This is a genomic window from Cellulomonas sp. FA1 (assembly GCF_000986825.1).
GTDB classification, from domain to species: Bacteria; Actinomycetota; Actinomycetes; order Actinomycetales; family Cellulomonadaceae; genus Cellulomonas; species Cellulomonas iranensis.
On the sequence record NZ_LBMY01000001.1, the window covers coordinates 57,672 to 173,014 of the forward strand.

The 115,343-nt window shown below is 74.2% G+C and carries 89 protein-coding genes, 3 rRNA genes and 2 pseudogenes (2 of these 94 cut by a window edge); 67 read left to right on the forward strand and 27 right to left on the reverse strand.

What is annotated here, in order from left to right; all coding sequences use genetic code 11:
- Positions 1–1,893, forward strand: the 3' portion of a protein-coding gene (gene rho / locus GY42_RS00235) for a transcription termination factor Rho (RefSeq protein WP_046530355.1). Its footprint begins 129 nt before the window's first position; the window shows 1,893 of its 2,022 coding nt (coding positions 130–2,022); its start codon lies beyond the left edge, outside the window; its stop codon occupies positions 1,891–1,893.
- An 82-nt stretch (positions 1,894–1,975) separates the two neighbouring features.
- Here rho and GY42_RS00240 read toward each other — a convergent pair whose 3' ends face one another.
- Positions 1,976–2,446, reverse strand: a complete 471-nt coding sequence (locus GY42_RS00240) for a hypothetical protein (RefSeq protein ID WP_046527781.1) — start codon at positions 2,444–2,446, stop codon at positions 1,976–1,978.
- A gap of 131 nt (positions 2,447–2,577) precedes the next feature.
- Between GY42_RS00240 and GY42_RS00245 the strand changes: the two genes are divergently transcribed.
- From GY42_RS00245 to GY42_RS00340, 21 genes are all read left to right on the forward strand, one after another.
- Positions 2,578–3,306 (forward strand): hypothetical protein, encoded by a 729-nt coding sequence (locus tag GY42_RS00245; RefSeq protein WP_052748138.1) that lies wholly within the window; start codon positions 2,578–2,580, stop codon positions 3,304–3,306.
- A 152-nt stretch (positions 3,307–3,458) separates the two neighbouring features.
- Positions 3,459–3,674, forward strand: coding sequence for a 50S ribosomal protein L31 (rpmE, locus tag GY42_RS00250; protein ID WP_046527782.1), 216 nt, complete (start codon positions 3,459–3,461; stop codon positions 3,672–3,674).
- Positions 3,675–3,784: 110 nt separating this feature from the next.
- Positions 3,785–4,873 (forward strand): peptide chain release factor 1, encoded by a 1,089-nt coding sequence (prfA, locus tag GY42_RS00255; protein WP_046527783.1) that lies wholly within the window; start codon positions 3,785–3,787, stop codon positions 4,871–4,873.
- Entirely contained in the window at positions 4,870–5,787 is a 918-nt protein-coding gene (gene prmC / locus GY42_RS00260; RefSeq protein ID WP_082131288.1) for a peptide chain release factor N(5)-glutamine methyltransferase, read from the forward strand. Before prfA ends, prmC begins: the two co-directional genes overlap by 4 nt.
- Positions 5,784–6,527: an L-threonylcarbamoyladenylate synthase gene (locus GY42_RS00265; RefSeq protein WP_052748139.1), complete on the forward strand. Its 744-nt coding sequence runs from the start codon at positions 5,784–5,786 to the stop codon at positions 6,525–6,527. Before prmC ends, GY42_RS00265 begins: the two co-directional genes overlap by 4 nt.
- Positions 6,524–7,663, forward strand: a complete 1,140-nt coding sequence (locus tag GY42_RS00270; RefSeq protein WP_046527784.1) for an MraY family glycosyltransferase — start codon at positions 6,524–6,526, stop codon at positions 7,661–7,663. Before GY42_RS00265 ends, GY42_RS00270 begins: the two co-directional genes overlap by 4 nt.
- 25 nt (positions 7,664–7,688) lie before the next feature.
- Positions 7,689–8,189: a hypothetical protein gene (locus GY42_RS00275; protein WP_046527785.1), complete on the forward strand. Its 501-nt coding sequence runs from the start codon at positions 7,689–7,691 to the stop codon at positions 8,187–8,189.
- A 183-nt stretch (positions 8,190–8,372) separates the two neighbouring features.
- Positions 8,373–9,092, forward strand: a complete 720-nt coding sequence (atpB, locus tag GY42_RS00280) for a F0F1 ATP synthase subunit A (RefSeq protein ID WP_236686677.1) — start codon at positions 8,373–8,375, stop codon at positions 9,090–9,092.
- Positions 9,093–9,192: 100 nt separating this feature from the next.
- The gene (atpE, locus tag GY42_RS00285; protein ID WP_256970836.1) at positions 9,193–9,402 is read left to right on the forward strand and encodes an ATP synthase F0 subunit C; all 210 of its coding nucleotides are present in this window, start codon (positions 9,193–9,195) and stop codon (positions 9,400–9,402) included.
- Positions 9,403–9,406: 4 nt separating this feature from the next.
- Entirely contained in the window at positions 9,407–9,991 is a 585-nt protein-coding gene (locus GY42_RS00290) for a F0F1 ATP synthase subunit B (RefSeq protein WP_046527787.1), read from the forward strand.
- Positions 9,991–10,539, forward strand: a complete 549-nt coding sequence (locus GY42_RS00295; RefSeq protein ID WP_330217823.1) for a F0F1 ATP synthase subunit delta — start codon at positions 9,991–9,993, stop codon at positions 10,537–10,539. Before GY42_RS00290 ends, GY42_RS00295 begins: the two co-directional genes overlap by 1 nt.
- Before the next feature lie 11 nt (positions 10,540–10,550).
- The gene (locus GY42_RS20085) at positions 10,551–10,805 is read left to right on the forward strand and encodes a F0F1 ATP synthase subunit delta (protein ID WP_330217861.1); all 255 of its coding nucleotides are present in this window, start codon (positions 10,551–10,553) and stop codon (positions 10,803–10,805) included.
- 63 nt (positions 10,806–10,868) lie between these two features.
- Positions 10,869–12,497, forward strand: a complete 1,629-nt coding sequence (gene atpA, locus GY42_RS00300) for a F0F1 ATP synthase subunit alpha (protein ID WP_046527788.1) — start codon at positions 10,869–10,871, stop codon at positions 12,495–12,497.
- Positions 12,498–12,499: 2 nt separating this feature from the next.
- Complete coding sequence (locus GY42_RS00305; protein WP_046527789.1) at positions 12,500–13,396, forward strand: F0F1 ATP synthase subunit gamma; 897 nt, start codon at positions 12,500–12,502, stop codon at positions 13,394–13,396.
- A 67-nt stretch (positions 13,397–13,463) separates the two neighbouring features.
- Complete coding sequence (atpD, locus tag GY42_RS00310) at positions 13,464–14,951, forward strand: F0F1 ATP synthase subunit beta (protein ID WP_046527790.1); 1,488 nt, start codon at positions 13,464–13,466, stop codon at positions 14,949–14,951.
- Between the two features lie 44 nt (positions 14,952–14,995).
- Entirely contained in the window at positions 14,996–15,283 is a 288-nt protein-coding gene (locus tag GY42_RS00315; protein WP_046527791.1) for a F0F1 ATP synthase subunit epsilon, read from the forward strand.
- Between the two features lie 21 nt (positions 15,284–15,304).
- Complete coding sequence (locus GY42_RS00320) at positions 15,305–15,742, forward strand: DUF2550 family protein (protein ID WP_046527792.1); 438 nt, start codon at positions 15,305–15,307, stop codon at positions 15,740–15,742.
- 28 nt (positions 15,743–15,770) lie between these two features.
- Positions 15,771–16,466 carry an endonuclease NucS gene (nucS, locus tag GY42_RS00325; RefSeq protein ID WP_046527793.1) on the forward strand — a complete coding sequence of 232 codons (696 nt, stop codon included), beginning with the start codon at positions 15,771–15,773 and terminating at the stop codon, positions 16,464–16,466.
- A gap of 50 nt (positions 16,467–16,516) precedes the next feature.
- On the forward strand, positions 16,517–17,020 hold the full coding sequence (locus GY42_RS00330; RefSeq protein ID WP_046527794.1) for a hypothetical protein: 504 nt from the start codon (positions 16,517–16,519) through the stop codon (positions 17,018–17,020).
- Positions 17,017–17,679, forward strand: a complete 663-nt coding sequence (locus GY42_RS00335; protein ID WP_046527795.1) for a TetR/AcrR family transcriptional regulator — start codon at positions 17,017–17,019, stop codon at positions 17,677–17,679. The genes GY42_RS00330 and GY42_RS00335 overlap by 4 nt, the downstream gene beginning before the upstream one ends.
- Complete coding sequence (locus GY42_RS00340) at positions 17,676–18,128, forward strand: hypothetical protein (RefSeq protein WP_046527796.1); 453 nt, start codon at positions 17,676–17,678, stop codon at positions 18,126–18,128. Before GY42_RS00335 ends, GY42_RS00340 begins: the two co-directional genes overlap by 4 nt.
- Positions 18,129–18,132: 4 nt before the next feature.
- On the opposite strand, the gene GY42_RS00345 is transcribed toward GY42_RS00340, so the two are convergent.
- A complete protein-coding gene (locus tag GY42_RS00345; RefSeq protein ID WP_046527797.1) occupies positions 18,133–19,386 on the reverse strand; it encodes an N-acetylglucosamine-6-phosphate deacetylase in 1,254 nt (417 codons plus the stop codon).
- Between the two features lie 187 nt (positions 19,387–19,573).
- Positions 19,574–22,435 carry a glycoside hydrolase family 3 C-terminal domain-containing protein gene (locus tag GY42_RS00350; protein ID WP_082131289.1) on the reverse strand — a complete coding sequence of 954 codons (2,862 nt, stop codon included), beginning with the start codon at positions 22,433–22,435 and terminating at the stop codon, positions 19,574–19,576.
- Positions 22,436–22,758: 323 nt separating this feature from the next.
- On the opposite strand from GY42_RS00350, the gene GY42_RS00355 reads away from it, so the two are divergent.
- The 3 genes from GY42_RS00355 to GY42_RS00365 are packed head-to-tail and all read left to right on the forward strand — an operon-like array spanning position 22,759 to position 26,443.
- A complete protein-coding gene (locus GY42_RS00355; protein ID WP_046527798.1) occupies positions 22,759–24,414 on the forward strand; it encodes an extracellular solute-binding protein in 1,656 nt (551 codons plus the stop codon).
- Positions 24,411–25,445 carry an ABC transporter permease subunit gene (locus GY42_RS00360; RefSeq protein ID WP_046527799.1) on the forward strand — a complete coding sequence of 345 codons (1,035 nt, stop codon included), beginning with the start codon at positions 24,411–24,413 and terminating at the stop codon, positions 25,443–25,445. Before GY42_RS00355 ends, GY42_RS00360 begins: the two co-directional genes overlap by 4 nt.
- Positions 25,442–26,443, forward strand: coding sequence for a carbohydrate ABC transporter permease (locus GY42_RS00365; RefSeq protein ID WP_046527800.1), 1,002 nt, complete (start codon positions 25,442–25,444; stop codon positions 26,441–26,443). Before GY42_RS00360 ends, GY42_RS00365 begins: the two co-directional genes overlap by 4 nt.
- A gap of 40 nt (positions 26,444–26,483) precedes the next feature.
- Here the strand turns inward: GY42_RS00365 and GY42_RS00370 are convergent, their stop codons facing one another.
- Positions 26,484–27,491: a LacI family DNA-binding transcriptional regulator gene (locus GY42_RS00370; protein WP_046527801.1), complete on the reverse strand. Its 1,008-nt coding sequence runs from the start codon at positions 27,489–27,491 to the stop codon at positions 26,484–26,486.
- Between the two features lie 299 nt (positions 27,492–27,790).
- On the opposite strand from GY42_RS00370, the gene GY42_RS00375 reads away from it, so the two are divergent.
- The 6 genes from GY42_RS00375 (at position 27,791) to GY42_RS00400 (ending at position 35,855) form a co-directional block, all read left to right on the forward strand.
- Positions 27,791–29,830: a beta-galactosidase gene (locus GY42_RS00375; RefSeq protein ID WP_046527802.1), complete on the forward strand. Its 2,040-nt coding sequence runs from the start codon at positions 27,791–27,793 to the stop codon at positions 29,828–29,830.
- Positions 29,827–32,106 (forward strand): alpha-xylosidase, encoded by a 2,280-nt coding sequence (gene yicI / locus GY42_RS00380; RefSeq protein ID WP_046527803.1) that lies wholly within the window; start codon positions 29,827–29,829, stop codon positions 32,104–32,106. Before GY42_RS00375 ends, yicI begins: the two co-directional genes overlap by 4 nt.
- A 184-nt stretch (positions 32,107–32,290) precedes the next feature.
- Positions 32,291–33,739 (forward strand): GH1 family beta-glucosidase, encoded by a 1,449-nt coding sequence (locus tag GY42_RS00385; protein ID WP_046527804.1) that lies wholly within the window; start codon positions 32,291–32,293, stop codon positions 33,737–33,739.
- Between the two features lie 99 nt (positions 33,740–33,838).
- Complete coding sequence (locus GY42_RS00390) at positions 33,839–34,144, forward strand: hypothetical protein (RefSeq protein WP_082131290.1); 306 nt, start codon at positions 33,839–33,841, stop codon at positions 34,142–34,144.
- Between the two features lie 5 nt (positions 34,145–34,149).
- Positions 34,150–35,067 (forward strand): HAD family hydrolase, encoded by a 918-nt coding sequence (locus tag GY42_RS00395; RefSeq protein ID WP_082131660.1) that lies wholly within the window; start codon positions 34,150–34,152, stop codon positions 35,065–35,067.
- Positions 35,068–35,105: 38 nt separating this feature from the next.
- Positions 35,106–35,855, forward strand: coding sequence for an alpha/beta fold hydrolase (locus tag GY42_RS00400; protein WP_046527806.1), 750 nt, complete (start codon positions 35,106–35,108; stop codon positions 35,853–35,855).
- A gap of 53 nt (positions 35,856–35,908) precedes the next feature.
- Here the strand turns inward: GY42_RS00400 and GY42_RS00405 are convergent, their stop codons facing one another.
- Together GY42_RS00405 and GY42_RS00410 are read right to left on the reverse strand one after the other, a co-directional pair.
- Positions 35,909–36,406 (reverse strand): hypothetical protein, encoded by a 498-nt coding sequence (locus GY42_RS00405; protein WP_046527807.1) that lies wholly within the window; start codon positions 36,404–36,406, stop codon positions 35,909–35,911.
- Positions 36,407–36,425: 19 nt separating this feature from the next.
- Positions 36,426–38,597, reverse strand: a complete 2,172-nt coding sequence (locus GY42_RS00410) for a lipoprotein (RefSeq protein WP_046527808.1) — start codon at positions 38,595–38,597, stop codon at positions 36,426–36,428.
- Between the two features lie 337 nt (positions 38,598–38,934).
- Between GY42_RS00410 and GY42_RS00415 the strand changes: the two genes are divergently transcribed.
- From GY42_RS00415 to rrf, 7 genes are all read left to right on the forward strand, one after another.
- Complete coding sequence (locus GY42_RS00415; protein ID WP_046527809.1) at positions 38,935–39,441, forward strand: hypothetical protein; 507 nt, start codon at positions 38,935–38,937, stop codon at positions 39,439–39,441.
- Positions 39,442–39,481: 40 nt separating this feature from the next.
- The gene (locus GY42_RS00420; RefSeq protein WP_046527810.1) at positions 39,482–40,792 is read left to right on the forward strand and encodes a hypothetical protein; all 1,311 of its coding nucleotides are present in this window, start codon (positions 39,482–39,484) and stop codon (positions 40,790–40,792) included.
- Entirely contained in the window at positions 40,789–41,820 is a 1,032-nt protein-coding gene (locus tag GY42_RS00425; protein WP_046527811.1) for a hypothetical protein, read from the forward strand. Before GY42_RS00420 ends, GY42_RS00425 begins: the two co-directional genes overlap by 4 nt.
- Positions 41,821–41,953: 133 nt before the next feature.
- Complete coding sequence (locus tag GY42_RS00430; RefSeq protein ID WP_046527812.1) at positions 41,954–42,892, forward strand: tetratricopeptide repeat protein; 939 nt, start codon at positions 41,954–41,956, stop codon at positions 42,890–42,892.
- A 722-nt stretch (positions 42,893–43,614) separates the two neighbouring features.
- Positions 43,615–45,134: ribosomal RNA gene (locus GY42_RS00435) — 16S ribosomal RNA — on the forward strand.
- Positions 45,135–45,546: 412 nt separating this feature from the next.
- Positions 45,547–48,658: ribosomal RNA gene (locus GY42_RS00440) — 23S ribosomal RNA — on the forward strand.
- A 73-nt stretch (positions 48,659–48,731) separates the two neighbouring features.
- A 5S ribosomal RNA gene (rrf, locus tag GY42_RS00445) occupies positions 48,732–48,848 on the forward strand.
- Together the 16S, 23S and 5S rRNA genes form the textbook arrangement of a ribosomal RNA operon.
- Before the next feature lie 417 nt (positions 48,849–49,265).
- Here the strand turns inward: rrf and glgB are convergent.
- The 3 genes from glgB to GY42_RS00460 all read right to left on the reverse strand — a co-directional run bounded on the left by glgB (position 49,266) and on the right by GY42_RS00460 (position 54,996).
- Positions 49,266–51,467 carry a 1,4-alpha-glucan branching protein GlgB gene (glgB, locus tag GY42_RS00450; protein ID WP_046527813.1) on the reverse strand — a complete coding sequence of 734 codons (2,202 nt, stop codon included), beginning with the start codon at positions 51,465–51,467 and terminating at the stop codon, positions 49,266–49,268.
- A 78-nt stretch (positions 51,468–51,545) separates the two neighbouring features.
- Positions 51,546–52,388: a LacI family DNA-binding transcriptional regulator gene (locus GY42_RS00455; protein WP_052748140.1), complete on the reverse strand. Its 843-nt coding sequence runs from the start codon at positions 52,386–52,388 to the stop codon at positions 51,546–51,548.
- Between the two features lie 52 nt (positions 52,389–52,440).
- Positions 52,441–54,996: a glycoside hydrolase family 2 protein gene (locus GY42_RS00460; protein WP_046527814.1), complete on the reverse strand. Its 2,556-nt coding sequence runs from the start codon at positions 54,994–54,996 to the stop codon at positions 52,441–52,443.
- A 173-nt stretch (positions 54,997–55,169) separates the two neighbouring features.
- Here GY42_RS00460 and GY42_RS00465 point away from each other — a divergent pair, with 173 nt between their 5' ends.
- Positions 55,170–57,350 carry an alpha-galactosidase gene (locus tag GY42_RS00465; protein ID WP_236686678.1) on the forward strand — a complete coding sequence of 727 codons (2,181 nt, stop codon included), beginning with the start codon at positions 55,170–55,172 and terminating at the stop codon, positions 57,348–57,350.
- Positions 57,351–57,427: 77 nt separating this feature from the next.
- Here the strand turns inward: GY42_RS00465 and GY42_RS00470 are convergent, their stop codons facing one another.
- From GY42_RS00470 to GY42_RS00480, 3 genes are read right to left on the reverse strand one after another with little or no spacing between them, the layout of a single operon-like run.
- Positions 57,428–58,252 carry a carbohydrate ABC transporter permease gene (locus tag GY42_RS00470; protein ID WP_046527815.1) on the reverse strand — a complete coding sequence of 275 codons (825 nt, stop codon included), beginning with the start codon at positions 58,250–58,252 and terminating at the stop codon, positions 57,428–57,430.
- Positions 58,249–59,205 carry a carbohydrate ABC transporter permease gene (locus tag GY42_RS00475; protein ID WP_046527816.1) on the reverse strand — a complete coding sequence of 319 codons (957 nt, stop codon included), beginning with the start codon at positions 59,203–59,205 and terminating at the stop codon, positions 58,249–58,251. The genes GY42_RS00470 and GY42_RS00475 overlap by 4 nt, the downstream gene beginning before the upstream one ends.
- A 17-nt stretch (positions 59,206–59,222) precedes the next feature.
- Entirely contained in the window at positions 59,223–60,545 is a 1,323-nt protein-coding gene (locus GY42_RS00480) for an ABC transporter substrate-binding protein (RefSeq protein ID WP_046527817.1), read from the reverse strand.
- 196 nt (positions 60,546–60,741) lie between these two features.
- Between GY42_RS00480 and GY42_RS00485 the strand changes: the two genes are divergently transcribed.
- Positions 60,742–61,992, forward strand: a complete 1,251-nt coding sequence (locus tag GY42_RS00485) for an ROK family transcriptional regulator (protein WP_082131291.1) — start codon at positions 60,742–60,744, stop codon at positions 61,990–61,992.
- Positions 61,993–62,017: 25 nt separating this feature from the next.
- On the opposite strand, the gene GY42_RS00490 is transcribed toward GY42_RS00485, so the two are convergent.
- The 3 genes from GY42_RS00490 to GY42_RS00500 all read right to left on the reverse strand — a co-directional run bounded on the left by GY42_RS00490 (position 62,018) and on the right by GY42_RS00500 (position 67,381).
- Positions 62,018–63,304: a maltokinase N-terminal cap-like domain-containing protein gene (locus tag GY42_RS00490; protein WP_082131292.1), complete on the reverse strand. Its 1,287-nt coding sequence runs from the start codon at positions 63,302–63,304 to the stop codon at positions 62,018–62,020.
- Positions 63,301–64,899 carry a maltose alpha-D-glucosyltransferase gene (gene treS, locus GY42_RS00495; RefSeq protein WP_236686843.1) on the reverse strand — a complete coding sequence of 533 codons (1,599 nt, stop codon included), beginning with the start codon at positions 64,897–64,899 and terminating at the stop codon, positions 63,301–63,303. Before treS ends, GY42_RS00490 begins: the two co-directional genes overlap by 4 nt.
- Positions 64,900–65,269: 370 nt before the next feature.
- Positions 65,270–67,381, reverse strand: a complete 2,112-nt coding sequence (locus tag GY42_RS00500; RefSeq protein ID WP_082131662.1) for an alpha-1,4-glucan--maltose-1-phosphate maltosyltransferase — start codon at positions 67,379–67,381, stop codon at positions 65,270–65,272.
- Positions 67,382–68,529: 1,148 nt separating this feature from the next.
- Between GY42_RS00500 and GY42_RS17975 the strand changes: the two genes are divergently transcribed.
- The gene (locus GY42_RS17975; RefSeq protein ID WP_152667188.1) at positions 68,530–69,312 is read left to right on the forward strand and encodes a hypothetical protein; all 783 of its coding nucleotides are present in this window, start codon (positions 68,530–68,532) and stop codon (positions 69,310–69,312) included.
- An 84-nt stretch (positions 69,313–69,396) separates the two neighbouring features.
- Here GY42_RS17975 and GY42_RS00510 read toward each other — a convergent pair whose 3' ends face one another.
- Both GY42_RS00510 and glgX read right to left on the reverse strand, forming a co-directional pair.
- On the reverse strand, positions 69,397–71,052 hold the full coding sequence (locus GY42_RS00510; RefSeq protein WP_046527820.1) for an FAD-binding dehydrogenase: 1,656 nt from the start codon (positions 71,050–71,052) through the stop codon (positions 69,397–69,399).
- A gap of 33 nt (positions 71,053–71,085) precedes the next feature.
- Positions 71,086–73,284 carry a glycogen debranching protein GlgX gene (glgX, locus tag GY42_RS00515; protein WP_046527821.1) on the reverse strand — a complete coding sequence of 733 codons (2,199 nt, stop codon included), beginning with the start codon at positions 73,282–73,284 and terminating at the stop codon, positions 71,086–71,088.
- Between the two features lie 102 nt (positions 73,285–73,386).
- Here glgX and GY42_RS00520 point away from each other — a divergent pair, with 102 nt between their 5' ends.
- Both GY42_RS00520 and GY42_RS00525 read left to right on the forward strand, forming a co-directional pair.
- Positions 73,387–74,181, forward strand: coding sequence for an electron transfer flavoprotein subunit beta/FixA family protein (locus tag GY42_RS00520; RefSeq protein ID WP_046527822.1), 795 nt, complete (start codon positions 73,387–73,389; stop codon positions 74,179–74,181).
- A 46-nt stretch (positions 74,182–74,227) separates the two neighbouring features.
- Positions 74,228–75,208, forward strand: a complete 981-nt coding sequence (locus GY42_RS00525; protein WP_046527823.1) for an electron transfer flavoprotein subunit alpha/FixB family protein — start codon at positions 74,228–74,230, stop codon at positions 75,206–75,208.
- 119 nt (positions 75,209–75,327) lie between these two features.
- Here the strand turns inward: GY42_RS00525 and GY42_RS00530 are convergent, their stop codons facing one another.
- A complete protein-coding gene (locus GY42_RS00530) occupies positions 75,328–76,320 on the reverse strand; it encodes a phosphotransferase (RefSeq protein ID WP_046527824.1) in 993 nt (330 codons plus the stop codon).
- Positions 76,321–76,493: 173 nt separating this feature from the next.
- On the opposite strand from GY42_RS00530, the gene GY42_RS00535 reads away from it, so the two are divergent.
- The 11 genes and pseudogenes from GY42_RS00535 to GY42_RS00585 all read left to right on the forward strand — a co-directional run bounded on the left by GY42_RS00535 (position 76,494) and on the right by GY42_RS00585 (position 88,820).
- Positions 76,494–77,702, forward strand: a complete 1,209-nt coding sequence (locus GY42_RS00535; RefSeq protein WP_082131293.1) for a cysteine desulfurase family protein — start codon at positions 76,494–76,496, stop codon at positions 77,700–77,702.
- Entirely contained in the window at positions 77,702–78,823 is a 1,122-nt protein-coding gene (gene mnmA / locus GY42_RS00540; protein ID WP_046527825.1) for a tRNA 2-thiouridine(34) synthase MnmA, read from the forward strand. Before GY42_RS00535 ends, mnmA begins: the two co-directional genes overlap by 1 nt.
- Positions 78,820–79,839, forward strand: coding sequence for a hypothetical protein (locus tag GY42_RS00545; protein WP_046527826.1), 1,020 nt, complete (start codon positions 78,820–78,822; stop codon positions 79,837–79,839). The genes mnmA and GY42_RS00545 overlap by 4 nt, the downstream gene beginning before the upstream one ends.
- 5 nt (positions 79,840–79,844) lie before the next feature.
- A complete protein-coding gene (locus tag GY42_RS00550; RefSeq protein ID WP_152667189.1) occupies positions 79,845–80,306 on the forward strand; it encodes a hypothetical protein in 462 nt (153 codons plus the stop codon).
- An 8-nt stretch (positions 80,307–80,314) separates the two neighbouring features.
- The gene (locus GY42_RS00555) at positions 80,315–81,640 is read left to right on the forward strand and encodes a hypothetical protein (protein ID WP_152667190.1); all 1,326 of its coding nucleotides are present in this window, start codon (positions 80,315–80,317) and stop codon (positions 81,638–81,640) included.
- Between the two features lie 105 nt (positions 81,641–81,745).
- Positions 81,746–82,677: pseudogene (locus GY42_RS00560) on the forward strand (nucleoside hydrolase).
- A gap of 97 nt (positions 82,678–82,774) precedes the next feature.
- Positions 82,775–83,857, forward strand: coding sequence for a BMP family lipoprotein (locus GY42_RS00565; protein ID WP_046527829.1), 1,083 nt, complete (start codon positions 82,775–82,777; stop codon positions 83,855–83,857).
- 52 nt (positions 83,858–83,909) lie between these two features.
- Entirely contained in the window at positions 83,910–85,427 is a 1,518-nt protein-coding gene (locus GY42_RS00570) for an ABC transporter ATP-binding protein (RefSeq protein ID WP_046527830.1), read from the forward strand.
- Entirely contained in the window at positions 85,424–86,638 is a 1,215-nt protein-coding gene (locus GY42_RS00575; protein WP_082131294.1) for an ABC transporter permease, read from the forward strand. The genes GY42_RS00570 and GY42_RS00575 overlap by 4 nt, the downstream gene beginning before the upstream one ends.
- 5 nt (positions 86,639–86,643) lie before the next feature.
- Positions 86,644–87,936 carry an ABC transporter permease gene (locus GY42_RS00580; protein WP_046527831.1) on the forward strand — a complete coding sequence of 431 codons (1,293 nt, stop codon included), beginning with the start codon at positions 86,644–86,646 and terminating at the stop codon, positions 87,934–87,936.
- Positions 87,933–88,820 (forward strand): ribokinase, encoded by an 888-nt coding sequence (locus GY42_RS00585; protein WP_046527832.1) that lies wholly within the window; start codon positions 87,933–87,935, stop codon positions 88,818–88,820. Before GY42_RS00580 ends, GY42_RS00585 begins: the two co-directional genes overlap by 4 nt.
- 6 nt (positions 88,821–88,826) lie before the next feature.
- Here GY42_RS00585 and GY42_RS00590 read toward each other — a convergent pair whose 3' ends face one another.
- From GY42_RS00590 to GY42_RS00605, 4 genes are read right to left on the reverse strand one after another with little or no spacing between them, the layout of a single operon-like run.
- Positions 88,827–89,831: a LacI family DNA-binding transcriptional regulator gene (locus GY42_RS00590; RefSeq protein ID WP_046527833.1), complete on the reverse strand. Its 1,005-nt coding sequence runs from the start codon at positions 89,829–89,831 to the stop codon at positions 88,827–88,829.
- Positions 89,832–89,883: 52 nt separating this feature from the next.
- Positions 89,884–90,534: a hypothetical protein gene (locus GY42_RS00595; RefSeq protein WP_046527834.1), complete on the reverse strand. Its 651-nt coding sequence runs from the start codon at positions 90,532–90,534 to the stop codon at positions 89,884–89,886.
- On the reverse strand, positions 90,531–91,166 hold the full coding sequence (locus tag GY42_RS00600) for a hypothetical protein (protein ID WP_046527835.1): 636 nt from the start codon (positions 91,164–91,166) through the stop codon (positions 90,531–90,533). Before GY42_RS00600 ends, GY42_RS00595 begins: the two co-directional genes overlap by 4 nt.
- Positions 91,163–91,834, reverse strand: coding sequence for a hypothetical protein (locus GY42_RS00605; protein WP_046527836.1), 672 nt, complete (start codon positions 91,832–91,834; stop codon positions 91,163–91,165). Before GY42_RS00605 ends, GY42_RS00600 begins: the two co-directional genes overlap by 4 nt.
- A gap of 109 nt (positions 91,835–91,943) precedes the next feature.
- On the opposite strand from GY42_RS00605, the pseudogene ligA reads away from it, so the two are divergent.
- From ligA to GY42_RS00620, 3 genes and pseudogenes are all read left to right on the forward strand, one after another.
- Positions 91,944–94,416, forward strand: a pseudogene (gene ligA, locus GY42_RS00610) (NAD-dependent DNA ligase LigA); the annotation flags it as partial.
- A gap of 171 nt (positions 94,417–94,587) precedes the next feature.
- A complete protein-coding gene (locus GY42_RS20160) occupies positions 94,588–95,778 on the forward strand; it encodes a GNAT family N-acetyltransferase (protein WP_442856790.1) in 1,191 nt (396 codons plus the stop codon).
- Between the two features lie 115 nt (positions 95,779–95,893).
- On the forward strand, positions 95,894–96,316 hold the full coding sequence (locus GY42_RS00620) for a hypothetical protein (RefSeq protein WP_046527838.1): 423 nt from the start codon (positions 95,894–95,896) through the stop codon (positions 96,314–96,316).
- A gap of 176 nt (positions 96,317–96,492) precedes the next feature.
- Here GY42_RS00620 and GY42_RS00625 read toward each other — a convergent pair whose 3' ends face one another.
- Positions 96,493–99,723, reverse strand: a complete 3,231-nt coding sequence (locus GY42_RS00625) for an endo-1,4-beta-xylanase (RefSeq protein ID WP_046527839.1) — start codon at positions 99,721–99,723, stop codon at positions 96,493–96,495.
- A 307-nt stretch (positions 99,724–100,030) separates the two neighbouring features.
- On the opposite strand from GY42_RS00625, the gene gatC reads away from it, so the two are divergent.
- The 5 genes from gatC to GY42_RS00650 all read left to right on the forward strand — a co-directional run bounded on the left by gatC (position 100,031) and on the right by GY42_RS00650 (position 104,979).
- Positions 100,031–100,327 (forward strand): Asp-tRNA(Asn)/Glu-tRNA(Gln) amidotransferase subunit GatC, encoded by a 297-nt coding sequence (gene gatC, locus GY42_RS00630; protein WP_046527840.1) that lies wholly within the window; start codon positions 100,031–100,033, stop codon positions 100,325–100,327.
- A 1-nt stretch (position 100,328) separates the two neighbouring features.
- Positions 100,329–101,846: an Asp-tRNA(Asn)/Glu-tRNA(Gln) amidotransferase subunit GatA gene (gene gatA, locus GY42_RS00635; protein ID WP_046527841.1), complete on the forward strand. Its 1,518-nt coding sequence runs from the start codon at positions 100,329–100,331 to the stop codon at positions 101,844–101,846.
- On the forward strand, positions 101,846–103,354 hold the full coding sequence (gene gatB, locus GY42_RS00640) for an Asp-tRNA(Asn)/Glu-tRNA(Gln) amidotransferase subunit GatB (protein ID WP_046527842.1): 1,509 nt from the start codon (positions 101,846–101,848) through the stop codon (positions 103,352–103,354). The genes gatA and gatB overlap by 1 nt, the downstream gene beginning before the upstream one ends.
- Before the next feature lie 130 nt (positions 103,355–103,484).
- A complete protein-coding gene (locus GY42_RS00645) occupies positions 103,485–104,033 on the forward strand; it encodes a GNAT family N-acetyltransferase (RefSeq protein ID WP_046527843.1) in 549 nt (182 codons plus the stop codon).
- On the forward strand, positions 104,026–104,979 hold the full coding sequence (locus GY42_RS00650; protein WP_236686679.1) for a 2-hydroxyacid dehydrogenase: 954 nt from the start codon (positions 104,026–104,028) through the stop codon (positions 104,977–104,979). The genes GY42_RS00645 and GY42_RS00650 overlap by 8 nt, the downstream gene beginning before the upstream one ends.
- Before the next feature lie 48 nt (positions 104,980–105,027).
- On the opposite strand, the gene GY42_RS00655 is transcribed toward GY42_RS00650, so the two are convergent.
- The 3 genes from GY42_RS00655 to GY42_RS00665 all read right to left on the reverse strand — a co-directional run bounded on the left by GY42_RS00655 (position 105,028) and on the right by GY42_RS00665 (position 107,749).
- Positions 105,028–106,407, reverse strand: coding sequence for a cryptochrome/photolyase family protein (locus GY42_RS00655; protein ID WP_046527844.1), 1,380 nt, complete (start codon positions 106,405–106,407; stop codon positions 105,028–105,030).
- A 95-nt stretch (positions 106,408–106,502) separates the two neighbouring features.
- Positions 106,503–107,144 (reverse strand): NAD(P)H-dependent oxidoreductase, encoded by a 642-nt coding sequence (locus tag GY42_RS00660; RefSeq protein WP_046527845.1) that lies wholly within the window; start codon positions 107,142–107,144, stop codon positions 106,503–106,505.
- Positions 107,145–107,263: 119 nt separating this feature from the next.
- Positions 107,264–107,749 carry a MarR family winged helix-turn-helix transcriptional regulator gene (locus GY42_RS00665; RefSeq protein ID WP_236686680.1) on the reverse strand — a complete coding sequence of 162 codons (486 nt, stop codon included), beginning with the start codon at positions 107,747–107,749 and terminating at the stop codon, positions 107,264–107,266.
- A 91-nt stretch (positions 107,750–107,840) separates the two neighbouring features.
- Here GY42_RS00665 and GY42_RS00670 point away from each other — a divergent pair, with 91 nt between their 5' ends.
- Positions 107,841–109,382, forward strand: a complete 1,542-nt coding sequence (locus GY42_RS00670; protein ID WP_046527847.1) for a peptide MFS transporter — start codon at positions 107,841–107,843, stop codon at positions 109,380–109,382.
- 13 nt (positions 109,383–109,395) lie between these two features.
- On the opposite strand, the gene GY42_RS00675 is transcribed toward GY42_RS00670, so the two are convergent.
- Entirely contained in the window at positions 109,396–110,418 is a 1,023-nt protein-coding gene (locus tag GY42_RS00675; RefSeq protein WP_046527848.1) for a LacI family DNA-binding transcriptional regulator, read from the reverse strand.
- Positions 110,419–110,636: 218 nt separating this feature from the next.
- Between GY42_RS00675 and GY42_RS00680 the strand changes: the two genes are divergently transcribed.
- The 4 genes from GY42_RS00680 to GY42_RS00695 all read left to right on the forward strand — a co-directional run.
- Positions 110,637–111,926, forward strand: coding sequence for an extracellular solute-binding protein (locus GY42_RS00680; protein ID WP_070320363.1), 1,290 nt, complete (start codon positions 110,637–110,639; stop codon positions 111,924–111,926).
- A 13-nt stretch (positions 111,927–111,939) separates the two neighbouring features.
- Positions 111,940–112,950 carry a carbohydrate ABC transporter permease gene (locus tag GY42_RS00685; protein WP_046527849.1) on the forward strand — a complete coding sequence of 337 codons (1,011 nt, stop codon included), beginning with the start codon at positions 111,940–111,942 and terminating at the stop codon, positions 112,948–112,950.
- Positions 112,950–113,828 (forward strand): carbohydrate ABC transporter permease, encoded by an 879-nt coding sequence (locus GY42_RS00690; protein ID WP_046527850.1) that lies wholly within the window; start codon positions 112,950–112,952, stop codon positions 113,826–113,828. The genes GY42_RS00685 and GY42_RS00690 overlap by 1 nt, the downstream gene beginning before the upstream one ends.
- Positions 113,829–114,020: 192 nt before the next feature.
- A protein-coding gene (locus tag GY42_RS00695) for a glycoside hydrolase family 3 N-terminal domain-containing protein (RefSeq protein ID WP_082131664.1) crosses the window boundary here: on the forward strand, positions 114,021–115,343 show its 5' portion. 891 nt of this gene lie beyond the right edge of the window; the window shows 1,323 of its 2,214 coding nt (coding positions 1–1,323); its start codon is at positions 114,021–114,023; its stop codon lies beyond the right edge, outside the window.

The following is a 115,343-nucleotide window of genomic DNA, read 5'->3' on the forward strand; positions in this document are numbered from 1 at the left end:
GACCTCGTGCAGGCGATCTCCGCCGCGCGCTCGGGCGAGCGCCCGCAGGCGCTCGAGGCGCGCACGACGCGTCGTGCGCGGGCCGTCGTCGAGGAGCCCGCGCAGGCTCCCGCCGAGCGTGCGGCCGAGGCGCCCGCGCCCGTGGCGCAGGCCCAGGACGACGCGCCCCGCGCGAGCCGGTCGCGCACCGCGCCGCGCGCCGCGACGGGTCAGGACGCCCTCGCGGGCCTCGAGGCCGCGCTCGACGCGCGGCTCGCGCCGCACGAGGAGCGCGACGACCGTGCCGCGCGCGCGGTCGACGCCGTGGCCGCCGTGACCGGCGAGCGCCGCTCGCGCCGTGCCGGTCGGGGTGCGGGTGCGCCCGCGGCCGTCGAGCCCGAGGCGCCGCAGGACGACGAGCAGGGTGGCGAGCGCCGCTCGCGCGACCGCCAGCAGGCCGAGCGCCGTCAGGACCGCGCGCCCGACCGTGCCCCCGACCGTGCGCAGGGCGCGGGCGACCGTCGGCAGGCCGAGGCCCGCGACGACGAGCGCGCGCAGGACGACCGTCGCCAGGGTGCGACGCGCGGTGCCGCCGACGCCGCGGACGACGACGAGCGCGGCGGCCGCCGTCGCCGCTCGCGCGACCGCTACCGCGACCGGGACCGCAAGCGCGGCCGCGGTCGCACCGGCGACCTCGCCGGCCTCGACGAGGTCGAGGTCGCCGAGGACGACGTGCTGCTGCCCGTCGCGGGCATCCTCGACGTGCTCGACTCGTACGCGTTCGTGCGCACCACCGGCTACCTCCCGGGCCCGAACGACGTCTACGTCTCGCTCAACCAGGTCAAGCGCCACGGCCTGCGCCGCGGCGACGCGATCACGGGTGCCGTGCGGCAGCCGCGCGAGGGCGAGCAGCCCGCGCCGGGCGGCCGTCCCAGCAAGTTCAACGCGCTCGTGCGGCTCGACACCGTCAACGGCCTCACGCCCGACGAGGCGCGCCAGCGCCCCGAGTTCTCCAAGCTCACGCCGCTGTACCCGCAGGAGCGCCTGCGCCTGGAGACCGAGCCGGGGCGTCTCACGCCGCGCGTGATCGACATCGTCGCGCCGATCGGCAAGGGCCAGCGCGGCCTCATCGTCGCGCCGCCCAAGGCCGGCAAGACGATCATCATGCAGCACATCGCGAACGCGATCACCGCGAACAACCCCGAGGTCCACCTCATGGTCGTGCTCGTCGACGAGCGCCCCGAGGAGGTCACCGACATGGAGCGGACGGTCAAGGGCGAGGTCATCGCCTCGACCTTCGACCGCCCCGCGTCGGACCACACGGTCGTCGCCGAGCTCGCGATCGAGCGCGCCAAGCGCCTGGTCGAGCTGGGCCAGGACGTCGTGGTGCTGCTCGACTCGCTGACCCGCCTGTCGCGCGCCTACAACCTCGCGGCGCCCGCGTCGGGCCGGATCCTGTCGGGCGGCGTCGACGCCTCGGCGCTGTACCCGCCCAAGAAGTTCTTCGGCGCCGCGCGCAACATCGAGAACGGCGGCTCGCTCACGATCCTCGCCTCGGCGCTGGTCGAGACGGGCTCGAAGATGGACGAGGTCATCTTCGAGGAGTTCAAGGGCACCGGGAACATGGAGCTGCGCCTGTCGCGCGGCCTCGCGGACAAGCGCATCTTCCCCGCGGTCGACGTCAACGCGTCGGGCACGCGCCGCGAGGAGGTCCTCATGAGCGGCGACGAGCTGAAGATCATCTACAAGCTGCGTCGCGTGCTCGGTGCGCTCGACCAGCAGCAGGCGATCGAGCTGCTGCTCGGCAAGCTGCGCGAGACCAAGTCGAACGTCGAGTTCCTGCTGCAGGTGCAGAAGACGACGCCCGGGCACAACGGCCCCGCGCTCGAGGACGGCGTGGGCAAGGTCGTCTGACCCGGCCACCGGCACCGACGTCGACGGCCCCGCACCCTCCCGGGTGCGGGGCCGTCGACGTGCCGGCCGGGGTCCGGCGCGGCTACAGGCTCATCCAGCAGTAGAGCTGCTCGTCGGCGGCGGCCGCGCGGCGCGCGAGGGCCGTGAGGTCGGTGACGAACGGGTGCAGGTCGTCACCGGTCGCGCCGGCGAGCTCCTCGGCGGTGGCCCAGCGCTCCGCGACGCCGGGCGCGCGCTCGTCGTCGAGCGACGCGAGCGCGTCGCGCGTGGACGCGGGCAGCTCGACGACCCACGGGCCGTCGGACGCGGCGGCGGACTCCTCGTCGGGCCAGACCAGCGCGGGGTCCTCGTCGTGGTCCTCGCCCGTGATCGCCGAGATCAGCGAGCCGAGCACGACGACGGGCTCGATGCCCTTGGCCTCGACGCCGTCGACCGTGGCGGTGCCCGGACCCGCGCCCGGCACGGGCGTGAGGGGGCCGGCGTCCTCACGCGACCCGAGCGCACGCGCGGCGTCCTGGTCCGCGGCGCGGAAGTAGTCGGTCAGCAGGCCCATGCGTGTCCTCCGGGGGTCGGTCGCCGCGGTCTCGCGGCCCGTCGCATGCTGCCACGCGCGGGCCGTCGTTCCTGCACCGGGGCGCCCGCAGGTCCCGGGTGCGGCGCGCGCGACGGGTGGACGATGCCCGCATGGACGCGTGGACCGAGCGGGTGGCCGCGGCGTGCGCCGCGGGCGAGGCCGCCGTGACCGAGCTGCTGACGACGCACTCCGGGCTGCCGGGGCCGCGGGCGAACCTCGCGCTGCTCGCGGCGTTCGGGGACGTCGCGCCGGCGGACCTCGTGGTGCGCCTGGCCGACGCCGACGACGAGTACCCGCGCAGCTGCGGGACGGCCGGGCTCGGTCGCCTGCTGCTCGACCACGCGCGCGCCGCGAGCCCGCGCTCGGCCGACGCCGGCGCGTGGCGCGCGACGCTCGACGCCCGCGTCTCCGACGCGTCGTGGCGCGTGCGCGAGGCCGCGGCGATGGCCGGTCAGCGGCTCGGCGCGGGGGAGCCCGCGGCGCTCGTGGCGCTCGCCGACGCGTGGCTGCGCACCGGCGACCCGCTGCCCGCGCGGGCGGCCGTGGCCGCGCTGTGCGAGCCCGCGCTGCTGCGCGTGCCGGCGCTGCGGGTGGCCGCGCTCGACGCGTGCGCGCGCGCGACCGACCTGCTGCGAGCCGTGCCGGCGGCGCACCGGCGGGACGCCGACGTGCGCACGCTGCGGCAGGCGCTCGGCTACGCGTGGTCGGTCGCGGTCGCGGGCGACCCCGACGCGGGGCTGCCGGCGTTCGTGGCCCTCGCACGCGATCCCGACGCCGACGTCGCGTGGGTCGTGCGGGAGAACCGGAAGAAGAAGCGGCTCGCGGCGCTGCTGGCCTGAGAGGGCCTGCGCCGGCTGTGCCGGCCTGTGCCGACCCAGCCGGGAAGGTTTCGACCCCGTCGGTGGTTCTGGCACAATGGTTCGTCGGTCTGCGGTTCACCGGCGCGGCACGCGCGTCCGGACCCGGAGGCACCCCCACCAAGGAGAGTTCAGTGAAGTCTGGCATCCACCCGGAGTACGTGGCCACCGAGGTCACGTGCACCTGCGGCAACACCTTCGTGACGCGCTCGACCGTGACGTCCGGCAAGATCCACGCCGACGTCTGCAGCGCCTGCCACCCGTTCTACACGGGCAAGCAGAAGATCCTCGACACCGGCGGCCGCGTGGCCCGCTTCGAGGCGCGCTACGGCAAGAAGAGCGCCAACTAGCACCCCGGCAGCGCCGGTGCGCGCGCGGACGACGGCCCTCCATGGCCGTGCCCGCGGCGCACCGGCGCTGTCGCTTTGTGCCGGTCGGGTCACGCGTGGGAGGTCAGCAGGTGGAGCAGCTCGACGCCGTCGAGGCGGCCCTCGCCGAGCACGCGCAGATCGAGCGTGACCTGTCCGACCCCGCGGTCCACGCCGACGCGGGCCGCGCGCGCCGCCTCGGGCGGCGCTACGCCGAGCTCGGGCGGGTCGTGCAGGCCTACCGGGCGTGGCGGACGGCCGCCGGCGACGCGCAGGCCGCCGCCGAGCTCGCGGACGAGGACCCGGCGTTCGCCGACGAGCTGCCCGCGCTGCGCGCCGCGGCCGACGAGGCCGCCGAGCGTCTGCGCCGCGTCCTGGTGCCGCGCGACCCCGACGACGCGCGCGACGTGATCCTCGAGATCAAGGCGGGCGAGGGCGGTGAGGAGTCCGCGCTGTTCGCGGGCGACCTGCTGCGCATGTACACGCGCTACGCCGAGCGGCAGGGCTGGGCGGTGCAGGTGCTCGACTCCACGGCGTCGGACCTGGGCGGCGTCAAGGACGTGCAGGTCGCGATCAAGGCGCGCGGGGCGACGACGCCCGAGGACGGCGTGTGGGCGCACCTGAAGTACGAGGGCGGCGTGCACCGCGTGCAGCGCGTGCCGGTCACCGAGTCCCAGGGCCGCATCCACACGTCGGCGGCCGGCGTCATGGTCTTCCCCGAGGCCGACGACGAGGGTGACGTCGAGATCGACCAGAACGACCTGCGGATCGACGTCTACCGCTCGTCCGGGCCGGGCGGGCAGTCCGTCAACACGACGGACTCGGCCGTGCGGATCACCCACCTGCCGACCGGCATCGTCGTGTCGATGCAGAACGAGAAGTCCCAGCTGCAGAACCGCGAGCAGGCGCTGCGCGTGCTGCGTGCGCGGCTGCTCGCCGCGCGGCAGGAGGAGGTCGCGGCCGCCGCGAGCGAGGCGCGCCGCTCGCAGGTGCGCACGGTCGACCGCTCGGAGCGGATCCGCACGTACAACTTCCCCGAGAACCGCATCGCCGACCACCGCACCGGCTACAAGGCGTACAACCTCGACCAGGTGCTCGACGGCGACCTCGGCCCGGTCGTCGCGTCCGCCGTCGAGGCCGACGAGGCCGCGCAGCTCGCCGCCGCGGGCGGCCACGCGTGACCGACGCCGTGCGCCCGGCGCCCGGGCTGCGGGCGTACGTCGACGGCGCCGCGGCCGTGCTCGCCGAGGCGGGCGTCGCGTCGCCGCGGCACGACGCGCTCGCGCTCGCCGCGTACGCGCTGGGCCTGCCGCGCGTCGAGCTCGTGCTGCCGCCGCCGCTGCCCGACGGGTTCGCCGCCGAGTTCGCGGGGCTCGTCGAGCGCCGTCGTGCGCGCGAGCCGCTGCAGCACATCGTCGGGTCCACGGTCTTCCGCTACGTGACGCTGCGCGTCGAGCCGGGCGTGTTCGTGCCGCGGCCCGAGACCGAGACCGTCGCGCAGCTCGCGATCGACGAGGCCGCGGCGCTCGCGGCGCGGGGCGCCCGCCCGCTCGTCGTCGACCTGTGCACGGGCACGGGCGCGATCGCGATCGCCGTCGACACCGAGGTGCCCGCGAGCCGGGTCGTGGCCGTGGACCTGTCCGACGAGGCCGTCGGCCTCGCACGCGCCAACGCGGGCGCGGTCGGCACGGCCGACCTGCGCGTCGAGCGGGGCGACGTGCGCGACCCCGCGCTGCTGGCCGAGCTCGACGGCGCCGTCGACGTGCTCGTCTCCAACCCGCCCTACATCCCGCCCGACGCGGTCCCGCTCGACCCCGAGGTGCGCGACCACGACCCCGACCTCGCGCTCTACGGCGGGGGAGCGGACGGGCTCGAGGTGCCGCGCGCCGTGATCGCCGCCGCGGCCCGGCTGCTGGGCGACGGCGGCCTGCTGGTGATGGAGCACGCCGAGGTGCAGGGCCCCGCCGCACGTGCCGCGGCCGAGGCGACCGGTGCGTTCGCCGAGGTCCGGACGCTGCCCGACCTCACCGGCCGGGAGCGCACGCTCGTCGCGCGGCGGGTCGCACGGCCGGTCGTGGGAGACTCGCCCGCGTGAGCCTCATCCGCATCAAGGACGCGACCGACCCGGCGACCTGGGGCCCCGCGATCGACGAGGCCGTGAACGCGGTCGGTCGCGGCGAGCTCGTGGTGCTGCCCACCGACACCGTGTACGGCATCGGCGCCGACGCGTTCGCGCCGCGCGCCGTGCAGGCGCTGCTCGACGCCAAGGGCCGGGGCCGCCAGATGCCGCCACCCGTGCTCATCCCCGACGTCCGGACGCTCGACGGCCTCGCGACCGACGTCCCCGCCGGCGTCCGCGCGCTCGCCGAGGCGTTCTGGCCCGGCGGTCTGACGATCATCGTGCGCGCGCAGCCCTCCCTCGCGTGGGACCTGGGCGAGACGCACGGGACGGTCGCGCTGCGCATGCCCGACCACCCCGTGGCGCTCGCGCTGCTGCGCCGCACGGGTCCGCTCGCGGTGTCGAGCGCCAACCTCACGGGCCGGCCCGCGGCGACGACCGCGGCCGAGGCGTACCGCCAGCTCGGCGCCAAGGTCCCCGTGTTCCTCGACGGCGGCGAGGCGCCCGGCGGCGTCGCGTCGACGATCGTCGACGCGACGGGCGACGTCCTGCGCATCGTGCGGCTCGGCGCGCTCGACGTCGCGACCCTCGCCGCGGTGGCGCCCGTGATGGGCCCGCCCCCGCCGGCGCCGGCGACGGACGCGCCGGCGGCGGACGGCCGCGGGGACGGTGCGCCCGACGACGACACCACGGCGGGCGGGACCGCCGCGCCGTGAGGGTGTACCTGCTCGTCGCGGTGGTCGCCGCGGTCGTCACCTACCTCACGACGCCGCTCGCGCGCTGGTGCGCGCTGCGCTGGGGAGCGATCACGGCCGTGCGCGACCGTGACGTGCACGCGGTCCCGACGCCGCGGCTCGGCGGCATGGCGATGTTCGTCGGACTGCTGGTCGCGCTGCTCATCGGCTCGCGCGTCCCGTTCCTCGAGCCGGTGTACGCCAACCCGCGGCCCATCTTCGGCATCGTCGGCGGTGCCGCGATCGTGTGCGCGCTCGGCGTCGCCGACGACATCTGGGACCTCGACTGGCTCACGAAGCTCATGGGTCAGATCCTCGCGGCCGGGTTCCTGGCCTGGCAGGGCGTGCTGCTCTACCAGCTGCCGGTCGCCGAGAACGTCATCAGCGGATCGTCGCGCTCGGCGGTGTTCCTCACGGTGGTGTCGGTCGTCGTCGCGATGAACGCCGTGAACTTCGTCGACGGCCTCGACGGCCTGGCGGCGGGCGTCCTGGCGATCGGGGGCGCGGCGTTCTTCGTCTACGCCTACCTGCTGACCATCGGCACGGGCCGGGACGACTACTCGAACCTCGCGACGCTGGTGGTCGCGGCGCTCGTCGGCGTGTGCGTCGGCTTCCTGCCGCACAACTTCTACCCGGCGCGCATCTTCATGGGCGACTCGGGCTCGATGCTGCTCGGCTTCGTCATCGCGGCCGCCGCGATCGTCGTGACGGGTCAGATCGACTTCGCGGCGGTGGTCGACCGCGTGCGGTTCCCCGCGTACGTGCCGATCCTGCTGCCCGTCGCCGTGCTCGTGCTGCCGCTGCTCGACATGGGCCTGGCGATCGTGCGGCGCCTCCTCAACGGCAAGAGCCCGTTCCACCCCGACCGCCTGCACCTGCACCACCGGCTGCTGGCGCTGGGCCACAGCCACCGGCGCGCGGTCGCGATCATGTACGTCTGGACGGGCGTGCTGGCGTTCGGGGTCGCGGCGCTCGCCGCGCTGTCGACCACCACGGTCCTCGTCCTCACCGGCATCGGTGTGGTGATCGCGACGATCCTGACGTTCGGCCCGTTGCGCGGGTCGCGACGCACCCCCGACGACGTGCCGGACGACGCCCCGACCGTCGTCGGGTCCTGACCGCCCCACCCCTGAGGAGACCCCCGTGACGGACCCGGCCGGCCCCCTGGCCCCCGAGGCGCAGGACGCCATCCGTGCCGTGCTGCGCCGCGCGCTGCGCGACCTGCTCGTGCTGCTCGCCGTCCTCGTCGTGCTGGGGGTGGCGGTCGGGGCGCTGGTCGCCGGCCTCCCGGGCGTGTGGGGTGCGCTGATCGGCGCGGCGATCGCGCTCGCGTTCTCGGGCACGACGATCTGGTCGATGCTGCGCACGGTGCGGTCGGGGCTCGGCCAGATGTCGGCGCTCGTCATGGGCGCCTGGCTCGCGAAGGTCGTGCTCCTGGTCGTCGTGCTCGCGGTGCTGCGCGGCATGGACTTCTACGACGCGCGCGTGCTGGTCGTGGTGCTCACGCTCGGCGTGGTCGGGTCGGCGTTCGCCGACTACCGCGCGGTCCAGGCCAGCCGGACACCGTACGTCGTGCCCTCCGCGACCGGTCGGGACGAAGAGCCCAGAAGGGTGGACGGCGGTCAGGATCAGCCCCACCGATAGGTTAGGCTTCCCCCGAATCCACGACGTCCACGTGCTACGGAGCGCTCGCATCGACGCGCGCGTCGGCAGTCATCACGACCACAGGAGTCCGCTCTGTCCAGCCTCTCGACGATCCTGCCGTTCGCCGCGTCGCAGGACGGCGGGTTCCATGCGCCGACGATCGCCGAGTTCTTCCCGCCCGCCGTGCTGTTCGAGGGGACGCCCTTCGAGCTGAACCGGATCATCCTCATCCGGATCCTCGCGACCCTCGTCCTGGTGACCCTGTTCTGGGTCGCCGCGAGCCGTGCGCGCCTCGTGCCGAACCGCGGCCAGAACGCCGCCGAGATGGCGCTCGACTTCGTGCGGGTCAACATCGCCGAGGAGATCATCGGCAAGGACACCGCGCGCCGGTACGTCCCGCTGCTGACCACGATCTTCTTCGCCGTGCTCGCCGCCAACATCACGGGCGTCGTGCCCGGCCTCAACATCGCGAGCTCGTCGCTCATCGGCTTCCCGCTGGTGATGGCCGTGATCGCGTTCGTCGCCTTCATCGTCGTGGGCGTCAAGTCGCACGGCGCCGTCGGCTACCTGCGCACGACCCTGTTCCCCTCGGGCGTGCCGTGGCCGGTCTACATCATCCTCACGCCGATCGAGCTCATCTCGACGTTCATCCTGCGGCCGGCGACCCTCACCATCCGACTCCTCGTCAACATGGTGGCCGGGCACCTGCTGCTCGTGCTCTGCTTCGGCGCGACCCACTTCCTCTTCTTCGAGGCGGCGGGTGCGCTCAAGGCGGTCGGCGCCGTGACGCTCGCGGCCGGCTTCGCCTTCACGCTCTTCGAGATCTTCATCGCGGCGCTGCAGGCGTACATCTTCACGCTGCTCAGCGCGGTGTACATCAGCATCTCGCAGGAGTCGCACTGACCACGTCGTAGTCCTCGTCGGCGGCCCACCGGGCCGTCGTCACGACCGTCGGAGGAACCGGACGAGGGTCCGGCCCCGCCAACCGGAAGGAAGAACACTCGTGGACATCACGGGCAACATCGCAACGATCGGTTTCGGCCTGGCCGCGCTCGGCCCCGGCATCGGCCTCGGCATCATGGTCGCCAAGACGCAGGAGGCCACGGCTCGCCAGCCCGAGGTCGCCGGTCTGCTGCGCACCAACATGTTCATCGCGCTCGCCGCCATCGAGGCGCTCGGCCTCATCGGCTTCGCCGCCGGCTTCGTCTTCTGATCCGATGATCGCGACGACTCTCGTCCTGGCGGCCGAGGGAGGGGAGCAGTCGATCCTCTTCCCGGCGGACTACGACATCTTGTGGTCGGCTGTCTGCGCGCTGGTCATCGGTCTGGTCTTCTGGAAGAAGGTCCTCCCGGTCTTCACGCGGATCCTCGACGAGCGCACCGAGCTCATCGAGGGTGGGCTCAAGCGCGCGGAGGTCGCCCAGGAGGAGGCCGCCGCACTCATCGAGCAGTACAAGGCGCAGCTCGACGAGGCCCGCAACGAGGCCGCGCGCGTCCGTGAGGAGGCGCGTGCCGAGGGGCAGGCGATCCTCGCGGAGCTGCGGGCCAAGGCCACGGCCGACGCCGAGCGCATCGTCGAGACCGCGCACCGGCAGATCGAGGCCGAGCGTCAGGCGGCGGCGATCTCGCTGCGGTCCGACGTGGGCTCGCTGGCCACCGACCTCGCCGCGCGGATCCTCGGTGAGTCGCTCTCCGACGACGCGCGCGCGTCGCGGGTCGTGGACCGGTTCCTCGACGAGCTCGACGGCCAGCTGGGCGCGTCGGCCGACGAGGCGGACGCGGACCGCGTGAAGGGACGCTGATGCGAGGCACGAGCCAGCAGGCGCTGACGGACGCGGAGGACCGGTTCGAGCCGGTCCTCGCCGCCGCGGGTGCGGACGCCGCGACGCTGGGCGACCAGCTGTTCGCGGTGGTCGACCTGCTGGACGGGAACGCGTCGCTGCGGCGCGCGCTGACCGACCCCGGCGCGACGGGCGAGGCCAAGGCCGGGCTCGTCGGCGCCGTGCTCTCCGGGCGCGTCGACGGCCGGGTCGTCGACCTGGTCGCCGGCATGGTCCGGGCCCGCTGGGCGGGTGAGCGCGACCTCGTCGAGGCCGTCGACCGTCTGGGCACGGTCGCGGTGCTCGCGTCCGCGCAGGCGGCCGGCGAGCTCGAGCGCGTCGAGGACGAGCTGTTCCGGGTCGACCGGCTGCTCGCGGCGAACCGCGACGTCCGCCAGGCGCTCGGGGACCGGACGGCCGACGTGGCCCGCCGGACCACGCTCGTGCGCGACCTGCTGGGCACCAAGGCGGCCGCGGCGACCCTCACGCTCGTGACCCGCGCGGTCGCGGCCCCCGGGGCCGCACGCTGACCGCCGCGGTCATCGAGCTCGGCCGGCTCGCGGCCGCGCGTCGACGCCGGCTCGTGGCCCAGGTGACGGCCGCCGCCGCGCTCACGCAGGCGCAGCGCGAGCGGATCGAGCGGCTCCTCGAGCGCCGCTACGGCCGCCCCGTGCAGCTCAACGTCTCCGTCGACCCCGCGGCCCTGGGCGGCCTGCGGATCCAGGTCGACGCCGACGTGATCGACGCGACCGTGCGCGCACGGCTGGACGACGCCCGCCGCCGGCTCGCCGGCTGACGAACCCTCTCGACGACCCCACCGCCGGTCCGCACCGGGCGGACACGACAGGAGTAACCGCTGATGTCTGAGCTGACGATCCGGCCGGAGGAGATCCGCGCCGCGCTGGACAGCTTCGTCAAGTCCTACGAGCCCGCCGACGCGGTCGCCGAGGAGGTCGGGCGCGTGACGCTCGCCGCCGACGGCATCGCGCAGGTCGAGGGCCTGCCCGGGGCCATGGCGAACGAGCTGCTGCGCTTCGAGGACGGCACGCTGGGCCTCGCGCTCAACCTCGACGTGCGCGAGATCGGTGTCGTCGTGCTCGGCGAGTTCGCCGGCATCGAGGAGGGCCAGGAGGTCCGTCGCACGGGTGAGGTCCTGTCGGTCGCCGTCGGCGACGGCTACCTCGGCCGCGTCGTCGACCCGCTGGGCAACCCCATCGACGGCCTGGGCGACGTCGCCACCGAGGCCCGCCGCGCGCTCGAGCTGCAGGCCCCCGGCGTCATGGCCCGCAAGTCGGTCCACGAGCCGCTGCAGACCGGCCTCAAGGCCATCGACTCGATGATCCCGATCGGGCGCGGCCAGCGTCAGCTCATCATCGGCGACCGCCAGACCGGCAAGACAGCGATCGCGATCGACACGATCATCAACCAGAAGGCGAACTGGGAGTCGGGCGACCCGACCAAGCAGGTGCGCTGCGTCTACGTCGCGATCGGCCAGAAGGGCTCGACCATCGCCGCGGTGCGCGGCGCCCTCGAGGAGGCCGGCGCGCTCGAGTACACGACGATCGTCGCGGCCCCGGCGTCCGACCCGGCGGGCTTCAAGTACCTCGCGCCCTACACCGGCTCGGCCATCGGCCAGCACTGGATGTACCAGGGCAAGCACGTCCTCATCGTGTTCGACGACCTGTCGAAGCAGGCCGAGGCGTACCGCGCCGTGTCGCTGCTGCTGCGTCGCCCGCCGGGCCGCGAGGCGTACCCCGGTGACGTCTTCTACCTGCACTCCCGCCTGCTCGAGCGCTGCGCGAAGCTCTCGGACGAGCTGGGCGCGGGCTCGATGACGGGCCTGCCGGTCATCGAGACCAAGGCCAACGACGTGTCGGCGTACATCCCGACCAACGTCATCTCGATCACCGACGGCCAGATCTTCCTGCAGTCGGACCTGTTCAACGCCGACCAGCGCCCCGCCGTCGACGTCGGCATCTCGGTGTCCCGCGTCGGTGGTGCCGCGCAGGTCAAGGCGATGAAGCAGGTGTCCGGCACGCTCAAGCTCGACCTCGCGCAGTACCGCTCGCTCGAGGCGTTCGCGATGTTCGCGTCCGACCTCGACGCGGCGTCGCGCGCGCAGCTGACGCGTGGTGCGCGGCTCATGGAGCTGCTCAAGCAGGGTCAGTACTCGCCGTACCCGGTCGAGGACCAGGTGGCGTCGATCTGGGCCGGCACCAAGGGCAAGCTCGACGACGTCCCGCTCGAGGACGTCCGCCGCTTCGAGTCCGAGATGCTGGAGCACCTGCGCCGCAAGACCGACGTGCTCTCGACGATCGCCGAGACCGGCAAGCTCGACGAGGCCACCGAGCAGGCGCTCGGCTCGGCCGTCGACGACTTCCGCAACGGCTTCATCACGTTCGACGGCAGCGCCCTCGTGGGCGAGGCCGAGGAGGACGAGCACGTCGAGGTCGAGCAGGAGCAGATCGTCCGCCAGAAGCGGGCCTGAGCATGGCGGGACAGCAGCGCGTCTACAAGGCGCGGATCAAGAGCACCCAGTCGCTCAAGAAGATGTTCCGCGCCCAGGAGCTCATCGCCGCGTCGCGCATCGGCAAGGCGCGCGACCGGGTGGCCATGGCCACGCCGTACGCCCGGGCGATCACGCGTGCCGTCTCGGCGGTCGCGACGCACTCCGACGTGTCCCACCCGTTCCTCGTGGAGCGCACGGACACGACGCGCGCCGCGGTGCTGCTCATCGCCTCGGACCGCGGCATGGCGGGCGCCTACTCGGCGAGCGTCATCCGCGAGACCGAGCGGCTCGTGCAGCGGCTCGAGAGCGAGGGCAAGCAGGTCGCCCTCTACGTCTCGGGACGTCGCGCCGTGGCGTACTACACGTTCCGGCAGCGCGAGCTCGCGGGGCAGTGGTCCGGCTTCTCGGACGCGCCGACCCCCGAGGTCGCCGACGAGATCGCGAACGAGCTGCTCGACGCGTTCCGCGCGGCGCCCGAGGAGGGCGGCGTGAGCGAGGTGCACGTCGTGTTCACGCAGTTCGTCAACATGGTCACGCAGCGCCCGCGCGTCGTGCGGCTCCTGCCGCTCGAGGTCGTCGAGGGCGTGGCCCCGGTGGGCGAGAACGACGCGCTGCCGCTGTACGAGTTCGAGCCGAGCCCGGCCGAGGTGCTCGACGCGCTCCTGCCGCGGTACGTGCGCACGCGCATCTACGCGAACCTGCTGCAGGCCTCGGCCTCGGAGCTCGCGGCGCGGCAGCGGGCCATGCACACCGCGACCGAGAACGCCGAGGACCTCATCCGCACCTACACGCGACTGGCCAACCAGGCGCGGCAGGGCGAGATCACCCAGGAGATCAGCGAGATCGTGTCGGGCGCCGACGCGCTCGCGTCCTCCTGACCCCCGACAGCACGACACCGACCCCAGCCGGGCACCGCACCGCCCGGACGAGCGAAGCGAGGCAGACATGACCGCCACCACCGTCGACGCGACGGCCGCGAACGCCGGCACGCCCGGCGTCGGCCGGGTCGCGCGGGTCATCGGGCCCGTCGTGGACATCGAGTTCCCGCCGGACCAGATCCCCGAGATCTACAACGCGCTCGAGGTCGACATCGACCTCTCGGCGCAGGGCGAGGGGGAGGGCGACGGCGCCTTCACCATGACGCTCGAGGTCGAGCAGCACCTGGGCGAGTCCCTGGTGCGCGCCGTCGCGCTGAAGCCGACCGACGGCCTCGTGCGCGGTGCGCAGGTGCGCGACACGGGCCTGCCGATCTCGGTGCCCGTCGGCGACGTCACCAAGGGCAAGGTCTTCAACGTCACGGGTGAGGTGCTCAACCTCGCGGAGGGCGAGAAGCTCGAGATCACCGAGCGCTGGCCCATCCACCGCAAGCCCCCGGCCTTCGACCAGCTCGAGTCGAAGACGCAGATGTTCGAGACCGGCATCAAGGTCATCGACCTGCTGACCCCGTACGTCCAGGGCGGCAAGATCGGTCTGTTCGGCGGCGCGGGCGTCGGCAAGACGGTCCTCATCCAGGAGATGATCCAGCGCGTCGCGCAGGACCACGGCGGCGTCTCGGTGTTCGCCGGCGTCGGCGAGCGCACGCGTGAGGGCAACGACCTCATCGTCGAGATGGAGGAGGCGGGCGTCTTCGACAAGACGGCCCTCGTCTTCGGCCAGATGGACGAGCCCCCGGGCACGCGTCTGCGCGTCGCGCTGTCGGCGCTGACGATGGCGGAGTACTTCCGCGACGTCCAGAAGCAGGACGTGCTGCTGTTCATCGACAACATCTTCCGGTTCACGCAGGCCGGCTCCGAGGTGTCGACGCTGCTCGGCCGCATGCCGTCCGCCGTCGGCTACCAGCCGAACCTCGCCGACGAGATGGGTCAGCTGCAGGAGCGCATCACCTCGACGCGCGGGCACTCGATCACGTCGCTGCAGGCGATCTACGTCCCCGCCGACGACTACACCGACCCGGCGCCGGCCACGACGTTCGCGCACCTCGACGCGACGACCGAGCTCAGCCGTGAGATCGCGTCGCGCGGTCTGTACCCCGCGGTCGACCCGCTCGCGTCGACGAGCCGCATCCTCGACCCGCGCTACGTGGGCCAGGAGCACTACGACGTCGCGACGCAGGTGAAGTCGATCCTGCAGCGCAACAAGGAGCTGCAGGACATCATCGCGATCCTCGGCGTCGACGAGCTCTCCGAGGAGGACAAGACGATCGTCGCGCGTGCGCGCCGCATCCAGCAGTTCCTCTCGCAGAACACCTACATGGCCGAGAAGTTCACGGGTGTCGTGGGCTCGACCGTGCCGGTCACCGAGACCGTCGAGGCGTTCAAGAAGATCGCCGAGGGCGAGTTCGACCACATCGCCGAGCAGGCGTTCTTCAACATCGGCGGCCTCGAGGACCTCGAGCGCAACTGGGCCCGCATCCAGAAGGAGTACGGCGTCTGACCTGCGGGTCGGGCGGCGTACGGCAGGGCTGAGGGAGGAGCACGGTGGCAGAGCTCGAGGTGGACGTCGTCGCCGCGGACGGCAAGGTCTGGTCGGGGACGGCACGTCAGGTGTCGGCCCCGGCCGCGGACGGTGACATCGGCATCCTCGCGGGGCACACGCCGATCCTGTCGGTGCTGCGCGAGGGCCCGGTGCGGATCGTGCCCGCGGGCGGGGGAGCCCCGCTCGCGTGGCACGTCGACGGCGGGTTCCTGTCGGTCGACGACAACCAGGTGACGGTCGTCGTCGACGCCGTGTCCGAGGCGGCGGCCGCCGCCACGTCCGGGCACTGACCCCGGCGGGCGGGTGACGGCGTGAGCGGGCAGGTCCTCGCCGTCGTCGCGGGCGTCGTCGCCGTGCTGGTGCTGGCGCTCGTGGCCCTGTGGTTCTCGCGGACGCGTACGCTCGCGCGACGGGTCGGGTCGTTCGGGTGCGTCCTCACCGAGGCGAACGACCCGCGCCCGGCCCGCGGCACCGCGCAGTACGGCGCGACGCGCCTCTACTGGTGGCGTCGCGTCTCGGTGATGCCCCGGCCGGCGCGCACGTGGTCCCGCTACGGGCTCGTCGTGCTGGAGAGGTCGGTGCTCCCGCCCGTCCCGGGCCGACCGCAGGCCGTCGTGGCGCACTGCCGGGTCGTCCCGACCGCGGGTGGTCCGGCGCAGGAGGTCCGCCTGCAGATGTCCGTCGAGGCGTACGCGGGGTTCACGTCGTGGATCGAGGCGACGCCGTCGCGCGTCGGTACGATCATCTGATCCCGGCGCGACCAGAGGAAGGAAGCGCATGCGCTTGGTCGTCGCGGAGTGCGCGGCCCGTTACACCGGTCGGCTCTCGGCGCACCTGCCGCGTGCCCGCCGGCTGCTCGTGGTCAAGGCCGACGGTTCGGTGCTGCTGCACTCGGACGGCGGCTCCTACAAGCCGCTGAACTGGATGAGCCCGCCCTGCTCGCTCGCGGTCGGCGAGCCCGACGCCGAGCAGGCGGCCGCCGGCGTGACGCAGGTGTGGACCGTGCAGCACGCGAAGTCCGACGACCGGCTCGTCATCGACCTGTACGACGTGCAGCACGACTCGGCGCACGAGCTGGGCGTCGACCCCGGCCTCGTGAAGGACGGTGTCGAGGCGCACCTGCAGGAGCTGCTGGCGGCGCAGATCGCGCTGCTCGGCACCGGCCACCAGCTGGTGCGGCGCGAGTACCCGACGGCGATCGGCCCGGTCGACATCCTGGCGAAGTCGCCCGAGGGCGGCACGGTCGCGGTCGAGATCAAGCGCCGGGGCGACATCGACGGGGTCGAGCAGCTCACGCGGTACCTCGAGCTGCTCAACCGGGACCCGCTGCTGCGGCCCGTGCGAGGCGTCTTCGCGGCGCAGGAGATCAAGCCGCAGGCGCGCGTGCTCGCGGCCGACCGGGGGATCGCGTGCCTCGTGCTCGACTACGACGCGATGCGCGGCGTCGACGACGTGGACTCGCGACTCTTCTGACCGGCCGCAGCGCTATTGAACATGTTCAGTTGAACGTGTTCAATAGCGCCATGGATCAGTCCCCGCAGCCCGTCGACGGTCCGGCCGTGCGCGGCACGTCGCCCGTGCTCGGCGTCGTCGGCTGGACCGCGGTGGTCGTCGTGTCCGTCAACGTCCCGCTCGGCACGGGTCTCATGGTCGTCGAGGAGGCCGGCGCGGGACTGGGCGGGCTCGGCTTCCTGCTGGTGCTCGCGGCCTTCGTCGCCGTCGTGCCGACCGTCGTGCTCGGCTTCCCGCTGGGGCTGCTCACCGCCTGGTCGCTGCGGTCCGTGCCGCACGAGCGTCTGCACGTCGCCGCGTTCGCCCTGGTCGGGGCCGTGACAGCGACCGCGATGGCGGTGGTCCCCGACCTGTGGGCGGGCACGGAGACCGCGTCGCCGCCACCGGCGACGGTGCTCGTCTACGCGCTCGAGGGTGCGCTCGGCGCGGGCGGCGGGCGGTGGGCCGCCGGTGCGGTGCGTCGACGTCGCGCCTCGCGTGCGCGCGCCCCCCACGACGCGGGGGTCGCCGCATGAGCGCCCGGCGGACGGCGGACGAGACGCGGGACCTGATCCGCACGACGGCGCTGCACCTGTTCCGCGAGCGGGGCTTCGACGCGACGACGATGCGCGCGGTCGCGCAGGAGGCGGGCGTCGCGGTGGGCAACGCGTACCACCACTTCGCGTCCAAGGACGACCTCGTGCAGGAGGTCTACCTCGAGGTGAACCGCGAGCACGCCGCGCGGGCGCGCACCGCCCTCGCGACTGGCGGCGACCTGACGTCGCGGCTGCGGGCGACCTGGCACGCAGGTCTCGACGCCTTCGGCCCCTACCGCCGGTTCGGAGTCGAGTCCATCGGGGTCGCGATCCGGCCGGGCTCGGCCGCGAGCCCGTTCTCGGCCTCCTCGGCACCGAGCGCCGACCTCAGCCGGGCGATCTTCCGCGAGGTCGTCGACGGGGCCAGCCCCGCGGTCCCCGCGCACCTGCGTGCCGACCTGCCGGAGCTGCTGTGGCTCGCGCAGCTCGGCGTCGTCGTCGCGTGGGTGCACGACACGACGCCCGACCAGCGGCGCGTGCGCGCGCTCGTCGACGGCGCCGCGCCCCTGGTCGGGCGCCTGGTGGGCCTCGCGCGTCTGCCGGTCGCGCGGGGGGTCGCCGAGGACGCGCTGCGGCTGCTCGCGGCGGTGGGGCCGTGACCCGGCGGTGGACGGCGCCCGGGGTGCTCGGGGTGCTCGCGGCCGTCGTCACCGTGTGGGTGCTGCGCGCCGCGCTGGTGCTCGCCGTCGACGGTCCGGGCGCACCGGCGCTGACGCGACCGTCCCTGCTGCTGGTGTACGCGGCCGGGCCGGCGCTGCTGTGCGCGGTGCCGATCGCGCTCGTCGCCCGCGCGGCGCTGGCCCGCACCGGACCCGCGGTCCTGGGGTACGGCGCGGTCGGACTGCTGGGCGGGGCCCTCGTCGGCGTCGTGCAGCCCCTGGTGCTGCTCTCGACGTGGCCGTGGCTGCTGGACACCGGCCCGCTTGTCGAGCTCGTGGTGCTCCCCGCGGTCGGGGGGCTCGTGGGCGGGCTGACCGCCGGGCTGGTGCGCCGCGGGCAGGAGCGCCAGCGGGGTGACGGTCCGCGCGGCGACGCGTCGCGCGGCTGAGGTCTCAGGCGACCCAGGCACCCGCGCGCAGCACGCACGTGGGCTCGAGGCCGGGCGTGGTCACGAGCAGGTCGGCCCGGTGGTCGGGCAGCACCGCCCCGAGGTCGGGGCGGCCGAGCACCTGCGCGGGCGTGCTCGAGGCCGCGCGCACCGCGGCGACCAGCGGGACGCCCGCGGTGACGGTCGCGCGCACGACGTCGAGCAGGTGCGCGACACCGCCCGCGATCGCCCCGACGCGCGGCGCTGCGCCCGGCTCGGCGAGGTCGTGCTCGAGGAGCCGTGCCACGCCGTCGGCCACGCGGACCGCCATCGGCCCGAGGCGGTAGTCCCCGTCGGGCATGCCGGCGGCGGCCATCGCGTCGGTCACGAGCACCGCGGCGTCCGCCCCGACCAGGTCGAGCACCGACCGGACCGTCGCGGGCGCGAGGTGCGTGCCGTCGGCGACGAGCTCCACGACGAGCTCGCCGCGCGCCGCCGCGGCGAGGCACGCGGCCACCGGGCCGGGGTCGCGGTGGTGCAGCGGACGCATGCCGTTGAACAGGTGCGTCGCCGTGGGGCGGTGCGAGCGCGCGCCCGGCGAGGTCGCCAGCAGGTCGAACGCGCGGTCGATCGCGGCGTCGGTCTGCTCGGCGCTCGCGTCGGTGTGGCCCACCGACGGCAGCGCGCCGGCCTCGACGAGCGCGCGCAGCACGTCGTCGTCGCCGACCACCCCGGCGACCTCGGGCGCGACGGTCATCGTCACGAGGTGGCCGCGGGCCGTCGCCGCGACGGCGCGGACGAGCCCCGGGTCGCCGGGCACCATGTCGTCCGGGTGCTGCGCGCCGCAGCGCGCGGCGGACAGGAACGGCCCCTCGAGGTGGATCCCGGCCACGACGCCGGCGTCGACGGCGTCGGCCAGCAGCGCGGTGCGCGCGAGCAGGACGTCGCGCGGCGCCGTGACGAGCGACGCGACGAGCGCCGTCGTGCCGTGGCGCAGGTGCTCGTCGGCCGCGCGGCGCACCTCGTCGGGCGTCGTCGCGTCCGGGAAGCTCGCGCCGCCTCCGCCGTGGCAGTGCAGGTCGACGAGCCCGGGCAGCACGAGCGTGCCGGGCGCGGGCCGTGGTGGGCGGTGCGTCGCCGGCACGTCGTCCGCGGCGCCGACCCAGACGATCCGGTCGCCCCGCACGGCGACGGCCGCGTCGGGCAGCACCTCGGCGGGGGTGACGACGTCCCCCCGGACCACGAGCGCACCGGTGAGGTCGGACGGACCGTTCGTCATGCCCCGATCATCGCGCAGGTGACGGCTCCGCGTCAGGGCCCGGCCTCGGCGGCTCTGGGCCCGCCGCGCACCGCCGCCCGTGCACCCCACCACCCACGGACCCCACCGCCCACGGACCCCACCGCCGACGGACACCGCGACTGCCCGGCGGACCTCCGCGCGCCGTCGAGGGGGAGCGGTGCGCCGGTCACACGAGGCGCAGCGTCGCGAGGCGTGCGGTCCCCACGAGGCGGACGCTCAGGTCGGCGACGTCGCGCGCGGGGACGGTCAGCGGCACGGTGGTGAGCGTCCAGTCGTGGCGTCCGACGCCGTCGGGGACGTCGAGGCGGGCGAGCTCGGCGCCGGTCGAGGCGTCCCGGACCTCGACGCGGGCGGGTCCGGGCCCCGTGCGGGCGACCTCGAGCGCGATCGCGGTCGCGCCCGCGACCCGGCAGTCGCGCAGCAGCACCTCACCCGCGGTGCGGCCCCGCCGGACCTGCACGCACGTGCCCGTCTCGCGCGTCCGCTCGGACAGGTCGACGCCTCGCAGGTCGTCGGCGTCCGCGACGCGCACGGGCCGGTCCCGCAGCTCGCGCGGCGGCACGGGCGCGCCCGCGACGTCGACGTCCGCCCGCTGCGCGACGGCGGTGCTCGACGGGCCGGCCCCCAGCACGTAGCGGCCCGGCTCGACGACCCACCGGTCGCGCGTGACGTCCCACACCGCGAGGTCGCGCACGGGCACGCGCAGCGCGACGACGCTCGTCGCGCCCGGGGCCACGACGACCCGCGCGTGCGCGACGAGGCGGTGCGGGTAGGGCAGCCGGTGCCCGGGTGCGTCGACGTAGAGCTGGACCAGCTCGTGGGCGGGTCGTGCGCCGTGGTTCTCGACGGTCACGTGTGCGACGAGCGTCGCGTCCTCGTCGACCGGCGCGCGGTCCGCGGCGACGTCGAGCGCGGCGTAGCGCACGTCGCCGTACGTGCGGCCGTGCCCGAGCCCGTACCGGTGGGGCGTGGGCGAGTACCAGCTCGTGGTGCGCGTGGCGATGACGTCGTAGTCGAGCAGGTCGCCGGCCTGCGCGGCGTCGGCGGGCCACTCCTGCGCGAGCCGCCCGGTGGGCTCGACGTCGCCGAGCAGCACGTCGGCGAGGCCGTGCCCGTGCTCCTGCCCGCCGTGCGACGACCACACGACGGCGGCAGCGGCGTCCGCCTCGGCCTCGAGCACGTACGGGTACGACGAGACGACGAGCAGCACGGCGCGCGGGTTCGCGGCGACGGCGGCCCGCCACAGCGCCCGCTGGCTCGCGGGCAGCCCGAGGTGCGGGCGGTCCTCGGTCTCACGGCCGTGCAGGTGCGGGTCGTTGCCGGCCGTCACGACGACGACGTCGGCCGCCGCCGCGGCGCGCGCGACCTCCGCGGTGCCGCCGCGCAGGACCCGGGCCGCGAACCGCTCGGCGTGCGCGGCGTCGGGCGCGTCGGCCACGAGCGTCCCGGCCTCGTCGTGCTGCACGCGCAACCAACGGCCGGACCCGACGTGCTGGAGCGACCACGTGCCGTCGCCGTGGCGGTGCGTGCGGAACGACTCCTGGGCGACCCACCCGCCGACGCGCGTCGCGTCGGCGCGCACGACCCACCCGGCGCCGCTCCAGAGGCGGTCGGACGCGACGTCGCGCAGCGTGAGCAGGCCGTCGCCCCAGTCCGTGACGTCGTGCGCCACCACCTCGACGGCGTCGGCCACGAGCGTGCCGTCGCCCAGGGCGCGGACGCCGCGGCCCGTGGAGGTCGCGGTCAGGGCGACGCGGTCGGCGCCGTCGGCGACGTGCACGCGGTCGGGTCCCAGCGCCTCGGCGAGCGCGGTGCCGAGGCCCACGAGGTAGGGCGGGGTGCCGGAGTACCAGTCGTGCAGCACGCGGTCGGCGTGCGGTCCGACGACGGCGACGGACGCGTCGCGGGGGAGCGGCAGCACGCCGTCGTCCTCCAGCACGACGACCGCGCGGGCGGCGGCCTCGCGCGCGAGCGTCCGGTGCTCGGGCAGGTCGATCGACTCGGGGCCGACGACCCACGGGTCGAGGTCGGGGTCGAGCTCGCCGGTGCGCAGCCGCAGCTCGAGCTGGCGCAGCACGGCGCGGTCGACGTCGGCCTCGGTGAGGAGCCCGCGCTCGAGCGCCGCGGTCACGCGCTCGACGGTCGGCCGGGGGTCGGCGTCGTCGGCAGTGAACGAGTCGACGCCGGCGCGCAGCAGCGCCGCGTGCGACGTGACGTGGTCGTCGTGGTGGCGCTGGAACGTCACGACGTTGCCGGGGGCGGCGGCGTCCGAGACGACGAGCAAGGACGTGACCGACCACGACCGCAGCTCGTCGAGCAGCTCGCCGGACAGGTGCGCCGGGCGGCCGTTGACGAGGTTGTACGACGGCATGACGGCGCCGACGACGCCCGCGGCGATCGGGCCGCGGAACGCGGGCAGCTCGTACTCGCGCAGCACGCGCGGGCGCAGCTGCGTGCTGGTCACGGCGCGGTCGGTCTCGTTGTCGTACCCGAGGAAGTGCTTGAGCGTGGGCACGGTGCGCCAGTAGACGGGGTGGTCGCCGCGCAGGCCGCGCGCGTAGGCGGTCGCGAGGTGCGCGGTCACGTGGGGGTCGCTGGACCAGCCCTCCTCGTTGCGGCCCCAGCCGGGGTGGCGCAGCGGGTCGACCACGGGTGCCCACACGTTGAGCGAGACCGTCGGGTCGGCCGCGTGCTTGGCGCGCACCTCGACGCCGACGGCGGCGCCGACGCGTTCGAGCAGGTCGACGTCCCAGGTCGCGGCGAGGCCCACGGGCTGCGGGAACGTGGTGGCGGTGCCGAGCCAGGCGACGCCGTGCAGGGCCTCGGTGCCCGTGCGAAAGGCGGCGAGCCCGAGGCGCTCGACGGCCGGGGCGTGCTGGTGCAGCAGGGCGATCCGCTCGTCGCGCGTGAGCTCGTCGAGGAGCGCGGCGGCGCGCTCCTCGACCGGCAGCGCGGGGTTGCGCCACCGCGGCGTGCCGGGGTCGTGCGCGGTCGCTGCGGGGGTGGGCGTGGGGGCGTCGTCGGCCACGGCGGTCCTCGTCGGTCGGGGTGGGCGGGTGGGCCTGGCGGGGCGGACGACGGTCGGGTCGCACCGTTCTGGTCGAACCGTTTCGACGTCGTCGTCGGGCTCTCCGCGCAGCCATCGTGGTCGAAGTCCTGGTCAGGGACAAGCCCCGATCGTCTGGTCTGCGTGTCTTGCCTCACATACCGGACCTGCCCTAGATTCGCCAAGGCGATATGAATCGAACCGCTTCGACGCCGTGGCGGGGCGCCGGGTCACCGAGGACCCGGCGTCGCGACCGTCCCGCCGTCCCGTGCACGTCCGTTTCCACGAGGGAGTGAAGGACGCTGATGAACACCACCACCTCCACCGCACGCCTCGGCGACGTCGAGGTCCGTCGTCGCTCGTTCCTCGGCCTGGTCGCGGCCGGCGCCGCCGTCGTCGGCGTGCCGTCGCTGCTCACGGCGTGCAGCACCGACGCCCCGCCCGCCGCCGCACCCGGGGCCACGCCCTCGGCCGACGTGCTGCCGAGGTACGTCCCCGTCGACTACGTCGCGCCCGACTACCCGAGCGTCAACGGCTCGACCCCCGGCTACGAGACCCTGCCCGCCGAGCTCGTGCAGTCCGTGCCCGAGCCCCCGGGCGCGGGGTCCTCGTTCACGGCCATGACCCCGCTGTGGGGCACGATCCCCCCGACCAAGGGCAACCAGTACTACGAGGCCGTCAACGGCATCCTCGGCTCGACCATCACGTTCCAGATCACCGACGGCAACGTCTACGGCGACAAGCTCGCGACCGTGCTCGCGTCGGCCAAGGACGTGCCGGACTGGGTCAGCGTCCCGTCCTGGAACATCCCGCCGCGCTTCGGGTCCGAGATCGTGCCGAACCTCTTCCAGGACCTCACGGACTTCCTCGGCGGCGACAAGGTCGAGCAGTACCCGAACCTCGCGAACATCCCGACCGACGCCTGGAAGTTCTGCGTCTTCAACGGCCGCCTGTACGGCCTGCCGTTCCCGGGCGAGATCATCACCGACGCGATCTTCTACCGCAAGGACGTGCTCGACGAGCTCGGCATCACGCCGTCCGTCAGCGACGGCCAGGACCTGCTCGACCTCGCCAAGGAGCTCACGGGCGGCAACCGGTGGGGCGCCGAGGACCTGTGGAACACCGCGGCGATCATCCACGGCGTGCCGCCCAAGTGGATCCTCGAGGGCGACAGGCTCGTGCACCGCGTCGAGACCGAGCAGTACCGCGCGGCGCTCGCCTGGAACGCCGAGCTCTTCGCGAGCGGCGCGGTCCACCCCGACGCGGTCGCCGACCAGGCCGGCGAGGCCAAGACCCGGTTCCAGTCCGGACAGTCGCTCATCATGAACGACGGCCTCGGCGGCTGGCACGAGGCGCTGCGCGACAACCTCGCGAGCAACCCCGCGTTCTGGCAGCAGCCGCTCGACCCGTTCGCGGCCGACGGCGGCACGCCCGTGCTGTGGAAGGGCAACCCCGCCAACATCTTCTCGTTCCTCAAGAAGAGCGACGACGAGGCCCGCATCACCGAGCTGCTCGCGATCGCCAACGTGCTCGCCGCACCGTTCGGCACCACCGAGTTCGACGTCATCAACAACGGCGTCGAGGGCGTGCACTACGAGCGCGGCGCCGACGGCCTGCCCGTGCCCACCCCGCTCGCGGCCACCGAGATGCAGCCCACCTACATGTTCCTGGTCGACCCGCCCATCGCGAACGCGCGCGTGCAGTACCCCGGGTACGTCAAGGCGTCCTCGGAGTGGCAGACCAAGGCGGCGGAGTTCATCACCGAGCCGCTGTTCTACGCGCAGCAGATCGTCGAGCCCGTGCAGTACGCGTCGATCGGGCAGCCGTTCGTCGACCTCGAGAAGGACATCTCGCGCGGGCGCAAGTCGCTCGACGACCTCGACGCGGCCGTCGACACGTGGCGGGCGTCCGGCGGCGAGGAGCTGCGGACGTTCTACCAGGAGATCCTGGACGCGCGGTGACGAGCCCCGGTCAGGTCGTCCGTCGCGGCGCGGGTCGGCGCGCCGCGGCACCGGACCCGGTCGCGGAGGGGGCGGGTGCGCCCGCCCCCTCCCGCCCGGCGAAGGTGCCCGTCCGCAAGGTCCCGCTGCGCACACGGCTGCGTCGCGACGGCGCGCTGCTCGCCATGGTGCTGCCCGCGGTCACGCTGCTCGCGGTCTTCGCGTACGTGCCGATGCTCGGCAACGTCATCGCGTGGCAGAGCTACTCGCCGTACGTCGGGTTCCTGCGCAGCCCGTTCGTCGGGTGGGCCAACTTCGAGCGCGTGTTCTCCAACCCGCTGTTCCTCGACGCCGTGCAGAACACGCTCGTCATCACGGCGTTCCAGCTCGTGTTCTTCTTCCCCGTCCCGATCGTGCTCGCGCTGCTGCTCAACAGCGTCGTCACGCCGCGCGTCCGGACGACCATCCAGTCGATCGTCTACCTGCCGCACTTCTTCTCGTGGGTGCTGGTCGTGACGATCTTCCAGCAGATCTTCGGCGGTGCGGGGCTGGTCAACCAGACGCTGCGCGTCGCGGGGCTCGGGTCGGGCTTCGACCTCATGACCAACCCCGACACGTTCCTCGTGCTCATCACGATGCAGTCGGTCTGGAAGGACGCGGGCTGGGGGATCATCATCTTCCTCGCCGCGCTGTCGACCGTGTCGCCCGAGCAGTACGAGGCGGCGGCGGTCGACGGCGCCAACCGGTGGCGGCGCATGTGGCACGTCACGCTGCCCGCGCTGCGGCCCGTCATCATCCTGCTGCTGATCCTGCGCCTGGGCGACGCGCTCACGGTCGGGTTCGAGCAGCTCATCCTGCAGCGCGGGGCCGTCGGCGCGGACGTCGCCGAGGTCATCGACACGTACGTCTACTACCAGGGCGTCATCTACGGCGACTGGAGCTTCGCGGCCGCGGCGGGCCTGATCAAGGGCGTCGTCAGCCTCGCGCTCGTGCTCGGGGCCAACAAGCTCGCCCACGTGTTCGGCGAGTCGGGGGTGTATCGCAGGTCATGACCACGCAGAGCGGAACGACACCGGAGATCGACACCGACGTCGCGCTGATCCCGCGCGACCTCGCGGCCGACGCGGCGGGCCGTCCCCGCCGCCCGCGCCGCTCGCGGCACCGCCCGGCCTGGGAGGAGCCGCCCGGCAAGGTCGGCGCGGCCGTCAAGTTCGTCGTGCTGGCGGGCGTCGTGCTGGCGGTCGTGTTCCCGCTGTGGACGGTCGTCGTCACGAGCCTGTCGACGCAGGCCGAGACCATCCGCGCGGGCGGCCTCGTCGTGGTGCCGGGCGAGCTGACGCTCAACGCCTACAAGCAGATCCTGTCCGGCGGCGTCGTGACGCGCGCGGCGCTCGTGAGCATCGGCATCACGGCGGTCGGCACCGTGATCTCGACGATCGTGTCCGTGCTCGCGGCGTACGGGCTCTCGCGGCCCTCGTCGCTGTGGCACCGCCCGATCCTGTTCGTCTTCCTCATCACGATGTTCTTCGGCGCGGGCCTGATCCCCACGTACCTCGTGGTGAGCGGCCTGGGGCTCGTCGACTCGTACTGGGCGCTGATCCTGCCGGGCGCGGTGTCGGCGTTCAACGTGCTGATCCTGCGCAACTTCTTCATGGGTCTCGAGCCGGCGATCCTCGACGCCGCGCGCATCGACGGCGCGGGGGACTGGCGGATCCTGGGCCGGGTCGTGCTGCCGATGTCGCGCGCGGTGGTCGCGGTCATCGCGCTGTTCTACGGCGTCGGGTACTGGAACGCGTTCTTCAACGCGATCCTCTACATCAACGACAACGCCAAGTGGCCGCTGCAGCTCGTGCTGCGGTCGTACGTGCTGCAGGGCGTGACGCTGCCCGGCTCGGGCGTGGGGCAGGTCGACGTCGCGACGGGGGCCGTGACGGGTCTGCCCGTGAAGATGGCGGTCATGGTGCTGGCGATCGTGCCGATCCTCGTCGTCTACCCGTTCGTCCAGCGGCACTTCACCAAGGGCGTCATCTTCGGTGCGATCAAGGGCTGACGCGGTGCCCGTCCCCCGCCGCGGCGCCGCGGCGCCCGGCTCAGCGCACGGGGGCGACGGTGCTCGCGCGCTCGACGAGCATCGGTGCGATCAGCCGGGTCTCGGCGGGCTCGTCGCGCTCGACGCGCGCCATCGCCATCTCGACCGCGACCTTGCCGATGGTGTGCGCCGGGATGTCGACGTTCGTCAGCGGCAGGGCCTGGCCGACCGCCACGTCGGGCGGGCACACGGCGACGACCGACACGTCGTCGGGCACGTGCCGCCCGCGCTCGCGGAGCGTCGCCAGCACCCAGGGCAGCGCGACCTCGTTGTGGACGACGAGCGCGGTGACATCGGGCAGCGCGGCGAGCACGCGGTCGACCGCGGCGACGGCGCCCGCCATCGAGGACTCGCACGGCTCGACCAGACCCGTGAGGCCCGCCTCGGCGGCGCCGCGCGTGAAGCCGCGGATCATGCGCTCGGCGTACGACGTGTGGCGGTCGAGGACCGCCTGCGGCGACCCCAGCAGCGCGACCTGCCGGTGACCGAGCCGCGCGAGGTGCCGCACCGCGAGGTGCCCGGCGGCCTCGAAGTCGAGGTCGACGCACGACAGGCCCTCGGGGTCGCGCGGCAGCCCGATGAGCACGGCGGGCTGGCTGAGCCCTGCGAGAACGGGCACGCGCGGGTCGTCGGCCTCGATGTCCATCATGACGAGGGCGTCGACCATGGACCCGTTCGCGACGCGCTCCATGCCGGCGATCTCGTCGGCGGTGAGCAGGAGCACGTCGTGGTCGAACGTGCGGGCGGCGGTGACGACGCCGGTGACGAACTGCATGATGACGGAGACGTTGACGTCGACACGCAGCGGCGCCATGAGGGCGAGGACGTTGGTGCGGCTCGACGCGAGGGCGCGGGCGCCCGCGTGCGGGCGGTACCCGAGGTCGCGGATCGCGCGCTCGACGCGTTGCCGCGTCGGCGCGGAGATCGGGCGCTTGCCCGACAGCACGTAGGACACGGTGGAGGTCGACACGCCCGCCGCGCGTGCCACGTCGTCGATCGTCGTCGCCATGTCGCTCCGTTCGTCACGCGCTGCGGGCCGGTCCCGTGCCGCGCGGTCCGTGTCCCGCGCCCGCACCCCGAGGTGCGGCACACCCTAGCGCGGGCCCCGGGGCCGGCCGAGGAGTCGGCCGGGCCGGGGCGGGGGCGGCGCGTCGCCGCATCGGCGCGCAAGCGCTTCGCCTGGCACCTGGTCGGGCGTCCGGCTCGAGCGTGCGGCACCGGCCTGCGTCGACATCGATATCGACGCACTACGCTGGCGAAGCGCTTCGACGCTTCCCGTCGACGCCGCGGGGACGAGAGGGTGAGGGCATGACCGGGTCGGACGGGAGCGGTGGCACGCCCACGCTCGCCGCGCTCACGGACGAGGTCGGGCTGCTGTACGGCGCCGACTGGAACCCCGAGCAGTGGCACCCGGACGTCTGGCGCGAGGACGTGGCCCTCATGCGCGCCGCGGGGGTCAACCTCGTCACGGTCGGCGTCTTCTCGTGGGCCAGCCTCGAGCCGCGCCCCGGGCGGTTCGAGCTCGACTGGCTCGACCGCGTCGTCGACCTCGCGCACGACCACGGCGTCCTCGTCGACCTCGCGACCCCCACCGCGTCGCCGCCGCCCTGGCTGGGCGTGCTCTGGCCGAGCGCACGCGCGGTAACCGCCGACGGCGTGCGGATGTCGCACGGCTCGCGCAACCACTTCTGCCCGTCCTCGCCGCACTACCGCGAGCGCGCGCTCGCGGTGACCCGCGTGCTCGCCGAGCGCTACGGCGCCCACCCGGGCGTGCGCATGTGGCACGTCGGCAACGAGTACGGCCAGGTCTGCTGGTGCGAGCACTGCGCGCACGAGTTCCGCGCGTGGCTGCGCGCGCGCCACGGCAGCCTCGACGAGCTCAACCGCGCGTGGGGCACCGCGTTCTGGAGCCAGCGGTACGACGAGTGGGGCCAGGTGATCCCGCCGCGCGCAGCGCCGTACCTGGTCAACCCGACCCAGGCGCTCGACCACCGCCGGTTCGCGTCCGACCAGCTGCTCGCGCTCTACCTCGAGCAGCGCGACGTCGTCCGGGAGCACGCGCCGGGCGTCCCGGTGACCACCAACCTCATGGGCTTCCACCACCCGACCGACTACCGGCGGTGGGCACCCCACCTCGACGTCGTCGCCGACGACGTCTACGGCGACCCCGCCGACCCGCACGACGTCGTGCGCGTCGCGCTGACGCACGACCTCGCACGCGGCCTCGCCGGCGGTGCGCCGTGGCTGGTCATGGAGCAGGCCGCGGGAGCGGTGAACTGGCGGCCGCACAACGTGCCCAAGACCTCGGCGCAGCTGCGGCTCGACTCGCTGCGCGCGGTCGCGCGCGGCGCCGACGGGTCGTGCTTCTTCCAGTGGCGTGCGTCGACGGCCGGCGCCGAGCGGTACCACTCGGCCCTCGTGCCGCACGCCGGCCCCGACACCGCGCTGCACCGCGCGGTCGTCGCGCACGGTGCCGAGCTCGCGCGCCTGCGCCGCGTCGTCGGCACGCGCGTGACCGCGCGCGTCGCGCTCGTGTTCGACTGGCCGAGCTGGTGGGCCGCCGAGGAGCCGGCGTCCCCGTCGCAGCGGCTGCGCGCGCTGCCCCAGGTGCTCGCGTACTACCGGCCGCTGTGGGAAGACGGCGTCGCGGTCGACGTCGTGGGTCCCGACGCCGACCTGGACGCCTACGACCTGGTCGTCGCGCCGCAGCTGCACCTGGTCGAGGACGCGGACGTCGCGGGGCTGCGGCGGGTCGTCGAGCGCGGCGGCGTGCTGCTGCTCGGGCCGTTCTCGGGCGTCGTCGACCGCGACGCGCACGTGCGCACCGGCAGGTTCCCCGTGCCGTTCGCGGACCTCGTCGGCGGCTCCGGCGAGGAGTGGGTGCCGCTGCCGGACGCGGGCGTCGACCTGCGCTCCGACCTGCTGGGCGACGTGCGCGTGCACGACTGGGCCGAGCGCGTGCGCGTCGACGACGGCGAGGCCGTCGCGGCCGTCGTCGGCGGCGACCTCGACGGCTGCGCCGCGGTCGTGCGCCGCCGCCACCCGGGCGGCGGGCAGGGCTGGTACGTCGGCGCGCTGCTGCCCCCGGACGCGCTCGCGGGCGTCGTGCGGGCGTGCCTGGACGCCGCCGGCGTCGCCGGGCCCGCGGGCGTGCGCGCCGCCGCCGACGTCGAGGTCGTGCGCCGCGGCGACGTCACCTTCTGCCTCAACGCGGCCGACCGGCCGCGGACCGTGCACCTGACCGGCACCGCCGACGGGTGGCACGACCTGCTCACCGGCGCCGACGTCGCCGGTGACGTGCCGCTCGCGCCGCACGGCGTCCTGGCCCTGATCGAGAGGACCCCATGAAGTTCACCGACGGCTACTGGCAGCTGCTGCCCGGGGTGACCGAGCTGCGTCCCCGCCAGGTCGACGACGTGGTCGCGACCGACGACACGCTCACGGTCTACGCGTCGACCGCGCCGATCACCACGCGCGGCGACACGCTCAACCGCCCGCTCGTCACCGTCACGCTGCACTCGCCCATGGACGGCGTGGTCGGCGTGACGATCGAGCACTTCCAGGGCGGCCTCGAGCGCGGTCCCCGGTTCGAGCTGCACCGCGACGCGGGCGACGTGAAGATCGCGACGCCCGACCTCACGGGGCAGGCCGTCGCGACGCTGCGCTCGGGGCAGCTCGAGGCGCGCGTCGCGACCGCGGGCGACTGGTCGGTCGAGTTCGTCGACGTCGCGGACGGCCGCGTGCTCACGGCGTCGACGCCGCGCAGCGTGGGCGTCCTGACCGACGCGGACGGCCGGCACTTCGTGCGCGAGCAGCTGACCATGGGGGTCGGCGAGCACGTCTACGGCCTGGGGGAGCGGTTCGGCGCGCTCGTGAAGAACGGCCAGACGGTCGACATCTGGAACGCCGACGGCGGCACCGCGAGCGACCAGGCGTACAAGAACGTGCCGTTCTACCTGTCGTCGGCCGGGTACGGGGTGTTCGTCGACCAGCCCGAGCGGGTCTCGTTCGAGATCGGCACCGAGGTCGTGTCGCGCGCGCAGTTCTCGGTCGAGGGGCAGTCGCTCACGTACTACGTCGTCGCGGGCCCCACGCCCAAGGACGTGCTGCGCCGCTACACGGCGCTCACGGGCCGCCCGGCGCGCGTGCCGGACTGGTCGTACGGGCTGTGGCTGTCGACGTCGTTCACGACCAGCTACGACGAGGCGACGGTCACGCACTTCGTCGACGGCATGGCCGAGCGCGACCTGCCGCTGAGCGTCTTCCACTTCGACTGCTTCTGGATGCGGCAGTTCCACTGGAGCGACTTCATCTGGGACCCCGCGACGTTCCCCGACCCCGAGGGCATGCTGCGCCGCCTCAAGGAGCGCGGCCTGCGCATCTGCGTGTGGATCAACCCGTACGTCGCGCAGCGCTCGGTGCTGTTCGCCGAGGGCAAGGAGCGCGGGTTCCTCGTGAAGAACCCCGACGGGTCGGTGTGGCAGTGGAACATGTGGCAGGCCGGCATGGGTCTGGTCGACTTCACGAACCCCGACGCCGTCGCGTGGTACCAGGACAAGCTGCGCGGGCTGCTCGCGCAGGGCGTCGACTGCTTCAAGACCGACTTCGGCGAGCGGATCCCGACCGACGTCGTGTGGCACGACGGGTCGGACCCGCAGCGCATGCACAACTACTACACGCACCTGTACAACCGGAGCGTGTTCGAGCTGCTCGAGGCCGAGCGGGGCGCGGGCGAGGCGGTGCTGTTCGCGCGGTCCGCGACGGCGGGCGGTCAGCAGTACCCCGTGCACTGGGGCGGCGACTGCGAGTCGACGTTCGTGTCGATGGCGGAGTCGCTGCGCGGCGGGCTGTCGCTCGCGCTGTCGGGCTTCGGGTTCTGGAGCCACGACATCGGCGGGTTCGAGGGCGTGCCGGACGCCGCGGTGTTCAAGCGCTGGCTGCCGTTCGGCCTGCTGTCGTCGCACAGCCGGCTGCACGGCTCGGACTCCTACCGCGTGCCGTGGGCGTTCGACGACGAGGCGGTGGACGTGACCCGGCGGTTCACGCGCCTGAAGATGTCGCTCATGCCGTACCTCGCGCAGGCCGGGCGGGTCGCGCACGAGGAGGGGCTGCCGGTCATGCGCCCGATGGTGCTGGAGTTCCCGGAGGACCGCGGCGCGGCGACGGTCGACACGCAGTACATGCTGGGCGACGCGCTGCTGGTGGCGCCCGTGTTCTCGGCGGCGGGCGACGTCGACGTGTACGTGCCCGAGGGCACGTGGACGTCGTGGCTGACGGGGGAGCGGGTAACGGGGCCGCGCTGGGTGCGCGAGCGCCACGGGTTCGACTCGGTGCCGCTGTACGTGCGGCCGGGCACGGTGCTGCCGGTCGGCGCGCACGACGACCGGCCCGACCGTGACCACGCGGACGGCGTGACGCTGCACCTCGTGGAGCTGCCCGACGGTCACCGGTCGACGACGCGGGTGCCGAGCGGCGACGGCGAGGCGGTGTTCACGGTGCGGCGCACGGGTGCGGAGGTGCGGGTGCGGGCCGTCGGCGCGCCGGGGGCGTGGGCCGTGCAGCCGTTCGGTCGCGACCGCGTCGAGGTGCCGGCGGGGGTCGACGAGGTCGTCGTCGCGGTGTGAGGCGCCGCGGGCGTCCCGGTCCCGAGGGTGCCGGGGCGGTCCGCGCGAGCCCGGGGTGCGGGAGCGGTCCCACGCCCTGTATCGTATCGATTCGACCCGCGCGGCGCCGCTGCCCCGCGGACTCGGCGAGCGGTCCGTCAGGGCCGCCGAGCAGCACCCACTCACCGCTCCCGGAGGGCATGTCATGACCAGCACCACGCGGCCGTCCGGCCGCACGTTCCCGGCCGACTTCCTCTGGGGGTCGGCGACCGCGTCGTACCAGATCGAGGGTGCCGCGGCCGAGGACGGTCGCACGCCGTCCATCTGGGACACGTTCTCGAAGACGCCCGGCAAGGTCCTCAACGGCGACACCGGCGACGTCGCGGTCGACCACTACCACCGCGTCCCGCAGGACGTCGCGATCATGTGCGACCTCGGGCTGCAGGCGTACCGGTTCTCGATCTCGTGGTCGCGCGTGCTCCCGCAGGGCACCGGCGAGGTCAACCAGGCCGGCCTCGACTTCTACTCCGACCTCGTCGACCGCCTGCTCGCCGCGGGCATCAAGCCCGTCGTGACGCTCTACCACTGGGACCTGCCGCAGACGCTCGAGGACGCGGGCGGCTGGACCAACCGCGCCACCGCCGAGGCCTTCGCCGAGTACGCCCGCGTCGTCGCGCGCGCCCTGGGCGACCGCATCCACCTCTGGACGACCCTCAACGAGCCCTGGTGCTCGTCGTTCCTCGGCTACGGCTCGGGCGTCCACGCGCCCGGCGTGACCGACCCCGCCGCCGCGCTCGCGGCCGTGCACCACCTCAACCTCGCGCACGGGCTCGCCGCGCGCGTCATCCGCGACGAGCTCGGTCCGGCCACGCCCGTGTCGATCACGCTCAACCTGCACGTGACGCGCGCCGCGTCCGACGCGCCGCAGGACGTCGAGGCCAAGCGCCGCATCGACACGATCGCCAACGAGGTCTTCCTCGGCCCGCTCCTCGAGGGCGCGTACCCCGAGCGCGTGTTCGCCGACACCGCGGCGATCAGCGACTGGTCCTTCGTGCAGGAGGGCGACCTCGAGCTCATCCGGGTCCCGATCGACCTGCTCGGCGTCAACTACTACTCGACCGGCCGCGTGCAGCACGGCACGCCGCCCGTCGGCGACGGCACGCCCGGCCCCGACGGGCACCGCTCGTCGGTCGTCAGCCCGTGGGTCGGCGCCGACCAGGTCGAGTGGCTCCCGCAGCCCGGCCCGCACACCGCGATGGGCTGGAACATCGAGCCGCAGGGCCTCGTCGACCTGCTGATCGAGCTCCACGACCGCTACCCGGGCCTGCCGCTGGCCATCACGGAGAACGGTGCCGCGTTCTACGACACCGTGACGCAGGACGGCCGCGTGCACGACGTCGAGCGCGTCGCCTACCTGCACGACCACGTCGACGCCGTCGGCGAGGCCATGGACAAGGGCGTCGACGTGCGCGGCTACTTCGTGTGGTCGCTCTTCGACAACTTCGAGTGGGCCTACGGCTACGACCGCCGCTTCGGCGTCGTGCACGTCGACTACGACACCCAGGTCCGGACCGTGAAGGACTCGGCGCGCTGGTACCGCGAGCTCGTCCGGACCGGCACGATCCCGACGCCGGAGTCCGCCGCGACGCTCTGACACGACCCGCACCCCCGACGGCCGGTGCCCCGCTCGCACGAGCGCGGCACCGGCCGTCCGCGTTGGTGCGCGGGCCCGGCCGTGCGTGAGGATGGACCCGTGCCCCGGTCCCGTCCCTCGTCGCGTCGCCCCTACGGGGCCGAGCCCGTGCCGCTCGACGTCGACCGCGCCACCGGAGGGCGGCGCTCCGAGTCCGGCCCCGACGGCGAGTGGACCGTGCAGCGCGTGCGTGGGTCCGACCGGGAGTACCGCTGCCCGGGGTGCGACCAGCTGGTCGCCGCCGGCACGCCCCACGTCGTCGCCTGGCGCACCGACGACTGGCGCGGCGCCGGTGTCGACGAGCGCCGGCACTGGCACGCCGCGTGCTGGGACGCGCGCGGTCGGCGCGGGCCGACGCGGCGGTGAGCCGCGTGCCCGGCCCCGTCGCGCCGCACGACCCGGCGTGGCGCGGCCACGCCGCCGCCGACGCCCGGCCCGCCGACGCCCCGGCCCCCGACGTCCGGCTGGTCGCCACCGACCTCGACGGCACGCTCCTCGCGCCCGACGGGACCGTGTCGCCCCGCACGGCCGCCGCGCTCGCGGACGCCGAGGCGGCGGGGCTCGACGTCGTCTTCGTGACGGCACGGCCGCACCGCTGGCTCACCGAGCTGCAGGCCCACGTGGCCGGCCACGGCGTCGCGATCTGCGCCAACGGCGCCTCCGTCGTCGACGTCGCGGGCCTGCGGGTCCTCGAGGAGCACGGCATGGACCGCGCGCGCGTGGCGGCGCTCGCGGCACGCCTGCGGGACGCGTGGGGCGCCGACGCGGTGCACCTCGCCGTCGAGAGCGCCGAGGGCTTCGCCGCCGAGCACGGGTTCGTCTCGACGCACGACGTGCCGCCCGGCTCGCGCACGGCGGCACGCATCGAGGACGTCCTGCCCGCCACCACGCTCAAGGTCCTGCTGCAGGCGACCGGACGGACCGCCGAGGTCGACGCGTTCGTCGCCGAGGCGCAGCGCGCCGTCGGCGACCTCGCGCACGTGTCGTCGTCGGCGACCGTGCCGCTCGGCGAGATCGCCGCACCCGGCGTCACCAAGGCCGCGACCCTCGCGGCGTGGGCCGCGCGGCGCGGTGTCGCGCCGTCCCAGGTGTGGGCCGTCGGCGACGCCCCGAACGACCTGCCGATGCTGCGCTGGGCCGGGCGGTCGTTCGCCGTCGCGAACGCGCTGCCGGCCGTCCTCGCGGCCGTCGACGCGACGCTGCCGTCCAACGCCGACGACGGCGTGGCGGTGCTGCTCGAGCGTGCGGCGGCGCTCGCCCGGGCGCGCGACCTGCGGGGTCGCGGCTAGGGTCGACGGCGTCCGTCGTCGACCACGAAGGAGGGCGCATGCCCGCGACCCCGATCGTCCTGCTCCATGCCTTCCCGCTGGACCACCGGCTCTGGGACGACGTCGCCGCCGGGCTGCGCGGCGACCGGACCGTGATCGCCCCCGACCTCCCCGTCCCGTCGGAGCTCGCGCTGCCCGAGCCGTCGCTCGACGCGGTCGCCGACCGCGTGGCCGACCTGGTGCGCGACGCGGGCGGCCGCGCGCTCGTCGCGGGGCTCTCGATGGGCGGCTACGTCGCGCTCGCGCTGCTCGAGCGGCACCCCGACGTCGTCGCGGGCCTCGCCCTGGTGGACACGAAGTCCACGGCCGACACGCCTGACGCGGCCGAGAACCGGCACCGCGTGGCCGACGACGTCGAGGCCGCCGGGACGGTCGCACCCGTGCGGGGCTCCGTCGCGACGCTGCTGGGGGAGAGCACGCGGGCCGCGCGTCCCGAGGTCGTCGAGCGCGTCACGGGCTGGGTCGAGGAGCAGGACCCCGCACGCGTCGCGTGGTGCCAGCGCGCCATGGCGGCGCGCCCCGACCGCACCGAGGTGCTGCGCGCCTTCACCGGGCCCGTCTCCGTGGTCGTCGGCGACGAGGACGCGGTCACCGGCGCCGACGCCGCTGAGCACATGGCGAAGGCGGCCGCGCAGGCCACGCTCGTCGTCGTGCCCCGCGCCGGGCACCTCTCCGCGGTCGAGGACCCGGCGGCCGTCACGACCGCGCTGCGCGAGCTCGCGCAGCGCGTGGACGCCGCCGACGCCTGACCCCGCGACGACGCGGCGTCGCCGGGTCGAGGTCGTCGGGGCGTCGGCAGCGGTCAGGCGCCGCAGGCGAGGACGCGCGCGAGCGCGTCGGGCAGGTCGATGGACTCGCCGTCCTTGCCGCCGGCGCCGATGACGAGCGGCGGGTCCTGCGGGGTCGGTCGCACGCCCCGGAACCGCGCGACCACCGACGACGGCGCCGTCAGGACGTAGAACGCGCCGTCCGTGTCGATGCCGACCGTCTCGTCGCGGCGCAGGTACCAGCCGGTCAGCGGGGTCCGGTAGCGCGCGCGGCCGTCGTACGAGCGCACGTGCAGCGGCACCGGGGCGAGCCCCGCGGCACGCGCGTCCGTGAGGAACTGCGCGATGTGCGCGCGGGCCCGGTCGGACTCCGCGCGCTGCCGCGCGGCCAGGGCGTCGGCGTGCGCGGCGGCCGCCTCGCGGCGTCCCGCCCGCCAGCGCGCGGTCGCGTCGTCGTGCGGGTCGGGCGGCGCGGCGTCCGCGGGCCGTCCGTTCCCGGACGGCCCGCTCGTGGGCGGCTGCTCGTTGCTCATGGCGACCTGGACCCGCCGGTCAGCGGGCCGCGGCGTCCTTCGCGCCGTCCGCCGACGCGCCCTGCGGCGCCGCGGCGTCCGCGGGCGAGTCGCTCGCCGTCGCGTCGGCCGGCTCCTCGGCCCGCTCCGCGTCGGCCGCCGGGGACGGGACGACGGGGACGGCCGCCGAGACCGGGGCCGGCCGCGCCTTGGTGGGACGCGTGGCCTTCGCGGCGGGCTTGGCCGCGCGCGCCGGCGCCGCGTCGCCCTGCGTGCTGCGCGTGGTACCGGCGCTCTCGGCGTCGGTGCCCGCGGCTCCGCCACGTGCCTTGCCCTGCGCCTGGTCCTTCTCGAACCGCTCCTCGATGCGCCCGGCCTTCTCGAGCGCCGCACGGTCGGGGTTGGTGCCGAGCAGGTTGCGCAGCTCGTCGAGGTAGGACGTGATGGACTCGCGCTGCCGGTTGAGGTCCTCGACCTGGCGGGTCGCGGTCGTGCGCTCGCGCTCCGACTCCGTCATGGCGTCGGAGATCTGCTTCTCGGCGTGCTCGCGGGCCTCGGCGACCACGCGGTCGGCGTTGCGGCGCGCGTTCGACAGCAGCTCGGCGGCCTGCTTCTCGGCGTCGGTGCGGACCTTCTCGGCGTGCGCGAGGGCCTTGGCGACGCGCTCCTCGGCCTCCTGCGCGTGCGACTCGGCGTCGGCGACGAGCCGCTCGGTCTCGACGCGGGCCGACTCATGACGGTCGGCGTCCTGCTTCTCGGCCGCCTCGTGCTGCGCGGCGATCGCGAGCTCGGCGTCGGCGAGCTGCTGCTCGGCGCGGTGCACGAGCTCACCGGCACGCGTGCGCGCCTCGGTGGTCGCCTCGGTGATCGCGCGCCGCGCCTCGGTCTGCAGCCGCTCGACCTCCAGGCGCGTGCGCTCGCGCAGCTCGGTGGTCTCCCGCTCGGCGGCGGCCCGCGCCTCGGCGGTCTCGCGCTCGGTCGTCGAGCGCAGCTCGTCGGTCTCGCGCTGCGCCGTCTCGCGCAGGTGCGCGACCTCGTGGCCCGTGCGCTCGCGCAGCTCGGTGGTCTCGCGGTCGGCCAGCGCGCGCAGCTGGCTGGCGTACTGCTCGGACTCGGTGCGCAGCGTCGCGACGGCGTCCTCCGCCTCGGCGCGTGCCTGGGCGATCTCGTCCGACGTCGACGCGCGGAGCTCGCCGGCCTCGCGCTCGGCGGTCGCGCGCACGTAGGCGGCGTACTGCTCGGCCTCGGTGCGCAGCGCCGCGACCTCCGCCGCGACGCGCTGCTGGAGCGCGGTCGCGTCGCGGTCCGCGGCCGCGCGGGTCGCGTCGGCGTACTCGGCCGCGGCGGCGCGCAGCGCCGTGGTCTCCTCGGCGGCGGACTGCCGCCACGCGGCGACCTCGGCGTTGACCTCCGAGCGCACGCGGGCCGCGTAGCGGTCCGCGTCGCCGCGCAGCGCGGCCACCTCGGCCTCGACGCGCTGCCGCAGCTCGGTGGTCTCCTGGTCGGCGCTCTGCCGCAGGTCCTGCGCGTACCGCTCGGTCTCCTCGCGCAGCGCGGTCGTCTCGGCCTCGGTGCGGCTGCGGAGCTCGGTCGCCGTGCGCTCGGTCGCGATCCGCAGCTGCGTCGCCTCGTGCTCGACCCGCGCCCGCAGCGTGCCGAGCTCCCGCTCGAGCGACGTGCGGCGCTCGCTCTCCTCGGTCGCGACGGCGCTCTGGATGCGCGCGGCCTCGCGCTCGGCGCTCCCGACCAGCTCCTCGGCGCGGCGCTGGGCCGCGGCCACCGAGCTCTCGGCCTCGGCGTGCGCCGTGGTCCGGACCTCCTCGGCCTCGCGGCGCGCGGTCGCGAGCAGCTCGGCGACCTCGTTCTCCGCGCGGGCGCGCAGCTGGCCGGCGGCGAGCTTCGCGCGGGCGAGGGCGTCGGCGGCCTGCGCGTTCGCCTGCGTCATGACGTCGGAGGACTGCTCCTCCGCCGAGCGCAGCAGCTGCTCGATCCGCGACCCGAGACCCGAGTAGGTGGGCCGCTCGGCCTCCCGCAGCTGGCGGTGCGCCTCGGAGAGCTCGCCCGCGACGCGCAGCTTCTCGGCGTCGAGAGCCTCGACCTGGGCACGCGCCTCCGCCAGCGCCTGCTCGAGCGAGGCGACGGACTCGTCGACCGCGTCGCGGTCGTAGCCGCGGAAGCTGACGACGGGGAACGGGTTCCGGGCTTCGGGCACGAGGGATCCTCCTGGGACGGGGGCCCGGCGGGCGGGGTGGCCGAGGGAGTCCTCGGCGCGCCGGTGCCCCGCAAGGATACGCGGCGGGCACGCCCTGACCAGGGTGCTGCGGTCCCGCGACGCCCCCGGGCAGGACGGTCGTCCGGGAGTCGACGCGCAGGTCGCGCGGCCACGGCCCGTCGGCGACGGGTGCGGCGCGCGCCGTCCGGTGCGATGTGGACGTCGCGTGCGCACCGCGTCGGGGTCGTGGGCGGGAGCGGCGCCGGATCCGCCCCGGTTCGGCCCGTGGCGCCGGGTCCGCCTATCCTGGATCGTTCGTCTGCGGAGAGGACTGTGCGTGCTCAAGCGACTCGTGATCGCCTTCGTGGGGCTCGTGGGCGCCGTCGTGATCGCGCTCGGCGTGGCCTCGGCGACGCTGTGGCGTGCCGACGACGTGCTCGTCGCCGACCTGCGGGCCGACGCGCCGATCGTCGTGACGGAGCCCGGCGTGCTCGAGCTCGCCGCGTCCGAGGTGACGGTCCGGGTCGAGGCCGACGGCCCCGTCGTGCTCGCGGTCGGGCGCGACACCGACGTCGACGGGTGGGTGGGCGACGACGCGCACCAGCGTGTCACCGGCCTGGCCGGCTGGCACGAGCTCGCGGCCGAGGACGTCGCGGCCCCGGCGCCCGAAGCGACCCCGGAGGATGAGGCGACGCTCGAGGGAGAGGCGCCCGCCGACGGCGAGGCGACGCCCGAGGGCGAGGCGCCCGCGGGCGAGGCCGCCCCGCGGACGGCGAGGCCGCCCCGGAGGGCGAGGCCGCCCCGCGGACGGCGAGGCCGCCCCGGAGGGCGAGGCCCCGGCTGACGCGCAGGCGACCCCCGAGGAGCCGGCCGCCGCGGCTGCCGTGCCGAACCCGTCGGGCTCGGACATGTGGGTGGTCGAGGCGTCGGGCGACGGCGAGGCCGAGCTGACGTGGGCCCAGCAGCCGGGGCGCTGGACCGTGCTCGCCGTGAGCACCGACGGCTCCGCCCCTCGCGTGTCGCTCGCGTGGCCCCAGGAGGTCACGACGCCGTGGCTGTGGCCCGCCGTGGGCGTCGGCTCGCTGCTGGTCGTGCTGGCCGCGGCCCTGCTGGTGCGTGACCTGCGCCGGGCGCGCCGTGGTCCCGAGGCCGACTGGACCCCGGTGCTGACGGGCCCGCTGCCGACGGTCGGCGCCGACGGCGCGCCCGTCCAGCTGACGCGGCGGCAGCTGCGCGAGCTCGCCGCGCACGGCGCGCTCGCCGACTCCGGTGTCGCCGCACCGCGCGACGAGACGCCCCGGCACGACGAGACGGCCCCGCGGCCCGACGACGCGCCCGCGGCGCCGACCTCTTCCGCGCCCACCGGCGCCGAGGACGCCGGGGCCGGCCGTCGCGCGCGTCGCGCCGGCGCGGCACCGGACGACGCGTCCCGCCCCGAGGGCTCCACGCAGGTGCGGCCCGTCCCGGAGGGGCCTGTCCCCGATGGTCCGCCGTCGGTCGCGCAGGGCCCCGGCTCGACGGCGCTCCGGCCCGACGACGCGCGGCACCGCGGGCCCGCCGGTGACCCGGTCCGCGGCCCGGCTGGCCCCGAGGCGTCCCCGACGACGCCAGGACCGGCGTGGCTGAGCCGCGCCCCGAAGCCGTCCCCGGGCGTGGGCCCGTCGGGCGCCGCACCCTCGGCGCCCGTCGCGGGCGGTGACGTCGCGCGCGAGGCGCGGACCAGCGGTCGTCCGGACTCCGCACCCGGCGCCGGCGCGGCGGCGGACTCCCGGCGGGCGGCACCGGGCACGCCGGCGGCCCCGACGGCGCAGGACCCGCACGGCACGGCACGGCAGACGGCGCAGGGCGCGTCGCACGGCACGGCGCGTCCCGGGTGGGCTCCCGTGCCGCCGCCCCCGGGTGCCGTGGTCGGCCGTGCGGACGGGCCCGACGCGGGCGGGCGCGCACCCGACTCGCGGGCGCCCCGGACGCCGACCGGCCCCGAGGGGGCCGAGGAGCGCGCGGGGGAGACGTCCGGCGCTGCTGCCCCGCGACCCGCCTGGCTGCGCGACGCGCCGACGCCCCCCGGGCCGCGTGCCGCGGGTCGTGACGCCGCGGGTGCCGACCCGGCGGCCTCGCGCGCCGACGCGTGGCGTCGCGCGTGGGGGCTGCCGCCGCTGCCGACCGACGACGACTCCCCGGAGGAGGGCCGATGACCGCCACACGTGTCCGCGCGCGGACGACGCCCCGACGAGCGACCGTCCGGGGCCTCGTCCTGGCCGCCGCCCCGCTCGCCGTGCTCGCGGGCTGCGCGACGCCGCTGCCGCAGGCGACGCCCGAGCCGGTCCCGGCCGTACCGCCGCCGGCCGTGTCGGTCGCCCAGTCCCAGCGCGTGCTCGACGCGGTCGCCGAGGTCGTGGCCGCGGGTGACGTCGCGAACGACCCGGCCGGCCTGCCGGCGCGCCTCGAGGGCCCGGCGCTCGCCATCCGCACGGCGGAGTACGTCCGGAACGCCGCGACGGAGGGTGGCCGCCCGCCCACGGTGCTGCCGTTCGAGGAGCAGGCGCTGATCGTGCCGGAGACGGACGCGTGGCCGCGCACCCAGCTTGTCGTCACCGAGCAGCCCGACGACCTGCAGGCGCCGCGCATCCTCGTGCTGCGGCAGGACGGTCCGCGCGACCCGTACCGCATGTGGGGGTGGGCGCGGCTCCTCCCGGGCGTGACGATGCCGCCGACGGCCGCGCCGGAGGTGGGCAGCCCGACGCTCGCGCCCGACGCCGAGGGGCTGCTGATGACCCCGGCCGAGGCGCTGACGCAGTACACCGACGTCCTCACCCACGGCGACGCGTCGTCCTTCGCGGGGTCGTTCGCGCCCGACGCGTTCCGGACGGCGGTCGAGTCCGAGCGCGCCGAGCGTGCCACGCCGCTGGGCGACGCGGCCACGCTGACGCAGTCGTACCAGGCGGGCGCGGAGCCGGTCGTCGCGCTGCAGACCGTCGACGGCGGCGCGATCGTGGTCGGCGAGCTGTCGACGACCACGACGTTCGCGCTGACGGAGCCCGGGGGCAAGATCGACGTCGAGCCGTTCTACTCGCGGCTGGCGGGTGGCGCGACGACTGCGGGCACCAGCCTGACCCGGGTCTTCGGCGGGGTCGTGGTCATGTACGTGCCGCCGGCCGGCAGCGGCGCGCAGGTGCAGGTCCTCGCGGGTGAGCAGGCGGTCACGGGAGCGTCGGTGCAGTGACGCGACGTGCCCGGGGCCCGGTGTGCCGGACCCCGGGCCGACCGGGCAGAATCGCCCCCGGTGCCGTGACGCGCGCAGCGTCCGCCGGTGCCGCCGCAGGACAGCGAGTGACCACGAGACCGAGGAGCACCTGATGTCGCAGCCGTCGCAGCAGCCCCGACCCCGGCTGGATGCGCGAGGAGCCGTCGACCTGTCCGCCCTGGCGCGGCCGGCGACGCCGCCCCCGGGCAGCCCCGGCGGGCTCCCGGTGCCGACGGCCTACGTGCGCGACGTCGACGAGGCGGCGTTCCCCGAGGTCGTGCAGTCCTCGACGCAGCACCCCGTGGTCGTGGTGCTGTGGGCCGCGTGGAGCGAGGTCAGCCAGCAGGTCGCGGCCGAGCTGTCGACGCTCGCGGCGGAGGACGGCGGCCGGTGGCTGCTGGCGCGGATCGACGCCGAGGCCAACCCGCAGGTGGCGGCGGCGTTCCAGGCGCAGTCGGTGCCGACGGTGGTCGCGGTGCTGGGCGGGCAGCCCGTGCCGCTGTTCCAGGGCGCGCACCCGCGCGAGCAGGTGCGGGGCGTGCTCGACCAGCTGCTGGCGGCGGCGGAGGCCAACGGCATCACCGGGCGGGTCGCTCCGGGGGAGGTCGCCCCCGAGCAGTCCGAGCCCGAGCCGACCCTGCCTCCGCTCCACCAGGCCGCGTACGAGGCGATCGAGCGCGACGACCTGCCGGCCGCGCGCGCCGCCTACGAGCAGGCGCTCCGGGAGAACCCCCGCGACGCGATGGCACGTGCCGGCCTCGCGCAGGTCGGCCTGATGGAGCGCACGGCGGGGCTCGACCAGCGCACCGTGCGCGAGGCGGCGGCCGCTGCGCCCGACGACGTCGACGCACAGCTCGCGGTGGCCGACGTCGACCTGTTCGCCGGCGCCGTCGAGGACGCGTTCGCGCGCCTGGTCGACCTGGTGCGGCGCACGACGGGTGACGAGCGCGAGCGGGTGCGGGTGCGGCTCGTCGACCTCTTCGAGGTGGTCGGCACGGACGACCCCCGCGTGGTCGCGGCGCGTCGTGCGCTCGCGTCGGCCCTGTACTGAGCGTCCGGACCCTCGGTCGCCGGGGCCGAGCACGCGTCGCGGCGGGGTGCGCCGCACGACGCTTCTCGCGTCGTGCGGGGTGCCGCCGGTCCCGAGACCGCGTGCCGCGCCTCGTTGTGACGGCCGATGACCGACGTCGACCCCCGAAAGCCCAGGTCAGAGGGCTCTTCGGGGGTCGACTTGCATCCTGGCGCGAGTGTGCGTAACTTTCTCCAGGCCGCCCGGCAGGGAGGAACGGACACCGAGCAGGACTCGGTGGTCGGTCCCCCGGGTAGGCACCCCGGACCACATCTCGTCGAGGCACTTCTGTGCCCGGCGGCGACGGACACCGGGTGGATCGAGAGGGACTGACGATCCGGTAAGGTCTTCCAGGCGCCGAACCCCACGGGGTGAGGCCAGGGCGAATCCGATCCGGGTCCCAGGACCTCGGCGACCGGTCGACGACAGCGACAAGCTGAAGTTGACAGGGAGCAAGCGATCAGATAAGTTTGAACGGTTGCCTCCGAGCAGAACCCGACAGGGTCAGCGGGATGCGCGTCTGTTCCTTGAGAACTCAACAGTGTGCCAAGTAGTCGATGCCATGTAAGTGGTGTCGAGCTCGGATCAGGTCCACCCCCGTGGGTCTGGTTCGGGGATGATGCCAGTTGATGCCCTCTTTCGAGGGGGTTCTTTGTGGTGTCTGTTGCTTGCTGGTCTTCGGGCTGGTGAGTGGCTGATGAACATTCACGGAGAGTTTGATTCTGGCTCAGGACGAACGCTGGCGGCGTGCTTAACACATGCAAGTCGAACGGTGAACCTCAGCTTGCTGGGGGGATCAGTGGCGAACGGGTGAGTAACACGTGAGTAACCTGCCCTTCACTCTGGGATAAGCCTTGGAAACGGGGTCTAATACCGGATACGAGACGCACGGGCATCTGTAGCGTCTGGAAAGATTTATCGGTGGAGGATGGACTCGCGGCCTATCAGCTTGTTGGTGGGGTAATGGCCTACCAAGGCGACGACGGGTAGCCGGCCTGAGAGGGCGACCGGCCACACTGGGACTGAGACACGGCCCAGACTCCTACGGGAGGCAGCAGTGGGGAATATTGCACAATGGGCGCAAGCCTGATGCAGCGACGCCGCGTGCGGGATGACGGCCTTCGGGTTGTAAACCGCTTTCAGCAGGGAAGAAGCGAGAGTGACGGTACCTGCAGAAGAAGCGCCGGCTAACTACGTGCCAGCAGCCGCGGTAATACGTAGGGCGCAAGCGTTGTCCGGAATTATTGGGCGTAAAGAGCTCGTAGGCGGTTTGTCGCGTCTGCTGTGAAAACCTCAGGCTCAACCTGGGGCTTGCAGTGGGTACGGGCAGACTAGAGTGCGGTAGGGGTGACTGGAATTCCTGGTGTAGCGGTGGAATGCGCAGATATCAGGAGGAACACCGATGGCGAAGGCAGGTCACTGGGCCGCAACTGACGCTGAGGAGCGAAAGCATGGGGAGCGAACAGGATTAGATACCCTGGTAGTCCATGCCGTAAACGTTGGGCACTAGGTGTGGGGTCCATTCCACGGATTCCGTGCCGCAGCAAACGCATTAAGTGCCCCGCCTGGGGAGTACGGCCGCAAGGCTAAAACTCAAAGAAATTGACGGGGGCCCGCACAAGCGGCGGAGCATGCGGATTAATTCGATGCAACGCGAAGAACCTTACCAAGGCTTGACATACACCGGAAACGTGCAGAGATGTGCGCCCCGCAAGGTCGGTGTACAGGTGGTGCATGGTTGTCGTCAGCTCGTGTCGTGAGATGTTGGGTTAAGTCCCGCAACGAGCGCAACCCTCGTCCCATGTTGCCAGCGGGTTATGCCGGGGACTCATGGGAGACTGCCGGGGTCAACTCGGAGGAAGGTGGGGATGACGTCAAATCATCATGCCCCTTATGTCTTGGGCTTCACGCATGCTACAATGGCCGGTACAAAGGGCTGCGATACCGCGAGGTGGAGCGAATCCCAAAAAGCCGGTCTCAGTTCGGATTGGGGTCTGCAACTCGACCCCATGAAGTCGGAGTCGCTAGTAATCGCAGATCAGCAACGCTGCGGTGAATACGTTCCCGGGCCTTGTACACACCGCCCGTCAAGTCATGAAAGTCGGTAACACCCGAAGCCGATGGCCCAACCGTTTGGGGGGAGTCGTCGAAGGTGGGACTGGCGATTAGGACTAAGTCGTAACAAGGTAGCCGTACCGGAAGGTGCGGCTGGATCACCTCCTTTCTAAGGAGCATCTGGCAGCTGGTCGTCCTGTCATGGGGCGGGGTGGTTGTCCAGGCCCACGCTCGGTCCGAACGCGGCCGGGGTGGTGCTCAAGGGTGGAACATCGACTACTGGCCGACTCGTTGGGTCGGTGGCTCCTAGTACGCCGTCAGGTTCGCCTGGTGGGAGGGAACGGATGCTCACCGGTTCGGTGCGGGTCGGCCTGGCACGCTGTTGGGTCCTGAGGGAACAGCCCGTGAGGGGGTGTTGCCTTGGTCGGGACCTTCGGTCCGGTCGAACCGCTGGATCTGCGCTGGTGGCGCCCTGCAAGGGGTGGTGCGGGTGCGGGTGCGGTAGGCGCCGGGGGCTGGGGGTGACCGGTGGTTGCTTGAGAACTGCACAGTGGACGCGAGCATCTTTGAATGATCTTTGTGGTCAAGTTTATAAGTGCACAGGGTGGATGCCTTGGCACCAGGAGCCGAAGAAGGACGTAGTAGCCTGCGATAAGCCTCGGGGAGTTGGCAAACGAACCGTGATCCGAGGATTTCCGAATGGGGAAACCCCGCCACAGTCATGTGTGGTGACCTTCACCTGAATATATAGGGTGAGTGGAGGGAACGCCGGGAAGTGAAACATCTCAGTACCGGCAGGAAGAGATATTCCGTGAGTAGTGGCGAGCGAAAGCGGATCAGGCCAAACCGTGCGCGTGTGATAGCCGGCAGGCGTTGCGCGTACGGGGTTGTGGGACCTTTCCGTTGCTTCTGCCGAAGCAGCAGGGAGTTACAAAGTCGCGTCATAGTCGAAGGGCATTGAAAGGCCCGGCACAGAGGGTGTTACCCCCGTAGACGAAATGGCGTGGCCTCCCGAAGGGGATCCCAAGTAGCTCCGGGCCCGAGAAACCCGGAGTGAATCTGCACAGACCACTGTGTAAGCCTAAATACTACCTGGTGACCGATAGCGGACAAGTACCGTGAGGGAAAGGTGAAAAGTACCCCGGGAGGGGAGTGAAATAGTACCTGAAACCGTGTGCATACAATCCGTCGGAGCCTCCCTAGCAGGGGTGACGGCGTGCCTTTTGAAGAATGAGCCTGCGAGTTAGTGGTACGTGGCGAGGTTAACCCGTGTGGGGAAGCCGTAGCGAAAGCGAGTCCGAATAGGGCGTCTTTAGTCGCGTGCTCTAGACCCGAAGCGAAGTGATCTAGCCATGGGCAGGGTGAAGCGCGGGTAAGACCGCGTGGAGGCCCGAACCCACCAGGGTTGAAAACCTGGGGGATGACCTGTGGTTAGGGGTGAAAGGCCAATCAAACTTCGTGATAGCTGGTTCTCCCCGAAATGCATTTAGGTGCAGCGTCACGCGTTTCTTGCCGGAGGTAGAGCTACTGGATAGCCGATGGGCCCCACCAGGTTACTGACGTTAGCCAAACTCCGAATGCCGGTAAGCCAGAGCGTGGCAGTGAGACTGCGGGGGATAAGCTCCGTAGTCGAGAGGGAAACAGCCCAGACCACCAGCTAAGGCCCCTAAGCGTGTGCTAAGTGGGAAAGGATGTGGAGTTGCACAGACAACCAGGAGGTTGGCTTAGAAGCAGCCACCCTTGAAAGAGTGCGTAATAGCTCACTGGTCAAGTGATTCCGCGCCGACAATGTAGCGGGGCTCAAGCACACCGCCGAAGCTGTGGCATTCACACTCGAGACAAGCCTTCGTGGTTCAGTCGTGTGGATGGGTAGGGGAGCGTCGTGCCGCCAGCGAAGCCGCGGGGAAACCCAGTGGTGGAGGCGGCACGAGTGAGAATGCAGGCATGAGTAGCGAATGACGGGTGAGAAACCCGTCCGCCGAATGACCAAGGGTTCCAGGGCCAGGCTAATCCGCCCTGGGTAAGTCGGGACCTAAGGCGAGGCCGACAGGCGTAGTCGATGGACAACGGGTTGATATTCCCGTACCGGCGAAGAACCGCCCATACCGAGCCCGGTGATGCTAACCGTCCGAGCCTGCCCCATCGTCCTTCGGGACACCGGGGCAGGGGAGCACGGGACCCGAACCGGTAGTAGGTAAGCGTATTAACAGGAGTGACGCAGGAAGGCAGCCCAGCGTGGCGATGGTAGTCCACGTCCAAGGTCGTAGGGTCAGGTGTAGGCAAATCCGCACCTGGTGAAGCCTGAGAACCGACGGGTACCGCGTATGCGGGAAATGGGTGATCCTATGCTGCCAAGAAAAGCTTCGACGCGAGGTTCTAGCCGCCCGTACCCCAAACCGACTCAGGTGGTCAGGTAGAGAATACCAAGGCGATCGAGAGAATCGTGGTTAAGGAACTCGGCAAAATGCCCCCGTAACTTCGGGAGAAGGGGGGCCTCAAGCGTGATCCACCCATGCGGTGGTGAGCGTGGAGGGCCGCAGAGACCAGGGAGAAGCGACTGTTTACTAAAAACACAGGTCCGTGCGAAGTCGCAAGACGATGTATACGGACTGACGCCTGCCCGGTGCTGGAAGGTTAAGAGGACGGGTCAGCTCTTCGGAGCGAAGCTCAGAATTTAAGCCCCAGTAAACGGCGGTGGTAACTATAACCATCCTAAGGTAGCGAAATTCCTTGTCGGGTAAGTTCCGACCTGCACGAATGGCGTAACGACTTCTCCGCTGTCTCAACCGCGAACTCGGCGAAATTGCACTACGAGTAAAGATGCTCGTTACGCGCAGCAGGACGGAAAGACCCCGGGACCTTTACTATAGCTTGGTATTGGTGTTCGGTGCGGCTTGTGTAGGATAGGTGGGAGACTGTGAAGCCGGCACGCCAGTGTCGGTGGAGTCAACGTTGAAATACCACTCTGGTCGCTCTGGACATCTAACCTCGGTCCGTAATCCGGATCAGGGACAGTGCCTGGTGGGTAGTTTAACTGGGGCGGTTGCCTCCTAAAATGTAACGGAGGCGCTCAAAGGTTCCCTCAGCCTGGTTGGCAATCAGGTGGCGAGTGCAAGTGCACAAGGGAGCTTGACTGTGAGACTGACAGGTCGAGCAGGGACGAAAGTCGGAACTAGTGATCCGGCGGTGGCTTGTGGAAGCGCCGTCGCTCAACGGATAAAAGGTACCCCGGGGATAACAGGCTGATCTTGCCCAAGAGTCCATATCGACGGCATGGTTTGGCACCTCGATGTCGGCTCGTCGCATCCTGGGGCTGGAGTAGGTCCCAAGGGTTGGGCTGTTCGCCCATTAAAGCGGTACGCGAGCTGGGTTTAGAACGTCGTGAGACAGTTCGGTCCCTATCCGCTGCGCGCGCAGGAAACTTGAGAAGGGCTGTCCCTAGTACGAGAGGACCGGGACGGACGAACCTCTGGTGTGCCAGTTGTTCCGCCAGGAGCACGGCTGGTTGGCTACGTTCGGAAGGGATAACCGCTGAAAGCATCTAAGCGGGAAGCCTGCTTCAAGATGAGGTTTCCACGGGGCTCGTCCCCGAGAGGCTCCCAGCTAGACCACTGGGTAGATAGGCCGGATGTGGAAGGCAGGACTCAAGACTGCCGCAGCTGACCGGTACTAATAAGCCGACAACTTGACTAACTCATTCATTGCTACGCGTCCACTGTGCGGTTCCCGAGAAACCAACGGGAACCCGTTGACAACTCGACAGCGTTACGGCGGTCATAGCGAAGGGGAAACGCCCGGTCCCATTCCGAACCCGGAAGCTAAGCCCTTCAGCGCCGATGGTACTGCACTCGCCAGGGTGTGGGAGAGTAGGACGCCGCCGGACAATCATTCAACGAAAGGCCCACCCCTCACAGGGGTGGGCCTTTCGTCGTTTCCGGGCCCGCTGGCGGCGCGCGAGCGGGCACCGAGCGCGTGCGACCGGCCGTGGCACACGGCTGACCGGGCGCAGACTGCTGTCCCCGCACGGCAGGACGTCGCCGGCAGGATCTGTACGCGGAGCGTCGGCCGCCGGGCTCGTACGGCGGAGTGCCCTCGGCCCGGCCCGGCCTGCGGAGTGTCCACCGCCCGGCCCGTCCCGCGGAGCATCGACGGCAGGGCTCGTGTGGAGGAGTGTCCACGGCAGGGCTCGTGCGCCAGAGCGTCGACGGCAGGGTTCTCCTACGGCGCAGGATCGACGGCAGAGGGCCGCACTCCGAGCGGGGTGCGGCCCTCTGCCGTGCGGACGGGTGCGGCTGATCCGTCAGGCGTCGTCTGCGGGCGCGTCGTCGGCGACCAGGACGATCGCCCCCAAAGGCGGCACGCGCACCTCGGCGGACCACGCGCGTGCGTAGTGGGTCACGGGCTCGGCCTGCACCGCGCCGAGGTTGCCGACGCCCGAGCCGCCGTAGATCTCCGCGTCCGAGTTGAACGCCTCACGCCACCGACCACCCTGCGGCAACGGCACGCGCCAGCCCTCGTGGGGGACGCCCGCGAAGTTCACGACGACGACGGCCGGCGGCGTGCCCACCCCCTTGCGGACGTACGCCAGCAGGTTGAGGTCCGCCTCGTCGGACGCGAGCCACTCGAAGCCGTCGGGCGTCTCGTCGAGCTGCCAGAGGGCCGGGGTCGCACGGTAGAGCGCGTTGAGGTCGGTGAGGCACCTCTGGACGCCGCGGTGCGACGCGTCGTCGAGCGCGAACCAGTCGAGCGACCGCGACTCGGCCCACTCGCCCTGCTGTGCGAACTCCTGCCCCATGAACAGCAGCTGCTTGCCCGGGTGCGTCCACTGGTACGCCAGGAGCGCACGGACCCCGGCGAGCTTCTGCCAGTGGTCGCCCGGCATGCGGCCGTACAGCGAGCCCTTGCCGTGGACGACCTCGTCGTGGCTGATGGGCAGGACGAAGTGCTCCGAGTACGCGTACACCATCGAGAACGTGATCTCGTGGTGGTGGTAGCGCCGGTTGATCGGCGACTCCTGCAGGTAGCGCAGGGTGTCGTTCATCCACCCCATGTTCCACTTCAGGCCGAAGCCGAGACCGTTCGCGCTCGTCGGCGCGGTGACCCCGGGCCAGGCGGTGGACTCCTCGGCGATCATCATGATGCCGGGCGCGCGCCGGTACGCGGTCGCGTTCGCCTCCTGCAGGAACGAGATCGCCTCGAGGTTCTCGCGGCCGCCGTACACGTTCGGGCGCCACTGCCCGGGCTGACGCGAGTAGTCCAGGTAGAGCATCGACGCGACGGCGTCGACGCGCAGCGCGTCGACGTGGAACTCCTCGAGCCAGTACGTCGCGTTGGCCACGAGGAAGTTGCGCACCTCGGAGCGCCCGAAGTTGAACACGTACGTGCCCCAGTCCGGCTGCTCGCCGAGCAGCGGGTCCGGGTGCTCGTACAGGGCCGTGCCGTCGAACTGGGCGAGCGCCCACTCGTCCTTCGGGAAGTGCGCGGGCACCCAGTCCAGGATCACGCCGATGCCGGCGCGGTGCAGGCAGTCGACGAGGTAGCGGAAGTCGTCGGGGTGACCGAAGCGCGACGTCGGGGCGTAGTAGGACGACACCTGGTAGCCCCAGGAGCCGCCGAACGGGTGCTCGGCCACGGGCAGCAGCTCGACGTGCGTGAAGCCCGTCTCGAGGACGTACTCGGTGAGCTGGTGCGCCAGGTCGCGGTACGACAGACCCTGCCGCCACGAGCCGAGGTGGACCTCGTACACGCTCAACGGGCCCGTGTGCGGGTCCCGCTCCGCCCGTGCGGTCATCCACGCGTCGTCCGACCACGTGAAGCGCGACTCGACGACGACCGAGGCCGTCGCGGGCGGCACCTCGGTGCCCTTCGCGAGCGGGTCCGCCTTCTGGCGCCACGAGCCGTCGGCCCCGAGGATCTCGTACTTGTACCGGGCACCCGCCTCGACGCCGGGCACGAACAGCTCCCAGATGCCGCTGTCGCCGAGCGAGCGCATCGCGTGCGTCGCGCCCTGCCAGTGGTTGAAGTCGCCGACCACGCGCACCGCGCGGGCGTTGGGCGCCCACACGGCGAACGACGTGCCGCGCACCTCGCCGAGCTGGCCCGGGTACGTGTGCACGTTGGCGCCCAGCACCTGCCAGAGCTGCTCGTGCCGGCCCTCGCGGACCAGGTGCCGGTCGAGCTCCTGCACGGTCGGCAGGAACCGGTACGGGTCGTCCACCGTGGTGGTGTGCCCGCCGTACGTGACCTCGAGGCGGTAGTCCGGCACGACCGTGCCCGGCAGCAGCGCGACCCACACCCCGTCGCTCTCGTGCTGCGCGTCGACGCTCCCCGTCGCGGTGGTCACGACCACCCGGTCGGCGAGCGGACGCAGCGTGCGGACCGTGACGGCGCCGTGGCCGACGTGCGGGCCGAGCACCGCGTGAGGGTCGTAGAACGTCCCGGCCGCGACGGCACGGAGCGTGTCGTGGTCGACGGGCACGGGGGACGGTGCGGCCGCAGTCATGTGCCTACCCAACCACCCCCGGGGCGTCGGCGCAGGTGGTCGCCGCACACCGTCGTGCCCTGGGCGCGACCGGCGCGGTCAGCGCGTGCGGCGGGCCGTGCTGCCGCGCGCGACGAGGCGGGGGAGCGGCGCCGACGACGTGGTCGGGCGACCCGACGCCAAGAGGTTGAGCACGGCGTCGGCGACCTGGACGCCCATCGCGTGGACGTCGAGGCTCATCGCCGTGAGTGGCGGGTGCGCGAGCCGGCACAGCGCCGAGTCGTCCCACGCCAGCAACGACACGTCGCCGGGGACGGACAGCCCGAGCTCGTGCGCGACGCCGAGCCCCGCGACCGCCATCACGTCGTTGTCGAACACCAGCGCGGACGGCGGGTCGTTGCGGCCCAGCAGCGTGCGTGCCGCGCGGGTGCCCGACGCCTCGGCGTAGTCGCCCTCGACGACCACGCCGCGCGCGCCGCGTGCCGCGCACTCGGACAGGAACGCGTCGGTCCGCGACCGTGTGTGCGCGAGGTCGGCGGGCCCGGAGACGCGCCCGATGGTCGCGTGGCCGAGGTCGACGAGGTACCCCACCGCGTCCCGCATCGCCTGCGCGTTGTCGATCCACACGTGCGCGACCCCGTCGAGCGTGCGCTCCGGCCCGCCCACCACGACCGTGGGGATGCCGAGCGTGCGCAGCACGTCGAGCCGCGGGTCGTCCACGACGAGGTTGACGAGCACGACCGCGTCGACGAGCCGGCCCTGGCCCCACCGGCGGTACGCGGCGATCTCGGCGTCGTGGTCCGGGACCACGTGCAGCAGCAGCGACCGGTCGTCGGACGACAGGGTCTCCTCGATGCCGCCGATGAGCTCCATGAAGAACGGCTCGAGCCCCAGCATGCGCGCCGGGCGGGCCAGCACCAGTCCGATCGCGTCAGCGCCCACGGCCGTCAGCGTAGCCGCCACGTCGTGACCGTCCCCGGCGGCGGGCCGGGCGTCACGCGGTGGGCGTGGCCGTCGCGCGCCGTGCCGCGACGAGGTCGTTCGCACTGCGCAGCACGGGCCGCGCGACGAGCGCGTCGGCGTCCAGCGGGACCGGGGTGCGCACCCGGAACGTCGCGCTCGCGCCCGCGGGCAGCGTCACGAGCGCCTCGTCCACGCTCGCCGCCGGGTCGAGCCGGTCGACCAGCAGCGTGAGGTCGCGGACCAGCGACCGCGCCGTGACCTGCACCTCGTAGCCGTCCTGCACGGGGTGGACGCGAGCGTCGACGGCGTCGGGGTCGAGCGCGAGGTCGACGTCCTCGACCCACGTGCGGACCGCGCGGCAGCGGTCGAGCGTCACGACGAGCACCTCCTGCGCGGGGTCGTCCGGCGTCCGCAGGTCCGTGCGCACGGGGAACGTGCCCACGGACCAGGCGCCGACCGTCAGCGGACGCTCGGTCCGCGCGAGCACGCGGCCGTCGAGGGTCTGGCGCTCGAGCACGGCCGTGCCCTTCCACAGCACGGGCGTGTCGTTGACGACGACGAGCGCGTCCAGCCCGTCGCGCGGCTGCACCGTGACGAGCCGGTCCGCGAACGCCGCGCGCATCGCCCACCACAGCGGCTTGGGGCGCCCGTCGCCGTCGACCGCGGCCCACGACGTCACGGGCCAGCAGTCGTTGAGCTGCCAGACGATCGCGCCCGCGGTCGTCGGCCACCAGGACCGGTAGTGCTCGATCGCGAACCGCACCGCCCGCGCCTGGTTGAGCTGGGCCGCCCACAGCCAGTCCGCGAGGTCGTCGGGGACGCCCAGGTGCGGCGCCATGCCGCGGTCGAGCTTGCCGTTGCCGTCCTCCGCCTTCTGGTGCAGCAGGAAGGTCGGGTGGTCCTTGCCGGCGACGGTGCCGTCCGCGGCGCGCACCGCACGGGTGAGGGTCGCCCACGTGGGCGGGCCCTGGAAGCCGAACTCGGAGCAGAAGCGTGGGACCTCGTCGCGGTAGGCGGTGTAGTCGACCCGGTTCCAGACCTCCCACTGGTGGTGCGAGCCGTGGTCGGGGTCGTTGGGGTGCACGTCGTGCAGGTCGTACCCCGGCGAGGCGGGGCTGTTCTCGACGTACGGGCGCGTGGGGTCGAGCTCGGCGACCACGGCCGGGAACAGCTCGGTCGCGTACCGCAGGCCCCACGTGCGCCCCTCGAGCTCGTCGGGCCACCCCCAGTCGCGGAAGCCCCACAGGTTCTCGTTGCCGCCGTTCCACACGACGAGCGAGGGGTGCGGCGTGAGGCGCGCGACGTGCTCGCGGGCCTCGGCCTCGAGCTCCTCGAGCAGCGGCGACTCCTCGGGGTACGCCGCGCACGCCAGCAGGAAGTCCTGCCACACGAGCAGACCGCGCTCGTCGCACAGGTCGTAGAAGTCCTCGGACTCGTAGATCCCGCCGCCCCACACGCGCACGAGGTTGAGGTGCGCGCCGAGGGCCTGGTCGAGCCGCCGCGCGAGACGGTCGCGCGTGATCCGGGTGAGCAGGTGGTCGTCGGGGATCCAGTTGGCGCCGCGGACGAACACCGCGCGGCCGTTGACCCGCAGCGTGAAGGCCGCGCCGACGTCGTCGGGAGAGGTGTCGAGCTCGACCGTGCGGAAGCCGATGCGGCGGCTCCACGCACCCAGGCGCGCGCCGGTCGCGCGCGGGCCCGCCGGGGCGGCCGCGTCCGCGGCGTGCAGCTCGAGCTCGAGCGCGTGCAGCGGCTGGGCGCCGTGGCCGACGGGCCACCACAGCGGCGCGTGCGGCACCTCGAGGTGCGCGGTCGCCGTGGTCGCGTCCGCGTCGACCGTCACCACGGACTCGGCGGCCGCGACGCGCGCCGTGACCACGAGCGGCACGTCGCCGCCGGGCAGCCCCGACCGCTCGACGTCCACGACCACGTCGACGACACCGGTCCCGTCGGGCCGCACGGTGACCAGCGGGCGCACGGACGCGAGCCGCGCGACGCGCCAGCGCTCGATCCGCACGGGCCGCCACAGGCCCGCGGTCTGCAGGTCCGGGCCCCAGTCCCAGCCGAACGAGCAGGCCATCTTGCGGACCATGTTGAACGGCTGCGGGTACGCGAGCGGGCGGGGCCCCAGGCGGCGCGCCTCGGCCTCGGCGTGCGCGAGCGCGGACCCGAGCTCGACGCTCAGCGTGCGGACGTCGTGGTGCAGGTGCGCGCGCAGGTCGACGCGGTAGGTGCGGTGCTGGTTGGCGGTGCGTGCGAGCACGTCGTCGTCGAGACGCACCGTGGCGACCGTGTCGACGCCCTCGAGGACCAGGTCGACGCGCTCGCCGGCGAGCGCGGGGGCGATGCGCACGGGCCGCGCGTAGGTCCACGTGACGTGCCGCATCCACGCGAGACGCGTCTCGTTGTCGTCGACGTAGGGGTCGGGGACGAGCCCCGCGTCGAGCAGCGTCGTGTGGCTCGTGCCGGGGACGTGCGCGGGGACGCCGTCGTGCAGCGCGCGGAGCAGCGGCTCCGGCAGGTCGTCGGGGAGCGTCGCGGGGTCGGCCGTGAGCGTCCAGCCGTCGTCGAGGAGGTGGTGGTCCATGTGCGTGCGCGCTCCCGGAGGTCCTGTGCCCCCGGCGGGCGCGCGTCGTCGCGCGCTCGCGGGCCGTCCGACCCGAGGAGCCACCCACATTGTTAGGCTGCTGAACTTAGTCCGTCAACGCTTCGCCGAGTTCCTCCTAGGCTGGTGCGCACGAATCCACCCGGAGGTGAGCGGTGCCCCTGCGTCCCGACGACGTGACGTCCCCCACGACCCTGGACACGGCCGACGTGCTGCACCTGCGCGCGGCGGGCGTGAGCCTCGTCCTCGACCTCGCGGCAGGGCTGCCGCGCGTGCTGCACTGGGGCGCCGACCTCGGCGACCTGCCCGGTGCCGCGCTCGCCGCGCTGCGGCTCGCGGCCCGCTCGGCGCCGGCCGCGTCGTCGGTCGACGGCGAGGTCGTGCCGTCCGTGCTCCCCGAGCAGTCGACCGGCTGGCTGGGCGTGCCCGGCCTCACGGGGTCGCGCGGCGGCCGCGGCTGGTCGAGCGCGTTCGCGCTCGAGCGCGCGACGCACGCGCGCACCGCCGGCGGCGGCGACCTCGTCACGGTGACGGCCGCCGACCCGGCGGCGGGGCTGGGGCTCGAGCTCGTGCTCGAGCTCACGCCGCAGGGCGTCGTGCGCCAGCGCGCGACCGTCACCAACACCGCCGACGGCACGTACGACCTCGAGGGCGTCCTGCTGACGCTGCCCGTGCCGCTGCGCGCCACGACCCTGCTCGACATGGGCGGGCACTGGGCGCGCGAGCGGCACCCGATCCGCACGCCGTTCACGCACGGCACCCGCCTGCGCGAGAACCGGCGCGGGCGCACGGGCTTCGACACGCCGTACGTGCTGGTCGCCGGGACCGACGAGCTCGGGCACCGGCGCGGCGAGGTGTGGGGCGTGCACGTCGCGTGGTCCGGCAACCACCGCAGCCTCGCGCAGCGCGCGCACGACCACCCGGGCCTGCTCGGCGGCGGCGAGCTGCTCCTGTCCGGCGAGGTCCGCCTCGGCACCGGCGAGTCGTACACGAGCCCGTGGCTGTACGCGTCCTACGGCGCCGCGGGCCTCGACGAGCTCGCGGGCCGCTTCCACGCGTGGCTCCGGGCGCGGCCCCAGCACCCCCGCACGCCGCGGCCCGTCACGCTCAACACGTGGGAGGCCGTGTACTTCGACCACGACCTCGCGCGGCTCACCGAGCTCGCCGACGCGGCCGCCGCCGTCGGCGCCGAGCGCTACGTGCTCGACGACGGCTGGTTCGGCGACCGCCGCGACGACTCGCGCGGCCTGGGGGACTGGTACGTGTCCGACGAGGTGTGGCCCGACGGCCTCGGTCCGCTCGTCTCGCACGTCACGGGCCTGGGCATGCAGTTCGGCCTGTGGGTCGAGCCGGAGATGGTCAACCCGGACTCCGACCTCGCCCGGGCGCACCCCGACTGGATGCTGCGCCTGCCCGACCGGCTCCCGCGCCCCGCGCGGCACCAGCAGGTCCTCGACCTCGGGCGTCCCGAGGCGTTCGCGCACATCCTCGAGCGCCTGGACGCGCTGCTCACCGAGTACGACATCGCCTACCTCAAGTGGGACCACAACCGCGACCTGCTCGACGCGGGGCACGGCGCCGACGGCGTGCCCGGCGTGCACGGGCAGACGCTCGCCGTGTACCGGCTGATCGACGAGCTCAAGGCGCGGCACCCGCGGGTCGAGATCGAGTCCTGCTCGTCGGGCGGCGCGCGCGTCGACCTCGAGATCCTCGAGCGCACCGACCGCGTGTGGGCCTCGGACTGCATCGACGCCCTCGAGCGCCGCACGATCCAGCCGTGGACCAACCTGCTGATCCCGCTCGAGCTCATCGGTGCGCACATCGGCTCCGGCACCGCGCACTCCACGGGACGGCGCGCGGGCCTGGGGTTCCGGGCCGGGACGGCGCTGTTCGGGCACCTCGGCATCGAGTGGGACCTGCGGGAGGCCGACGAGGCCGAGCGCGCCGAGCTCGCGGCGTGGGTCGCGCTCTACAAGGACGTGCGCGAGCTGCTGCACACCGGGGTCAGCGTGCACGCCGACCCCGTCGACCCTGCGTACGCCGTGCACGGCGTGGTCGCGCAGGACGGCTCCGACGCGCTGTTCGCGATCGCGACCGTGGCGTCCTCGGCGCAGGCGCCGGCCGCGCTCGTGACGCTGCCCGGGCTCGACCCGGACGCGACGTACCGCGTGCGCCCGCAGGCGCCCGCGGACGTCGTCGGGCCGTGGCAGCACGTGCCGTGGTGGGAGCCCGAGGGGCTGCGCACGACGGGACGCGTGCTCGGGCAGGTCGGCGTCCGGCCGCCGCACCTGCAGCCCGAGCGGCTCGTGCTGCTGCGGGCCACGCGCGTCGACTGACGACGGCCGCGGGCGGTGCGGAGGGCGGCGGGGTCACCCCGCCGCCCTCCGTCGTCCTGCCCTGCGTCGTCAGCCGGTCACTTGGTCGCGCCCGACGTGAAGCCGTTGTAGACGTACCGCTGCAGCAGCAGGAACAGCACGAGGATCGGCACGATCGTGATGACCACGCCCGCCGAGATCACCTCCCACTGCGAGCCGAACGGGCCCTTGAACGCGAACAGCGCGGTCGAGATGGGCCGCAGGTCGGGGTCGGGCAGGTAGAGGAACGGCAGGAAGAACTCGTTGTAGATGCCGATGCCCTTGATGATGACGACCGTCGCGATCGCGGGCTTGAGGTTCGGCAGGATGATCCGGAAGAAGATCCGCAGGTGCCCCGCGCCGTCGAGCGTCGCGGCCTCGTCGAGCGACCGGGGGATCGCGCGCACGAACTGCAGGAAGATGTAGATCGAGACGATGTCCGTGCCCGTGAACAGCAGGATCAGCGCCCAGCGCGAGTTGTAGAGCCCGAGGCCGTTGACGATCTGGAACGTCGCGACCTGGGTCGTGACGCCGGGCACGAGCGTCGCCAGGAGGAACAGGCCGAGCACCGCCGAGCGCCCGCGGAACCGGAAGCGGTCGAGCGCGTACGCGGTCGCCGCGCCGACGAGGATCGTGCCGGTGATCGCGGCGACGAAGACGACGACCGTGTTGGCGAACCCCCGCAGCATCCCCCCCCGCGTGAACGCGGTCGCGTAGTTCGCGACGTTGCCCCAGCTCTCGGGCGGCGTGAACGGGTTCGTGGCGAGGAACTCCTGACCGGTCTTGAACGAGCCGAACAGGATGAGCACGAGCGGCAGCAGCGTGACGACGGACGCGACGACGAGGGACAGGTACTTGCCGGTGGTGGTGAGGGCGCGGGTCACGTGAGATCCACCTCCTGCTCGGGCACGACGCGACGCTGGACCCACGTCACCAGCAGCACGACGACCAGCAGCACGACCGCCATCGCCGACGCGAGGCCGACCATGTTCCGGTTGAACGCCATCCAGATCGTGCGGATCACGAAGGTCTCGGTGCCGTTGCCGCCGTTCGTCATGACGTACGGGATCTCGAAGACCGACAGCGCGCCCGAGATCGCGAGGATGAACGACAGGCCGACGATCGGTCGGATCGACGGCAGGATGATGTGCCGGAACTCGTGCCAGCGGTTGGCGCCGTCGATCTCCGCGGCCTCGTAGACGTCGCTGCTGATGGACTGGATCGCACCGAGGAACATCACGAAGTTCAGCCCCGTGTAGCGCCACACGGACACCGCGGCGAGCGTCACGTTGGCCACCGCCGGGTCGCCCGTCCACTGCCGCACCAGCGCGTCGAGGCCAGCGGCCAGCAGCACGGTGTCGAGGCCGCCCCCGGGCTTGAGGAAGTTGAGGAAGATCAGGCCGATCGCGACGCCGTTGATGAGGTAGGGGAAGAACAGGATCCCCTTCCACAGGTTCTTGAGCCGCACGCGGAACGACAGGACGGTCGCGAAGTACAGCGCGAGCGCCATCTGCACGAACGACGCGAGGAAGTAGTACAGCGAGACGTAGAAGACGCGGACGTTGTCGGGGTCGGTGAAGATCTCGACGTAGTTGTCGAGCCCCACGAGCTCCTTCGTGCGCGCGAGGCCGTCCCAGTCCGTCACCGAGTACCAGAACATGTTCGCGACGGGCAGGTACGTCAGCAGGAGCAGCAGCCCGACGGGGACGAGGAGGAACAGGTACGGCACCGCGCGGCGACGCCGGCGCGCGCCGCGACCCGCGCCCGAGGGGGCGGGGCGGGTCGCGGGCGCGGGGGCGTCCACCGGGCCGGGGGCGCCCGTCGTGGTGGTCGTCATGGTGCGGCGACCGCGCGTCAGGCGTCCACGTCGGCGCGGCCCTCGGCCCACGCGGCGTTGAGGTCGTCGAAGACCTGCTGCTTGGTGCGGGCGCCGGAGCGGGCGTCGTCGATGATCTTCTGGCGGTACTTCGGGTCCGTCGTGACGATGCCCGACGCCGTGTCGATGTCGGCGAACAGCGACTCCTTGCCCTGCGGCGCGGGGTTCATCTCGACGAGCTCGACCTGGTCGACGAAGTCGGCGAGCGCGGCGGGCGTGGCGCCGTCGATCAGCGGCGAGAGGCCGACCTGCGACTCGGAGTAGCCGGACTCGTGGTGGAACCAGTCGATCCACGCGCGCGCGGTCACCTTGTTCTTCGAGGCGACGTTGATGCCGAGGTTGTAGTCGCCGCCGGCGGTGGCGTGGAACGTGCCGTCGGCCTGGGCGGGGAACGGCATGTAGCCGATGTCGTCGGCCGAGCCGCCGGCGTCGACGGCGGCCTGCTGCATCTGGGGGATCGCCCAGGACCCGAGCAGCATGACGCCGATCTTGCCCGTGCCGAGCAGCTGCTTGGACTGCTCCCAGTTGGTCGTCGTCGGGTCGGCCTCGGTGAGTCCCTGCGCGACGACGTCGTACAGCAGGCCGTCGATGACCTCGTGGTCGCGGCCGTCCGCCCACGGGTCGTCCCACGTGACCATCTGGTTGACGTAGTCGGGGTCGCCCGAGACGCCGCCGCGGTAGTACTCCCACGCGGTGAGCGGCCAGCCGTCCTTGTAGTTGGTGTAGAGCGGGTCGATCCCGGGGTCGGCCGCCTTGAGCGCGGCGAGGTCCTCGAGGAACTCGTCGGGCGTCGTGGGGAAGTCCGTGAGGCCCGCGGCCTTCCAGACCTTGGTGTTGTAGACGAGCCCCTGGACGTTGCCGACGACCGGGATGCCGTAGCTCGTGCCCTCGAACGACTTGTCGGCGAGCCAGCGGTACTCCTGGGCGAGCTCCGCCTGCTCGCCGAGCGGCTCGAAGAAGTCGCCGAGCTGGTCGGGCGTGACCGAGCCGGGGATCGCGAGGACGTCGCCGTAGTTGTCGGTGCTCATGCGCGTCTTCACCTCGCCCTCGTAGTCGGTGATGCCCTCGACCTTGACGTCGGTGACCGCGGGGTACTTGGTCTTGAACCGCTCGACGTAGTCGTCGAACGTGCCGTCCTCGACGAGGTCGGTCCGCCACGTGAGCACCGTGAGGGAGCCGCCGGGCTCGCCGGTCGTGTTCTCCTCGCCCTCGGCCCCGCCCGAGCAGGCGGTCGTGAGGGCGAGCAGGGCGACGGCCGTCGACGCGACGGCGAGCCGCCCGCGTCGCTGGTGAAGGAACATCGTCGATCCTCTCGTCGGCGCCGGGACCTCGGTGTCCCGGCTGGGGCGGTGACGGCCCCGGGCCGTGCGCCGTGTAGATTCTTAGGCCACTGAACAAAGTAAGTCAACGGCGTGTCGTGACCCGGTTCGTCCCGTGTCGCGGTCGTTAGGCTCGACGGGTCGCCACCCGGCGGCCGCCAACCCGACGGGAGCCCACGTGAACGCAGGCACGCCGGTGCGCGGCGCCGCGCACACGAGCAGCCGCAGCGCGATCCTCGACGTCATCCGCGCCGCCGGGACCATCAGCCGCGTCGAGCTCACGCACGCCACCGGCCTCACCGCCGCGACCGTCTCGACCGTCGTGCGCCGGCTGCTCGACGAGGGACTGGTCGTCGAGGCCGGCCGCGCCGAGTCCACCGGCGGCAAGCCCCGCATGCTGCTGCAGCTCGACCCCGCCGCGCGCTACGCGGTCGGCGTGCACCTCGACCACGCGGGCATCACGTACGTCGTCGCGAACCTCGGCGGTCAGGTCGTCGCGCGGTGGCGCCGCCCCGGCACCGGCGCCGACGACCCCCGCGTCGTCGTCGACCGGATCGCCGCCGAGATCGCCGCCAACGTGGCCCGCATCGGCGTCGACAGGCGCCTGCTGCTCGGCGTCGGCGTCGTGTCGCCCGGCCCGCTCGCGACCTCGACCGGCATGACCATCGCGCCGCCGGTCATGCAGCACTGGTCGGACTTCCCGCTCGCGGCGGTCATCGAGGACGCCGTCGGGCTGCCCGTGCTGCTCGACAACGACGCGACGGCCGCCGCGCTGGGGGAGTACTGGTCCGGCGGCGTGCCCACCGGCGCGGTCTGCGCCGCGTTGTACATGGGCACCGGCATCGGCTCCGGGATCATCGTCGACGGCGCCGTCTACCGCGGGCGCTCGTCCAACGCCGGCGAGGTCGGGCACGTCTGCCTCGACGTCGACGGCCCGCCCTGCTGGTGCGGCGGGCGCGGGTGCCTCGAGGCCCTCGCGGGCCCGTCCGCCGTCGTCGCGCGCGCGCTCGACGCGGGCATCGCGCTGCCCGGCCGCAGCGTGTCGGAGGACTTCGCGGCGCTCGCCCGGGCCGCCGCCCGCGGCGAGGACCAGCCGGTGCGCCTGCTCGCCGAGTCCGCGCGCTACGTCGCCGCGGCCACCCAGTCCCTCGCGAACGTCCTCGACCTCGACCTCGTCGTCCTCACCGGGTCGTCGTTCGCGCACGCCGGGTCGCTCTACCTGCCCGTCGTCCAGGAACGCCTCGACGCGGGGTTCTTCGCGCGCGCCACGCACGGCGTGCGCGTCACGATCTCGTCGCACGCCGCCGAGGCCGCCGCCGTCGGCGGCGCCGCGCTCGTGCTGCAGGCCGAGCTGGCACCCCGGCAGGCCGGCATGCGGATCGTGGCCGACGCGCTCACCGAGGTGCCCGCCGGGTCCGGCGTGGCCTGAGCCGCGACCCGTCGCGGCTGTGCCGTCAGCCGAGCAGACGGTCCAGGCCCGCCTGCGGGATCGGCACCCACGTCGGTCGGTTCCGCGCCTCGTAGACCACCTCGTAGAGGGTCTTGTCGAGCTCGAGCGCGCGCAGCAGCAGCGCGCTCGCGGGCTCCGCACCCACGCCGTAGCCGTCGAGCAGCGCGTCGCGCGCGTCCCGCGTCCACGCCTCGGCGGGCGCGCCCACCAGCCCGCCGACCGCCGCCGCGTAGTCGAACGACCGCAGCACGCCCGCCACGTCCCGCAGCGCCAGGTCCGGGCGCGTCCGCGCGGCCAGCGGCGCCAACGGCTCGCCCTCGAAGTCGATGACGAACCAGCGACCCGTCGACCGCAGCACCTGCCCCAGGTGCAGGTCGCCGTGCACGCGCTGCCGGGCCGGCGTCGTCGGCAGCGCGGCGACCTCGTCCGCCACCGCACGCACCGCGGGCGTGCGCTCCGCGAGCGACGGCACCGCGGCCGTCGCCCACGCGAGCCGGTCCAGCAGCGCGCGCGCGAGCACCGCGCCCCCGTCCGGCGCCTCCTGCCGGTCGAACGCCCGCACGAGCGCGTCGTGCATGCCCGCGACCGTCGCACCCAGCTCGCGCGCGAGGTCCCCGAACGCGCGCCCGTCGCGCGCGTGGTCGCACGCCAGCTCGAACCCGTCCTGCGCGCCCGGCACGAACGCGCTCAGCACGCCGAGGTACCCGACGGCCTCGCTGCCGTCCGGCGCCTGCCACCGCGCCCGCGCCCACGCGAGCGGCGCGGGCACGCCGTCCCAGGCCGCCTCGACCAGCCGGCGAGGCACGTCGATGTCGGGGTTCTCGCCCCCCGCGAGCGTCCGCAGCACCTTGAGGATCCCGCGCGGGACGCCGTCCGGGCCCGGCAGCACGACCGACGTGTTCGACTGCTCGCCCGTCACCACCCGGGCGGCCGTCACGTCGACGTCGGCCCCGGGCCCGTCCGCGTGCGCGAGCCACGCCGCCAGGAACCGCGCGTCGCCCGCCGCGTCGAGCACCGTGCGGCCACCCGCCGTGCCCAGCACCGCGCCCGGGTCGGCCCCGCCCGCGTCGGCGAGCAGCAGCACCGGCACCTGCAGCACGACGTCCACCGCGCCCGCCCGCGCGTGCACCAGCAGCACGCGCACGTCGTCGCCCAGGTGCACGGCGCCGACCGGGGTCAGGCGCGCGTCGACACCCTTCGCCGGGTACCAGCGACGCTCCGGCAACCACGCGCGCAGCAGCTCGACGACCTCGTGGTCGACGTCGTCGGGCGGCAGCGCGTCGAGGATCACGGGGCGGTCAGCTCCAGCCAGTAGAAGTCGCGGGACCCGAGCGTGAACGTCAGCGTGCCGTCGTCCCGCACCGGCGGGAAGTGCGCGCCGCCGAACACGTCGCGCAGGTGCCACCCCACGTGACCGGGCAGGCGCACGGTCGTCGCGCGGGCGGTCGCCGCGAGGTTCGCGACCACCAGCACCGTCTCGTCGTCGGTGCGACGCAGGAACGTCAGCACCGCGTCGTTGTCGTTCGGCACCACCTCGAACGAGCCCAGCCCGAGCGCCCGGTGCTGACGTCGCACCGCGAGCATGCCGTGCACCCAGTGCAGCAGCGACGTCGGCTGCGCGAGCTGCGACTCCACGTTGACGTTGCCGTAGTGGTAGACCAGCGACTGCACCAGCGGCAGGTACAGCTTGCCCGGGTCGGCGGTCGAGAAGCCCGCGTTGCGGTCCGGCGTCCACTGCATCGGCGTGCGCACCGCGTCACGGTCCGGCAGCCAGATGTTGTCGCCCATCCCGATCTCGTCGCCGTAGTACAGGCACGGGCTGCCCGGCAGGCTCAGCAGCAGCGCGTGCGCGAGCTCGATCTCCTTGCGCGAGTTGTCCAGCAGCGGCGCCAGCCGGCGGCGGATCCCAACGTTCGCGCGCATGCGCGAGTCCGGCGCGTACCAGCCGTACATCGACGCGCGCTCCTCCGTCGACACCATCTCGAGCGTCAGCTCGTCGTGGTTGCGCAGGAACGTGCTCCACTGGCCGCTCGACGACGGGATCGCCGGCGTGTCCGCCAGGATGTCGACGATCTGCGTCGCGCGCTGGTCGCGCAGCGCGTAGTAGATGCGCGGCATCACGGGGAAGTGGAAGCACATGTGGGACTCCGGCGCCTCCTCGGTGCCGAAGTAGTGCACGACGTCCTCGGGCCACTGGTTCGCCTCCGCCAGCATGATGCGACCGGGGAACTCCTCGTCGATCATGCGCCGCAGGTCGGCCAGGAACTGGTGCGTCTCCGGCAGGTTCTCGCAGTTCGTGCCCTCGGCCTCGAACAGGTACGGCACCGCGTCCAGCCGGAACCCGTCCACGCCCAGGTGCAGCCAGAACCGTGCGACGTCGAACATCGCGTCCACGACGCGCGGGTTCTCGAAGTTGAGGTCCGGCTGGTGGCTGAAGAACCGGTGCCAGAAGTACTGCCGGCGCACGGGGTCGAAGGTCCAGTTCGACGTCTCGGTGTCGACGAAGATGATGCGCGCGTCCTGGTAGCGCGTGTTGTCGTCGCTCCACACGTAGAAGTCGCCGTACGGCCCGTCCGGGTCCGAGCGCGACGCCTGGAACCACGGGTGCTGGTCGCTCGTGTGGTTCATCACCAGGTCGACCACGATCCGCATGCCGCGCCGGTGGCACTCGGTCACCAGCAGGCGGAAGTCGTCGAGCGTGCCGTACTGCGGTGCGACCGCCGTGTAGTCCGACACGTCGTAGCCGCCGTCGCGCATGGGCGACGGGTAGAACGGCGGCAGCCACAGGCAGTCGACACCCAGCCACTGCAGGTAGTCCAGCCGCTGCACCAGGCCCTGCAGGTCGCCGCTGCCGTGCCCGCTCGAGTCCGAGAACGTGCGCAGCATGACCTCGTAGAACACGGCCGTGCGGTACCACTCCGGGTCGTCGTCGCGACCGTCCGTCGGCGGGGGAGCGGGGACCGGCGGCTGGCGGCGCGCAGGCAGGCCGCCCAGCGCGATCGCCGCGGTCGTCGGTGCCGGCTCGCGGTGCCGCCCGTAGGTCGCCGGACCCGCGGCCCCCGGGGGCGGGGCGTCGGCACGGGCGCCGGCGCACCGGGCACCGCGTCGGGCGACGGCTGCGACCCCGGCGGCGGCGTGCCCGGCGGGACCGCGGCCGCACCGCTCGGGTGCGCCGCGGGCGTGCCCAGCACGGGCGTGCGCGGCGTGCGCGGGTCACCCGCGCCGGCGACGTCGTCGGGCGGCGGCGTGGACGGGCTCATCGCGCCTCACCCGGGTGCTCGAGGTAGGCGACGTGCGCGACCCGCACCTGCGGGTCGAGCCGCACGTACACCTCCTCGGACCACGCGTACGTCTCCTGCGACAGCACGTCGCGCGCCACCGCGGGACGGTCGGCGGGCAGGCCGAACGCACCCAGGTCGAGACGCACGACGCCCTCGCGGACGCCGAACGGGTCGATGTTGACGATCGTCACCACGGTGTCGGGCCGCCCCGTCGGCGACTCGTGCGCCTCCAGGTGCCGCGAGAACGCGACGAGCGCGTCGTCGGACGTCGGGTGCACGCGCACGTTGCGCAGCTGCTGCAGCGCCGGGTGCGCACGACGGATCTCGTTGAGCCGCCCGATGAGCAGCGCGATGCCCAGGTGCTCGGCGCGCGCCCAGTCGCGAGGACGGAACTCGTACTTCTCGTTGTCGATCTGCTCCTCGACGCCCGGCCGCGGCACGTCCTCGACCAGCTCGTAGCCGGAGTACACGCCCCACGTCGGCGACCCGGTCGCCGCGAGCACGGCCCGCACCGCCCACGCCGCGGCCCCGCCGTGCTGCAGGTACGGCGGCAGGATGTCGTGCGTCGTCGGCCAGAAGCTCGGGCGCATCCACGCGCCCTCCTCGCCGCCGACCCGCGCGAGGTACTCCTCGAGCTCGGCCTTCGTGTTGCGCCACGTGAAGTACGTGTACGACTGGTGGAAGCCGACCTTCGCGAGCGTCAGCATCATCGCCGGGCGCGTGAACGCCTCCGACAGGAAGATCACCTCGGGGTGGTCCGCCGCGACGTCCGCGAGCAGGCGCTGCCAGAACGACAGCGGCTTGGTGTGCGGGTTGTCGACGCGGAACGCCGTGACGCCGTGGTCGATCCACACCTGCAGCACGCGGCGGATCTCCGCGTAGATGCCCTCGGGGTCGTTGTCGAAGTTCAGGGGGTAGATGTCCTGGTACTTCTTCGGCGGGTTCTCGGCGTACGCGATCGTGCCGTCGGCGCGCGTCGTGAACCACTCGGGGTGCTCGCGGACCCACGGGTGGTCGGGCGACGCCTGGAGCGCGACGTCCAGCGCGACCTCCATGCCCAGGGACCGTGCCCGTGCGACGAACGCGTCGAAGTCGTCGAACGTGCCCAGCGTCGGCTCGATCGCGTCGTGGCCGCCGTCCTGCGAGCCGATCGCGTACGGCGAGCCCGGGTCGCCCGGCATCGCCGTGAGCGCGTTGTTGCGGCCCTTGCGGTGCGCGTGACCGATCGGGTGGATCGGCGTCAGGTACACGACGTCGAAGCCCATCGCGGCGATGCGCGGCAGCTGGTTCGCCGCCGTGCGCAGCGTGCCCGACGTCCACGTCTGCGTCGCCTCGTCGTACGTCGCGCCGTGCGAGCGCGGGAACATCTCGTACCACGCGCCCGTCAGCGCGAGACGGCGGTGCACCACGAGCGGGTACGCCCGCGACGCCGTCACGAGGTCGCGCAGCGGGGTGCGGTCGAGCGCCTCCCGGACGGCGGGTGCGAGCCCCGCTGCCAGGCGCTCCGACGGCGGGCGGGAGGTGTCGCGCAGCGCGTCGACGGCCGCCAGCAGCGTGCGCGCGTCGTGCGGGGCCATCGCGTCGTCGCCCGTGCGGCGCGCGGCGCGCTCCAGCACGAGCGTGCCCTCGGTGAGCATGAGCTCGACGTCGACGCCCGCCTCGACCTTGATCGCGGCGTCGTGCGCCCACGTCCCGTACGGGTCCGACCAGCCCTCGACGCGGAACGACCACTCGCCCTCGGCGTCCGGCACGAGGCGCGCCTCGTAACGGTCGAGCCCGGGCGCCACGTCGACCATGCGACGCCACGAGTGCACCGACCCGTCGGGACGCAGCAGCACCGCCGTCGCACCGAGCGCGTCGTGGCCCTCGCGGATCACGGTCGCGCGCACGGGCACCGGCTCGCCGACGACGGCCTTGGCCGGGAACCGGCCCTCCTCGGCGACCGGGGACACGTCGACCACCGGGATGCGCCCGACCGGCAGCGGGCCCGTCACGGGCGCCGCGGGGGAGGCGGCCGTGGGGGCCGGCGGTGCGGGGGCCGCCGTGGGCGGTCCGACCGGCGGGGCGGACGCCCGTGCGGTCGACATCGTCTCCGGGGCCGACGCCGCAGCGGCGGGCACCGAGGCGGAGGTCGTGGCGGCGGCCGTGTCCGCCGCCGTCGGGCTCGCGGGCTCCGGCGTGCGGGTCGGGTCGGAGGGTCGCCCGGGCGCGGGCACCGGGGCGACGGCACGTGGCCGGTCCGCTGACGTGGCCGGTGACGTGCGACGTGGGCGGCGGGGTGTCGTCACGGTCCCGAACCTATCCGGGGATCCGGGGTCGCGGCATCCGCTGGGCACCCACGGCGCGCCGCCCGCGGCCCGGGTGGCCCGCCCGCTCCGGCAGCCACCTGGTCACCCGTCCACCCCCCGCCGCGCGACACGACCGATCCCGCCCCGCTGAACCCGGCACCCCACCTGGCCCCCACCCGGCGAGCGCGAGGTTCTGCCGGTTCTCGGACGCCATGACCGGTCGAACCCCGCGTTCGCCGCCGACCGAGGCCTGGTGACGGTGCGGCGCAGCCCCGCGGGTGGTGTCGTGGCCGCGGGCGTCGGTCGCCGTCGAGCGCGGGGTGACGCCGGTGACGGGCGCCGAGGAGCGGCAGGACTCCGCATTCGACCCGTGAGCGGCGACCGCTACCGTGTCGAGCCGACCACAGGACCGTGTGACCTCGGGGCCGGCGCCGCGTCGGCGTCGGGGCAGGACGCCGTCCGTGTCGGGCTGGTGCGCTGGCGGGATGCGACGTCCGGCGCCTCCGCCCCATCCCCTGCTCCGTCTCGCCCTCCTGCAGGAGGGGCTCGTGTCGACGGCTCAGTGCGACGCGGCCGGCGTCGGCCGGCACCGCCGCGCTGCGCTGCGGGGCGACGGTTCGCTGGTCCCCGTCGTGCGGGGCGTCCACGACGCCGCCGGCGCGCTCGTGCGGCGCTACGGACCGCGCGTGCTCGCCGACCCGCCGGACGTGCACGCCGGGGCGACCGGATCCGCGGCCGTGAGCCCTGCGCCGGCGGGACCTGCGCCCGTGCGACCCGCAGCCGAGGGCGTGACGGTGGCACGGTCGCCCCTGCCGCAGCCGACGCCGCGGCAGGGGTGGTCGCCACGGGCGCCGCAGGCGCAGATGCGCGTGCAGGCGGCGGCCACACCTCCGCGGACCGCGGGGCTCGCAGGCGCACCAGGTGGTGCGGTGCGCGGCGGTCCGGTCGTGCCCGGGGAACCGGACCGCGTCGACCGGGGGCACGACCACCGCCGGCGCAGGGCCGCGTGGACGGCGCTGCTCGCGCTCGGGCCGGAGCGCGCGGTGGCGGTCGGCGCCTGCGCGCTCGCGCTGCACGGCGTCGAGGGGCTGCCGCGGACGATCCGGCCCGAGGCGGCGCTTCCCGTCGTCGGCGGGCGCGACCACCGGGGTGACGCGCGGGTGCGGCGCTTCCGGACGGGTGACGTCGTGGTCGTGCGGGGTGCGCGTGCCGTGCGACCGGAGCTTGCGCTCGCGCAGGCCGTGTGCGAGCTGTCACGCGAGCACGCCGTGGGCGTGCTCGACTCGGCCGTCCGGCGCGGCCTCGTGGCACCCGACCTCGCGTGCGTCCGGGCGCTCGCGCGCGGTCGACGCGGGGCCGCGCGTCTCGCGAGGTGGTGGGAGCTCGTCGACGGGCGCGCGGACTCGCCGCTCGAGACGCGCGCACGGCTGCAGTGCGTCGACGCGGGCATCGCCCCCGACGAGCTGCAGGTGCCGGTGCGCGACGCCGACGGTCGTGTCGTGGCGCGCGGCGACCTGGGTTGGTGGACGCCAGAGGGACGTCTCGTCGTCGTCGAGATCGACGGCGCGGGACCGCACGCGACACCGGCGGCCCTCTACCGGGACCGCGAGCGGCAGAACGCGATCGTCGCGACCGGTGCGCTGCTCCTGCGCTTCACGGCCGACGACGTCGCCGCAGGGCGCGTCGCGCGCACGCTGGCCCGCCACCTCCCGCGTCCGGCGACCCCGTGAACGCGGACTCGTGCCGGTTCCACGGCTTGAGAACCGGCAGAACCGCGCGTTCGGCGACGAGGACGGGGGAGGAGAGGACCGGGGTCAGAGGGCCGCGACCAGGGCGCGGCCCGTCGTGCGGCCCGTGAACAGGCAGCCGCCCAGGAACGTGCCCTCGAGCGCGCGGTGGCCGTGCACGCCGCCGCCGCCGAACCCGGCGGCCTCGCCGACCGCCCACAGGCCCGGCAGGACCTCGCCGTCGGGGCGCAGCACGCGGCCCTCGAGGTCGGTCGCGAGGCCGCCGAGGGTCTTGCGGGTCAGCACCGACAGCCGCACCGCGTACAGCGGGCCGTGCGCGGGGTCCGTGAGGCGGTGCGGCGGTGCGACGCGGATCGCCTTGTCGACCACGAACCGCCGCGCCATCGCCGTGGCCGTGACCTGCAGGTCCTTGCCGAGCCCCGTGGCGACCTGCGCGTCCCGCAGCGCGATCGTGCGCGCGAGCGCGTCGGGGTCGATCCGTGACGTGCCCGTCAGGGCGTTCATCCCGGCGGCCAGCTCCGCCGGCGTCGTCGCGGCGACGAACTCCGGCGACCGCTGCGCGAACGTCTCGACCGGGCCGACCGCCCCCGGCCTGACCCGCTCGAGCAGCAGCGCGAGGTCGCGCCCCGTGAGGTCCGGGTTCTGCTCCGAGCCCGAGAGCGCGAACTCCTTGCCGAGGATCGTCCGGTCGAGCACGAACCACGAGTGGTCGTCGCCGCGGGACGTGACGTGCGTGAGCGCGCCGAGCGAGTCGAACCCCGGGAAGAGCGGAGCCGGCAGCCGGTTGCCGTCCGCGTCGAGCCACAGCGAGCTCGGACCCGGCAGGATCCGGATGCCGTGCGCCGACCACACCGGCGAGTGGTTCGTGACGCCCTCCGGGTAGTGCCACATGCGGCCCTCGTGCGCGACGTGCGCGCCCGCGGCGCGCGCGGCCTCGATGCCCGACCCGTCGACGTGGTCCGGCACGCCCGACAGCATGCGTGCGGGCAGCCGACCGGCCGCCGCGGGCCACGTCGCGCGCACCAGGTCGTGGTTGGCGCCGATCCCGCCCGTCGCGACGACGACCGCGGCGGCCTCGACCTCGAACGGCCGGACGACCGTGCGCGACGACGGCGCACCGCGCTCCGCCGCGTCGGGTGCCAGCACGTCGCCCCGCACGCCCGTGACGCGGCCGTCGGTCGTCGTCAGCCCCGTCACGCGGTGGCGGAACCGCACCTCGACGCGGCCGTCGCGGTGCGCGTCGAGCAGCACCCGCACGAACGGCTCGAGCACACCCGGCCCCGTGCCCCACGTGACGTGGAACCGCGGCACCGAGTTGCCGTGCCCGTCCGCGAGGTACCCGCCGCGCTCCGCCCACTGCACGAGCGGGAACCACCGCACCCCGAGGCGGTGCAGCCAGTCCCGCATGCCGCCCGCGGCGAAGTCCACGAACCCCTCGGCCCACGCGCGGCCCCACCGGTCAGCGCCGTCGTCGGCGAACGCCGCCGACCCCAGCCAGTCGGACAGCGCGAGCTCGGCGCTGTCGCGCACGCCGAGACGCCGCTGCTCGGGCGAGTCGACGAGGAACAGGCCCCCGAACGACCACCACGCCTGCCCGCCGAGGCTCGCCGGCGGCTCGGCGTCCAGCAGCAGCACGCGCCGGCCGGCGGTGACGAGCTCGGCGGTCGTGACCAGACCCGCGAGCCCGGCACCGACGACCACGACGTCGGGGGTGTGCGTCATGCGCGCACGCTACCGCCCCGCCGGCGCGCGACGTCAGGGGCGCACGTACACGCGCATGCTCAGCGGCTCGACCGTGGTGGTCGAGCCGCCCGGCAGGTGCAGCCCGCCCGAGATCGCGGCGGTCGAGACCTCCGACGGGTGCTCCCACACCGAGTCCCACGCGAGCGTCCACGGTGCGGGGTGCCCGTCGACGAGCGTCACCTCGACCGCGTCGAGCGCGCCGTTCACCACCAGCAGCACCTGGTCGTCGTCGGGCGGCGGTGCGACGCGCAGCATCTGGAACGTGCGGACCGACGCGTCGTGCCACCGGGCGTGGTCGAACGCGACGCCGTCGGCGCCGTACCACCCGAGGTCGGGCGGACCGCCCTCGACGCGCGGCCGTCCGGTGTAGAACGTCTCGGTGCGCAGCGCCGCGTGCTCGCGCCGCAGCAGCAGCAGGTGCCGCGCGGTCGCGAGCTGGTCGGCGCGCCACGGCGACAGGTCCCACCGCACCCACGAGAGCTCGTTGTCCTGGCAGTACGCGTTGTTGTTGCCGCGCTGCGTGCGGCCCGTCTCGTCGCCCGCCGTGACCATGGGCGTGCCGGCCGCGAGCACGAGCGTCGCGAAGAGGTTGCGGACCGACCGGCGCCGCAGGGGCGCGACGTCGACCGCGGGGGAGTCCTGCTGCACCGGGCCCTCGACGCCGTGGTTCCACGAGCGGTTGTCGTCCGACCCGTCGCGGTTCTGCTCGCCGTTCGCGGCGTTGTGCTTGTGGTCGTACGCGACGAGGTCGGCCATCGTGAACCCGTCGTGCGCCGTCACGTAGTTGACCGACGCGCGCGGCCCGCGCTGCAGCGGGGGCGTGCCCGAGCCGAACAGGTCGACCGACCCCGACAGCCGCGTCGCGAGGTCGCGCACGCGGTGACCCGGCAGCCCGTGCGCGGCGCGGCCGGGGTCGGCCAGCCAGAACGACCGCACGGCGTTGCGGAACCGGTCGTTCCACTCGGCGAACGGCGCCGGGAACTGGCCCGTGCGCCAGCCGCCGGGGCCCACGTCCCACGGCTCGGCGACGAGCTTGAGCCCGGCGAGCGACGGGTCGGTCGCGGCCGCGACGAGCGTCGCGTGGTCGGGCCGGAACCCCTCGGGGCTGCGGCCGAGCGTCACGGCGAGGTCGAAGCGGAAGCCGTCGACGCCCACGACGTCGGCCCAGTACCGCAGCGAGTCCAGCGTCATGCCGACGACGCCGTCGCGCCGGAAGTCGAGCGAGTTGCCGGTGCCGGTCACGTCCACGAGCGTCGCGGGGACCGCGCCGTCGTGGCTGTAGTAGTACGCGTTGTCGAGCCCGCGCCACGACAGGTGCTGGCCGGGCAGGCCGCCCTCGCACGTGTGGTTGTAGACGACGTCGAGCAGCACCTCGAGCCCGGCCTCGTGCAGCGCGTGCACGGTCGCGCGCACCTCGTCGAGCACGGCGGCGGGCCCGGCGGCGCGCGCGGCGGCCGTCGCGTACGCCGCGTGCGGCGCGAAGAACCCGAGCGTCGAGTAGCCCCAGTAGTTGGTCAGTCCCTTGGCGACCAGGTGCGGCTCGGACGTGAACGCGTGGACCGGCAGCAGCTCGAGCGCCGTGACGCCCAGGCCGAGCAGGTGGTCGACGACCGCGGGGTGCGCGAGGCCCGCGTACGTGCCGCGCAGCTCCTCGGGCACGTCGGGGTGCAGCCGCGTGAGCCCCTTGGTGTGCGCCTCGTAGACGACCGTGCGGGACCACGGCGTCCACGGGCGGTTCGCGGCCGGGTCGGGACCGGGCAGCGCGCGCGTGTCGACGACCACGCCGTGCGGGACGTGCCCGGCGGAGTCGCGACCGTCGGCCGGTCCGTACGGGTCGCCCGTCAGGTCGTCGCCCACGACGTGGCCGTACGTCTCAGGCCCGTACCCCAGCTCGCCGACCAGCCCGCGCGCGTACGGGTCCACCAGCAGCTTGGCCGGGTTGTACCGCAGGCCGTAGCCGGGCTCCCACGCGCCGTGCGCGCGGAACCCGTACCGCTGACCCGCGCGCACGCCGGGCACCGAGGCCGACCAGACGCCGAGCCGCGGGCCGGCCAGCGGCACGCGCCGCTCGGCGGGCGCGTCGAGCGGGCCGTCGAGCAGGCACAGCTCGACCGCGGTCGCGTGCGGCGCGAGCACGGCGACGTCGACGCCCGTCCCGGTGACGTGCACGCCGAGGCGGGGCGGACGGTGTCGCTCGGTCGTCTTGGCCACCACCCCATCGTGCCAGGACGCACGTCCGGGACGTGGCCGGCGTTGCCCACGTGGCGAACACCACCTCCGACGGGCGGGGCCGGTGAGGGTAGCCTTCGCCGGGTGAGGATCGTCGTCTGCGTGAAGTTCGTCCCCGACATCCAGTCCGACCGGCAGCTCGGTGCCGACGGGCGCGTCGTGCGCGACGGCGGTGACGGCACCCTCAACGAGCTCGACGAGAACGCCGTCGAGGCCGCGCTCGCGCTCGCCGAGGAGCACGACGGCGAGGTCGTGGTCCTGACGGTGGGCCCGGACGACGCGGTCGACGCGGTCCGCAAGGGCCTGCAGATGGGCGCCGACGAGGCGGTCCACGTGCTCGACGACGACGTCGCGGGCTCGGACGCGATCGGCACGGCGACCGTGCTCGCGGCCGCCGTCCGTCACCTGTCGGCCGACGCCCCCGTCGACCTCGTGCTCACGGGCATGGCCGGCCTCGACGGCCTCACGTCGCTGCTGCCCGCCGCGCTCGCCGAGCTGCTCGACCTGCCGGCGCTGCCGCTCGCGTCGTCGCTCGACGTCGACGTCGACGCGCGCACCGCGACGGTCGTGCGGCGCCTGGACCACGCGACCGAGACGCTCACGGCGCCGCTGCCGGCCGTGGTGTCGGTGACCGACGGCATCAACGAGCCGCGCTACCCGAACTTCAAGGGCATCATGGCCGCCCGCAAGAAGCCCGTGGCGACGCTCACGCTCGCCGACCTGGGCGTCGACCCGGCGACCGTGGGGGCCGCGGGCGCCCGCACGCAGGTCCTCGAGGCCGCCCCGCGGCCGCCGCGCGAGGACCGCGTCCTGCTCACCGACACCGGTGACGCCGGGACGCGGCTCGCCGCGTGGCTCGTCGAGCGCAAGCTCGTCTGAGCGCGGCCCGCCCCCACCCCGTCGCCCGCACCACCGGAGGACCGTCGTGACCGCCACCCCCGTGCTCGTCCTGCTCGACCACGCCCCCGACGGCACGCTGCGCGCCCCCGTGCGCGAGCTGCTGACCCTCGCGCGCGACCTCGCGGGCGACGCGGGCGTGCACGGCGTGTGGGCCGGTGACCAGGACGTCGCCGCCGCCCGGCCCGTGCTCGCGGCGCAGGGCGTGACCGCCGTGCACCGCCTGGTCACGGACGCGGACCCGCACGTGTCGGACGTGCTCGCCGACGGGCTGCAGGCCGCGCTCGCGGCCACCGGGTCGACGCTGCTGCTGCTCGTGTCGACCTTCGAGAACAAGGAGGCGGCGGCGCGCCTCGCGGTCCGCACGGGCGCGGGCGTCGTCACCGACGTCGACGGGCTGACGCTCGAGGACGGCCGCGTGGTCGCGCACAAGACCGTGCTGGCCGGCACGTGGACGACGCGCTGCGCGGTGACCACGCCGACGGCCGTCGTCACGGTCAAGGCGAACGCGGTGCCCGCGCAGGACGCGCCCGCGCCGAGCGACCCGCGGGTCGAGGACCTGCCCGTCGCGGTGCGTCCGTCCTCGACGCGGGTCACGGTCGTCGAGCGCAGCGAGCACGCGGCGTCGGGACGCCCCGACCTCGGCTCGGCGAACGTCGTCGTCGTCGGCGGCCGCGGCACCGAGGGCGACTTCTCGCCCGTCGAGGAGCTCGCCGACGTGCTCGGGGGTGCGGTCGGCGCGACACGCGTCGCGACGGACGAGGGCTGGATCGGGCACGACGCGCAGATCGGCCAGACCGGGGTGACGGTGTCACCGCGGCTCTACGTCGGCGCGGGCGTGTCGGGCGCCGTGCACCACCGCGGCGGCATGCAGGCGTCGGGCACGATCGTCGCGGTCAACAGCGACCCCGACGCACCGATCTTCGAGATCGCCGACTTCGGGATCGTGGGCGACCTGTTCACGGTGCTGCCGCAGACGGCCGCGGAGCTGCGCCGGCTCCAGGGCTGACGTCGGTCGTCGCTCGCGTGCCGGGCGGCGTCCTCACGCCCCCGTGGCGGGGAGCGCGTGGCCCGGGCGGTGCGTGACGGGTGCGGTGCCGGGCCGAGCCGCGGGCGGTCGTCCGGTCGTCAGGCGATGTCGCGCAGCCACCGCAGGGTCGCGCCGGCCTGCGCCGCCTGGAACGCGCGCAGGTTGGGAATCCCCGGGGGGGCGGGCTGCCCCGACGACCACGCGAAGTACCCGGCCAGCCCGGACAGCGCCGCGCGGAGCTGGTCGACCGAGACGCCGTCGGCCACCGCGCTCTGGCTGAACAGCCACGCGGGGTCGCCCGCCCCACCCTGCAGGGCCACGCTCGGCAGCATGAACGCCAGGTCGAGCCACGGCGCGCCGACGCTCGCGTGCGGCCAGTCGATCAGCCAGACGCGGTCGTGGCCGTCCTCGATCATGACGTTGTCCGCGCGCAGGTCGCCGTGCACGAGCGCGTCACCCGCGCACGCCCGCAGCGCGTCCTGCTCCCAGCGCACGAGGTCGTCGAGGTGCTCGACCGCCCACCGGCCGGGCTCGTCGATCGCGGTCGCGACGCGCTCGCGCTCGGCGGGGTCGGCGCGCAGCATCCGGCGCCAGCCGGTGAAGTCCTCGGCGAGCTGGTCGTCCGTGCGCGGCAGCGCGTGCCCCGGGGTCGGCTCGCAGTGCGCCAGGTCGTCGATCGCGGCGAGCACGAGCGCGAGGTCGTCGGCGCGCCACGGCAGCTCGGGCGAGCGGCCGTGCACGGCGTCGAAGCCGATGATGACCCAGTGGCCGTCGTCGTGCCACCAGCGCAGCGCAGGTGCCGGCACCTGCGAGGGCAGCGCCGCGGCGGCACGGATCTCGGCGCGCGCGAGCTGCGGTGAGGTCGGGTTCTGGTCGGGCGACACGGCCTTGACGAAGACGGCCCGGCCGTCGGTGAGCTCGAGCACGGCGCAGAACCCGGGGGAGAAGCCGCTGGTGGCCGACGTCTCGGCGGTGACGCGTGCGCCGGCGAGGGTCTCGATGCGGTCCCGCACGGCCCGCGGCAGGTCGCGCCAGTCGAGCCGCTGTCCGCCGAAGGCGAGCGGCAGCGCGATGACGTCGTCGGCACTCACGCTGACATCCTGCCAGCAAGACGGCCCCTCGGGTCGCGCGATCGCCCGCGGCGTGCGGGGGAAACGTGCCGACCGTGGGGGAGAGTCGTGGCCCGGGCCCCGGCGGCGGCCCGTCGCCGACCTCGGTGGGGAGGCGGCGCCGGGGCCCGCGGGCACGTTCGTAGACTGTCGACGTGAGCCCGTCCCGTCCGCCCGCGGTCTACCTCGACCACGCGGCCACCACGCCGATGCGCCCCCGGGCGCTCGCCGCGCTCACCGACGCGCTGGCGCGCACGGGCAACCCCTCGTCGCTGCACACCGCGGGGCGCACGGCGCGCCGCACGGTCGAGGAGGCGCGCGAGCGGGTGGCCGCCTCGCTCGGCGCCCGGCCGAGCGAGGTCGTGTGGACCGCGGGCGGCACCGAGGCCGACAACCTGGCGGTCAAGGGGCTGTTCTGGGCGCGGCACGCGCAGGACGTGCGCCGCCGCCGCGTCGTGGTGTCGGCGGTCGAGCACCACGCGGTGCTCGACCCCGCGTTCTGGCTGGCCGAGCACTCGGGCGCCGAGCTCGTGCTGCTGCCCGTCGACGCCGAGGGCGTCGTCGAGGTCGACGCGCTGCGGGCCGAGCTCGACGAGCACGGCGACGCGGTCGCGCTGGTCTCGGTGATGTGGGCCAACAACGAGGTCGGCACGCTGCAGCCGCTCGACGAGGTCGTCGCGCTCGCGCGCCGGCACGGCGTCCCCGTGCACGCGGACGCCGTGCAGGCCGTCGGCCAGGTGCCGGTCGACCTCGCGGCGTCGGGCGTCGACGCGCTCACGGTGAGCGGCCACAAGGTCGGGGGACCGGGCTCGACGGGTGCGCTGCTGCTGCGGCGCGGTCTCGCGGTCACGCCCGTGCTGCACGGCGGCGGGCAGGAGCGCGACGTGCGCTCGGGCACGCTCGACGCGCCGCTGCTCGCGTCGTTCGCGACGGCCGTCGAGGAGGCGGTCGCCGAGCGCGCCGAGCACGCCGCGCGCGTCGCGGCCCTGCGCGACGACCTCGTCCGGCGCGTGCTCGCCGAGGTCCCGGGCGCCACGCTGCGCGGGCCGTCCGACCCGGCGCGTCGGCTGCCGGCCAACGCGCACCTGACGTTCGCGGGCTGCGAGGGCGACTCCCTGCTCTACCTGCTGGACGCTGCGGGCGTCGAGGCGTCGACCGGGTCGGCGTGCCAGGCCGGCGTGCCGCGCCCCTCGCACGTGCTGCTCGCGATGGGGGTGGGGGAGGACGACGCGCGGGGCGCGCTGCGGTTCTCGTTCGGCGGCACGTCGACCCAGGCCGACGTCGACGCGGTCGTCGCGGCCCTGCCCGCGGCGGTCGAGCGCGCCCGCGCCGCCGGGCTCACGTCGACGCTGGTGGGTGCCTGATGCGCGTGCTCGCCGCCATGTCGGGCGGCGTCGACTCGGCCGTCGCCGCCGCGCGCGCGGTCGACGCGGGGCACGACGTCGTGGGCGTGCACATGGCGCTGTCGCGCACGCCCGCGCAGGAGCGCACCGGGTCCCGGGGCTGCTGCTCGATCGAGGACGCGTCGGACGCGCGCCGCGCGGCGGACGTGCTCGGCATCCCGTACTACGTGTGGGACATGTCGGAGCGGTTCGAGCAGACGGTCGTCGCGGACTTCCTCGCCGAGTACGCCGCGGGCCGCACGCCCAACCCGTGCGTGCGCTGCAACGAGCACGTGAAGTTCGCCGCTCTGCTCGACAAGGCGCTCGCGCTCGGGTTCGACGCGGTGTGCACCGGGCACTACGCACGCGTCGTCGACCGTGCCGACGGCACGCGCGAGCTGCACCGGGCGTCCGACGCCGCGAAGGACCAGTCGTACGTGCTGGCCGTCATGGGCCCCGAGCGGCTCGCGCGCGCGGTCTTCCCGCTCGGCGACGTGACGTCGAAGGCCGAGGTCCGGGCCGAGGCCGTCGCGCGCGGGCTGTCGGTCGCGGCGAAGCCCGACTCGTACGACATCTGCTTCGTCGCCGACGGCGACACCCAGGGCTTCCTGCGCCGTGCGCTCGGCGAGCAGCCGGGCGACGTCGTGGACGAGGGCGGCGAGGTCGTCGGCCGCCACGACGGCGCCTACGCCTACACGGTGGGTCAGCGGCGCGGGCTCGCGCTCGGGCGCCCCGCGGCCGACGGGCGCCCGCGCTACGTGCTGGCCGTCGAGCCCGTGCAGCGGCGCGTGGTCGTCGGCCCCGCCGAGTCGCTCGACGTCGCGCACGTGGTCGGTGCGTCCGCGGTGTGGTTCGCCGACGTGCCCGCGCCGGGGACGACGCTCACGGCGCAGGTCCGCGCGCACGGCGCCGACGTGCCCGCGCGCGTGCTCGCCGCCGACGCGGACGGCGTCACGGTCGACGTCACGGGCGCCGGGCTGCGGGGCGTCGCGGCGGGCCAGTCGCTCGTGCTGTACGACGGCACGCGCGTGCTGGGGCAGGCCACGGTCGCCGCGACGCGCGCACCTGCCGACGTGGTGCCCGCGCCGGGACGCACGGCGTGACGGGCGTCAGCGGCGTCGGCCCCTGGCCCGGGACCGACGCGCTCGAGGCCGCGAGCACGGTCGTCGGCGACCTCGTCGACACGCCGAGCGAGGTCGTCGGCACGCCGTTCACGGTGCTGCTGCCCGCGCGCGGGCCGTGGGGCGACGCGACGGGGGCCGCGGTCGCCGTGCTCGCCGACCTGCCGGCCGAGCTCGGCCCGCACGGCTGGAAGCTCGCCGACCGACCGGGGCGCGACCTCGAGCGCGCGCGGGCCCACGCGCGCGAGGACCTCGACGCGCTCGCGGTCGCGGCGCACGGCTACGCGGGCCCGCTCGTGCTGCCCGCGCTGGGGCCGTTCACGCTCGCGGCCGACGTCTACCTCGCGCGCGGCGACCGCATGCTGTCCGACCCCGGCGCGGTCCGCGACGCGGTCGGCTCGGTCGCCGCGGGGCTCGCCGAGCGCGTCGCCGACGTGCGACGGGTCGTCCCCGGCGCCGACGTCCGCGTGCTGCTGCGCGAGCCGCTGCTGGCTCCCGTGCTCGCCGGGGCCGTGCCCGGGTTCTCCGGGCGGGCGCCGCTGCGCCGCGTGCCGGGACCCGTCGTGGCCGAGGGGCTCGGCGCCGTGGCCGACGCGGTGCGCGCCGCGGGGGCGACCGCGCTGGTCGTGCACGGCGGCACCGCGTGGTCCCCGCTCGCGGCCGTGCGGGCGTCGTCCGCCGACGGCGCGGCGCTCGCGGTGGCCGGCATCGGCGAGCGCGGCTGGGAGGAGGTCGCGCAGGTCGTCGAGGACGGCCGCGCGTTCTGGCCCGAGCTTCCGCCGCAGGCGTCGTCACAGTGCGCGGGCCCCGACGTCGTCGGGCAGGCCGACGCGCTGACACGCCCCTGGCGGGCCGTCGGGCTGCCCGCCGCCGCGCTGCGCGACGTCGTGCTGCTCGCGGGCGCACCGCCCGAGCGGGCGACCCCCGACGACGCGCGCGGCGCGCTCGCCGGTCTCGTGCGTGCCGCGAGCCTCGTCGCCGAACGGGCGGAAGGATGACCACCGTGCCCCCCACCCCGCCGCCCGGGCCCGCGCCGCTCGACTGCCCCGCACCGCCCACGCGGCGCGCCCCGCGCTCGCGGCGCCGCGCGCTCGCGCTCCTCGTCACGACCGCACTCGGGCTCGTCGGCGTCGTGACGCTCCTGGTCACGTGGGTGAGCATCGGCGTGCGGACCGTGCAGGCGGCGCAGGACGCCGCACCGGGCACGTGCCTCGCGGCGTACGAGGCCGGCGAGGCCGACGCGCGCGTCGGGTTCGGCGTCGTGCCCGCGCGCTCGGTCTGCACGTGGGACGTCGACGGTGCGCGCGAGCGGTCCGTCGTCGCGGCGGCGCCCACGGCCGTGGTGGTCGGTGGGCTCGTGCTGCTGCTCGGCGGTGCGGCCGGGACGGCCGTCGCGGTGCTGCCGCCCCGGCAGGCACGCGCCGCCGCGGGCGGTGCTGCCGCCCGCCGCGGCGACGCGCCATGATGTCCGCCGTGACCGACGTGCCCCCCACCACGACCGGAGCGCGGCTGCGCGCGTGGTTCCGCGACCTGGGCGCCGTCGTCGCGCACGGCGTGCGGCTGTGGGTGCGCTGGTGGCCCGTGCTGCTCGTGCTCGCGCTCCTCGCGGTCGCGGGCCGCCACGCGGCCGGCTGGGCCGCCGTGAACGCCGCGGGCGTCAGCAACACCCTCGGGTGGGCCGTGCTCGTGCTCGCGCCGCTGTGCATGGTCGCCGGCATCGTCGCGATGCTGCACGTGCTGCGGCGCGACCTGCCCGCGCTCGCCGCGATCGGGCGCACGCGCGCGCCCGACGACCCGACCTCGGGCCACGAGCGCGGGCTCGTCGACGTCCTGGGCTCGGTGCTCGTGCCGTTCCTCGCGCTGTACGCGTCGTACGGGTTCCTCGCCGAGGACCGCGCCCGGTTCTTCAACACGGCCGCGTACCGGGCGTTCCGGGAGAACGGGTTCTCGCTCACGGGCGACCGGGCCGACGGCTCGTTCGTCGACCTCGCGAGCGGCTGGTGGGTCGTGCTGGTGGTGGGCGTGGCGGTCGTGCTGCGGTGGGCGCTCGGCCGCTGGGAGGGCCGCAGCCACCGGCGCGCGCTCGCGTTCGTCGGCGCGTACGTCGAGGCGTTCTGGCTGCTCGTGGCCGCGGCCTTCGCGACCGAGCTCACCGGCCGGGTCTGGGCGTGGGTCGAGACGCGGCGCGCGGTGTCGATCGTGCTCGAGTGGTGGTTGACGGCGCTCGACGCGCTGGGCCCGCTGGCAGGTCCGGTCGACGCGGTCGTCGACACGGTCGCGGGCGTGCTGGGGAACCTCGACGACCTCGTCGTCATCCCGCTCGCGTGGCTGACGGTCGGCGCGGTGGTCTACGGGCACCGCCTGGCCGACCCGCCGCGCCCGCGGCGCACGGCGCCCGCGGCCTGGCAGCGCGTGCCGGCCCCCGTGCGCCGGTGGTCGACCGAGGCGGCGGCGCCCGTCGTCGGCGACGTGCGGGGACGGTTCACGGCGCTCGCGGACGGGCTGCGGCGCATGGCCGTCGCGGGTCTCGGGCCGATGCTGGTGTTCGCGCTCGCGTTCCTCGTCGCGACCCGTGTCGAGGAGGGCGTGCTGCTGCTGGGGCGGGCCGTGCTCGGCCCGCAGGACGTCCGCACGTGGCTGGCGTTCGTGCCGATGCTCGAGGGGCTCGCGACCGCGATCGGGCTGACGCTGACGATCGCGCTGCTCGCGGCCGGCGTGGACCGCGTGGTGCGGGGGCAGGGCGCGCCCCGGGGTGACGACGAGGCCCCCGTCGAGCCGCAGGCAGCCGACGCGCGCTGACGGGCGACCGACGCCCGACGGGTGGGAGGGCCTTGACGTGCGTCCAGATGTGCGTAATCGTTTCCACACCGAACCGACCGGTCGGTGTGACGAAGGAGTGACACCATGCCCATCCCCGTGATCCTCGACTGCGACCCGGGGCACGACGACGTCTTCGCCATCTGGCTGGCCGCGGGCAACCCCGCGCTCGACCTGCGCGCGATCACCACGGTGTCCGGCAACGGGTACCTCGAGCACACGACGCGCAACGCGCTCGTCGCGTGCACGGTCGCCGGGATCGAGGGCGTGCCCGTCGCGGCCGGCGCCGACCGCCCGCTGGCCCGGACCCTGACGCCCGCGTCGTGGATCCACGGCGAGAACGCCCTCGGGGGCCGGAGCTGCCCGAGCCCACGGTCGCGCTCGACCCGCGCCCGGCGGTGCAGCTCGTGCTCGACACGCTCGAGGCGAGCGACGAGCCCGTGACGATCATCCCGACCGGCCCGCTCACCAACGTCGCGACGCTGCTGCGCGACCACCCCGAGGCGCGCGACCGGATCCGCGAGATCGTGTGGATGGGCGGCTCCACGACCAGGGGGAACGCGACGCCGTACGCGGAGTTCAACGCGTGGGCCGACCCCGAGGCGGTGGACGTCGTGCTCGCGTCGGGCGTGCCGTTCACGATGGTCGGGCTCAACATCACGCACCAGGCGCTCATCAGCGCGCAGGTGCGCGAGCGCATCGCCGCGATCGGCAACGCGACCTCGGCGTTCGGCGTCGAGCTCCTCGACTACTTCTGCTCGACGTACCTCGAGGCCGAGAAGATGCCCGAGGGCCCGCTGCACGACCCGGTCGCGGTGGCGCTCGTGGCCGACCCGGCCGTGGCGACGACCGTCCGGACGCGGGTGGACGTCGAGCTGCGCGGCGAGCGCACCGCGGGTGCGACCTGCGTCGACCTCATCGACATCCTGCGCCTGGAGCACAACGCGACGGTGGCCCTCGACCTCGACGTCGAGCGGTTCTGGGGCCTCGTCGAGTCCGCGCTGCGCGCCCTCCGCTGAGGGCGTTCACCAGCGACAACGCGTAAACGATTGCGCATTCTTGCGCGTCCCATCGACCCCGCACGTCCCGCCTCATGCGAATCGAAGGAGCTTCGACATGACCGCACGACCCACCGCCCGTCGGCCGCTCGCCCTCGCCGCGCTCGTCGCCCTCGCGCTCGCCGCGTGCGCCACGCCACCGGCACCCGAGCCCGACGCCGCCACCGCCGGCACGTCCGGGCGCGACTACACCGCGTGCATGGTCTCCGACTTCGGGGGCCTCGACGACAAGGGCTTCAACCAGGCCGTCCGTGACGGCATGCGCACCGCCGAGCAGGAGCTCGGCGTCCGGACCCTCACGCTCGAGTCGAACAGCGAGACCGACTACGCGCCCAACCTCGAGCAGGCCTACCAGCAGGGCTGCGACCTGACCGTCACGGTCGGGTTCTCCACCGCCGACGCCGCCCGGACGGCCGCCGAGCGGTACCCCGACCGCAGCTTCGCGATCGTCGACGACTCCTCGATCGACCTGCCGAACGTCAAGCCGGTCGTCTACGACACCGCGCAGGCGGCGTTCCTCGCGGGGTACCTCGCGGCCGGGTACTCGCGCACCGGCGTCGTCGGGGTCTACGGCGGGCAGCCGTTCCCGCCCGTCATGCTCTTCCTCGACGGCTTCGCCGACGGCGTCGCGCACTACAACGAGGTGCACGGCACCGACGTGCGCCTGCTGGGCTGGGACAAGGCCAGCCAGACCGGCACCTTCTCCGGCACGTTCGACGACATCGCCGCGGGCAAGTCCGTCACCCGCAACCTGCTCGACCAGGGCGCCGACGTGGTCATGCCGGTCGCCGGGTCGCTCTACCAGGGCACCGCCGAGGCGCTGCGCGACGCGGGCCGGGGCGTGCTCATCGGCGTCGACAACGACACGTACGAGATCGCGCCGCAGTACGGCGACCTGATCCTCAGCTCGGTCATGAAGCAGATGGGCGACGCGATCGTCAGCGTGGTCGACGAGGGGTCGCAGGGCCGCTTCGACGCCACGCCGTACGTCGGCGACCTCGCGAACGCGGGTGTCGACCTGGCGCCGTACCACGACCTCGCGGACACCCTGCCGGACGGCCTCGCCGACGAGGTCGCCGCCCTGCGCCAGCAGGTCGCCGACGGCGAGATCGTCGTCGAGTCGGTCAACTCCCCGCGCTGACCCCGAGGTCGCGGGGTGCGACGCCGCACCCCGCGGCCCGGAAGGAGACACGATGAAGCTCGAGCTGCGCGGCATCACCAAGCGCTTCGGGACCCTGGTCGCCAACGACGCGATCGACCTCGTGGTCGAGCCGGGGCAGATCCACTGCCTGCTCGGCGAGAACGGCGCCGGCAAGTCGACCCTCATGAACGTGCTGTACGGCCTGCTGCGCGCCGACGCCGGCCAGATCCTGCTCGACGGGGCGCCGCAGCACTTCGACGGACCGGGCGACGCGATGCGCGCCGGCATCGGCATGGTGCACCAGCACTTCATGCTCGTGCCGGTCCTCACGGTCGCCGAGAACGTCGTCCTCGGCGACGAGGACGTGCGCGGGCCCGGCTGGCTCGACATGCGCACCGCGCGGCGGCGCGTGCGGGAGATCTCGGAGCGGTTCGGCTTCGACCTCGACCCCGACGCGCTCGTCGGCGACCTGCCCGTCGGCGTGCAGCAGCGCGTCGAGATCGTCAAGGCGCTGGCCCGCGACGCCCGGGTCCTGGTGCTCGACGAGCCCACCGCCGTCCTGACCCCGCAGGAGACCGACGAGCTCATGGCGACGATGCGGCGCCTCGCCGACGCCGGCACCGCGCTCGTCTTCATCACCCACAAGCTGCGGGAGGTGCGCGAGGTCGCCGACCGCATCACGGTGATCCGGCACGGCCGCGTCGCCGGCGCCGCCGAGCCCGGCACCACCACGCGCGAGCTCGCGCGGCTCATGGTCGGGCGCGACGTCACGCTCACCGTCGACCGCCCGCCCGCACGTCCGCGCGGCGACGGGCTGCGCGTCGACGGGCTCACGGTCCGCGACGCGAGCGGGCGCGCCCTCGTCGACGACGTGACGCTGCAGGTCCGCGGGGGAGAGGTGCTGGGGATCGCCGGCGTCCAGGGCAACGGGCAGACCGAGCTCGTCGAGGCGATCACCGGTCTGCGGGCACCGTCCGCGGGGACCGTGCGCCTCGGGGACGACGACCTCACGCGCGCCGGGGTCCGCGCCGTGCTCGCGGCCGGCGTCGGGCACGTCCCCGAGGACCGCACGCACGACGGGCTGGTCGGCGAGTTCTCGATCGCCGAGAACCTCGTCCTCGACCGCTCGTTCGGGCCGCCGTTCGTGCGGCGCGGCGAGGTCCGCCGTGCGCACCTGGCCGAGTTCGCCCGCCAGCGCGTCGACGAGTTCGACGTGCGGACCTCGTCGATCCGCACGCAGGTGCGGCGGCTCTCGGGCGGCAACCAGCAGAAGGTCGTCATCGCGCGCGAGCTGGCCCGGCCCCTGCGCCTGCTCGTGGCGGCGCAGCCGACCCGCGGCGTCGACGTCGGCTCCATCGAGGTCATCCACCGGCGCATCGTCGAGACCCGCGACGCGGGTACCGCGGTGGTCGTGGTGTCCACCGAGATCGACGAGGTGCTCGGTCTCGCCGACCGCATCGCGGTGATGTACCGCGGGCGCGTCGTGGGCGTCGTCCCGGCCGGGACGAGCCGGGAGGTGCTCGGTCTGATGATGGCCGGCACCCCGATCGAGGAGACGGACGCGGCATGAGCGACGTGCAGACCCCCGTGCGCGAGCAGGCGCACCAGGAGCCACCGCCGGACCGTGCGGGCGCCGTGCTGCGCGCCGTGACGCAGGGACGCGTGACCACCTCGTTGCTCGCGGTGCTCATGGCGTTCGTGCTCGGCGCGCTGCTCGTGTGCCTGACCGACGACCGCGTCGCGGCCGCCGCACCGTACTTCCTGCGGCGGCCCGGCGACCTGCTCGCGGCGGTCGGGCAGGCCGTGGGCGGCGCGTACCTCGCGCTCTTCCAGGGTGCCGTGTGGGCGCCGCGCGACACGTTCGCCGCGAGCATCCGCCCCCTGACCGACAGCCTGATGTTCGCCACGCCCCTCATCACCGCCGGCCTCGGGGTCGCGCTCGCGTTCCGCGTCGGCATGTTCAACATCGGTGCGCGCGGGCAGATCCTCGTCGCCGCGGCGTGCGCCGGGTGGGCGTCGTCCTCGCTGCACCTGCCGGTGGGCGTGCACGTCGCCGTCGCGCTCGCCGCGGGCCTGGCCGGCGGGGCCCTGTGGGGCGGGATCGCCGGGCTGCTCAAGGCCCGCACCGGCGCGCACGAGGTGATCGTCACGATCATGCTCAACTACGTCGCGTTCTACCTGGTCTCGCTGCTGCTGCGCACGCCGGTGCTGCAGGTCGAGGGGTCGGCCAACCCGCGCTCGCGCCCCGCGGACGCCACCGCGGTGCTGCCGCCGCTGTTCGGGGACGCGCACACCACGCACGCCGGGTTCGTGCTCGCGCTGCTCGCGGTCGCGGGCGTGTGGTGGCTGCTCGACCGCTCCGCGCTCGGGTTCCGGTTCCGCGCCGTGGGCCTCAACCCCCGAGCGGCACGCGTCGCGGGCATCGACGTCGAGCGCGTGTACCTCGTCGTCATGGTCCTGGCGGGTGCGCTCGCCGGCCTGGCCGGCGCCGGGCAGGTGCTCGGCACCGTCACCACCGGGTTCGGCGTGAGCATCGAGGCGGGCATCGGCTTCGAGGCCATCACGGTGGCCCTGCTGGGCCGGTCGCGACCCCTCGGCGTGCTGCTCGCCGGCCTGCTGTTCGGCGCGTTCAAGGCCGGCGGGTTCGCGATGCAGTCCATGCAGGCCATCCCCGTCGACCTCGTCCTCGTGCTGCAGTCGCTCATCGTCCTGTTCATCGCGGCGCCCCCGCTCGTGCGCGCCCTGTTCCGGATCCCCGCCCCGGCGCGGGGCCAGGAGTGAGACCCATGACCCCCACCCAGCTCCTGCGGTCCCTCGCGCCCCGGCGCGACGGACGCGCCGGGACGGCCGCGGCGTCGTGGCGCACGCCGGTCACGATGGCCGTCCTCACGCTCACCGCCGCGCTCGCCGCGGCGCTCGGGTCGCGCACCGGCACGACGTCGTTCCGGCTGTCCGAACCGACCGACGTGCTCGCGCTGCCGACGGCGACCGTGCCCGCGCAGGCCGCGACCGTCGCGCTCACGCTCGTCATGGCGGCGCTGTGCGCCGCGGCGGCCCTGCGGGTCCGTGCCGGACGCCCGCCGGCCCGGGCCCTGGCGCCCGCGTTCGGGACCGCGTTCGTGCTGGCCCTGCTCACGTGGGCCGCCGCCGGCGCGACCGTCCCGGTCGTCGGGCTGCTCGGCGGTGCGCTCGCGCTGTCCATCCCGCTCGTGTTCGGCGCCATGGGAGGCGTGCTGTCCGAGCGCGTCGGCGTCGTCAACGTCGCGATCGAGGGTCAGCTGCTGGCGGGTGCGTGCGTGTCCGCCGTCGTCGCGACCGTGACCGGGCAGCCGCTCGTGGGACTCGTCGCCGCGGTCGTCGCGGGCGCGCTCGTGGCCACCGTGCTGGCGGTCTTCTCCGTCCGGTACCTGGTCGACCAGGTCATCGTCGGGATCGTCCTCAACGTGCTGGTCACGGGCCTCACCGGGTTCTTCTACTCCACGGCCCTGGCACCCGACGCGGCCCGCCTCAACGCGCCCGCGCGGCTCCCGCAGATCGCGCTGCCCGTGCTGGGCGACCTCCCCGTCGTCGGCCCCGTGCTGTTCCGCCAGACCGTGGTCGTGTACGCGATGTACGTCGTCGTCGCGGTCGTGTGGGTCGTGCTGTTCCGCACGCGGCAGGGTCTGCGCATCCGCGCCGTGGGCGAGCACCCCGAGGCGGCGGACACCGTCGGCATCGACGTGCGCGCCACCCGGGTGCGCGTCGTCGCGCTGGCCGGGGCGGTCGCCGGTCTCGGTGGCGCCTACTTCACCCTCGGGTCCGTGGGAGGGTTCGGCAAGGACATGACGGCCGGCGCCGGGTTCATCGCGCTCGCGGCCGTCATCCTGGGCGGCTGGCACCCGCTGCGCGCCGCGGCCGCGGCCCTGCTGTTCGGGTTCGTCAGCAACCTGCAGAACGTGCTGGGGATCGTGGGGTCGCCGCTGCCCAGCGAGCTCATGCTCATGCTGCCGTACCTGGTGACCGTGCTCGCGGTCGCCGGGGTGGTCGGGAAGGTCAGGGCGCCCGCCGCGAGCGGGACCGCGTACGAGGGGGCGTCATGAAGCGCACGCTGCTGGTCGTCGGGTCGGTCAACGTCGACGCCGTCTCGGGGGTCGAACGGTTCCCGGCGCCGGGGGAGACGGTCCTGGCGTCGTCCTACCGTCAGGGGCTCGGCGGCAAGGGCGCCAACCAGGCCGTCGCCGCGGCGCTCGACGGCGCCCGGGTCGAGCTCGTCGCGCGCACGGGCGACGACGCGGGCGGCGCCGCCGTGCGGACCGAGCTCGCCGGGTGGGGCGTCGACGTGACGGACGTGGCGGCCGTGCCCGGCGTGCCGACCGGGATCGCCCAGATCCTCGTCGACGCCCGGGGCGAGAACATGATCGCCGTCAGCTCGGGCGCCAACGACGCGCTCGACGCGGCGGCGGTCGACGCGCTCGCGGACCGGCTCGGGCCCGGCACGACCGTGCTGTCGCAGGGCGAGGTGCCCGTCGAGGTGCTCGACCGCCTCGCCGAGGTGTGCCGGGAGCGGGGCGCGCGGTTCGTCCTCAACCTGGCGCCGCCGCGCGACGTCGCACCGCGGACCCTGCGCACGGCGGACCCGCTGGTCGTCAACGAGCACGAGGCGCGCACGCTCGGCCTCGACGGCGCCGATCCCGAGGACTGGCGGCTCGCGTGCGCGGCCGCCGCGGGCCGGCTCGCGGAGGCGGTCGTCGTGACGCTCGGCGCGCGCGGCGCGGTGGCGGCGACGTGCACGTCGTCGGCCTACGTCGCCGCACCCGTCGTCGACGCCGTCGACGCGACCGGGGCGGGCGACGCGTTCGTCGGGGTGCTCGCGTCCCGGCTCGCCGTGGGCGTCGACCTGGGCGGTGCGGTGCAGAGCGCGGTCGCCGCGGCGTCGCAGGCGGTGACCCGGCACGGGACCGTCGAGTCGTACCCGCGCCGCTGAGCCCCCTCAGGGGCGCGTGGTCGACGCGCGGACGAGCAGCTCGGGGCTGATCCGGCTCTGCCGGGTCGGCGCCGAGCCGTCCGCGATCCGCGCCAGCAGGGTGCGGGTGACCTCCTGCGCCAGCGCGGCGAACGGCTGCACGACCGTCGTGAGCGCCGGTTCGGTGATGCCCGCGATCACGGTGCCGTCGAACCCCGTGACGAGCACGCGCCCCGGCACGTCGACGCCGAGGCGCCGCAGCGTCGTGACCACGCCGACGGCGAGCAGGTCGTCGGCGGCGACGACCGCATCGGGCAGCGGGCCGCGTGCGACCAGCTCCTCGGCGGCGCGCTGCCCGGCCTCGAGGCTGAAGTCGTCGAGCAGGGGTGCGTGCACCTCGAGGCCCGTGCGGGCGACGGCCGCTTCGAAGCCCTCGCGGCGCTCGACACCGGCCGACGTCACGTCGTCGGCGCCGACGAGGACGACGCTGCGGGCGCCACGGTCCACGAGGTGGTCGACGACGACGCGCATGCCGAGCGCGTTGTCGACCCCGACGAAGTCGGTGGTCAGGCCCTCGACGCGGCGGTCGAGCTGCACCACGGGCGCGTGCCGGCGTGCCGCGCGCAGCGCGGGGGCGGAGCGCTCGACGTCGGCCGGCACCACCACGAGGCCGTCGATCTGGCGTCCGACGAGCGTCCGCAGCCGGCGTGCCTCGTGGTCCACGTCGCCGTGCGAGTCCGCGATCAGCAGCTCGAGCCCGGGCTCGACGAGCGCGCCCTCGACCGCGTCGACGAGCTGCGCGAAGTACGGGTTGCCGATGACGGGGACCGTCATGCCCACGGTGCGCGTCGAGCCCTCCCGCAGCGCGCGCCCGACGCTGTTCACCTGGTAGCCCAGGCGCCGCGCGACGGCGGTGACGTGCGCCGTCGTCGACGCGGAGACGCGGTTGCGGCCGGTCAGCGCGCGCGACGCGGTCGCGATCGACACGCCCGCCGCCTCGGCCACGTCGCGCAGCCGCACCTCGTCCGTCATGGTCCGCTCCCTCGTCGGCGCCATCCTGTCACGCAGGGGGCGTCCGCCCGCGTCACCCGCGCGCGGTCGGCAGGACGACGTGCTGGGGCAGCTGCCACCACAGGACCACGTCGCTGACCTGGACGTCCGCGGGCAGGACCACGACCGGGGAGACGGTCCACGTGGCCGGGCGCTGCGGGGTCGAGTCCGGCGTGAGCACGTCGTCGAGGTCGCCGAGCGAGGGTGCCGGGCCGGGTGCGTCGGCCGGCACGCAGGGGGAGGCCGGCTGCGTGGCCCCCCACCCGTTCGCCACGTAGTCGTACCGCGTGCCGTCGGCGTCCCGCACGGCGAGCGAGCAGCCGCGCAGCACGACGTCGGGGTCGGCGCTCAACGACATCTCGACCTGCACCGCGCGGGCGCCCGCGGGCACCACGAGGTCGCGCGGCGGCGTCGTCGCGTCGACGACGGCGTCGAGCCTGACCTCGACGTCGAGCGGGCGCGTGCCGCCGAGCCCGTCGCGCACGTCCTGGTGGAACGCGACGGCCGCGCCGGGGGCGGCCGTCGTGGGATCGTGCAGGCCCTGCTCCCACCACAGGGAGCGCACGCGGTCGCCGGACGCGGCGGCCATGAGCGCCAGCGCGAGCGGCAGGGCGACCAGGGCCCAGCGGTTGCGCCGCCACCACGAGCGCGGACGCGCGGCGGGGGACGGGACGGTGGTGGTCACGGCTGCTCCGGCGGTGCGTCGGACGCGGCGGGGGCGCGCACGGGGGTGTCGTCGGTCGACCACGCGTCCGCGTCGTCCTGCGTGAGGCCCAGGTCGACCTCGGCGACGTCGTCGTGGCGCTGGTCCTCGACGTCGAGGCCGACGCGCAGGCGCGCGCCCGGCACGGCCTCGGGCGGGAGCTCGACGTGCAGCGTCGCGTACCGCGGCACGCCGGGCTGCGCCGCGCCGGGCAGGAACGCGGAGCGGCCCCCGGTGAACACCGTGTACGTGCGGCCGTCGCCGCCGAGCAGCTCGGCGAACGCGAGCGCGCGGGGCTGTCCCTTCGCCTCGACCGTCACGGGGACGACCAGCCAGACGCCCGGCGTCGCGAGGAGCGACCCGACCTCGGGCGCCAGGACGGTCGACCCCGTCGGCTCCTCGACGGTGAGCCGCGCGTAGCGGAGGTCGAGCGTGTCGCCGACGTCGCCCTCGCGCACGAAGGGTGCGGCGACGCGCTCGTCCACCGGGAACGCCGACGTGACGACGTGACCGACCACGAGCGCGGCCAGGACGGCGGCGCCCGCGCCGAGCGTGCGGCCCGCCGGCGGGCGCACGCGGGGACGGGCCCGGCGCGCGCCGTCCGCGGCGCTCACGCGGCGTCCTCGTCGGCCACGGCCCCGCGCGCCGGCAGGTCGCCGCGCAGCACGGTCGCGGCGTCGCGCCAGCCGGCCGTCGGGTCGAGCGAGCCGGTGCCCCAGACGTGGCGCTGCAGCTGGACGGCGACGGACGTCGGCGGCGGGGTCCCGCCGTCCTGCTCGAAGAGGAAGGCGACCTCGTACGCGAGGCCGGGCTGCACGGGGCTCAGCTCCGAGCCGTCGACGAGCACCGCGACCGCGGACGCGGGCACGCCCAGGTCGCCCGGGGCCCCGACGAGGCCCGGCACGTCGTCGAGCGTGAGCGCCTCGCGCAGGACCGGGCCCAGGACGCCCGCGTCGGACGTGTTGCGCACGGTCGCCACGACGCCGAGCCAGCGGTTGCCGGGCTCGCTCAGGTCCTGCCCGGGCAGGTCGGTGGTCCACACGACGCGCTCGACGGTGAGCTCGAACGGCGCGACGTCGACGGGCACGCCGGTCGCCAGGACCTCGAGGCCGTCGTCGGTCTGCTCCTCGAGCCCGCCGAAGGCCGCGGTGGCGGCCAGCAGCACGACGGCGCCCACGACGCCGAGACGCCGCAGCGGCTGGTCGAGCACGCGACGCGCGACGCGGCTGCCGCTCGCCCGTGCGCGGGCGCGCAGGTCGGGCGGGGCGGCGGGACCGGGCACGCGGCCGAGTGTAGGGCCGTCGCGGGGGTGCGGGACGTGCCGGCCGACGGGCGGGCGGGGAGCCGGGCGCGGCGGGCGGCGTGTGGGTGCCGCGCGCCATGATGGACCCGTGAGCGACCCGACCCCGCAGACCGCCGAGCGCGACGTGCCCGCCGAGGCCCGGCACCGCTGGACCGAGCTGGCCGAGCAGATCCGGGCCGACCAGTTCGCGTACTACGTGCGCGACGCGCCGTCGTCGTCGGACGCCGCGTACGACGAGCGGCTGCGGGCGCTCGAGGCGCTCGAGGCGGAGCACCCGGGGCTGCGCACGCCGGACTCGCCGACGCAGCGCGTCGGCGGCACGTTCTCGACCGAGTTCACGGCGGTCGACCACGTGCAGCGCATGCTGTCGCTCGACAACGCGTTCTCGCGTGACGACCTGCTCGCGTGGTCGCAGCGCGTGCACCGCGACCTGGAGTCGGACGCGCCGCTCGCGTACCTCACGGAGCTGAAGATCGACGGGCTCGCGATCGCGCTGCTGTACGAGCGCGGGCGGCTCGTGCGGGCGGCCACGCGCGGCGACGGCCGCACGGGCGAGGACGTCACGCTCAACGTCCGCACCATCACGACGATCCCCGAGGTCCTCGGCGGCGACCCCGCGACGCACCCCGAGCTCATCGAGATCCGCGGCGAGGTGTTCCTGCCGGTCGAGGCGTTCCGCACGCTCAACGAGGCGCAGGTCGCGGCCGGCCGCCCGCCGTTCGCGAACCCGCGCAACGCCGCCGCCGGGTCGCTGCGGCAGAAGGACCCGCGCGTCACGGCGTCCCGCCCGCTGCGCATGTACGCGCACGGCACCGGCGCGCTGACGTGGGGCGAGGGTCGTGGGCAGGGCATCGAGCGGCAGTCGCAGGTGTACGAGCTGCTGGCCGGGTGGGGCGTGCCGACGTCGTCGCACACGCGCGTGCTCGACGGGCTCGACGACGTGTGGGACCGCATCGCGTACTACGGCGAGCACCGCCACGACGTCGAGCACGAGATCGACGGCGTCGTGGTCAAGGTCGACGACATCGCGCTGCAGCGCAGGCTGGGTGCGACGAGCCGTGCGCCGCGCTGGGCGATCGCGTACAAGTACCCGCCCGAGGAGGTGTTCACGCGTCTGCTGGCGATCGAGGTGGGCATCGGCCGCACGGGGCGCGCGACGCCGTTCGGCGTCATGGAGCCCGTGACGGTCGCGGGCAGCACCGTGCGCCAGGCGACGCTGCACAACCAGGACGTCGTCCGGCTCAAGGACGTGCGGCCGGGCGAGACGGTCGTGCTGCGCAAGGCCGGCGACGTCATCCCCGAGATCGTGGGGCGTGCGCCGCAGGCCGACGAGGGCGAGCGGCCGCCCGCGTGGCACATGCCCGCCGACTGCCCCGAGTGCGGCACCCCCCTGCGGCCCATGCGCGAGGGCGACGTCGACCTGCGCTGCCCGAACGCGCAGGGCTGCCCCGCGCAGGTGCGCGGCCGGCTCGAGCACATCGGCTCGCGCGGCGCGTTCGACATCGAGGTGCTCGGCGAGGTCACCGCCGCCGCGCTCACGCAGCCCGAGGTGCCGAGCACGCCGCCCGTGCCGACCGAGGCCTACCTGTTCGACCTCGTGCGCTACGGCGACGACCCGACGCCCGACGACGTCGCGCGCGTGCGTGACGCGAGCCTCGCTGCGCTCGCGCAGGTCGAGGTCGTCGTGCGCGACGCCGAGACGGGGCTGCCCAAGGAGGACGAGGACGGCACCGTCCGGCGCCGCACGCCCTTCCGCCGCACGCTCAAGCACACCAAGGCGCAGCGCGCCGCCGCCGACGCCGAGGGGCGCGTGCTGCGCGAGTGGGAGCCGTCCGAGGCCGCCCGCACGCTGCTCGACCAGCTCGAGCTGGCCAAGTCCAAGGAGCTGTGGCGCGTGCTCGTGGCGCTGAGCATCCGCAACGTCGGGCCCACGGCCGCGCGCGCGCTCGCGCAGGAGTTCGGGTCGATGCGCGCGCTGCGCGAGGTCGTCGACGCGACGTGGTGGCCCGACGAGCCCGACGCACCCGCCGCGGCGGGCACGGGCGACGGGGCCGGAGCGGGGCAGCAGGACGCCCTCGACCTGGCCGGGGCCGACGACGGACCCGCCGCCGACGTCGCCGAGGAACCCGCGCCGGACCCGCACGCCGCGCACCGCGCGGTCGCGGTCGCGCGGCTCTCGGGCGTGGAGGGCGTCGGGCCGACGATCGCGCAGTCGCTGCTCGACTGGTTCGGCGAGCCGTGGCACCGCGAGGTCGTCGACCGGTGGGCCGCGGCCGGCGTCGTCATGGAGGACGTCGCCGACGCCTCGACACCCCGGACGCTCGAGGGCGTCACGGTCGTCGTCACGGGCAGCCTCGAGCGGTTCAGCCGCGACGGCGCCAAGGAGGCGATCCTCGCGCGCGGCGGCAAGGCGTCGGGCTCGGTCTCGAAGAAGACCGACTTCGTGGTCGTCGGCGAGAACGCGGGCTCGAAGGAGACGAAGGCGCGCGAGCTCGGCCTGCGGATTCTCGACGAGGCGGGGTTCGAGACGCTGCTGGCCGGCGGCCCCGACGCGGTCGGGCCGCCGCCCGCGGCCGACGGCGGCAGCGACGCGGGGCGGCCGGGACGGCCGCGCCGGACGACGAGGCGGCCGCGCCCGACGACGCGTCGTGAGCGCCGCGGGACACGTCGTCGTGCGTGCGGCGCGCGACGACGAGCTCGCGGCCGTCGGCGCCCTCACGGCGCGCGCGTACGTGGCCGACCGGCTCGTCGACGCGAGCCACTGGTACGCCGACGAGCTGCGGGACGCACGGACCCGCGCGGCGCAGGCGACCCTGCTCGTCGCGGTCGACGCCACCACGGACGACCTGCTGGGCACGGTCACGCTCGCGGCCCCGGGCACGCGCTACGCCGAGGTCGCCCGGGTCGACGAAGTCGAGCTGCGGATGCTCGCGGTGGACCCGGCGCGGCGCGGCGCGGGCGTCGCCGAGCACCTCGTCCGCGGTGCGTTGCGCACCGCGGTCGCGGGCGGCGCGCGCGACGTCGTGCTGTCCACGCTCGACCCCATGACCGCCGCGCAGCGCCTCTACGCCCGCCTCGGGTTCGTGGCACGGCCCGAGCGGGACTGGACCGACGAGGTCACGATGCGCGTGCGCACGTGGCACGCGCCGTCGGCGCCCGGCGTCGACGTCGAGGTCGCGACGTGGCCCCCGCTGCGCACGGTCGACGTCGACGGGTGGCGCGTCGGCCTGTCGCGGGGCGTGACCCGGCGGGCGAGCTCGACGGTCGCGCCGTGCGCCGTCGCCGACCTGCCGGGCGCGGTCGACCGCGTCGAGGCGCTCTACGACGCCGACGGTGCACCGTCGACGTTCCGCGTCGGCGACCCCGGCAACCCGTCGGGCCTCGTCGCCGAGCTGGACCGTCGCGGCTACGCCGTCGCGTCGCTCACCGACGTGCTCGTGCGCGACCTCGACCCGCTCGCGCGCGGGCGTGCGGCGGGCGCGGCCGCCACCGGTGACGTCGCGCCCGGGCGCGTGCGCGTGGCGGACGCGCCCGACGACGCGTGGCTCGACGGGTGGCTGCGGGGCAAGGGCGGCGCGCGCGACGTCTCGCGTGCGATCGTCGGCGCCGCGCCCGCCCTCTACCTCACCGCGACCGACGAGGCGGGCGACGACGTCGCGGTGATCCGGGCGGCGCTCGTGGGGGAGTGGGTCGGCCTGTCGTGCCTGCAGGTCGCGCCCGCGGCACGCCGGAGCGGCTGGGGTCGCTCGCTGACGGCGGCCGCGCTCGCCGCGGCCGCGGAGCGCGGCGCCCGGCGTGCCTTCCTGCAGGTCGAGTCGCACAACGCCGGGGCGCTGCGCCTGTACGAGGCGCTGGGGTTCCGGCTCGCGCACGGGTACGCGTACCGCGAGCTCGCCGCGGGGCCGTCGACCGGCTCGCGCTGACCCGACGGGAGCGCCACGGCGGTCCCGCGCTCCCCGCGCCGTGGCGGCGTGCGGGGTGCACCGCGGCCGCCCTCCCGGGCGGGCCGATCGGGGCGCGGGAGCCGATACTGGGCGCATGATCTCGACGGACAACGCCGTGGCCCTCGAGGCCGCCGGCCTGCAGTGGCACCCGCGCGCCGGCGACCGCTTCGTGGTGCGCGGTGCCGACATGGGCGGCGAGGTGTTCACGATCTCCGAGATGGTCGTCGAGGCGCACGAGTACCCGACCGGCACCGTGCTCGGCTTCAACGGGACGACCGAGTGGGCGCTCGACTCGCTGCGCCAGGAGGACGCCCTCTGGCTGCCGCGCGAGGACCAGCTCCGCGAGCTGCTGGGCGGCACGTTCCGCAGCCTCGCGCGCTCGACCGACGGCCGCTACCAGGTCCTCGTCGAGATCGGCGGGCAGCCCGAGCGGGTGTTCACGTCCGAGGAGCCCGCCGACGCGTACGCCGAGGCGCTCCTCGCGCTCGTCACGGCCGCGACCTCGCGCGTCGGCTGAGACCGCGCGGACCGGCGCGCGCGTCGGACGGCACACGCGTCGGACGGCACACGCCCCGGGGAACGGCACCGCGCCCCGGTGACTGCGCCCTCGTGGCCGTGCCCCGTGTCCGGCCCGGGACGCGCGACGGCCGGGCCGGACACGAGGTCCGACCCGGCCGCCGTGGCGCTCCGACGTCAGTCGTCGGCACCCGCCGCGCGTCGTGCGCGCACCAGCACGCCGCCGCCCGCGAGCAGCGCTGCCGCCAGCGCGGACCACAGCGCGATCGCCGAGCCCGTGGTGGCGAGGCGCCCGGGGGTCGACCCCGTGCCGCCGGTGCCGCCCGCGCTCCCCGTGCCGCCCGGCGTCGGGGTGGCACCCGGCGTCGGCGAGCCGGTCGGGTCGGGCGTCGGCTCGGGCGTCGGCTCGACCGCCGCCGCGACGACCCGCAGGTCCGCCGTGGCGAGGGTCTCGTCGGCGCTCACGGCCGCGACCCGGTAGTCACCGGCGGCGACCGACGCGGGCACGGTGACCGTGGTCTCCGCGACCCCGTCCGCCGCGACCTCGACCGTGCCGAGCGCGACGGGGTCGGCCGCGGCGCGTGCCGCACCCGACGTCGCCGCGACGAGCTGCAGCTCGACCGTGGCGCGTGCCGGGAACCCGGTCGCCGTCACGGTCACGTCGCCGCCCGCCTGCACCTCGTCGGACCCGAGCGCGAGGGCCGGCGTGCGCCGCTCGGCGAGCCGTGCGACGCCCCAGCGGGACGTGTTCTGGTAGCCCTGGCCGGTCGGGTCGGCCCACGCCTTGACGCCCGTGCGGGCGTTGCCGGTCGCGTCGTTGACCTGGAAGTCCAGGCCGTGGAGCGTGCCGGGCCCGCCCGCCGCGAGGAGGCTGATCTCCGCCTCGACCACGTAGCCCGTGTCCGTCTGCCGGGTGGCGGACGCCACGACGCGGCCCGCGCCGCTCGAGACCGCGTTGTCGGCCGCGATGCGGATCTGGACGTCGTCGGCGCGGTACGCGCCGTTCTTGGCGTTGCCCGGGTCGACGAAGATCTCGAGCGAGTCCTTCTCCCACGCGTTGTTCGGCGCGAGGCTGACCTGCGGGTCGGTGACCTCGGCCAGCAGGAAGAACGACGAGCCGTCGCCCGACCACACCGTGCGCACGTCGGCGTAGGCCGCCGCCGCGGTGCCCTGCGTGACCTTGTCGGTACGGACCACGGGGGCCGCCGCCCACAGGTCGTCGACCTCGGCGTCGACCGCCGGGGGAGCGTCGACCTGGAGCACGTCGACGTGCGACAGCGGCTCGCGCAGCGTGAGCTCGCCGAGGATCCCCGGGGCGTTCCACCCCGCGGTCGTGGCACCGTCCGTCACGGCCACGTCGAACGGCACGGTGCCGCCCTCGGCCGCACCGGTCAGCGGCAGCTGCACGACGGCCGTCCAGCCGTCGGCGCGCTGCGTGACGGCACCCGGCACGTCACCCTCGCCGGACCGCGCGAACGTGTACCGCTGCGCGCCGACGCGGAACGTGACGGCGTCGGTCGCCTCGACGCTCGCGTCGGTCACGTCGACGTACGCCGTCAGCGTGTCGGGGGACCACCGCAGCGCGAACCGCGCGTGGTCGCCGACCGCGGCGGGCGCGACGAGCTGCCACTGCGGGTCGCTCGTGACGCGCGGCGCGTCGAGGTCGACCTCGCCGCCGAACACGGTCATCGCCTTCGGCTCGGCGGGCACGTCGCCGCCCAGGGCGCCGACGAGCGACCACTTCGGGTTGAGGTAGTCGTCGAACATCAGCGGCGCGCCGTCGTAGTACAGCCACGAGCCCGCGTCGTTGAGGCCCCACACCGTGACCGAGAACAGGCGGTCGGGGTTGGCGCGGTCGTACGCGTTGAAGATGTCGAACGCGGTCCGGTAGTACTGCCCCTGCCGGATCGCCAGGCGCTCCGTCTGCGGGTAGCCGGTGGTCACGTCGAACTCGGTGACCGCGAGCTGCAGCCCGGTGGCGGTGAACTTCTCGAGACCCGTGCGCAGGTTCGCGGTCGGGGTGTTGAGGTTGACGTGGTACTGGTGCCCGACGCCGTCGATCGGCACGTCGCGCGCGATCAGCCGCTGCACGAGGTCGTAGTAGCGGTTGAGCTTGGACCCGGCGGCGTCACCGCCCTCGGTGCCGTAGTCGTTGATGAAGAGCTTGACGGGGCGGTCGCTGCCGGGGGCGGCGTAGACGTCGTTGAACGCCTCGTCCGCGTCGCGGAACGCCTGGTCGACGAACTGCTCGCCGAGCGTGTTGAACCACGTGCTGGTGCGCATGCCGTTCGACGCGGTCGACGCGCTGTCGGCGATGACCTCGTTGACGACGTCGAACGCCGCGAGCGGGTTGCCGGGCGAGCCGAACGGGCCGTACCGGTCCGACAGGTACTCGGCGACGTCGAAGATGTGCGTGCGCATGCGTGCGCTCAGCGCCGCGGCGTCGAGCGGCTGGCCGTTGCCGTCCTGGAAGAACCAGCCGGGGTTCTGCCCGTGCCACACGAGCACGTGCCCGTAGACGCGGCCGTCGTTGCGCTTGGCCCAGTCCATGAGCGCGTCGGCGCCCTCGTTGGAGGTCATCTCGGCGCCGGGCGAGCCGGCGAACTTGCCGTCGGCGCCGTACCAGGACTCGGGCTTCATGGCGTTCTCGGGCGTGACCTGGTCGAACTGCGCGCTCAGGACCTGCTCGGGCTCGGTGCCGACGAGGGTCGAGCGGCGCTCGACGGCGACGCCGACGGGGTAGCCCAGGGTGTTCTTGAGGGTTCCGGTGGCGGGCACGGGGTCGCCGACCCGCTGGCCGGAGACCATGGCGTCGTCGAGGTAGAACGTGCCCGTGGTGTTGTCGACCGACACCGTGAGCGGGGTCGCGCCGGCGGTGTGCGTGTAGGTGACGGCGACGCGCTTCCAGACGCCGGGCTGGAGGACGAGGTCCGTGCCCGCGGCGGCGGGCAGCGCGGTGCCGCCGACGGCGACGCGCGCGGTGAGCGGCGTGCCGGCGGCCACGGGGGTCGAGCCCTCGGCGACGTGCACCCACACGGAGATCGTGTAGGTCTGCCCGGCCGTGAGCAGGGTCGCCGGGATCGGCATCTGGGCGCCGTCGCCGACGTGGTCGCGCGCGGCGACGCGGAGGCTGCGCGCGTGGCTGACGCGCGTACGCACGTCGGTGGTCGAGAAGGACGTGGCGGCCGGCGTGCCCGAGGGGCCCGCGACGTCGAGCGCGGACCAGGCGGGTGCCCGGCTGCCGACGCTGCTCTCGAAGTTGTTGAACATCACGGTGTACGGGACGGTGCCGGTGTCGGCGGCAACGGCGCCGGGTGGTGCCACGAGACCGGTGAGCACGAGGGCCGTGGCGGCCGCCGCACCTCCGATCGCGCGCCGGTGCCGTCGCCCCTGGGCGGGTGCGTGCATGTCGCTCCTTCGCGTGCATGCCGACGCGGCTGCGGTGCCGTGTCGGGGACGTGCCGCTCCTCACCCCGGCGGGCGCGCCGGTGCGCCCGGGATCGGTGGGGAACGTTATCGAGAACGTTATCGAGACGCGTTGACCAGCGACAATGACCCTTTCGGGGCATGCCGACGCCCGGTTTGCGGGGGTCTGAGCCGTCACAGGCGACATGACACGTCTGCACGCCCCACGGCGCGTCCGGCGGCGCAGGCCCACGCGCCGCGACGTGACGGACCTGCGGCGGGGGGACCCACCACGTCTAGACTCCAGGCCATGTCCACCCTCTCCCGCGACGAGGTCGCGCGCGTCGCCGCGCTCGCCCGGATCGACCTGACACCGGCCGAGACCGACCGGCTGGCGGGCGAGCTCGACGTCATCGTCGAGTCCGTCGCCCGCGTGTCCGAGGTCGCCACCCCGGACGTGCCGGCCACGAGCCACCCGCTGCCGCTGTCCAACGTGTTCCGTGCCGACGAGCCCGTCGCGCCGCTCGACCGCGACGAGGTGCTCGCGCAGGCGCCCGCCGCGCAGGACGGCAAGTTCCTCGTCCCGCAGATCCTCGGGGAGGAGTGACGTGACCGACCTGACCCGCCTGACCGCCGCCGAGCTGGCCGACCGCCTGACCGCGCGCGAGGTGACGAGCGTCGAGGCGACGCAGGCGCACCTCGACCGGATCGCGGCCGTCGATCCCGCCGTCCACGCCTACCTGCACGTCGCGGCCGACGAGGCCCTCGCGACCGCCGCCGACGTCGACGCGCGCCGCGCCGCGGGCGACGACCTGCACGCGCTCGCGGGCGTCCCGATCGCCGTCAAGGACGTGGTCGTGACCCGCGGGCTGCCGACCACGGCCGGCTCGCGCATCCTCGAGGGCTGGGTGCCGCCCTACGACGCGACGCTCGTCGAGCGCATCAAGGCCGCCGGCCTGCCGGTCCTCGGCAAGACCAACATGGACGAGTTCGCCATGGGGTCGTCGACCGAGCACTCGGCGTACGGCAACACGCACAACCCGTGGGACCTCGAGCGGATCCCCGGCGGCTCGGGCGGCGGGTCCGCCGCGGCCGTCGCCGCGTACGAGGCGCCGCTCGCGATCGGCACCGACACGGGCGGCTCGATCCGGCAGCCCGCCGCCGTCACGGGCACGGTCGGCGTCAAGCCCACGTACGGCAGCGTGTCGCGGTACGGGCTGATCGCGCTGGCCAGCAGCCTCGACCAGGCCGGGCCGTGCACGCGCACGGTGCTCGACGCGGCGCTGTTGCACGAGCTGATCGGCGGGCACGACCCGCGCGACTCGACGTCGCTGCCCGACCCCGCGACGGGCTACGTCGCGGCGGCCCGCGAGGGCGCGTCGGGCGACCTGCGCGGCCTCAAGGTCGGCGTCGTGCGCGAGCTGCAGGGCGAGGGCTACCAGCCCGGCGTCCTCGCGCGGTTCGAGGAGTCCCTCGACGCGCTGCGCTCGGCGGGCGCCGAGGTCGTCGAGGTCTCCTGCCCGCACTTCACGTACGCGCTCGCCGCGTACTACCTGATCCTGCCCGCCGAGGCGTCGAGCAACCTCGCGAAGTTCGACGGCATGCGCTTCGGCCTGCGCGTCGAGCCGTCCGAGGGGCCCGTGACCGCCGAGCGCGTCATGGCCGCGACCCGCGGCCAGGGCTTCGGCGACGAGGTCAAGCGTCGCATCATCCTCGGCACCTACGCGCTGAGCGCGGGCTACTACGACGCCTACTACGGCTCGGCGCAGAAGGTCCGCACGCTCATCCAGCGCGACTTCGACGCCGCCTTCGAGCAGGCCGACGTGCTGGTCTCTCCGACGGCGCCGACGACGGCGTTCAAGCTGGGCGAGAAGCTCGACGACCCGCTCGCGATGTACCTCAACGACGTCGCGACGATCCCCGCGAACCTCGCGGGCGTGCCGGGCATGTCGCTGCCGAACGGCCTGTCGGACGACGGGCTGCCGGTCGGGTTCCAGATCCTGGCCCCGGCCCGTGAGGACGCCCGCCTGTACCGCGTGGGCGCCGCGCTCGAGCAGCTGCTGGAGACGAGCTGGGAGGGCCCGCTGCTGGGCCGCGCCCCCGAGCTGGCCGGAGGGGCAGCCTGATGACGACGACGAACGTCGACCTGGTCGACTACGACGACGCGGTGGCCCGGTTCGACCCGGTCATCGGCATCGAGGTGCACGTCGAGCTCGGCACCCGCACCAAGATGTTCGACGGCGCCGAGCAGTCGTTCGGCGAGGAGCCGAACACGCAGATCACGCCCGTGAGCCTGGGCCTGCCGGGGGCGCTGCCCGCGGTCAACGGCACCGCGGTGGAGTACGCGATCCGCATCGGCCTGGCGCTGAACTGCGAGATCGCGCAGTCCTGCCGGTTCGCGCGGAAGAACTACTTCTACCCGGACGTGCCGAAGAACTTCCAGACGTCGCAGTACGACGAGCCGATCGCGCACGACGGGTACGTGGACGTCGAGCTCGAGGACGGCACGACGTTCCGCGTCGAGATCGAGCGCGCGCACATGGAGGAGGACGCCGGCAAGAACACGCACGTCGGCGGCGCCACCGGGCGCATCCACGGCGCCGAGTACTCGCTGGTCGACTACAACCGCGCGGGCGTGCCCCTCGTGGAGATCGTCACGCGGCCCATCACGGGTGCGGGCGAGCGGGCCCCCGAGGTCGCGCGCGCCTACGTGCAGACGCTGCGCGACCTGTTCCGGGCCCTCGGCGTGTCCGAGGCCCGCATGGAGCGCGGCAACGTGCGCGCCGACGTCAACGTGTCGCTCCGCGCGACCCCGCAGTCCCCGCTCGGGACCCGCACCGAGACCAAGAACGTCAACTCGTTCCGCTCGGTCGAGCGCGCGGTCCGCTACGAGATCGGCCGCCAGGCGGCCGTGCTCGACGCGGGCGGTGCCATCGTCCAGGAGACGCGGCACTGGCACGAGGACACCGGCATCACGACGGCCGGACGCGTGAAGTCCGACGCCGAGGACTACCGCTACTTCCCCGAGCCGGACCTCGTGCCGGTCGTGCCGGACCGTGCGTGGGTCGAGGAGATCCGCGCCGCGCTGCCCGAGCTGCCGCAGGCGCGCCGCCGCCGGCTGCAGGGCGAGTGGGGCTACGCCGACGCCGAGATGCGCGACGTCGTCAACGCGGGCGCGGTCGAGCTCATCGAGGCGACGGTCGCGGCGGGCGCGAGCCCGGCCGCGGCGCGCAAGTGGTGGATGGGCGAGCTCGCCCGCACGGCCAAGCAGCAGGAGGTCGAGCTCGCGGACCTGCCGATCACGCCCGCGCAGATCGGCGCGCTGCAGCAGCTCGTCGACGCCGGGCGGATCAACGACAAGCTCGCGCGCCAGGTGCTCGAGGGTGTGCTGGCCGGTGAGGGCGACCCCGAGCAGGTCGTCGTCGCACGCGGTCTCGAGGTCGTGTCGGACGACGGCCCGCTGCTCGAGGCGATCGACGCGGCGCTCGCGGCGCAGCCCGACATCGCCGACAAGATCCGCTCGGGCAACCTCGGGCCGGTCGGGGCGATCATCGGCGCGGTCATGAAGGCGACCCGCGGGCAGGCCGACGCCGGCCGCGTCCGCGAGCTCGTGCTGGAGCGCGTGCAGGGCTGACGGCCACACCCCGCGGCGCGGGTCGGGACGCAACACCTCGGTCACACGGGGTCCGTACGATCCGACGCGCGCCGCGGGGCACGTGCGTGCAGCGCCCGGCCACCGTGACCGGGCCGCGACGGGAGGTGCCATGCAGAAGCCGACGCTCCAGGGCGAGATGATCGTGCTGCGCCCGGTGCGCGCCGACGACGCCGACGCGATGTGGGACATGCTCGACGACGCCGAGGGCAACCGCCTCACGGGCACGACGCGCACGTTCGCGCGCGCCGAGGTCGACGCGTGGTGCGCGAGCCGTGAGGCCGCGCAGGGGCGGTACGACTTCGCGGTCACCGTCGACGGCGACGACGAGTTCCGGGGCGAGATCGTGCTCTCGGACGTCGACGAGGACGTGCGCTGCGCGAGCCTGCGCCTGTCGATGCGCCCGCTCTACCGCGGTCGCGGCTACGGCACCGAGGCCATCGAGCTGGTGCTCGAGTTCGCGTTCGAGGGCCTGGGGCTGCACCGGGTCGAGCTCGAGGCGCTGAGCATCAACACGCGCGCGGTGTCGCTGTACGAGAACATCGGCTTCCGGGTCGAGGGACGCCGCCGCGACGCGTACCGCGACGGCGACGGCTGGTGCGACGCGGTCGTCATGTCGATGCTCGAGGACGAGTACCGAGCGGGGCGCATCGGTGGCTGACCGGGTGCTCACGGCGACCGTGCCGGACGACGACCTGCTGGCGCGCCTCGCCGACGTCGCCGCCGCGCACGCGGGCGGGCTCCGGCTGGTCCGCTGGGACCTGGCGGGCCCGCTCGACCCCGCGACGGCCGCGGCGGTCGACCTCGTCGTGATCCCGCACTACTTCGTGCGGCCCGGCGGGTTCGACGTGCTGCGCGACCTGCAGCGGCTGCGGTACGTGCAGCTGCCGAGCGCGGGGTACGAGCACGCGCTGCCGCACCTGCCGCCGGGCGTCGTGCTGTGCAACGGTCGCGGCGTGCACGACGCGGGCACGGCCGAGCTGGCCGTGGGCCTCACGCTCGCGGTCCAGCGCGACCTGCCGCGCGCGGTGCGCGCGATGGCGGACGGGCGGTGGGACAACCCGTTCGGGCCGTCGCTCGCGGACCGGCGGGTGGTCGTCGTCGGGCAGGGGTCGGTGGGCCGGGCGATCGTCGCCCGGTTCCGGCCCTTCGAGGTCGACCTCGTACGCGTCGCCTCGACCGCGCGCGACGACGCCGACGGGCACGTGCACGGCGTCGACGAGCTGCCCGACCTGCTGCCCGACGCGGACGTCGTGGTGCTCGCGATCCCGTTGTCCCGCACGTCGTACCACCTGCTCGACGCCACGGCCCTCGCGCGGCTGAAGGACGGCGCGGTGGTGGTCAACGTGGCACGCGGCAAGGTCGTCGACACCGACGCGCTGCTGGCCGAGCTCACGGCGGGCCGGCTGCGCGCCGCGCTCGACGTCACCGACCCCGAGCCGCTGCCGCCCGACCACCCGCTGTGGCACGCGCCGAACCTGCTGGTGACCGCGCACCAGGGCGGCAACACCGACGCGACGTTCCCGCGCGTCGCCGCGCTCGTGCGGCGTCAGCTCGAGGCGCTGCTCGCGGGGGAGCCCCCGGTCAACGAGGTCGCGCGCACCTGACGCGCGAGGCCGGCGCCGGCACGCGGCGACGGCGTGCGGCGGACCCGCTCAGCCGAGCCGGCGGGCGTGGTCGCGCAGCGCGACCTCCCGCTCGTGCTTGTGGTCGACCATGCGCGCGGGGTAGCCGTGGGGAGGGCCGTCGGGCAGCGTCCACGGCTCGTGCACGGCGGCGCCCGGCACGTCGCGCAGCTCGGGCACCCACCGGCGCACGTAGTCGCCCGACGGGTCGAACTTCAGGCCCTGCGTCACCGGGTTGAACACGCGGAAGTACGGTGCCGCGTCGCGCCCGGTGCCGGCCACCCACTGCCAGTTGAGCTGGTTCTGCGGCACGTCGCCGTCGACGAGCCACGCCATGAAGTGGTCGGCGCCGCGCTGCCACTCGACGTGCAGGTCCTTGACGAGGAACGACGCGACGACCATGCGCACGCGGTTGTGCACCCAGCCGAGCGCGCGCAGCTGGCGCATGCCGGCGTCGACCAGCGGGTAGCCGGTCCGGCCCTGCGCCCACGCCGCGAACGCGTCGTCGGCCTCGGGGCCCGTGGCCCACGCGTCGGCGGGCACGACCTCGCGCAGCGAGCGGCGCGCGGCGGACGGGGAGTGCCACAGCACGTCGGCGTGGAACTCGCGCCACGCGATCTCCGACCGGTACGTCGCGACCGACGTCGCGAGCGCGCCCCGGGCCCCGCGCCCGGCCTCGGCGAGGTCCGCGAGGACCGTGCGCGGGTGGATCTCGCCGTACTTGAGGTGCACCGACATCCACGACGTCACGTCGAGGTCGGGGCGGTCCCGGTCGACGTCGTACCCCGCGAGGTCGTCGCGGACGAACGCGCGCCACCGCTCGCGCGCCGCGCGCTCGCCGGCGCGCGGCAGTCGCACGTCGGTCGCGGGGGCGTCGGGCACGCCCTCGCCGCGCAGCGTCGCCCACGGGACGTCGCGCGGGCGCGGCGCGGGCTCGTGCCAGCCGTGGTCGAGCCAGGCGTTCCGGAACGGCGTGAACACCCGGTACGGGCCGCCCTGCCCGGTGCTCAGGCGCCCGGGCGCGACCGCGTAGGGGCAGCCCGTGCGCACCAGGCGCACGTCGGCACCGAGCGCGGCCTCGACCGCGTCGTCGCGCCGCCGCCCGTAGGGCTCGGTGGCCGCGCTGACGTGCACCGACGTCGCGCCGGTCTCGCGCGCGACGCGCGGCACGACCTCCTCCGCGCGGCCGTGCCGCACCACGAGCCGGCCGCCGGTCGCCTCGTCGAGCGCACGCAGCGACGCCGCGAGGTACGCGAGCCGCGGCGCGCCGGCCGACCGCCACAGCGCGGGGTCCACGACGTAGAGCGCCACGACCTCGTCGTCGGCCGCGCGCGCCTCGGCGACGGCCGCGACCAGCGCGGGGTGGTCGGACAGCCGCAGGTCGCGGCGGAACCAGCAGATCGTCGGCACGCGGCACGCTAACCCGCGCGGCGGCGCGCCGCCCGGCGAGGTGGTGCGGCCCACCCCGCGACGCGTGGGGACGGGGCGCCGGGTGGGGGACGGCCTCACACCGTCACGGCCACCGGCTTCCTGGCACGGTGCCGCGCCGTGAGGCGTGCGACGTCCCGGCGGCCGAGGCGCGCGGTGGTCGCGAGCCACCGCTCGCGCCGCTCGGGTGTCGAGAAGCGCACGGGGGCGAAGGTCGTGCGCCCCACGAGCCGGTGGCCGGTGAACGCCAGCGTCGCCGTGCCGAGCGAGGCCCCCGCGGCGTCCCGGTACGCGAGCAGGTTCCACGGCTTGGGCGAGTCCATGGTCATGAACGTCCGCGCGGTGCGTCCGCGCAGCAGGCGGTGCGGCGCGTGGCCCTTCGTGTACCGGAACGCGACACCGGCGAGCAGCACGCGGTCGAGGAACGCCTTGAGCACGGCCGGGTAGGTGCCCCACCACTGGGGGTGCGTCACGACCAGGTGGTCGGCCCAGCGCACGTGCTCGACGAGCGCCGCGACCTCCGGCTCGAGGTGGTCGGTCGTGCCGCCGTGCGCCGCGAGCGCGCGCCTCGACGGCGGGTCGTGGGGGAACGGCGTGGCGGCGAGGTCGAGGACCCGCACCTGCGCGCCGGCCGCGCGGGCGGCGTCGGCGTAGGAGCGCGCGAGGGCGTGGTTGAAGGAGTCGGGCAGGGGGTGGCCGACGACGACGAGGACGTGCACGGGGACCTCCGGTGGTGGGGTGCGGGTCGGGATCGGACGAGCGGTGAGAGGGCAGGACGGGGCAGCCGGACGGCGGTGCGACGTCAGGCGGGGCTCGCCTCAGGCGGGTGAGGGTGCGCTCAGGTCGACGGCGACGTGGGGACGCGTGCCGCGAGCGCGGTGCGCAGGGTCGCGAGGACCGTCGTGAGGTCGGTGTGCAGCCGGTCGAGGTCGACGTCGGTGACGCCGGCGAACAGGGACGTGAACTCCTGCTCCATCCGCCGGCCGGCGGTGTCGACGAGCGTGCGACCCGCCGGGGTGAGGTCGAGCAGCACGCGGCGCGCGTTGCGGGGGTCGTCGTGCGTGCGGACCCAGCCCGCCGCCACGAACGAGCCGACGCGCTTGCTGACGGCCGCCTTGCTGACCCGCAGGCAGCGCGCGAGCGACGTGACGTCGGGCCGGTCGAGGTCGCAGAGCACGGCCAGGAAGAGGTACTGGTTGAACGTCACGCCGTGCTCGCGGGTCAGGACGTCGTCCGCGAACTCGTCGAGCACGTCGACGAGGTGGTGCAGCGTGACCGTGACGCGGTCGCCGAGCGGGTGGTCGGTGGTGCGGGAGAGGTCCACGACCATGAGTCAACCGGTTGACACATGAGATGTCAACCAGTTGACAAAAGCGCGACGTGCGCAGGCAGCCCCGACCGGCCACGATGGCCGGATGAGCGACACCGCCGACGAACCGGGTCGCGCCGCACCGGGGCCGCGCGCGGCCGCCGCCGGCGGGCGCACCCTGCTGGGCCACCCGCTGGGGCTGTACACGCTGTTCACCACCGAGCTGTGGGAGCGGTTCAGCTACTACGGCATGCGGGCGATCCTCTTCTACTTCCTCACCGACACGGTCGTGAACGGGGGGCTCGGCCTCGACGACGCGTCGGGCGCCGCGCTCGTCGCGGTCTACGGGTCGGCGGTCTACCTCGTCACGGTCGTGGGCGGCTGGGCCGCCGACCGGGTGATCGGCGCGCGGCGCTCGGTGCTGTGGGGCGGCGTCGTCATCGCCGCCGGGCACGTGAGCCTCGCGCTGCCGTCGGCCGGCACCGCCTACCTCGGCATCGTGCTCGTCGCGCTCGGCACGGGGCTGCTCAAGCCGAACGTCTCGAGCATGGTCGGCGAGCTCTACTCGCGCGACGACCCGCGGCGCGACTCGGCGTTCTCGATCTTCTACATGGGCATCAACATCGGGTCCTTCACGGCCCCGTTCCTCGTGCAGGCCGCGCGCGAGGTCGGCGGCTACCACGCGGGGTTCTCGGTCGCCGCGGTCGGCATGGCCCTCGCGCTCGTGGCCTTCGTGCTCGGTCGTCGTGCGCTGCACGGCGCCGGCGACGCCGTGCCGAACCCGCTGACGCCCGCCGACCGCCCGCAGGTCGTGCGGACGGGCCTGCTCGTGCTGCTCGCGGTCGTGGCCGCGGGTGTCGTCGCGTGGCTCGTCGGGGCCGGGGGCGGCGGGCCGCTCGACGTCGTCATCGACGCGCTGTCCTACCTCGCGCTCGCGGCGCCCGTCGTGATGTTCCTCGTGATGTTCCGGTCGCCGAAGGTCACCGCGCCCGAGCGGTCGCGCCTCACCGCGTACGTGCCGCTGTTCGTCGCCGCCGCGCTGTTCTGGATGATCTTCGAGCAGGCGTCCAGCACGCTGTCGCAGTACGCGCGCGACCACACCGACCTCGACGTGCTGGGCGTGACGATCTCGCCCGTGCTCTACCAGTCGGTCAACCCGGCGGCGATCATCCTGCTGGCGCCCGTGTTCGCGTGGCTGTGGGTGCGGCTGGGCGACCGCCCGTCGACCGCGGTGAAGTTCGCGCTCGGCCTCGCGCTCGCGGCGTCGAGCTTCCTGTTCCTCGCGGGCGCGTCCGCGGTCGCCGGCGAGGGACGCTCACCCTGGTGGGTGCTGGTGGTCGTGTACGTGGTGCAGACGCTCGGCGAGCTGTGCCTGTCGCCGGTCGGCCTCGCGGCGACCACGCTGCTCGCGCCGCGGGCCTTCCGCGGTCAGGCCATGGCGTTGTGGTTCCTCGCCCCCGCGGCCGGTCAGGCGGTCACGGCGCAGCTCATCACCGTGACCGAGGGCGTCAGCCGCACCGCGTTCTTCGGCGGCATCGGCGTCGTGTCGCTCGCGGTCGCGGGCGTCATGCTCGCGCTCGCGCCGTGGGTGACGCGGCACGTGCGCGAGGGCGCGGAGTCCGAGGCGGACGTGGCCGCGCGGTCCTGAGGCCGGGCCGCCGTCAGAAGGGCGGCGGGGGAGCCGTGGTCGAGCGCACGTGCAGCTCGGTGGCGAGCCGCAGGTGCATCGGCACCTCGCGGCCCGAGACGAGGTCGGCGAGCATCCGCAGCGCCGTCGCGCCCATCTCGCGCAGCGGCTGCGCGACCGTGGTGAGCGGCGGCTCGCTCAGCGCGGACTCGGGGACGTTGTCGAAGCCGACGACCGACACGTCGTGCGGCACGCGCAGCCCGAGGTCGCGCGCGGCGTCGAGCACGGCGAGCGCCGACAGGTCGTTGGCGGCGAACACCGCAGTGGGTCGGTCGGGCCGGTCCAGCAGGTCGTGCGCGGGCGCCGCCGACGTGAGCCGGCGGTACCCGCCGGGCAGCACGAGCGACTCGTCGACGGGCAGGCCCGCCGCGGCCATGGCCTGGCGGAAGCCCTGCTCGCGCAGCCGCGCCGAGTCGAGGTCGGTGCGGCCGCCGAGGTGCGCGATGCGGCGGTGGCCGAGCGAGATCAGGTGCTCGGTCGCCATGACGCCGCCGGCGAGGTTGTCGGAGTCGACGGTCGGCAGGCCCGAGGGGCCCGCGTGGGGGTCGATCGCGATCACGGGGACGCCCGGGTAGGTGTCGAGCACGGTGGGCGTGACGATCACGGCGCCGTCGATGAGCGTGCCGGACAGCCGCGACAGGTACCGGCGCTCCCAGCCGACCTCGCCGCCCCCGCCGCCCGAGTACGCGAGCAGCTCGTAGCCCGTGCTGGCGACCACGGAGCCGGCGCCCTTGAGCAGCTCGGTCGAGAACGGCTCGAACTCGGCGACGAGGATCCCGAGCACGTTGGTGCGGTGGCTGCGCAGCGACCGCGCGCCGAGGCTCGCCTCGTACCCGAGGTCGTCGATCACCTGCTGCACGCGCGCCAGGGTCTCCTGCGAGACGCCGTAGCGGCCGTTGACGACCTTCGACACGGTCGCGACCGACACCCCTGCCGTCCGGGCGACGTCGGCCATCTTGACGCGGGTGACCTGCTCCACACGGTGAGCATAGGCCATCGTGCCGATATCGTTATCGACATCGTTTGACTTCGACCCGGACGCCGGTTCAGACTCGTCAGCGTCAAGCCCGGTCGGGGACGGCGACGTCGCCACCGACCGGGTGCCGAGGGCCGGCGAGGGGGCCGTTCCGTCGGTGCAGGATGCGTGTCCCGCGAGGTCGACGACCGAGCAGGGCGCGTCCCTACAGGGATCGACTCGACGAAGAGGACGGGTTCATGAACGTGAGGAAGACCCTGGCGCTCACCTCAGCGGTGTTCGTCTTGGCCGCCGGCATCACGGCGTGCTCGCAGGACAGCGGCGACGGCAGCGACGGCGGCGACGTCACGATGACGCTGTGGCACAACTCCACCACGGGTGACGGCAAGAAGTTCTGGGACGACACCATCAAGGCCTTCGAGGACGCCAACCCCGGCGTCAAGATCAAGGCCCAGGTCGTCCAGAACGAGGACATGGACGGCAAGCTGCAGACCGCGCTCAACGCGGGCGACGCGCCGGACATCTTCATGTCGCGCGGTGGCGGCAAGCTCGCCGACGTCGTCAAGGCCGGTCAGGTCATGGACCTGACCGACCTGATCTCGCCCGAGGTCAAGTCCGCGCTCGGCGACGGCGCGCTCTCCGCGCTCTCGGTCGACGGCAAGGTCTACGGCATGCCGCAGTCGATCCTGCCCGGCGGCATCTACTACAGCGAGGACCTCTTCAAGGAGGCCGGCGTCACCGAGACGCCGACCGACATGGCCTCGCTCAACGACGCGGTCTCCAAGCTCAAGGCCGCGGGCACCAGCCCGGTCGCGCTCGGCGCGAAGGACGCGTGGCCCGCCGCGCACTGGTACTACTTCTTCGCGCTGCGCGAGTGCTCGAAGGACGCGATCGACCAGGCCGCCGAGTCGCGCAGCTTCGACGACGACTGCTTCCTCAAGGCCGGTCAGGACCTGCAGGACTTCGCCGAGACGGAGCCGTTCAACGACGGCTACCTCACGACGTCGGCCCAGCAGGGCGCCGGCTCGTCCGCCGGTCTCATCGCCAACCACCAGGCGGCGATGGAGCTCATGGGCGCGTGGGACCCGGGCGTGATCAAGGACCTCACGCCGACCAAGGAGCCCCTCGCGGACCTGCGCTGGTTCCCCTTCCCGGCCGTCGAGGGCGGCAAGGGTGACCCGTCGGCCATGATGGGTGGCGTCGACGGCAACTCCTGCTGGGTCAAGGCCCCCAAGGAGTGCGCCGACTTCCTGAACTTCTACATGCAGAAGGAGTACCAGGAGAAGTACGCCGAGGCGTTCGTCACGCTGCCCGCCAGCAAGGAGGCGCAGGGCGTCGTCACCGACCCGGCCCTGCAGGACGTCCTCGCGGCGTACAACGACGCGGCCTACGTCTCGGTCTGGCTCGACACGCTGTTCGGCCAGAACGTCGGCAACGCGCTGAACGTCGGCGTGGTCGACATGCTCGCCGGCTCGGGCTCGCCCGAGGCGATCGTCAAGGCCGTCAACGACGCTGCCGCGAAGGGCTGAGGCAGAGTCCACGATGTCATCCATCAGCGAGAACGTGCGCGACGCACAGGGCTCGCCCACGGGTCTCGCAGCCGAGGGCGGCACGGTCACCGTGCCGCCCTCGGCGGGGCGGGCCCGCGGGATCGGTTGGCGCATGCGGGCGGAGATCGCCCTGCTCGCCGGCCCGGCCCTGATCGTCTTCCTGGCCTTCGTCATCTTCCCCGTCGTCATGGCGGCGTACTACGGGTTCTTCAGCTGGCAGGGCTTCGGCCCGCCGACCGACTTCGTCGGCCTGCGGAACTACGTCACGATCCTCACCGACCCGACGTTCCACGACGCGCTGCGGCACAACGCCTTCATCATGGTGATGTCGCTCGTGATGCAGGGACCGATCGCGATCGCCCTGGCGCTCCTGCTCAACCGCAAGATGCGCGGCCAGTCGGTCATCCGGGTCCTCATCTTCGTGCCGTACGTGATCTCCGAGGTCGTCGTCGGCACCGGCTGGAGCCTCATGCTCCAGACCTCGGGTGCGGTGAACGACCTGCTGGGCAAGCTCGGGCTCGAGGGCCTGCAGCGTGACTGGCTGTCGGACCCGAAGATCGCCATCTGGACCCTGATGATCATCATCACGTGGAAGTACGTCGGCTTCGCCGTCATCCTCTTCCTCGCCGGTCTGCAGGGCATCCCCGAGGAGCTCTCGGAGGCGGCCGCGATCGACGGCGCGTCGTACTGGCAGGTCCAGCGGCGCATCACGCTCCCGCTGCTCGGCCCCACGCTGCGCATCTGGGCGTTCCTGTCGATCATCGGCTCGCTGCAGCTGTTCGACCTCGTCTACATCGTCTGGGGCCAGTACGTGGCCTCGACCGCGGGCACCTCGACCATGGCGACCTACATGGTCGTCAACGGGCGGAACGCCGGCAGCTTCGGCTACGGCAACGCCGTCGCCGTCGTCCTCTTCGTCATCTCGCTGATCGTCGCGCTCATCTACCAGCGCTTCGTGCTGCGGCGCGACACCGAGGGCGCGACCACGGGAGGGAAGCGCTGATGGCGACCACCACGATCCGCCGTCCGGCCACGACCGCCACGACGGTCAGCAAGACCTCGAGCCGTCGCCGCGGCGACGCCGCGGTCTGGGGCGTCGCCGCCCTGCTGATCGCCGCGATCCTGGCGCCGGTCGTCTACATCGTGCTCGGCGGGTTCCGCACGAACTCGCAGATCACGCTCGACCCGTCCGGTCTACCCTCGCCGTGGCAGGTCAGCAACTACCTCGACGTCCTCGGCGGCAGCGTCTTCTGGACACAGGTGCTCAACTCGGCCGTCGCCGCGCTGAGCACGACGCTCGGAGTCGTCGCGCTCGGGCTCGCGGCCAGCTACGTGCTGGCGCGGTACCGGTTCCGCGGCCGCGGCGCGCTGTACTCGCTGTTCGCGGCGGGCCTGATGTTCCCCATGACGGTCGCGATCACGCCGCTGTACATCCTGGTGCGCGAGCTCGGCCTCATGAACTCGCTCGCGGGCGTGATCCTGCCGCAGGTCGCGTTCGCGCTGCCGACGACGATCATCATCCTGGTCCCGTTCCTGCGGGCCATCCCCGACGAGATCGAGGAGGCCTCGCTGCTCGACGGGTGCAGCAAGCTGTCGTTCTTCTGGCGGATGGTCGTGCCGCTGTCGATGCCCGGCGTCGTCACGGTCGGCATCCTCGCGTTCATCGCGAGCTGGAACAGCTACATGCTCCCGCTGTTCATCCTCAACGACGAGTCGGCGTTCACGCTGCCGCTCGGGGTGCAGGCGTTCGCGTCGCAGCACTCCGTCGACACGGCGCGCGTCCTGGCGTTCACGTCGCTGTCGATGCTCCCCGCCCTGGTGTTCTTCAGCCTGTTCGAGCGCCGCATCGTCGGCGGCCTGACGGGCGCGGTCAAGGGCTGACCGCACCGCGGTGCCCGCGCACGGTCGACGTGCGCGGGCACCGCCCCGTACCTGCTCCACACCCGTACCTGCGTCACACCTGCGTCGCGGCCGCCTGCCGCTCCCTGTCCCGAAGGAGTCGGATCCGTGACGGATCTCCAGACGGCTGCACCGTCGCAGCCCAGCACCCGCGTCCGCGACCTCCTGGAGCGCATGACGCTCGAGGAGAAGCTCGCCCAGATCGTGGGCTTCTGGGAGAAGAGCGAGGGCGAGGCCGTCGCGCCGCTGCAGGGCGAGTTCGAGGTCGAGCGCGGCCTCGACGACGTCATCAAGGACGGGCTGGGCCACCTCACCCGCGTGTACGGCACGCGTCCGATCGACGCGGTCGAGCGTGCCCGCTGGTTGTGGGACAAGCAGCGCTGGTTCGTCAACGAGACCCGCCTGGGCATCCCCGCGCTCGTGCACGAGGAGTGCCTCACGGGCCTGTCGGCCTGGGGGGCCGCGACGTTCCCGACGCCGCTCGCGTGGGGCTCGTCGTTCGACGCCGACCTCGTGACCCGCATGGGCGAGGTCATCGGCCGCTCGATGCGCACGCTCGGGGTCCACCAGGGCCTCGCACCCGTGCTCGACGTCATCCGCGACCCCCGCTGGGGGCGCGTCGACGAGTGCATCTCGGAGGACCCGTACCTGGTCGGCACGCTCGGCACGTCGTACGTGCGGGGCCTGCAGTCCACGGGCGTCCACGCGACGCTCAAGCACTTCGTCGGCTACTCGGCGTCGCAGTCCGGCCGCAACTTCGGCCCCGTGCACGCGGGCCCGCGCGAGGTCGCCGACGTGCTCCTCCCGCCGTTCGAGATGGCCGTGCTCGACGGCGGCGTCCGCTCGGTCATGCACTCCTACGCCGAGATCGACGGCGTGCCCGTCGCCGCCAACCCCGAGCTGCTCACCGGCGTGCTGCGCGACCGCTGGGGCTTCGACGGCACGGTCGTCGCCGACTACTTCGGCGTCGCCTTCCTGCACCTGCTGCACCACGTCGCGGCCGACCTCGGCGACGCCGCCGGGCAGGCGCTCGCGGCGGGCGTCGACATCGAGCTGCCCACGGGTGACGCGTACCTCACGCCGCTCGCCGAGGCCGTGCGCTCCGGCACGGTCGACGAGGCGCTCGTCGACCGCGCGGTGCTGCGCGCGCTCGCGCAGAAGGAGGAGCTCGGCCTGCTCGACGCGCGGTTCGACGACGAGCCGCCCACCGAGGTCGACCTCGACAGCCCCGAGCACCGCGAGATCGCGGCGCAGCTGGCCGAGCGGTCGCTCGTGCTGCTGACCAACGACGGCACGCTGCCCGTCGCGCCCGACGCGCGCATCGCCGTCGTCGGCCCCAACGCCGACCGCACGGCCGCGCTGTTCGGCTGCTACTCGTTCCTCAACCACGTGCTCGCGCACCACCCGGACGTGCCCGTGGGCATCGAGTCGCCCACGGTGCTCGAGGCGCTGCGGCGCGAGCACGCCGCGCAGATCACCTACGCGCGCGGCTGCGCG

Excerpts from the sequence above, each read along its gene's own strand:
- GY42_RS00240 (WP_046527781.1), bottom strand. The coding sequence starts at position 2,446 with ATGGGCCTGCTGACCGACTACTTCCGCGCCGCGGACCAGGACGCCGCG.
- GY42_RS00245 (WP_052748138.1), top strand. The coding sequence starts at position 2,578 with ATGGACGCGTGGACCGAGCGGGTGGCCGCGGCGTGCGCCGCGGGCGAG.
- GY42_RS00290 (WP_046527787.1), top strand. The coding sequence starts at position 9,407 with ATGATCGCGACGACTCTCGTCCTGGCGGCCGAGGGAGGGGAGCAGTCG.
- GY42_RS00295 (WP_330217823.1), top strand. The coding sequence starts at position 9,991 with ATGCGAGGCACGAGCCAGCAGGCGCTGACGGACGCGGAGGACCGGTTC.
- atpA (WP_046527788.1), top strand. The coding sequence starts at position 10,869 with ATGTCTGAGCTGACGATCCGGCCGGAGGAGATCCGCGCCGCGCTGGAC.
- GY42_RS00305 (WP_046527789.1), top strand. The coding sequence starts at position 12,500 with ATGGCGGGACAGCAGCGCGTCTACAAGGCGCGGATCAAGAGCACCCAG.
- atpD (WP_046527790.1), top strand. The coding sequence starts at position 13,464 with ATGACCGCCACCACCGTCGACGCGACGGCCGCGAACGCCGGCACGCCC.
- nucS (WP_046527793.1), top strand. The coding sequence starts at position 15,771 with ATGCGCTTGGTCGTCGCGGAGTGCGCGGCCCGTTACACCGGTCGGCTC.
- GY42_RS00330 (WP_046527794.1), top strand. The coding sequence starts at position 16,517 with ATGGATCAGTCCCCGCAGCCCGTCGACGGTCCGGCCGTGCGCGGCACG.
- GY42_RS00335 (WP_046527795.1), top strand. The coding sequence starts at position 17,017 with ATGAGCGCCCGGCGGACGGCGGACGAGACGCGGGACCTGATCCGCACG.
- GY42_RS00345 (WP_046527797.1), bottom strand. The coding sequence starts at position 19,386 with ATGACGAACGGTCCGTCCGACCTCACCGGTGCGCTCGTGGTCCGGGGG.
- GY42_RS00355 (WP_046527798.1), top strand. The coding sequence starts at position 22,759 with ATGAACACCACCACCTCCACCGCACGCCTCGGCGACGTCGAGGTCCGT.
- GY42_RS00365 (WP_046527800.1), top strand. The coding sequence starts at position 25,442 with ATGACCACGCAGAGCGGAACGACACCGGAGATCGACACCGACGTCGCG.
- GY42_RS00370 (WP_046527801.1), bottom strand. The coding sequence starts at position 27,491 with ATGGCGACGACGATCGACGACGTGGCACGCGCGGCGGGCGTGTCGACC.
- GY42_RS00375 (WP_046527802.1), top strand. The coding sequence starts at position 27,791 with ATGACCGGGTCGGACGGGAGCGGTGGCACGCCCACGCTCGCCGCGCTC.
- yicI (WP_046527803.1), top strand. The coding sequence starts at position 29,827 with ATGAAGTTCACCGACGGCTACTGGCAGCTGCTGCCCGGGGTGACCGAG.
- GY42_RS00385 (WP_046527804.1), top strand. The coding sequence starts at position 32,291 with ATGACCAGCACCACGCGGCCGTCCGGCCGCACGTTCCCGGCCGACTTC.
- GY42_RS00400 (WP_046527806.1), top strand. The coding sequence starts at position 35,106 with ATGCCCGCGACCCCGATCGTCCTGCTCCATGCCTTCCCGCTGGACCAC.
- GY42_RS00405 (WP_046527807.1), bottom strand. The coding sequence starts at position 36,406 with ATGAGCAACGAGCAGCCGCCCACGAGCGGGCCGTCCGGGAACGGACGG.
- GY42_RS00425 (WP_046527811.1), top strand. The coding sequence starts at position 40,789 with ATGACCGCCACACGTGTCCGCGCGCGGACGACGCCCCGACGAGCGACC.
- GY42_RS00430 (WP_046527812.1), top strand. The coding sequence starts at position 41,954 with ATGTCGCAGCCGTCGCAGCAGCCCCGACCCCGGCTGGATGCGCGAGGA.
- glgB (WP_046527813.1), bottom strand. The coding sequence starts at position 51,467 with ATGACTGCGGCCGCACCGTCCCCCGTGCCCGTCGACCACGACACGCTC.
- GY42_RS00460 (WP_046527814.1), bottom strand. The coding sequence starts at position 54,996 with ATGGACCACCACCTCCTCGACGACGGCTGGACGCTCACGGCCGACCCC.
- GY42_RS00475 (WP_046527816.1), bottom strand. The coding sequence starts at position 59,205 with ATGACGACCACCACGACGGGCGCCCCCGGCCCGGTGGACGCCCCCGCG.
- GY42_RS00480 (WP_046527817.1), bottom strand. The coding sequence starts at position 60,545 with ATGTTCCTTCACCAGCGACGCGGGCGGCTCGCCGTCGCGTCGACGGCC.
- treS (WP_236686843.1), bottom strand. The coding sequence starts at position 64,899 with ATGCTGCGCACGTTCTCGGACTCGAGCGGGCACGGCAGCGGCGACCTG.
- GY42_RS00500 (WP_082131662.1), bottom strand. The coding sequence starts at position 67,381 with ATGTCGACCGCACGGGCGTCCGCCCCGCCGGTCGGACCGCCCACGGCG.
- GY42_RS00510 (WP_046527820.1), bottom strand. The coding sequence starts at position 71,052 with ATGACGCACACCCCCGACGTCGTGGTCGTCGGTGCCGGGCTCGCGGGT.
- mnmA (WP_046527825.1), top strand. The coding sequence starts at position 77,702 with ATGCGCGTGCTCGCCGCCATGTCGGGCGGCGTCGACTCGGCCGTCGCC.
- GY42_RS00565 (WP_046527829.1), top strand. The coding sequence starts at position 82,775 with ATGACCGCACGACCCACCGCCCGTCGGCCGCTCGCCCTCGCCGCGCTC.
- GY42_RS00570 (WP_046527830.1), top strand. The coding sequence starts at position 83,910 with ATGAAGCTCGAGCTGCGCGGCATCACCAAGCGCTTCGGGACCCTGGTC.
- GY42_RS00575 (WP_082131294.1), top strand. The coding sequence starts at position 85,424 with ATGAGCGACGTGCAGACCCCCGTGCGCGAGCAGGCGCACCAGGAGCCA.
- GY42_RS00580 (WP_046527831.1), top strand. The coding sequence starts at position 86,644 with ATGACCCCCACCCAGCTCCTGCGGTCCCTCGCGCCCCGGCGCGACGGA.
- GY42_RS00585 (WP_046527832.1), top strand. The coding sequence starts at position 87,933 with ATGAAGCGCACGCTGCTGGTCGTCGGGTCGGTCAACGTCGACGCCGTC.
- GY42_RS00590 (WP_046527833.1), bottom strand. The coding sequence starts at position 89,831 with ATGACGGACGAGGTGCGGCTGCGCGACGTGGCCGAGGCGGCGGGCGTG.
- GY42_RS00620 (WP_046527838.1), top strand. The coding sequence starts at position 95,894 with ATGATCTCGACGGACAACGCCGTGGCCCTCGAGGCCGCCGGCCTGCAG.
- GY42_RS00625 (WP_046527839.1), bottom strand. The coding sequence starts at position 99,723 with ATGCACGCACCCGCCCAGGGGCGACGGCACCGGCGCGCGATCGGAGGT.
- gatC (WP_046527840.1), top strand. The coding sequence starts at position 100,031 with ATGTCCACCCTCTCCCGCGACGAGGTCGCGCGCGTCGCCGCGCTCGCC.
- gatB (WP_046527842.1), top strand. The coding sequence starts at position 101,846 with ATGACGACGACGAACGTCGACCTGGTCGACTACGACGACGCGGTGGCC.
- GY42_RS00645 (WP_046527843.1), top strand. The coding sequence starts at position 103,485 with ATGCAGAAGCCGACGCTCCAGGGCGAGATGATCGTGCTGCGCCCGGTG.
- GY42_RS00670 (WP_046527847.1), top strand. The coding sequence starts at position 107,841 with ATGAGCGACACCGCCGACGAACCGGGTCGCGCCGCACCGGGGCCGCGC.
- GY42_RS00675 (WP_046527848.1), bottom strand. The coding sequence starts at position 110,418 with ATGGCCTATGCTCACCGTGTGGAGCAGGTCACCCGCGTCAAGATGGCC.
- GY42_RS00680 (WP_070320363.1), top strand. The coding sequence starts at position 110,637 with ATGAACGTGAGGAAGACCCTGGCGCTCACCTCAGCGGTGTTCGTCTTG.
- GY42_RS00685 (WP_046527849.1), top strand. The coding sequence starts at position 111,940 with ATGTCATCCATCAGCGAGAACGTGCGCGACGCACAGGGCTCGCCCACG.
- GY42_RS00690 (WP_046527850.1), top strand. The coding sequence starts at position 112,950 with ATGGCGACCACCACGATCCGCCGTCCGGCCACGACCGCCACGACGGTC.